Raw genomic sequence first — 111494 nt, forward strand, 5'->3', positions numbered from 1 at the left:
CGCCCGCACAAGCGCGCCGATCGGAAAGGCATGGGGGGGCGGCAGAGTGACGACGGTGAGGTAATCGGTCATGAGCGCATCGCACCGTTGGCGGCATTGCCCATCAGGAATGCTGCGGCATCGGTAAAGCCTGCTCGGTGCAGCTCGAGTGCCGCATCCCGCCGCCCTTTCTCCTCCGAATCTCGGCAGGCTTCGTTGCAAAGCGAGAAGATCTCGGCTCGGAGGGTCTCGAAGGCCCGGCTGGCATGCGCGCTCACCCGAAGTGCGCGTGCGTCGGGACCTTCGTTCGGCGATGGCTCACGACGGTCGTTGAGGGTGTCACTCACAGACGCACCTCATTCGTTGGGTGGGTGATGAACGGCATTTCGATCTGCCCTACCGGCCAGAACTGCCGGCAGTGCTCGTCTTCGCTGGGCCCGTGTTCGTCTCCCAGCGGGTAGTAAGGCTGCCGCTCAGTGGGCTGCGTCCCGCTCTCGGAGTGCCGATAGCAGTTGCGCCGCGCCGGGCAGATCGTGGAGATGCACATGCAGATTTCAGGCACGGGCCGTCTCCGGAGCGCCTTTGGCGCGTGACTTAGCCTTCGGAGCGGGCGCCTTCTTGCCGGGAGCCTTCTTTGCTGTCGGCTTCGCTTTTGCCTTCGGCTTAGCCTGCTTCGCCGCAGCTGCACCTGGTCCCGCGTAATGTGACGTCCGCAGCTCCGGGGGCAGCCAGCCTGACGCCGGCACGTTGCTCACGGCAAGCTGCACCAGGTCTGCCTTCGGCTTCGTGCCGGCCCGGCGGGCGGCATCGGCTCCCAAGGCTTCCGCGATCGCCTTCAGGATCAGCGGCTTGCTGACGCTGCGGAAGTAATCCTCCGCATCGAAGGTCTCCGCGACGGCGTCGACCATCTCATGGCCGAGGACCTCGCAGATCAGCGAGACCGATTCATCTTTCAGCGGCAGGGTGTTGATGTTCCGCGTCTGAAAATCGAACGACTGACCGACGATCTCGGCCAATGCGGCGAGCTGCTGCTCAGTATCCATGGCAGCAATGTTCAGATAGGCCTTCTTGAACTCGATGGCCTTGCTCTCGCCGCGGCTGGCCATACCGCCATGGTTCAGCCTCGCGCCCATGCCGAAGCTCTTGTTGGCAATCAGGGCGGCGATCGAAATCTCGAAGGCCCGGCTGGGACGGGCCCTCACTGCTTTGGCGGCCGCCTGCGTGAGCTGCGCCGATAGCCGCTGCACAAGGGCATTGGAAATCATCGCGTCAGCCTTGTCCTTGGACGCAACCTTGGTCTCGGTTCGTGAGGGCTGCCGATCTGCACTCGGCTTCATCACGCCGGCCCGGATCTCCAGTTGACCATTGTTCCCAAGCGAGAGGATGCAACCGGACTTGGCTTTGGCTTCGGCGCTGAAGCCGCGAGATTCGATCCGCGCCTCGATCTCATCTACCTCGGTGCTGGCGGCTTCCCAGACATCCTGGTCATCGTCGGCGTCCATGATCGCCTGCAACTCGTCGAGACGCTTCGCCTCCTCGGGCGTCGGTTCCTTTTCGCAGCGGATTGTGGGCCACTGCCAGCGTGCGCCCACAGGCAAGTCATCGAGCGGAGCCGCCCAGGACCATCCCTCGGCGACCAGGCGCTCGCATTCCTGGCTCAGCTTTTCATCGGCAAGCTGTTTGGCGAGCGGTGCATCCGAGATCACGTGGTTGGTGCCGAATAGATCCTCGGTGATGCCGCCACCAGCGGCTTCATAGGCCTCCTTGCCGATAAAGGTCAGGTAGCGTCCGGCATCGCCCTTGTTGGCGCCGAACTCCTGGCGAACGGCGGAAGCGTAAAGATTGCCGTTCTTCGACAGCTTCTTGAACGCGCGCTCCTGGTCCTTGAGGCTCGGCGCGAGCGTGAAAGCCCTGACGGTTTCCTCCGTGTGGTGCCCGAGCTTGCCATCGCGCCAGGCCTGCAGGATCATCGATGAGAGACCGCCGAGCGCCAGGATGCGGCGCACGCGCTTGGCGTCGATCGCAAAGCGCGAGGCAATCGCGGCCTCTGATAGGCCCTCATCGGCGAGCGCCCTGAAGGCTTCGTACTGATCGGCCTCGTGCAGGGGAACGCGGACGATATTGGCGGCGAGAGCCGCTTCTGAAACCGAAGAGCCGGCGGCCAGGATTCGGACCGGTACGGAATAGCCGGCGTCAATCCGTCCGTCATCCTTCAGCCCTTCAAGCGCCCGCAGCCGGCGGTTGCCTTCGGCGACATAGAAATACCCGCCATCACCCGCGACCACGGCGAGCGGCTGAATGATACCGTGGGCGAGAATCGAGGCCGCCAGCTGCTCGATGCCTTCTGACCGGTTGGCCTTGCGCGGATTGGTCAAACCGCCCGGCGCTCGCTCGTCGTGGCCATAGCGAAGCCACTGCAGCTCGACTGACGCGGTGGAGAGATGTTCTTCCTGGAGAGATGCATTAGCCATGGCTCACCTCCTGGGCGGCATGGATGCGGCCACGGATCTTCCTGGCCTGCGCGATGAGGATGGTGCTCTCGCGGCGAGCAGCCGAAGGAGGAATCCGAGCGGGAAGCTTGCGGCCTGAGAGGAGTGCGCGAGCATCGTCGGCATAAGCCCAGATCTCCGCCTCCGTGAACCCGGCGGCGCGAAGGTGGTTGGACTGACACGCGCCGTCTGCGGCCTCCCGTTCGCGCATTACCTGAGCCATGGATTCGGTCCGGAGTTTGCGATCGGGAGCTTTGCGTGCGGCTTCGAGCTTTGAGGGCGGTGGGGCAGACATAAGAATGGCTCCAGGTGAGAACGGAGGTTTCAGGGGAGGGGAGTGCGCGCGTCACACGCGCATTGGCATGCAGACGAAGAGGGCACTCTCATCGTCCTCGGGGAGGAAGATGCCCGGAGCTCCCGGGTCGCCGAGGCGGGCAATGATGCGCTCGCCGCCGGCTGCGCCCAGGATGTCGAGCAGATAGCGGCCGTTGAACCCGACCGTCATCGCCTGGCCGTCGAAGGCCGCGTCGATCTCCTCGGCCGACGAGTCTGCGTTCTGGTTGCGGTGAGTGATCTCGATCCGGTCATTGGCGAAAGCCAGCTTGATGGCATGCGCCTTGGCCTCGGCGATCGTCAGCACACGGTCGACTGCCTTTTCCAGCCCGGCGCGCTCGATGACCACAGTGCGGTCGTTGCCGGCGGGGATCACACGCTCATAGTCGGGAAAGTTGCCGTCGATCAGCTTGGACACAAGCACAATGCCCTTGTTGTTGCTGATCCGGATCTTGTTCGACGACAGGGAGACATCGATATCGCCTGCGGCTTCGGCGACCCGCTTCAGCTCCGCCGTGAAATAGCTCGGCACGATGATGCCGGGCATGCCCTCGGCCCCCTCAGGGGCGGGCACCTCGAGCCGCGCCAGGCGGTGGCCGTCGGTGGCGACAAGGCGCAGCATCGGGCCATCCTGGCCGGACACCACATGGAGGTAGATGCCGTTCAGGTAGTGCCGTTGCTCATCGGTGGCCATCGCGAATTCGCACCGGCTGATCAACTTGGCCAGCATCTGTCCTGAGATGCTGAAATGATGGCTCATGTCCCCGACGCTGAAGTCGGGAAAATCCGCTGCGGGCAGCGTCTGCAAGGTGAACCGGGAGCGGCCGCATTTGATGACCAGAGGACCTTTCTCGTCCTTCAGGCTCGCGTTGATCGCGCCCCCGGGGGGCAGCTTGCGCACGATGTCGTAGAGCGTATGTCCGGGGATGGTGATGCGCTGCGCGGATGTGCCGGCCTGTCCTTCGACCACGGCCGATCCCATCATGTCGAAATCGGTTCCCGTGATGGTGAGCGGACCGGCATCGAGCAGAATGTTCTGCAGGACAGGAACTGGGGATTTCTTGGGCACGATGCGCTGCACCACGCCGAGTGCGATCAGGAGTTGATCCCGGTCAAGAGTGATATCCATGATGTCTTCTCTGGTTAGGCGACGATTCGGGAAGGAAGTTGAGGGAGGTAGCGGCGGAAGCGCTCAAAGAGATCGTCCGCGACGACGACAGGAGGCCGCCAGCGATAGATGCGCTTGCTCGGCTGGACGCCCTGTTTGTCGATGAACCACTCGCGTTTCTGTGGTGCGGCGAAGTCCCGTCGCTCGGTGGCGAGAGCGATCAGATCGATACGCTTGATCTCGCGTTTCTGCTCTTCCGTCGGGAGCGGCAGGCCGGCAGCCTGGTGGATTACCAGATCGTGACGGCGCTCGAGCTCATCCCGGATCTGCTTGATGATCGTCGCGGCTTCCGGCCCGAACATCTGTGTAGCGAGGGCGCTGATGGTCTCCTTCACCGGAGCTGTCGTGTCGTTCAGCCGTTCCTCAGGCGCATCATGCAGGAGCCACCAGGGGCGGAGTGCCTCAGGGGCAATGTCGCAGCCGATCAGGAGATGCTGGCCGACAGAGACCGGGGACAGGGTTTGGCCGGTGAACCGGTTGATCTGCGACAGCGCGGTCGCCATCGTGAAAAAGTCCACGTCTTCCACGCGCGGCCTCAGCAGGTCGATCGGTCGGCCGGAGAGGGAGGGGATCCACGTCATGGGACAACACTCCCATCAGCTGTGGATTGCGCTTGGCTGACGAGTGCATTGCCGTGCTCACACGTTATGGTGGCTCGCGCGGACGACAGATCCGCACGAGCCTCGCAACCACCAACCGAAGCGACCGATTGGAGATCACGAATGGAAGGCCCTTCACCATGGCGCAATGCGGCGAACCAACCGAAGCCACCGTCTCCGCCGCCACCCCCGCCGCGTCCCCCGAGCCCGCCGTCCCCGAAGCCCGGTGGGGGAACGACGAAGGACGCCCCAGCGATGCCGCGTCCGCCGAAGCGCTGATTGAGGCGGAGTACGACCTCAAGTTCGAGCTCGTTTACCGCGAGACCTATCACACTGACCGCGCAGCGTTCCTGCTGCGCGTCAACAAGTTCGGGGCATTTCTGACTGCCATTCTGGGAACGGCCACCGTCGGCGGCGCCCTGGGTGACAAACCTCTGCTCGCAGCCGTCACGGGCTTCGTGGTGACGATTGTCAGCACGCTGGAGCTGGTGATGGATTTTGCCGGCTCGGCTCGTAAGCACGAGGCGCAGGTCGGAAAATTTAAGGCGATTCGCGCTGAGCTTGCCCGATGCGAGCGCCGGCTCGACGCCGTTCGGACGGTCGAGGCGCAATGTCATTGCATCGACCCTGTTGAGGCAGGGTCCTTCCATGCTGTTGCAGCACTGGCTTGGAATGCAGCCTATCTCAGCTTGTCCAAGAATGCTGATCGAGATTGTCTTATCGTGGTGCCGACCTTTGATCGCCTTTTGCGACACGTCCGACGGTTCTCGCCGGATCGCTTCAGCAGCATCGAAGAGACTCGCGCCCGGGCGACCAAAGTGCAGTGAATGAATAGCGAGGCAAGCCTTTGTGCCCTGAGCTTCAAAAGCCTCTATATTCCGCCAGTCCAGCGGGCGCTCAGAAACTTCCTCCGGTTCAGGGGCGGATACGAATTTCTGGATGCGAGAGAATCGCGGCTCAAGCAGTGACGCTGCCGGGCAGATCGAGAGATTCCTGCGGCCCAACATCTTAGGCCCCCAGGATGATCGCCCACACACCCACACTCCCAACGAAGAGAGCGAGGCAGGCGAGTTCAGCGGCGCCGGCGGCAAAGCTGCGAGCTGCGGAAGCGAAGCCAGACGAGGCGGGTTGCGACCGCTTGTAGTGAGTGACAGCAGAAGCGCGGTGCTTGGCGAGTTGGTCCGCAGTCCAGCCAAGGCTGGAGAGTGTCACCCGGTTCTGAGACTTCACAACGCGATCGAAGTCCTCAGCCATTCGCGCGATAATGAATTCGGCGCTTCGCATTTCGTGGCGGGGAACAGGCCAAATATAGCCGTCGTGAGTGACGGCCTTGGCTTCGAGGATAGTTGTCAGGAGGGCATCGGACTTACCCAAGCACTGGAGCTTGGGGAGGCGGATCTGCACGGCCTGACGACGTGGACCCAGTGCGAGCCCGGGCGCAGTGGGCGGAGAAGCAGAGCGGGTCATGGAACCTCCTAGCAGTATGGCTGAGAGGCAATGCTAATGCGCTATTTTTATCGCGTCAATCAGCATGCGAGTTATTTTTCGCAAACTTTGCTAGGTTTAGCGCAAGGAGAACATTCATACTGCGAACTTGGTCGCCGGGAGAAGTTCCCCGTTATCCACAGTAGGGAAGGGTCGACAGTCCGATCACCGTGAACAAGATGAGAACAAACGAGTCAGGAGACGACCTTGCCGGGGCACTTCATTCCTCCAACGCCACCAAGCCCACTACCCAAAGAACACCGATACAAATTGCAGATGAGGTGTACGGACTGTCTGACCGACACCTATCCGGTGGCCCACCTTGGCATGAGGAGGCTTTCGGCTGTCGAGGTGACAACGTGGGTCATAGCGTTCGCTCGCCGGCTCGAGTTGAACTGCCCAAGCTGCGAGAGCCATTCGTCTAGGCTCGTGAGCTTCTTTCCAGACAGAGAAAAGGATTCCCACTATGACCGCTATAGCGCCTAAAACTTTCTACGTCGTCCAGCCATTTTCGAGGCAGAAGCGGGGAGCCTTACGGGCCGAGCTGCCAATCCAGGCGGCCAGCAAGGACGCTGCTCTTCGCCGTGCCGAGCGATTGGCAGAGACGAGGGCTGGCGTACTGGCATTTGCACAGACAGGCGATCCAGAGGTGGGGGATTTTGACGAGCCAGTCATCCTTGCTCGCCACGGCGATGTGCCCGATCTGGAGTAGCTAAAGAAAAGCCCTTCGCGTCTTGAGACATCGCGAAGGGCTGAAAAATGAGCGGCAGGATCAGGCTCCTGTGCGCCCGTAAACTCAGGGCGTTTACAGTCCCTTGGTTTCCTGTGATTTCGCTTCAAGCTTAAGCACGCTCGACACTTAAATCGTCACATCGCTAACAAGGCGGCGCACCAGCGCCAAGATCCGGACGTGGCGACCGTCATCTTCACTGGGATCATGAACAACCTTTTTAGGGACCACGATTGGTTTATGCCGCTTGTTGGTCGACCTCGGGCAGAACTCATAACGGTCCTCATAGATCTCAAGCTGCTTGATCGACCATTCCCGGGTATGCCCACCATCTCGGGTTTGTTCGACCACGACGACCATACCGTCCCGGAGGATGATCCGGCCCTCAATGTCGTGGAAGTCGAGCCCAACCACCTTGTCCCCCTCCAGCATGGGCCGGGGCTTAAGGTCGTTCATGGAATCGCCGCGGACGCGAAATGCGATTCGGCGGGCGTCAGGGTACTCCCGGTCCGGAAAGTCTGGCACGTACTCGATTTCGTCTGGCTCGAATTCGGGAGCCTCCCGAAAGGCGCCTGCCTCCACGTCACCGACGATTGGGACAGGACTCATTTTCTCATCAATGAGCGTAACTTCGGACCCAACATGGTGCTTCGCCGGGGCACCTGGTGACGATTTCGCCGATATGCCCCCCAAGGTACCGACATTTTCAGATCCGAACGCGAGCCATTCCACGGATGTGTCCAGGACGTGTGCTAACTTTCGAATCGTGTCGAGCCGCGGCGAGGCCACCTTACCCTCACGCAAGTTCCTAATGGTTGATCCGCTCAGGCCAGCTTCCTCTGCTGCGGCCCGCTCACTCTTTCCAGTAGCCCCAAGGCGCTGAGCGATGCGGTCCAATAGCGCGCGAATCTCTTGCGGGATTTCAGTTCTTTCCATGGGATAAATCTATCTCGCATGAGAATTTTTGCGGAGCGCATTCTTTATCGTTGCAAATGAGATAAATATTGCGCACCATGGTGGGTATGAGGATCAAAGATCAACTACTCGCTGTCGCGTCGGCCTATGCCAGAGCCATCCATCGCTCAGAGGCCCGGGTTTCCACGATTGTCTTTGGGGCAGGAAATGCCCTGTCGCGCCTTCGAGGAGGGGCCGACATGCATTCGGCCAGGATTGAGAACGGTCTCCAGTGGTTCTCGGACAACTGGCCTGCTGATCTCGACTGGCCTGCTGACATCCCGCGCCCCTCTCGTACGGAGGAGGCGAAGTCATCGCGCCCTTTCCCGGCGACGATCGCGAGTGAGGTTGGAGGTCTGTAATGCGTGTCGGGTACCGGTTGTATCCTCAAGATCATGTCTGGTTTCTCACTCACGATCGGTGGCTTCTGCGCTGGAGGGCCATGGCATGAACCGGCTCATCTCCATCCGCTTGACGATCGTCGCCCTGATCGCTGCCGGCCTCGGCGCAGGCAGCGAGGCTGCGAGCGACCGCCTGGGTCCGCAGCGCATTGCGCAAGCGAGCCTTGGCGATCGCCACCCGAGTTTCCTGCTCAGCGCTGATGCAACGGTTCTTCATGGGGGTGCCCCTTCGTGATCTGACGTTCGTTCGCGTTCCGACCCAACCCTTTTCGCAAACCTAGACCATTCCCGCTTCGGGAAAAGCCAAAAGCTTTTCCCGGTGAGAGAGGCTTTGTACCATGAACCATCCCATCTCCGACGCCTGGTTTCTCCGCATCAAGAGCGCCACCCAGGATCTCGTGAAGGCCTGCAACGGCGTCATCAACGCCGGCGAGATCGCTCTCGTCTCCAAAAGCGAGGTCAGCCGCTGGCAATCGGCCACCGACAGCTCAATCATTCCGCTGACCGCTATGTTGGCTCTGGAATCCTATTGCGGGCAGCCCTTTCTGACGACGGTGCTGGCCGAACTCAACGGACGGCGTCTCTCGGATGAACTGAGCGTCAGCGAATCCTCGGCCGCCTCCGTGATCCGAAGCCATGCTGACGTGATGGCTAAGGGCGCAGACCTTCACGGCACTGTCGCGATCGCCATGGGCGACCACGTGTTCACGCCAACGGAAGCCGCCCTCGCCGACCGGAAAGCGGCTGATCACATCGCTGCCTTGAACCGGTTCCGTCAGGATCTCGCCCGCGTGCGCGCTGGCGAGATCCGGCCCGAACTGCCGACTGCCGCCGAACCCAGCCACTGACACTGCGGAAGACCGGCAAAGTCCGGCACCGCAACCGACGACATAGGGGCAAGACATGCGTAAGAGACAGGTGAAGCCTGCCGGCGCCGTGCCGAAGGCGTTCTTGAGTTGTGCCGACAGACTTCTCGATATGGCCGATGGGGTGAAACCCTCGGATGCCCGGTCCGGACTGCTGCATCTGGCGGATCTCTACCGACACTGTCCAACCTTCTACCCAAACCTGACGATCCGAGAGGGTGACGGGCTCCCCATGCGGGCCTCTTCCGCCAGCGCAGCGGGCTTCGGCTCGCCTGGCGCGATGTGCATGGAGGGCTGACGTCATGGCGGTCTGGTCCTGGAAGGACGTTGACTGGGGGCCGGGTGGGCCGCCGGACTACATCAAGATCCGTCTCTCGCCGATCGGTCCTCGGACAAAGAGCAATGACGGCCAATTGCTGCCGGACAATCGGCCGAGACAACCGCGCTTTCGCCTCACGTCCGAAGGGGAGCAGCAGGTCGTTGCGCGTCTGACGCAGGGCGAGAGCGCCGAGGATGTCGCGACGGATCTGCGGGTTCCCTCAACCATGGTCGAGGCCGCGTCCCGCCGGGCCGGGCCGCACGACTGTGCCTATGGCTGCGGTCCGACACAGACGACGCCGGTGGGATTGTCGGTTGCGACCGACAACACCGTCCGCCAGCGCGTGAAATGCTCCTGCGGTGCCGGCAAATGCTGGACGCGCATCACGGTGCGGGAGCGCGCGTGATGGCCCGCGCTTCCAATCCCGAGCTCGAGCGCTGGATGGAGGAAGCTCGCCGCACGCCGATCACAGTGCTGCTTGATCACCCGGCCATGTCGAAGCTGCGGGGCGGCGTCGACAAGTCGGGTCCATGCCCGCGCTGCCGTGATGGGAAAGATCGCTTCTCAGTCCATACCCGCAAGAACGTGTGGAACTGCCGCGTCTGCCAAATGGGCGGCGATGTGATCGAGCTGTGCGAGATCCTCGAAGGCTGCGATTTCTTCACCGCCTGCGAGATCCTCAACCACCGGCCACCGCCGGGCCGCACGGCTCACGAGTCGCCGGAGCGCCGCGAGCTGCGCGAGCGCGAGGTCCAGGAATGGCGAGCCAAGATCGCGCAGGACGAAGCCCGCAAGGCGCAGGACGAGGCGGACTACCGTGAGCGGGAGCGCAAGCGCTGCTGGGACTTCTGGTCGGCGGCCAAGCCGATCGCCGGCACCACCGCCGACGCCTACCTGGGTCACCGCAAGCTGAAGCGCCCTGACGGCGCCTTGCTGCGCTTTGCTCCCCGCCATCCCCTCTTCGGCCAGGTCGGCAAGGGAGCGAAGCCGGTTCATGTCGGCCCTGCGATGCTGGCGGCCATCATTGGCCCTGACGGCCGGTTCGCTGGCCTCCACGCCACCTGGATCGATCTGACGACGGAGAGCGGCAAGGGCCTGGTACCAGACCCGGAAACCGGCGAATTCGTGCCGGCAAAAAAGGTTCGCGGCAGCCAGCGCGGCGGACGGATCGAACTGGTGCGCGTGAAGAACCCGCGGCGCCTGTTCGTGGGCGAAGGCATCGAGACCGTGCTGTCCGTGTGGACGGCGCTGCAGCTCCTGAACTCGCCGTTGCTTGAGGGCGCTGCGTTCTGGTCGTCAATCAACCTGCTCAATCTTGGCGGCAAGGCAACAACCTCAGTGCGGCATCCGACTCTGCGCAAAACCGATCGCCGCGGCCGGTCCTATCCGACCATGGTTCCGTCGGCGGTGCCGGACTTTTCATCCGATATCATGCCGGTGCCCGACAGTGTGGAGGAGCTCTTCCTGCTGGGCGACGGCGACAGCGAGCCTGAGTTCACCCGAAACGCCCTGCTGCGGGCGGCCCTGCGCCATGAACGGCCGGGCCGCATCATACGAGAGGCATGGGCGGATACGGGTACTGATTTCAACTCCATGCTGAGGGGGCAAGCAGCATGACCAACGTCGTAGCACTCCGCACTGATATCGAGCCGTCGCCGGCGCCAGAAGTACCGTCCGCATTCACGTTTCGCGAGATGGTGGACACGCTGATCTCCACTGCTGAGCAGGCGGCATTCAGTCTCAATGCACTCCACCAATTTGCTCTGCGGGATCCGACCGAGGTGGGCCTCAACACCATCACGGCCGTTCAGCGCGAATGCGCGGTGTACTTCGATCTGAGCAACCTGCTGCGGGCGCTTGAACCCCATGAGGATTTCATTCGCCAGATTGCGGCCCGAGCGGAGACGCAAGCGTGACGGACGATCCGAACAAGCGCATCGTGTCGATCGTCGAAAATGCGCCGGCGCTGAGTGGTATGGCCCCGGCTTCCCCCTCGGCCGCTCCGGATCTCGATGACAGCTTCGAGGATCAAACCGAGATCCCGGAAAACACGGACTGGAGCCTGGTGCGCCAATGTGCGGCCGAGCCTCAGAATGACATCGGCAACAGCCGGCGGCTGCGCATCCGCTGCGGCAATGACATCCTGCATGTGCAGAACATCGGCTGGCATGTCTACGATGGCCGGCGCTGGCTCGAAGACATCGACGACTGCGGCATACGGCCGATGTGCCATATGGTGGTGGAAGCCATTGCGCTCGAATCCTATGTGCTGGAGCCGACGGCGCGCGAACGCGAGATCCTCGATGCGGCCGAGGCGGCACGGGAGCGTCTTGCCGAGACCCATCGCGAGCGCAACGAGCTCGACGACAATGGCGACATCACCAAGGCGGAGCGCGACCGCCGGAAGCGCGACCTGAAGGAAGAGGCGGAGCGGCTCAAGCCGGCGATCGAGCGCGGTCAGATGGCAGCCAAGGCGCTGCAATCCCGTCAGACGCAGCGCCGGCGCTTTGCCAACACCTCGGGCAACTCAGGCAAGATCGATGGCATGCTGCGCGAGGCGGCGGCCTACCTGTCGCATCCGGTGCGCGACCTTGATGCCGATCCGCTCGCCTTCAACGTGGAGAATGGCACCCTGCGCTTCGTCCAGGTCGAAGAACCCGATCCGGAAAACCCAGATCCGAATCCTGAAGCCGAGCGGATGATCAAGGTTTGGAAGGCCAAGCTCAGCGAACACGCCCGCTCCGATATGATTTCCAAGCTCGGGCCTGTGGCCTACGACAAGCAAGCAGGCTGCCCGATCTTCGATGCCTTCATTGCCCGCGTTCTGCCGAGTGCGGCCGTGCGTGAGTACCTGCAACGGTTCTTCGGCTATTCCTTGACGGCGCTCACCAAAGAGCAGGTCTTCATGCTGTTCCATGGTGAAGGCGCGAACGGCAAGTCGACGCTGGTCGACGTGGTGTCGAAGATCTGCGGCGACTACGCCACATCTGTGCCCATTGCCACGCTCGTTGGCGAAGACAGACGCAAAGGAGCCGAGGCCACACCGGACCTTGTGCGTCTGCCAGGCGCGCGCCTGGTGCGCTCGGCCGAGCCGAAGGAAGGTGTGTCCTTCGACGAAAGCCTGATCAAGCAACTCACGTCCGGCGAGCCCATCCTGGTCCGGCGGCTCAATGAAGAGTTCGTCGAGGTCTATCCGACCTTCAAGCTCGTGATCTCGATGAACCGCAAGCCGCCGATCAAGGGCAACGATGACGGTATCTGGCGGCGTGTGTCGCTTGTTCCCTTCGACGTGCAGATCCCGAAGGCTGAGCGCGACAAGGATCTGCCCGAGAAGCTGTGGGAGGAACGCTCCGGCATCCTCAATTGGATGATTGCGGGCGCGCTCGACTACTTCGCTCGCGGGCAGCTCGACCCACCGGACGAGGTCCTGGCGGCGACGCAGGAGTACCGGGACGAGAGCGACCTGATTGGAGCGTTCGTCCGCGCGGCACTCGACATTACCAAGCAATCGCACGACACCGAGACTGCCGGCGACCTGTACGCAGCCTTCGTCGCGTACTGCGAGAGATCGGCGCTCACGGCTTGGAAGAACAACACCTTCACCCGGCGGCTGCCCAAGACCGCAGAGCAATTCGGCTTCGAGAAGGGCAAGTCGTCGATCTCCGTCTACCACGGCATTCGGATCCGCGATGAGTTCCGGCCTTCCTCGCACACCTACTGAGCATTTCCGGGAGGGTAGGGAGGCAAGCGCCTCGCTGAAACGTCTTGCCTCCCACCAAAGGGTTCAAGGGATTTCAACGAGATGGGGGCTTCTGAGGGAGGCTAGGGAGCGTAGGGAGCCTAGCCGCGCGTCACACATGAGAAGATGGCTCTGGGGTCTGAGGGGCTGGTGAACGGGTCGTATTTCTTAGGCGAGGCGCGACGTTTTTCCTCCCTGTCCTCCCTAGACTCCCATACGAAAGAAAAAAGTAAGCGGTAGCAAAGAGATAGAGAGGGCGGTGCTTTGGGAGGGTAGGGGCCTGTTGGTTGTCTATCCTCCCTAGCCTCCCAAACGGGCAAAGAGGGGCAAAAATCATGGCGCAGAAAGAGACAATCGATATCGAAGCCCTGCTGGTGCGGGCCTATCGGCAATACCAGGTGGATCGTGCGACGCCGGAAAAGATCTTGGGGCTGGTGGTGCCGATGTTGCCCTCCGAGAGCAACTACATGATCGTTGCGCGCCACCTCGCCTATGGCACGTCGATCGATACCTCACCGGCCGGCGCCAACATCCTCGGTCGCGCCACCGATGCGGCCGCTGTGCCGGAGGATCTGTTTGCCGTTCATGATGCGGTGCTGGCGCTCGACGACTACTTTATCGAGCGGGCGCGGGATGTCTGCATGGTGTGGGATCGTGAGACGGCGGCGCGGGCCGACGTTGAGATCTGGCAGCAGGACGGCGAGTGGTTCGCGCGGGCCAAGCGTTGGGGCGCGGGAGAGCCCGAGCCGCCGGCACGGCGCCTGCAGCAAGTCAGCACTTCGGTGATCGTGATCCTCAACGCTCGCGCAGGCATCCGGCCGACCGTCGACGACCTGGAGATCGTGGATCAACGCCCGATTTATCGCGGCGCGCGCAAAGAGCCGGTCGGATATGAGCCGGTCTATTTGATCTCGCCTGAGATGATCGCGGTGCAAAGGGCCGAGTATCAGGTCTGGCATTGCGCGCTCGCGCTGCTCGCCGCCCAGATTTCGGAACTCGACACCCTCACCGTCACCGGGCCCGCCGCTCCGCTCTCGCCGTGGGATGAAAAAGTTATCCACACTCCTAACCCACTGGATGTGCAAGATAATCGTACTCTTGGCGAAGAGCGGCCCATCGAGCGGAATTGACGATGGGGCAAAAACTTGACCATCTTGGGCTACCCTCAAAAGGCTAGAGAAAAACCCCGGCGCACCCGCGACCGGGGTTTTTCTGCTTCTGGGAGGCGGGCATGTGATGCCGAACAAGAGGGCTGGGACTAAGACGCTGGGGCGGAGATCCCGGTGGGGGCAGGTCCCAGCCCATTCTGTTTCAGGAGGGCGCGATGCGTCTTGAGATCAACGCCCTGGACCATGTCATGGGCCGCTACGGCAACATGCTTGAGGCGGTCGGCGAGAAGGCCCCGCTCATCATGGCGATGGCTCTCAACAAAGAGGGCAACAAGGGCCGCACTCAGATCCAGCGCGCGATCCGGGATGAGACCGGCTTGAAGCTCAAGTCCGTCACCCGCGCCATCCGGACGGTGTATGCCAGCCCCAACACCCTGAGCTACATGCTGGTGGTGAAGGGCACGCCGATCCCGCTCAAGGATTTCGATCCGCGCGAGGTTCGCGGCGGCGTCAAGCACAAGTCCAAGGCCGATCCGAACCCTTATCCGGGTGGCTTCCTGCGCGTCGGCGGCTTCGTCGGCAAGAAAGGCCAGCGCGGCCGCGTGTTCAAGATGGGCGCGCGCAAGGCCACGGGCCGCTTCGGCGGTCACGTTCTGCAGAACGTCGAGGGCGGCAAGTGGGGCGGCAAGGTCGGCAAGGTCATGTCCAAGGTGCGGCTCGACAGGGCTGCGGTCGAGGGCAGGAGCAAGGCCGCGTTCGAACGCATCGTCCCGGCTGTAGCGGAGGAGGTCGGGCGGCTGCTCGGAACCTACCTCGGCGGCTCGATGAACGTCCTGACCAATGCCGAGAAGCGGGCGAGCCTGAGCGCCGCGAAGCGCTTGCGCGGCGGCTGACAGGGCCCATCGGCACCTGATGCTGAAACCCTTGCGCCGTAAGGGTTTCGGGAAGCTTAGAAAAAAGATTGGGCCTAACCCTCTGTCCTGCTCGGGTTTTCGCGCGAGCGAGATCGGGGCGTTGTAACCCTGCAACACCCGGCACCCCCACCCCCCCGGTCAAGGGACCGTACCCGGGCGCACCCTTTCTTACGGGGCCAAACCCCCCGGCTTTTCACCAGTAGGTCGGCGCGCAACCGGTACACGGAACACACGTGATTGCACGTGTCACTGCACGGGATAGGCACGATGGCTGAGGATTGGATTTCGATCACGGAGGCGGCGGCGCGGCTGACCGCGGCCGGCGATCCCGTCGACCGTTCGACGCTGTCGCGCTACCTCAAGCAACATGCCGAGGCGCTGCCCTTGCGGCCTGCCGGCAAATCGAACCTGGTGGACTTCACCGCGCTGCTGGCGCACCGGGGCGAGAACATTCGCCTGCGGTCGCTGCCCGCCGATGTCCGACCGGCCCCGGGCCGGTCCTATGCCGATCCGGGTTCGCCGCGATTCCTGGGCTCGCAGTCGAACGGCACAGCACGCAAGGCCAATGCCGACGCCGAACTGCGCGAAATGGATCTGGCGCTGCGGCGCAAGCAGCTGGCGCCTGTCTCCGAGGTCGATCAGGCGGGCCGAGACGCCATCGCCCTGATGCAAAGCGCCTTCGAGCGGGCGGTCGAGACCGAGGCCGCGACCCTGGCGATGAAGTATGGCTGGGACGAACGCACGGTGCGGCTGGCGCTCAAGACGTTTATGCGGCGCGGCCTGGACGTGTTCAACCGCCAGATCCTGAACCGGCTCGATGCCATCCGGCGCGACCGCGATGCCGCCGAGGCCTCGGGCGAGCCGTTCGGGCACTCCGAGGCGGGAGCCCTGCAATGACCTATCACGACGCCCGTACGCAGTTTCCCCTGCTGCCCGACGGTGTGGAGGTGTTGCTTCGCGGCCTGGAGGCGGCGAGCCGTCCCGTCGAGGACCTGACGATCAGCGAATGGGCCGATCGTTATCGCCATGTCTCGCCTGAGTCAGGTTCGCCATGGCCCGGCGAGTTCCGGACCGAGCGCGTGCCGTATCTGCGCGAGCCGCAGGATTGCTTGCATCCCGATCACCCGGCCCGGCGCGTCACGGCTCGCTGGGCGGCGCAGCTCGGCAAGTCGACCGCGATCGAGAATTGGTTCTGCTTTATCGTCGACCAGGCGCCCGGTTCGATGATGATCGTGCTGCCGACTTTGGAAGAGGCGACCAAGTTCAACCGGGTCAAGTTGCAGCCGACAATCGAGGTCAGCCCGCGCATCGCCCACAAGGTTCTGCCGGTCAACAGCCGCGATGAGCAGGGCTCGACGTCGGCGTTCAAGCGCTACGCCGGCGGCTTCTGCCAGATCGTCAATGCGGGCTCCTCGAAGGGCCTGCAGATGGTGTCGATCAAGTACCTCGCCATGGACGAGGTGACCGGCTACCCGAAGGACGTCGACGGCCGCGGCTCTCCGCGCGATCAGGCCCGCGCGCGCCAGAAGATGTTTGGCGACATGGCCAAGGAATGGCAGGGCTCGACGCCCGGCATCGCCGGCGAGTGCGCCATCACCGAGGATTTCGAGGCCGGCGACCGACGCTATCTCTATGTGCCGTGCCCGCACTGCTCGGTGTTTCAACCGCTCACGCTCGAGCAGCTGCGACCGGTCGATCCCGAGCTGGGATTACCGGTGCACATGCGATGCCTGTCCTGCGACGGGGTCATCCGGGACGGCCACAAGCCCGACATGATGGTCCGCGCGCACTGGATCGCGACGCGCGTTCCGGAGGGTGCCGATCCGGTGCCGGAAACCATCCCGGCCGACGAGATCGGGCGCTGGATCTGTCCCCCGTGCGAAGGCCGCTGCCGCGACTGGCAGCCGAGCTATCACCTCTGGGCGGCCTATGCGCCGCGCGAGAAGTGGGCCGACATTTTGAAGCGCTGGCAAGACGCCGAGGGCGACACCACCAAGCTGCGGACGTTCTTCCAGCAGGATCTGGCCGAGCCCTACGATCCGGGTGGCGTCACCATCGCATGGGAAAAGATCGTCGAGGCGGCGCGCAAGCATCCGTATCCGCGCGGTCGCATCCCGGCCGAGGCGGGCCTGGTGGTCGCGGCCGCCGACGTGCAGGGCTACGGCATCAAATGGGCCGTGTATGCACTCGGCCCCCGCGGGCAGCGCTGGCTCGTCGATCGCGAGATCTTCGAAGGCGCGCCCGACCAGACCGACGAGCCGTGGATCAAGCTCGCCGACGCCATCGGGCGCACCTATCCGACAGCCGGCACCTTCGAAAAAGGCATTGACCTGACCGGCGTCGACTCCGGCTTCGCGACGGACCGGGTCTATCGGTTCTGCTCGGGCCGCCCGAACGTCTACGCCCTCGACGGCCGCCATACTCAGGGACTGCCGTGGCTCGGCACACCGACGAAGAAGGACATCAAGGACGCCCGCAAGCGCGTGGTGGCCAAGGTGATGCTCTACCCGGTGGGCCTGTACGACGTCAAAACCGAGGTTGCGGCAGGTCTGGCGAACCTCGTCGAAGGCCCGGACGCCACCGGCAGGTGGCCGCGCAACACGTACCATCTGACGTCGGATCTCTGCGACGAGGACTTCGCCAAGGAGATGACGGCGGAGCGGCTGGTCGATGCCGACGAGGAGGCGCAGGCCACCGGCAAAAAGCGCAAGCGGCTGATCAAGGCGAAGGCGGTCCGCGAATGGAAGAAGATCGTCGGGCGCAAGAACGACTGGTGGGATGTCACGGTCTACGCCACGGCGCTGGGCTGGCACATCGAGCACAAGCGGCGGCTCACCGCCGAGCGCTGGGCGGACCTGATCGTCCAGGTGCACCGCCGCCCACCGGAGCCGGACCTGTTCGAAGCCGCTGAGGAGACGACCGTCGTCGAGGACAAGGATCCATTCAGGAAGCCGGTCACGACGACAACAGACGCCGACAAGGCAGCACGACGCAACAAGTGGAAGAACCGATGAGCGTGGCGACCAAGACCAGATCGAAGGGCAGCAAGAAGACTCCCGCTCGATCTGCGTCTTCGCGCCGCCCGACGGCCAAGTGGCTGCGCGACAGCTCCGCCGGCGTGCTGGCCGCGCGCCGGACCAATCTGGTTGAGAGCCGCGATGAGATCCGGCGCGTCTGGGATCGGATTTCGGCGCTCGCCCTCGATTTCATCCAGAACTCGGGTCACCTGAAAGGCGCGGTCGATCAGGTCCTGGCCGACACCATCGGCGATGGCCTGCAGCTGCAGCCGGTTCCGGACCTGTCCAAGCTCGGATACAGCGCCAGCGAAGCGGCGGAGTGGATCAAGCTGGTCAAGAAGCGGTGGCGCCGCTATGCCCAGAACCCGGATGAGGTCGACGCTCGCGGCAAGTTCACCCTGGACCAACAGGTGGATATCGCGTTGCGCCACTCGATCGCCTACGGCGAAGCGATTGGCGTGATCGACTTCTTCACTCCGGAGCAACGCCGGCCCTATGGGATCGAGACCGGCACGAAGCTGTGCCTGACCTCGCCACACCGCTTGGTGCGGGACACCAACGAGATCGAGGGGCTGCATTCGGGCGTCATCCACGACGTGAACGGCCGTCCCGTCGCCTACCGCTTCAAGGAGCGTCAGAGCGGGATCGAGGTGAAGCGGGATTACGCGGCGCGCGATGTCGACGGACGCACCCTTGTGGTGCATGCCTTCGATCCGTGGGATGCGGAAGATGTGCGCGGCATCTCGGTGATCGCGTCTGCCCTGCGCACCCACGCCAACGCGCAGCAGCTGCATGACGCGACCCTCGCCACGGCCATCCTGCAGACGGTCTTTGCCGCGACCTTGACATCACCGGAGCCGAGCGCCGAAGCCTTCCAGGCGATCGATGCCCTGGAGGAGATCGACCAGGACCTGAAGAAGGAGTTCCTCGGCTATTTCGGCGCTGCCTTGGAAAGGGCGAGCGAAAGCCGGCTGGCGCTCGACGGCAGCCCGCAGGTTGGGCACCTAGCGCCGGGCGAGAAGCTCGAGCTGCACATGGCGAAGACGCCGGGCAACGATTACCTGCCGTTCGCGAGCGACCTGAAGCGCGAAACGGCGCGGGCGATCGGCGTGACCTATGCGTCCTACTCGATGGACCATTCTGACGCGACCTATTCCAGCACCCGCATGGAAACGTCGTCGATCTGGCCGATCGTGCTGCGCCGGCGCAAGCGGATCGCAGCCCCGATCTATCAGGGCACCTATGAGAGCTGGCTCGACGAGGAGATCGGCGAGGGGCGCATTCCGCTCAAAGGCGGCTACCGCGCCTTCCTCGCGCATCGTCATGCGGTGACCTGGGCGGAGTGGCAGGGGCCCGCCAAGCCCACGGCCGACGACAAGAAGAGCGCCGAGGCGGCGAGCGAGCGTCTGCAGAACGGCACCACGACGTTGGCCTACGAGTGCGCCGAGCTTGGTCTCGACGCGAATGACGTCATCGCGGTGCGTGCGACCGAGGCCCAGCAGCTCAAGGACGCGGGCCTGCCCAACATCTTTGAGCGCGTGCGCGGTGGCGGCTCTGGCGCTTCCGAGCCCGAACCCAAACCGAAAGCGAAAGCCAAGAGGACAGCATGAGCAGCGGCCCTGTCGATCCCTGCGCTGAGGCCGCCCGCCTGCGCGAGCTGCTCACCGCGATTGCCAGCGGCGAGAGTGTTGCGTCGGCGCGCTTCGGTGATGAGGAGATCCGCTACCACAAGGCGGATCCGGAGCGCCTGGAGCGGATGATCGCGTTTCACGAACGCGAATGCTCCCTCGTGCAGGGCCAGACGCCCAAGCGCACCCGCTTCGCCAAACGCATGGGCTTCCGCCCTTACTGAGGATTCACACCATGTCCGTTCTGCAGAACGGCGAGCTCGTGCTGTACGGGTTCGTCGGCGATAACTATTGGGACGAAGGCTTTACCGCCACCGAGGTCCTGGAGGCCCTGGCCGAGGTCGGCCGCGAGACCGACGTCACGGTGCGCGTCAACTCCGGCGGCGGCTACGTCACCGACGGCCTGGCGATCTACAACGCGTTGTCCGCCCACAAGGGGCATGTGACCGTCCAGGTCGACGCGATCGCGGCCTCGTCGGCCTCGCTGATCGCTATGGCCGGCGACACCATCCGCATGCGCGCCGGCTCGCTGATGATGATTCACGATCCGTCGGGGATCACCTACGGCACCGCCGACGATCACGCCAAGGCCAAGGACGCCCTCGACAAGATGGCAACCCAGATGGCGTCGATCTACGCCGAGCGTGCCGGCAAGGACACCGACGAGGTCCGCGAGACCATGAAGGCCGAGCTCTGGCTCACCGCCGAGGAGGCGGTCGAGGAGGGCTACGCCGATGAGAGCGACAGCGCCAAGGCCAAGGCCGTCGCCGCCTTCGACTATCGGATTTTCGCCAATGCTCCGCAGCGCCTGACCGCGCTGTCGAAGCGCAAGAACTGGTCTCTTGCCGAGGCCAGCGCCCGAGCGGCCGCGACCGCTCACCAACCACGTCAACCGAAGGAAGCTTCCATGACGGTGAACCCCCCAGCGGCCGCACCTACCGCTGACATTACAGGTGCCGTGGCCGAAGCCGTGAAAGCGGCTCAGGCCCGGGTCAAGGCGATCATGACGGCCGATGCCGCCAAGGGCCGCCAGGACCTCGCTGAACACTTCGCCTACGAGACCGACATGACGGCCGAGGCCGCCATCGCCGCGCTCGCCAAGGCGCCCACTGCCGCTGCCACGCCTCCGGTCGAGCCGCAGCAGCCGAGCGAGTCGCCGGAGGCCTATGCGGCCCGCCGCACCGCCGCCGCCGGCCTCGCCGCTCCAGGTAACCCGCCGCCGGCCAAGCCGACAGCCAAACTCAGCCCGCGTGAGGTCTTCGCCTCGCGCCGCAACGCCGTGAAGGGAGCGTGAGCTGATGTCTCTCGATACCAAGACCGAAAAGGCGCGAAACCTCGCGTTCATTCTCAGTGAGCCGCACGGCACCGTGGCGCGCGAGGTGCGCACCATCGCCTCGGGCGAGGGCGTCCTCGAAGCCGGCATGATGCTCGGCAAGGTCACCGCATCCGGCAAGTACGTCGCTTCGCCGAATGCCGAGGTGGTCGGCAAGGAGGGCGCGGAAACCGCCGTGGCCATCCTCGGCTACACGGTCGATGCCACCAGCGCCGACGCCAAGGCCGTCATCGTCGACGGCGTCGGCGGCGTCGAGGTGAAGGCCTCGATGCTCCTCGTTCACTCGTCCGTCAACGACGCGACGAAGCGCAACACCAAGCTGACCCAGCTCCGCGCGGTCGGCATCAAGGCCCGCTAAGGAGAGCCATCACATGTCAGCAGTGAATATTTGGGACGGCGATGGCTTCACGCTTGAGAGCCTGACCGCCGCCGTCAACCGCGAGCCCTACCGTCCCGGCCAGGTGTCGGCGACTGGGATCTTCGGCGAAGACAGCGTCACCACCACCATCGTCTCGATCGAGTTGCGCGAAGGCAAGCTCTCTCTGGTTGAGCCCAGCGAGCGCGGTGGTGCGGGAGAGACGACCGACGACGAGAAGCGCTCAAAGATTCCGTTCGAAGTCGATCACTACGAGCGTGACGATGCAGTGCTGGCGGACGAGGTTCAGGGCGTTCGCGCTTTCGGCAGCGAGGATCGCCTGGAGACGATCCAGGAACGCGTCGAGCGCAAAGCCCAACGCCATGCGGCCGATCTCACCATGACGCTGGAGCACCAGCGTGTGGGTGCGGTCAAGGGCATCGTGACATCGCGGTCCGGTACCGTGCTGCACGACCTGTATTCGCGCTTCGGCATTGCGGTGCCGGCCGCGGTCTCGCTCGAACTCGACGTCGACACAACCAAGGTCGGCGATCTCTGGCAGGATGTGGTCTACTCGCTCGAAGACGATCTCGACGAGCCATACGATGGTCTGCACGTCTTCACCGGCCGGACCTTTCACAAGACCATGTGGCAGCATAAGGCCATCCGCGAGACGTTCCTGTACGGTTCCGGCGCCGGCATTCTGCGCCAGGATGTGCCGGACACATTCGAGTTCGGCGGCGCGACCTGGGAACGCTACCGCACCGGTGCGAAGGCCACGGCCAACCTCGGCGCGCCCTACATCGCGGCCGACGAGGCCCGCGTGGTGCCGCTCGGCGTGCCGGATCTCTTCATCACCCGGTTTGCGCCGGCGGATTACGAGGAGACCGTCAACACCCCGGGCCTGCCGTTCTATGCCAGGCAGATCCCAAGGCTGGACGGCAAAGGTCGTAACCTGCAGGTGCAGATGAACGCGATCTCGCTCTGCACCAATCCGAAGGCTCTGCGCAAGCTGACCCTCACCTGATCCACCGCCGGGGCGGTTCGCCGCCCCGGCCCCTCCGGTGTCCAGCCTGAAAGATCAACCGATGTCTGCTAAGACGATTTCCATTGCCGGCCCGCGCGGCCTGCGCATTCCAGCTTCCGTTCTCGGCAAAGCCGCCCCCGGCGCTGAGGATGTAATGGTGCCGCCGCACGAGCCGATCGATGTCCCGGAGGCCTACGGCCGCAGCCTGATTGCCGACCGTTTTGCCGTCGAAGCTCCGGCTCCGGCCAAGAGCGCCGGCAAGCCCGCGAAAGGCGACGGGAAAAGCGAGGCCGAGAAAGAGCTCGACAAGCTGACCAAGGACGAGCTGCTCGCCAAGGCCGCCGAGGCCAACGTGGCGGCGACCGCCGAGATGACCAAGGCCGAGATCATCGCCCTGCTGGTGAAGTGAGGCGGCAGTGACCACGTTCGCGCAGGCCTGGTCCAAGGCACGGCCGCGTCTGGACCAGATCTTCGGCGGCTCGGTCCAGATCATCCCGATGATCGTCAGCCAGCGCAAAGGAGCGCAGCCGGACCCCGCGCGGGCGCCTGTCACGATCCAGGCGAAGTTCACGCTCAAGCCTGACACGGATGACATTCAGGGCATCCGCAAGGGATCGCGGCTTGAGAGCTTCTCGACCGTCCAGGTCGCGCGGGCCGAGCTGTCCATCCGGGCCGATGTCTGGTCGACGATCCCCTATGCCCTATCCGACGGCGATGTCGTCGTCGTTCCGGATCAACCCCGATTCAGCATCTCCACGATCAGGCCCTTCCACTTGGGCCATCGCGTGCTGGTGCTGGTAGTGGAGGAGCAGCAGCCGTGAGCCTGGTGAGCTTTGCGATCCGCATCTGCCTCGAGCGTGCACTCGTTGACAAGACCTATGCCGAGGAGCGGGTCTACGATTCGCAGATCACGCCAACCAACGAGACCGTTCCCAAGGGGCAGAAGCCTCTGATCATTCTCTCGACCGATGACGACAAGAGCGACATCCGGGAATGGGATCTGCTGCGCGGCCAACGCGACCTCGAGGTGGTGATCGAAATGGTGCTGGCGACTTTCGTCAAGGCGAAGGGCGGGCCAGATCAGATCGAGGTCATCATCCCGCACACCGATGCCGGCATGGAGGCCTCGCTCGGCTTCATGCAGCGCCAGGTGATGCGCGCCCTCATGGATCCGCTCGATCCCTGGGCCGAGTTGCTGAAAGAGTTCATGGGGCGGATCAACCGCACCCTCGGCCGCCGCGGCGCCAGTGCCGAGAAGGGCGTGCGCTACGCCGCCAAGCAGCTCGTGCTGGTCTGCGACCCGATCTTCGAGCCGGATTTCGGTGAGACGATTCCGCCCGACAGCCCCTGGGGCCGCCTGATCGCGCTGATGGAGGCGGACGCCGAGCTCGTGGACCTTGCCCTGGTCCTGCGGGCAGAGATCGAGAACGGCAACGACCTGCCGTCCTGGCGCCGCTTCCAGGCCTCCCGCGGCTGGACCGACGCCCGGGTGCGCAACGCGGGCTTTGCCCCGGTCGACACGACCGAGGCCGGCGAGGCACCTGTGGCGATCGAGGGCACGGTGGAGGATCAGAACGCCGACGGCAGCACCTTCCTGGCGCTGACGGTGACGCATGGTCAGCCGGCCCCGTTCAACGTCCCCGAGGAGTAGCCCATGGCCGACCTGATCGACGCCTTGCTGCGGCTCGATGCCGATCTGGCGGAGATGAAGCGGCGGTTCGAGAATGCCGAGCGCCCGGGCACGGTGCACGAGGTCGACCCGGCCAAGCAGCGGGTGCGCCTGCGCATCGGCGGCAGCGAGGCCGAGCCGTTCCTCAGCCCATGGGTGCCGTACGCGCAGACGGCCGGCGCGTTCAAGTTTCACAATCCGCCCAGCCCGGGCCAGCAGATGATGTTCTGCTGTCCGGACGGTGATTTCCGGCAGGGCTATGCCGTGCCCTTCACCTGGTCGGATGCCAATCCCTCGCCGTCCGACAAGGGCGACGAGCATGTTGCCACCTTCGGCCAGACGAAAACCACCGTCGGCACGAACCGGCTGCGCGACGAAATCGAGAGCGCCGTGCACGAGATCCTGGCCCAGCAGATCTCGTCCAAGGTGGGCTCGTCCCTGGTCCGGGTGGCCTCCGCGCGGGTGCGGGCGCTCTCCGACCGTATCGACCTGAATTGAGGATTTTTCCATGGCTGGCGGCATCACCCGGGCGGTCTGCATCGCCCTGATCCTGCGCTACATCGGCGGCACGCCCTTGCGCGGTGCGGTCAATGTCTTCGTCAATCGTCTCCTGGTCGCACGCAAGATCGGCTTCGGCGGCCTCGGCGGCCTGGTCGATGCCGTCGTGGGTGGTGGCCTGGGGGCGGTGTTCCAGAACCCGCTTGGCGCCATCACGGGTGCCCTGCAGGGCGCGATCCCGGACGCCATCAGCCAGCTCAAGGATCATTTCTTGCAAGATGTGGTCGACGAGGTAACCGGGGCGGTGAGTCAGGTCCTGCCCGCTGACATCCAGGCGCTGGTCGATGCGCTCGGCGAGAGCGGGACCGGCCTGTTCGGCAGCGCGGAATCCTTCCTGCATCACACCGACCTTCTCTCCGGAGTGCAGCTCCCCGGCGATCTGGAGCATGGCCTGTCGGATCTGCTCGGGCTGGCGATTGACGGCAGCGCCACCCTGTTCAACCAGGCGGCCGCCCCGCTGGAGCAGCTGGTGCGGCTGACCGATGCCGAGGCGTTCGTCACCGCGCTGGCGCCGCAGCTGATTGCGAACGAGCTGACTCCTGCGGCCGCGCTGGCGATCGTCACCGGACACCGAGGGGCGCTGTCCACCGTGGTGTCGTCGAGCGTCAGCGCGTTCGTCGCGCTCCAGGCGAACAGCGAAGCGGTGGCGCTGGTGCAGGAGGCTGCGGCGGGCCTGATGGACGGGGCGTTGCTGGGCGGCGAAACCACCCGCGCCCGCGCCCTGGTCGAGCGCATCGTCAAGCCGGACAAGCTGGCGACGATGCAGCAGGCCGTTGAAGCCTGGACCAACCCGCCCGTCGAGGACGACGAAGACGAGACCGTCTGACGAAAGGATGTCCGATGAACAGGACGCGCTATGTCGTGACCGATCCGGTCGCGGCCACGAGGCTGCTCGGCCGCCGGCTCGCGCCAGGCGCCGAGGTGTGGCTGACCGACGGGGAGGCCCAGACGCCCCGCGACCTTGGCGCCGTGGCGCTCCCCACCCCTGAGGCTCCGCAGCCAGAGCATCCCTTCGATCACGACGGCAACGGCCGCAAGGGCGCGCGGCGCAGGAGGCGCTGATGTCCTCCTATGGATTCGACCGGCGCACCGGCAAGCCGATGTCGGGCTGGGATCATGTCCTGCAGAGCCTCGAGGTGATCTTCACGACCCCGCTGGGCTCGCGCGTCATGCGCCGCACGTTCGGCTCGGCCGTGCCGGCGCTGCTCGGACGGCCGATCAACCGCGCCACCGTGCTGCGCTTTGCCACCGCGATCATCGTGGCGGTCGAGCTGTGGGAGCCGCGCTTCCGCATCCGGCAGATCTCATTCGCGCGCACCCAGAACACCCCGGACAAGCTGCGGCTCGGCGGGCTCTCCATGCAGATCGTCGGGCAGTACCGCCCACGCGGTCATCTGGGCGATGTCACGCCGGAAGGCGAGGACCGCACCGTCTCCCGATAAGAGGAAGGCTTCCCATGCTGAACGTCATCGACACGTCGCGTCTGCCGGCGCCGAACATTCTCGAGGACGTGACTTATGAGGCGAAGCACCAGGAGTTCCTCGCCCGGTTTCAGACCCGCTGGGCGGAGCTGCGCGCGGCCGATCCGACGCTGCCGCCCTACGATGTCGCCATGCTCGAGACGGATCTGCCGGTCCTGTTCTCCGAGGCAATGGCCTATCTGCGCACCCTCGACCGGATCCGTGTCAACGATGCGGTGAAGGCGGTGCTGGCGCCGCTGGCCAAGGGCACGAACCTCGACACCGTGGTGGCGCGGGCCAATGTCGAGCGCAAAGTGATCGTTCCGGCGACGCCGGCCACGGCGGCGGTGATGGAGACCGACGCGCAGCTGCTGCGCCGCTATCTCGCGTCCTTCGACCGGCCGTCGGCGGGATCCGCGGCCCGCTATCTGTTCGAGGCCTACACGGCGGTCCCGTCCCTGCATCATGTGGCGGTGATCGGCCGGGCCATCCACGGCCGGCGCGGCGACACCGACATCGTCATTGCCGGGGAGGGCGGCCGTCTGCCGACTTCGGCCGAGCTCCTGGCGGTGCGCAATGCGGTCACCGCGTCCGCGGTCAAACCGGAAGCAACGGCCGTCACGGTGCGGCCGGCGACCTTGGCCACCTACGCGCTGCACCTGGCGATCGCCGTCGGCATCGGTCCCGATCCGATCCTCGTGCAGCAGGAGGCGCTGGCCCGCGTCAGCGCTGCCACGGCGGCGCGGATGACCATCGGTGGGGAAATCCCTGCAAATCTGCCGGTTGGGGCGGCCTATGGTGCCAATGTGGTGCGTGCCCGTGCAGTGACCCCATTCCCCGGCCTGGCCGCCGACCCTTACACGCTGCCGGTGTGTGGCGGCATCACCATCGACCTTGAGGCCCTGGCATGACAACCGGCAAGGATCTTCTGCCGGGACCCGTAGAGCTGGAAGCGGCTCTGGCTGAGGCGCTGACCGACACCCTGCCGATCCCGCTTGCGGAGGCGGTCGACCCGCACAAGACCCCGGTGCGCTTCCTTCCCTTCCTGGGGCAGCATGACGGGGTGCGGCTCTGGTATGCGGACTGGTCCGAGGCGCGCAAGCGCCAGGTCATTGCGGAAGCGCCCGTGCTGGCTCGCAAGATCGGCACCCGCGCCGGGGTGCTGGGCTTCCTGTCGTATGTCGATGCCACTCTGCTGGACGTCATCGCCTATCCGACGCGCTTCATACTCGGGCGAAGCGTGATCGGGCGGACGCCTGTCGGGCATCAGCCGTGGGTGGCGCGCTATCTGATCAAGATCGAAACGACGGCGCCGGCGCGCGCCTTCGTCATGGGGCGCGCGGTCATCGGCCGCCACCGGCTCAAGACACCGAGCCGGGAGCCGTTCCAGCGCGTGATGGCGGCGCTGCGCGCGGCCAAGAGCCCGGAAACCCAATACCGCGTCGATTTCGGCCACAAGCGGCCGCTGGTTCTCGCGGATCAGCCGCGCCTCGCCGACGACATTCCCCTGGGCGGCTTCGTCGCCCGCCAAAAGCTGTAACGAGGGCTTAGATGAAGGCCATCCAATTCTCCGAGGCGGAAGTCGCCGAGCAGGGCGATTTCGACAACATCAGCCTGTTCGCTCGCGAGGGCGTCGATCACGTCGTGGGCGGTGCGGTGGGCTATCCGAACCACTGGTCCGCCTTCACGGTCGCCAAGAAGAACGACACCAATCCGACGGTGGCCGTGGTCAGTCCGGGGCGATTGTTCAACAACGAGATCGTCTACGACTCCGGTGCCGCCATCGAGGTCGATCTCATGCTCTACCTGCCGACGATTACGGCCAACCGGCGCTGGGTCGGCCTCGTCGTCCAGGGCGAGGAGGAAACGGAGAGCGAGAGCCGCCTGATCGAGACGGATGCCGACAGTGGCGAAACCGTCCCCATGTCGGTGCCGAAGGTCATCAACCGCAAGGTCAATATCATCCCGCAGCAGGGACCGATCGAGATCGCCGACAATCCGACGAAACCCGCCGTTCCGGCCGGACAGTCGTGCATCGCGTTCGTGCTGCTCGGCACCGCCGGTATTCTCGACATCGCGCCCGGGACGGCCTGGCGCGCCAAGACGTTGTATGAGGTCGAGGGCCGCGTCACCGCCCTCGAAGTCCAGCTCTCCAGCGCTTTCATCCGCGTGGCCACGTTGGAGACGGATCTCGCCAACCTGACCGCGCATGTCAATGCGCTGCCGGTGCCGCGGCCGGAGATCATCCGCCAAGTCCGGCGTGACGTCGCGGCGATGCGGCGCCAGCTCGACGTTCCATCAGGAGCACGCAGCGACTGGTACGATTCCGGCCTGTTGCCTCCAGGTCATGCCGACTCCCAGTGGGATGCAACCCACGCCTCCTGGCTCGCCCGCGTCAGTGAAGGCATTCGTTTCCCCTTCGCCTCCGTCAAGGAGGTGCGCCTGGAGATGAAGAACGAGGACTCGCCTCTGGTGAAGTTCTCGGGTCGCCGCATGATGCCGGCCTGGACCCCGGTCAAGCGCATCTACAATGAGGGTGGCACGGCCACCCGCGACATCTCGCAGCTCGTCCACACGGTGATCACCACCAGCATCCGCACGGTGGCGCGCAACGTCTGGGAGTATGGCCCGACCGTCAGCATCTGCGAGAACAACAAGGAGTGGAACCGCTTTCCGATCGACGCCGCCATCGGCACCATGTTCTCCAAGGATGGCGAGATCTACCAGACCGTCGGCATGACCCTGAACAAGAAGGGCAAGGGGCACGACTTTTACGGCGTCCGCACCATGAAGGTGCTCACGGTCTACGACACCTATACCGACTACAACACCACCCCGGTGGGCATCAACGGCAGCATCTACGGCCAGAACTTCCTGGTGGCGCAGCCGATGATCGTACCCTCGGTTGAGCTGGAGTTCTCGCGCATCGGACCCGACGGCGCGGTGCACCTGTTCCTGGTCGAGACCACCGAAACCGGCGAGCCCTTGTTCAGCACGGCGCTGGCGAGCGCCACGATCCCCCACGCCAACCTGACGCTGGGCTGGAACACCTTCGAGCTGCCGCCGACCTACCTGACGCCGGGATCGCGCTATGCATGGTACACGGTCACGACCGGCAATCACCAGCTCAAGGGGTCGGACAACAACGCCTTCTCGGGCGGCACCTCGTTCCTGTCCACGGACGGGTCCTGGGCGCAGGGTGACTTGTCGTTCGACTTCCACTTTCGCATCAACTCCTGCCGTTTCACCAACACCCGCACCGTGATCGACTTCAAGGCGATGACGTTGACGGATGGCATGACGGAGTTCCGGCTGCTCTATCCCGGCTGGGCTCACGAAGGCACTGGCCTGATGTGGGAGATCCGACCGGATGGCGTTGCCAACTGGACGGTGCTGGAGCCGACGGAGGTCGCGCAGAATCCGCTCTATGGCCTTCCGGCCTCTGTCGATCTGCGATGCACTCTTCTCGCCACGCCGGACTTGGCGCCGATGATCGAACTGACGGCCGATGCGGTGGTGCGTACGGCGCGCAACGCCGGATCGGCCCGCGCTGTCAGCGAGGTCATCGATTTCGGGCTCACGACCACGCAGATCCAGGCAGTCATCGTGGTGGATGATTTCGACCCCAACGGAGTCCACACCTTCGCGCCCGCGATCATGCACAGCACGACCACGACGATCCCGGCCACGTTGGTCGCTCCGACGACGGTCACACCGGCACTCGGCGAGATCGATCCGGATAAGCCGACGCGCCGGACCTTCCTCTGCACGTGGACGGTGCCGGCCGGAACGCGCTACGTGCGCCTGGCTCCTGGCATGGGCACGACGCAGGTGCCAAATCCCTTCTTCATCCAAAACGCGGCCCTGTTCGCGCTCTAAGGAGAACCTCATGGCCACCATCACCGACCTCGAGGACGATGTGGTCTACCGGGTCAAGTTCATGTGGGTCGTCAAGTTCGGACGGGTGGAGCTTCTCCCTCGTCCCGAGCATGCGATCCTTGGATCGGCTCTGAAGACCATCATCGAACAGGAAGGCGCGGATGTGATCGATTTCGTCGCTCCGCTGGAGTAACGGCATGACGATTCCTTCCGCCGCCAACGATTACAAGTCCGACCTGACCACGCGGATCAACCGCGAAACCTGGGATGCGGTCCTCGGCTCGCTCGCCACCCGCCTCAAGGATCTCGAAGCCCAGCGCGTCGAGGTCCAGGCGGTCATCGACGAGCTCAAGCTGTTCGGCCTCGCACGGCTGGACAGCGAGCTGGCACCGTTGATCGCGGCGAACCAGGCGCAGCTCGCGCAGCTCGAGGAGGACATGGCCGCAGCTCAGGTCATCGTTGACTCGATCCTGGCCACCACCCTCCCAGCCGGGCAAGTCACCGAGAGTGCGACGCGGGTGTTCGTGACCTCGGCGCAACGGACTTCGATCGACGCCTCGGCGGCCGCCCTTCTGACGAAGGCGCCGCTCGATTCGCCGGCACTCACCGGAACGCCGACGGCGCCGACGCCGACGGCCGGAGACAACTCGACAAAGATCTCGACGACGGCCTTCGTCCGCGCCGCGATTGCTGCTGTCGTCAACGCGTCTCCTGCCGCGCTCGACACGCTGAATGAGCTTGCAGCGGCGCTCGGCAACGATGCGAACTTCGCAACGACGATGATCGGCGCGCTTGCCGGAAAGTCTCCGGTCGGTCACGGGCACGTCATCGGGGATGTTTCGGGGCTCCAGACGGCGCTCAACGGGAAGCAACCGGCTGGTTCGTATCAGCCGGCTGGATCATATCAGCCGGCCGGATCGTATCTCGGCACGGGCGGCGGCGATTTGAGCGGTCGCCTCGCGATTACAACGGCAGAGTCTGGCGTATCGACCTCTGGTCTTTGGGTGACCATGACGTCTGGCGCGCACGACCATACCGCAACGTTTCAAAGCTACCGCGTGGCCGGGTCGGGATGGTGGCTCATCCGTGCCAGGTCCGAGGCGGCCGGATCGCCCGATAACCAGTTTACGGTCCGAGGCGACGGACAGGTTTCCGCTGATGGGAGCTTCGTTCCCAACGGCGGCGACTATGCGGAAATGTTCGAGTGGGCGGACGGCAATCCCGACGCTGAGGACCGGCGGGGCTGGTCGGTCGTCCTTGAGGGAAGCAAGGTCAGGAGAGCAACATCGGGAGATAACGAACTCCTCGGCGTCATCTCCGCACTGCCGTCGGTCCTCGGCGACGCGGCCGCTCTCCGATGGGGCGGCAAGTACCTGAAAGACGATTTCGGCGCATACCTGACCGAGCCGAAAGAGTTTGTCTCATGGGTCGAGGGAGAAGGCGAGGCGGCGACAACGATCCGCTTTCCGTCCGACGAGATTCCAGCGGGCGTCGACGTTCCCGACACCGCGACCTTTTACGAAGAGGCGGTCCGGATCCTGAGCCCAGACTACGATCCATCTCTCGAATACGTCCCGCGCGAACTCCGTCCGGAATGGGCCGCCGTTGGCTTGGTGGGAAAGCTCCGCATCCTCAAAGGGGAGCGGACCGGAACGCGATGGCTCAAGATGCGGGATATCTCGACGACGGTCGAGGAGTGGCTCGTTCGATAGCGGTTCCTTGACAACCGGGCGTCACGAGCCTTGAGGCCCGGCGAACTGCGATCGAGGAGCGGCGGGCCTAAGACACTGCAGACCACCTGAATTCTACTTCCTCCGCACGGCTCGACCGTCGCGATCACCCAAGCCGCCTCGCAAGGGCGGCTTCTCTTTGCACAGGAGCAAACCGATGACCGAGCCGACCTTCGGCATGACCTTCATCCGCGACAGCAGCGAGCCGAGCCCAGCCGGGTCCGGCGATATGTCGATCGCGGGGTTCGTGCTGCCGTCCGATGACGCAGACCCGAGCGTGTTTCCCTACCATGTTGCGGTGAGCTTCAATTCCACCGATCTGGCCTATCTCAGCAAACTCGGCACGGGCCCGGCCTACCGGGTCGTCGCCAAGATCAACGCGCAGCTCGCGCCGCTCCAGATCGGCGCACGCGTGGCGATGGTGCGTGTTCCCCAGGGCGCGACCCTCGACGAGACGATCGCCAATATCTGCGGTGATCCGGCGGCCGGCACAGGCTGGCATGCGATGCTCCAGGTCGGGCAGCGGCTCGGCCTCATTCCGCGCCTGCTCGGGTCGCCCGGCTTCACGGGGAAATTCACCCGCACGGCCGGCGCAACGACGGTCGCCAGCGTCGTGAAGGGTGGCGGCAACACGGGCAACGGCACCCTGACCCTGGCATCGGCTCCGGCTTATGGCGGCAGTGTCAAGCAGGGAATCTATCAGGTTCGCTGCGTCGGTGGCGCCTTCGCCGCCTCCGCTCAGGCCAAGGTCGGCAATGTCGGCAACGGGGCAATCAGCGGCGTGGCGGCCGGTGTCGGTGCGGCAGCGGGCGTCTATACCGCCACCTGCTTTGCCGCGGCCGCGAACGGCGGCACCTTCGTGGTCGAGGGCCCCGGCGGCCAGACCATCGGTGTCGTCACGGTGGGACAGGCCTTCACCGGCCCTGTGGTCTTCACGATTGCCGATGGCGCGACTGACTTCGCTCTCGGCGATCAGTTCCAGATCACGGTGGCGCCGGCAGTTCCCGCCAACGGCGGTGTGTTCTCCGTGAAGGATCCGGACGGCGTCGCCTTGGCTGAGGCGACGGTGGGCGTGGCCTATACCGGCGGCCACATCAAGTTCACGATTGCCGACGGTGCGAGCGATTTTGCGATCGGCGACGGCTTCGACGTGACGGTGGGCATGACCGGGGGTGTTGCTCAGGCGAACCCGATCTGCGCCCTCCTGCCCCAGATCTGCAACACGTTGCTGGCCCGCGCCTTTGTCGGCGGCCCCGGCACCACGAAGCAGGATGCCCTCGACTGGCGCGAGACGATCAACAGCGAGACCATCATTGCTCTCGACAATTGGGACATCGTGCGGGTCGGAACGTCTGATGTGGAGGAGGACGGCGCAACGGTGGCGATCGGACAGCAGATCGCGGCCGATTTCGAGAATGGCGGGCTTCCCTTGCATGCCCCGGCCAACCGACCGGTGCAGGGGATCGTCGGCCTCAAGCGCTACGATTCCTTCGCGCTGACATCGGACGCAACGGACGGCCAGGTCCTGCTCGCGCACCAGATCGGCATCACACAGCGCGGCGAGCTCGGTCTGGAGACGGCCATCAGCGGCTCCGGCTTCGTGCTGATCTGCACCGACACCTGCAGTGACGATCCGGCCTGGCGCATGATCAATGTCTGCCGCCTGCGCGACTACGAGCATCTCGCGCTGCTGCGAACGACCCGGCGTCGCCTCGGCCGCACCAACATCACCCTGCACGGGGTGCAGGCGGTGCTCAACGACCATATCACTTTCCTGGCCGACCTGGAGGGGAAGGGCGCGATCCTGCCGGGATGGAAGGTCGGCTTCGAGGTCGACAAGAACAATCCGGAAAACCTGCGCCTGGGGCGCATCCGGACGTTCTATGCCGCTGAGGAGCCGCCGACGCTCAAGCACGTCACCGTCGACAGCCGTCGCGACCGCGAGTCCCTCAATCTCCTGATCGATGACCTGGTCACCAGCACCGATCAGCTGCTCGGGCTCGCCGCCTAAGCGGGCTAACAGGCCCGCGCGTCATATCCGACGCGCGGGCCGTGCCCATCCTCCCGTCATTCTGTCCGAAGGAAACAGACCATGCCTCTATTCGTCCAGGAAGCATGCAGCTTGTACGTTGGTGACGACACACCCAACGCCAACAAGCGCAACAATCTCGACTCGATCAAACTGCCGACGCTCGAAGAGATCAGCGCCACACACCACGCCGGCGGCGCGATCGGTGCCATCGATATCAGTGGCCTCGGCCTCAATCCCCTGGAGGCCACGTTCAAGCAAACCGGCTGGGATCCACAGACCATGAGTCAGTTCGGCCTCGGCCGGCGCGGCCGCATGCCGTTCACCTGCTATGGCATGCTCCGGGACAAGGGCATCTCGAACCGGGCGATCGAGGTCAAGGCGATCATGTGGGGCCGCCTGACTCGCATTGAAGGCGATGAGTTCAAGCGCGGCGACAGCCTGCTTGGTCACGATCACACGATCAAGGAGATCCTGCGTTACGGCCTCTGGTACGACGGCGAGGAGAAGTACTACTACGATTGGGAGACCGGCACCTGGCGCGTCGACGGCGTCGACCAGAATGCCGACGAGCGCCGGATCCTGCGCTACTGATCCCAGCAATGAGGCGCTGGGGCGGTTTCCAGCCCCGGCGCCCCTCACAACCTCCCAGGCTGACAACGCTGGCCCTGGCCCGCCGCAGTGGGCCAATCGCATCGGTTCCCCATCAACATCGCTCAAGGCACGGTGGCCCTCATGCCGGAAATGACAAGCGCGCCCATCAAGATCGAATATCTGCCCCAGGCAGGCAAACCGATCGAGGAGATTGTCACCCTCGATTATCCCTTCACCTACGGCGAGCGCCATGTGAGCGCCCTGACGGTGCGGCGCATGACCGTGGCGCAGGTGGATGCGGTCGTGGCGGCACTCAAGGCGGGCGAGTCCGTGGGCCTGGCGCCGCACATGGTCACCTTCCCCGATGGCGAGCCGGTCCCGGCCGCGGTGATCGCGGCGCTGATGGATGACGACGACGCCCGCCTCTTCGAGGTGATGCAGAGTTTTTTGCCCCGCCGCTTGCGACCGGTGTTCGCGCCAACCCCGCCCTCTGCCGACGATACGTCGCTGCCGTCGCAGGCGGACTGAACCAGAACCTTCGCGACCTCATGACCTACGACTGGCACGACCTGCTCGGCTGGTATGTGGAGGCGGTCGCGCTCGGCCGAGTGGAGCCCATCAATGGCTAATCTGACCTCCCAGCTCACCGTTCGTCTCAAGGACGGTGTTTCCGGTCCCGCCGGCAAGGCAGCGCGATCCATCAAGCAACTCGACCGGGCGGCCAAGAACGCCAAGGGCGGCACGCATGGTTTGGCCCGCTCGGTGAATGGGCTTGAGGCTGCGGGCGCGGCGCTGGACGGGGCGGGTTTGAGCGCGCTCGCCCTGCGTGGGGGGCCGGTCATCGCGGGAGCGTTGGCCGTCGGCGCGACCCTCAAGAAGGGAGCCGACTCCGCCCTCTCCTTCGAAAAGGCCATGTATGAGGTGGAAAAGGCCACGAACTCCAGCGGCAGCCAGGCGCAGAAGTTTGCTGACGAGATCGTTCGCATGTCGAAGGAGACGGGCAAGACCAAGGAAGAGATCGCCGGCATGATGGCGGCGGCCGGCTATGCGGGCCGCCCCGTCGACGAGCTCGCCCGCTTCACCGAATATGCCGCCAAGGCGACCAGCGCCTGGGGCACGAGCACGGAAGCAACCGGGCAGGCCATGGCCGTCATCGGCAATATCTACGGCGCCAACCAGCAGCGCATCGAGGAGATTGGCGACGCCATCAACACCGCCGCGGATGTCTCGGCCACGGGCGAGAAGGACCTGCTCGAATTCATCAAGCGCACCGGCGCCACCGGCAAGCAGGCCGGTCTGTCCGCCGAGCAGGTCCTGGCCTTCGGTGCCGCCATGGGCGAGACGGGCACGCCGATGGAGGTTGCCGCCACGGGCTTTGAATCTCTGCTCAACGTGATGAAACTGGGCTCGGAGTTCTCCAAGTCGGCCGGCGAGGGGCTGGCCGGTCTTGGCATCTCGTCCGACAAGATGCGCAAGCAGTTCGTCGCCAAACCCTTGGAAGCGACGCTGGGCCTGCTGAACAAAATCAACAAGGTCGCGGACCCGATGAAGCGGGCCGAGATCCTGACCAACATTTTCGGCAAGGAATACCAGGACGACATCCAAAAGCTGATGAATGCCCTGCCGCGTCTCAACACGCTGCTCGGCACCATGGGCGATCGCTCCAAGTATCTGGGTTCAGTGCAGCAGAGCTTCGAGCTCTGGCAGCAGAAGGACTTCGCCAAAATCGAGCGGGCCGAGCGGGCGGTGGACGCTCTCATGGCCCGCCTGGGCAAGCCACTCAAGCTCGGTGCCGGCTGGGCGGCCGAGGAGATCCTGGCAGGGTTGGACCGGGCCGAGGCCCGGGTGGATGCGCTGCGCGAGAAATACAACAAGGAGGGCGCTGGCGGCCTCTTTGTTGCTCTGTTCAAGGGCGCAACCCAGGACCTGCGCGACCACAATGCCGCCTGGGCTGAGTTCGAGCGTCAGTCGCAACGGATCGACGCCGCCAACGAGAAGCGCCACGGCGATCAGCTGCGCGCCGAGCAGCAGGCGGTCGGTCCCGGCAGCCAGGCTCTCTATGGTGACGACCGCCTGGAGCGGTCGCTGGATATGCCTCTGGCGATCAATGCCGCACAGCAGCGCGCGCGCCGCATGGCCGATGATCCAGCCTACAAGCTGGAGCAGGACGCGATCGCGGAACTGCAGAACCGCCAAGCTGAGGTGGCCCGGGCGCGGGCGTTCCTCGACTCGAACCGCCAGAACTTCGGCACGCGCTCGGTCACCGGGGCGGGGTTGGAGCGCAAGGGCGTGACGGGCCTGGCGCAAGCCGAGGCGGCCGCCGCGGAACTGGAAAGCACGCTCGGCGCCTTCCGCGCCCTGCGCGCCCAGGTGGAGGCGGTGGCCGGTCAGATCGGCAGCCTGCCCAGCATGACCCGCACGCCATCCAAGGACACGGTGGCGCCTACGTTGGGCGCTGGCGCGTCCTTTGGCTTCGGGCCGGGCGGAGCGCCGGTGGATACGAGCGGGCTGGACGCCGCCAAGAACAAGGCGGCCGAGGCCGGTCAGGCCATTCAAGGCCTCAACACCACTGTCGCGCCCCAGGTCAACACCGCGGGTATCGACACGCTCAACGCGAAGCTGGATGCCGCAATCGGCAAGCTGGCCCGCCTGAGCGGGGGCGTTCCGCAGCAGATGGCCTCGCGCGAGATAGGCCGTCAGTTCGAGGCTCGCCGGCGCAGCTCCTATGCCGATTACGAACACGCGTAAAGGGAATCACCCATGCTGTACCAGGTCGGGGCGCTCACCTTTCGCGTGAGCACGCCCAACATCCATGAGGTCGAGTTGGAGGCTGCTGCCGATTATGTCGCCAAGGATGTGATCGGCGTCCTGCGCCCGCTTGAATCCGTGGGCGAAGGCGAGAGCATGCTCACCCTGCGCGGGCGGCTGTTCCCGCGCAAATGGGGCGGTACGTCGAGCCTGGATCTCCTCGAGCGGATGCGCGTCTCGGGCGAACCGCAGATCGTGGTGCGCGGGGATGGCCGCAACATGGGCTGGTGGGTGGTCGCACGCTACCGCGAGCAGCACTCCTATCTCGGCACCAACGGCGTCGGGCGGCAGATCGACTACGAGGTGGCCCTGAAGAAGTCGCCGAAGGCCGCCACTGCGCTCGGCTACTTTTCCACCATCATGAGGCTGATCGGCTGATGGCGACCGAAACCCTGCCCCCTGTGGCGAACCCGTTCACCACCCTGGACCAGTTGCTCTACCGCCGCTTCGGGCGCGAGACCGCGGGCCAGGTGGAGGCCACCTATGCCCTCAATCCCGGCCTGGCCGGAAAGGGTCCGTTCCTGCCCATCGGCACCCGCGTCGTGGTGGAACTGCCCGAGCCGGCTGCTCCGGCCCGTCCCGTCCGTGTCCTGCGCCTGACCGACTGAAAGCTCCCTCCATGGCTTCGCACATCACCGTGTCGCTCAACGGCGCGCCGATCTCTGACGACCTGCTGGCCACCGTGATCTCGGTCGCGATCAAGGACGCCGCCGGCAGCAGCTCGGACACCTGCGAGATCACGCTCGACGATGCCGACGACCAGATTGCCTTCCCGTCCAGCGGCGATCGTCTGGAGGTCGAGATCTGGCGTGATGGCGCCGAGGGCGCGGCCGGGTTCGAGGGCGTCCTGGACGAGCCCCGGTCGCAGGGCGCGCGCGGCGGCGGGCAGGTGGTGATCATCTCGGGCAAGGCGGCCGACATGCGCGGCGGGCTCAAAGACCGCAAGGAAAAGCACAAGGACGACGCCACGCTGGAGGAGGCGGCGAAAACCTTTGTCCCCAAGGGGTACAGCATCAAGTTCGGCGGCGATCTCGGCACGATCCGGCGTGACTACTGGCACATGGGGCGCGAGAATTTTCTGCACTGGGCACACAGGACCGCGCGGGAGATCGGGGCCACGTTCAAGGTCATTGGCAAGACGGCGGTCTTCACGCCGCGCAATGCCGGGCAATCCGCCTCCGGTCAGCCGCTGCAGACAATCCAGGCCACGCGGGGCGTTAACATCATCAACTGGGATCTCGCGCCCGATGTCGGGCGACCGCAGCGCGGGAAGTTCGAGGCGGTCTGGTACGACGCAACGGAGGCGAAGTGGAAGAACCAGCGCGGCGAGGTCAAGGCGCTCGGGGCCGAGGATAGCACCGGCACGTCCCGGTTCAGCGCGGCTGATCAGGATACCGCCGAGCAGATGGCGGGCGCGCTGGAAAAAGAGGCCGCGCGCGAGAAGGGCGGCGGCTCCATCACCATCGACGGCGAGCCCGCCGCACAGGCCGAGGCCGAATGCGTCGTCAGCATCCGCGCCGGCGTGTCGGGCACCTATCGGATCGACAGCGTCGAACACAAGTGGACGCGCGCGGAAGGGTTCACCACAACCCTCGATCTCAAACAGCCGGGCAAAGGCACCGGCAAGGACGGCCGGGGCAAGACGCCATCTTCGGGCGGGACAGGCGTTCTCGACGAGTAGCGCCCCGCATCACTCACATCAGGGCCGCCCGCTGGGGCGGCTTTTTGTTTTCATCCTGACGAATGACGAGGAATCCATGGCCGATGAAGGCGTAAAAGTGCTGGCTGCCGCAGAGACTGCGATGACGCTTCTGGAAGCAGCTGGTCGGCAAAAGACTGTGCTCGAACCTTTGCTGGCCCAAGCCGACGGCGCGATCCAGGACCTCGCGACCATCCTGACGGCGCGCGCGACTGTCGAGGGCAAGGCCGCCGAGGTGAGCGAAATCGCGGTGCAGGTGGCGGGGGTCGGCGCCGCGGTCGAGGGACTAACCGAGACGATCGATCAGGCGCAACAGAACCTTGCCGATCAGGTCGCGGCGGCCGAGCTTTTCCGGAATGACGCGGAGACTTTCCGCGGCCAGGCCGAGGAACTCGTGACCGAGGCCGCGCAAAGCATCGCTGCGGCGAATGAGCGGATCGCGGTCGCGGACCAAAAGCTCGCTGCCGTCACAGCCTCGGCCGATCAAAAGCTAACGGTGGTCCAGCTAGAGTCTGATGAGGTCTTGGCAGAGGTGTCGCAAGCGGCGGACCAAGTTCTTTCGGATGTTACGGAGGGCGCGGGCCAAGTTCTGGCCACGATCCAGCAAAGCAAAGAGCAAATGCTCGACCTCGCGAACCAGACAGTTTCGCAGGTCGCGGCGAATTTTGATACTCTCACAGCCGCCAACGCTGCCATCGGCACCTATGTCGAGGGCGCCGGCATCAACATCAACGCTGATGGCTCCAACAACGGCTTCTACGTAAAGCAAAGTGCCGCGTGGGTTCGAAAGAGCACTGCAACACTGCCCGGCCTCGACACGCGTTCGACGTTCCTTGAGGAAAGCCGGCTGCGGCCCCTCGAAAGGACGATCCGCTCGGCCACCCAGCTGCAGAGCTACGATGCAACCGACGATATTCTGCCGGTCCTTGCAGACGCAAACGGCACGGTTCTCCTTGGCGCACGGCGCTCAACTGGCGAGATCGTCGCCAGCATCCCGGTCAACGATCCGAGCCTGAAGCGAGCCAGCCAACGCACCGTCGACGCCGCACTCTCCCCCGGCGGCGCGCTGCAGTCCTACAATGCCGACGGTGCCACCCGGTATTATCCGATTGTGGTCGACGAGGTGCTGGGCTTGGTGCTTGGCGTCGACCGACAGACCGGGGTGCTTGTTGGATCCGGTATCAGTGCTCTGAAAACACCCGTCGCAGCCCCGAAAGTCGCGCTTACGGGAGTACGCCCAACTCTGGCGCTTGGCACGGGCTGGATGCATGTCATTTCTTACGGTCAATCGCTGTCGGCTGGTATCAAGGGCAATCCGCCGCTGTCGCAGTCTCAACCCTATTCCAACCTGACCTTTGGTGCAGGACCGCGCTCAACCAAGGCCGGCAACACATTTGGCGGTACAAACCCAGGCACAGACACCGTCAAACCTCTCGTCGAGGATACGAACACGCCTGAAGGCAACAGTGCCAGTGGCGAGACAGTTTGCTCTGGTGCCGCGAATTGGGCAGTAGAGGCCGCTGCTCGCGAGAGCGCTATTGATCCGGCGCAACTGGTGATTCTCGCCTCGGCGCCGGGCCATGGCGGCTACGGCATCGCGAACCTGCGCAAAAGTGCTCCCTGGTATCAGAACTTTCTCGACCATGTGAGCGAGGGCAAGGCGCGGGCCGCAGCGGTTGGCAAGTCCTACAACGTGCCGGTGGTGGTTTGGATGCAGGGCGAGTCCGACGCCACCGCGGCGTCGCCGCGCACCTGGTACCGGGACCAATTGCTTCAGTTGCGCGCGGACATCAATGCGGATGTTTTGGCCATTACGGGCCAAGCGAACCCAGTGCATCTCGTAGTGTACCAGACGCCCTCAGCGCCCTCGCCAGGCACGAGGGCCGCGATGGCCGATATCGCCCTAGCGCAACTGGATGCCATCAACGCAAGCCCGTACATCCATTTTGGCGGTTCGATCGAGCATCTGCCCTACAACGCCGACGGCGTTCATCTGACCAACATCGGTCAGCTCCGCTACGGCCGCCACCTCGGGCGAGCGTGGAAGCAAATAGTTGTTGATGGCAACGAGCCCGACGCGATCTGGCCAATATCTGCGACCGCGAAGGGCACGACGCTGTCGGTCAAGTTCCGCGTGCCGACGCTACCACTCGTCGTAGACAAGACGCTGCTAGGGTCCTCCCAGGATTGCGGTTTCAAGGTCGTCGACGACACTGGAACCCTGACGGTGACGGGCGCCGCGATCGGGGCAGGGGACACAGTCGTGATCACGCTCGACCGCGCTCTGGGGAGCAATCCGAAAGTGCGCTACGCGCTCGACTATCTCGGTCAAGGAGTCAACTTGGCGAATGGCGCCACCGGCAACCTGCGCGACAGCACCCCTGACACCTGCACCATTGCCGGCGTGGCGCATCCCATGTGGCACGTCGCACCGAAATTCGAATTGTCAATTATCAAGCTGGATGCAAACTCATGACGTCGGTTCCCTTCTTTCAGCTGCCCTTCACTGTTCCAAACGCGACCGGAATCACGCTCGATCAGACCAAGATCGGACCGCTGTTTCCTTCCACGGCGGAGGTGCAGGCCCAGGCACATTGGCTCTTCGGCGGCGACAACCCGCAGTATCGGGATCTGCTCAACGATGCCGTGCTGGCCAAGCCGCCGTTCACGTTGGCCGTTACAGCCGGTGGCTCGGGTTATACGAGTGCGCCGAGCGTCACTCTAACCGGCGGCGGCGGTAGTGGGGCGGCGGCGGTGGCGGTCATCAACACCACCACTGGCGCCGTGACGAACATCCACATATTGGCCCCAGGCTCGGGCTATACCAGCCCTCCCACTGTAACACTGACGGGCGGCGGCGGTAGCGGCGCAACGGCCACCGCCTCAATGAACGCGGCGGCCCCGACGCTCGGCGCCGGCTTTGTCACAGTGTCCGGCCAGTCAGGTCTGATGTCGCCGTTCTATGACGGCAACAACCAGACGCTGATATCGGTGATCAAGTTGCCAGTCACGCCCTCGGCCACCCAGATCGCTATGGGCTACTGGTCGCCGGCGCCTGTCGGCGGCGGCATCGGCTACTACAACTCAAGCGGAGCTTGGACATTCGGGACACGCACTACACCAAATGACACTGGTGCCCTGCAGACCGTTGTTGCGCCGCCAACGACAGTGGCCGATACTTGGCTCTGGCTGGCGATGACGCATTCTCCTACGCAACGCACAGTGATGTGGGGCGGAGGTGCCTACGATAGTCGGACCGTCACCAAGTTCGTCAGTCCGACCCCTGGCAAGGTCGGTATCGGCAACAACGGTGGCACCTCATTTGCCGGCGCGATCACGTGTGCCGAGTTCATCGTTTTTGATCATCCGCTCTCGCAGGCGGAGCTCACAGGCGTCTATGGGCGATCCAAGGCGCGGCTAGGGACTCGGGGTATCGCGCTGTTTTAGGTTCCATCCTAGGCGGCGAACACGATGAACAGTCCCTCGGACTCTTCGGTGCGGTCGATCTGATCGCCGGCGCTCGCGCGTACGGCGCTCTCCTCGGCCGCTGTCGCGCGCGCCACCGTCAGCCCGTCCGACGGGATGCCGAGCGGATCAAGTACCTCGTCCCGAAATCGCGTTGAGGCAACTAAATCCTCTACCTCATCGGCCCTGATGGCGCCTACGAAGGCCACGGCCCTGCCGGACCGCTGGATTCTGAAAAGTGGCATTGCTTCTGCCTTTGATGTACGCCCATGACAGCTTTGTGGGTTCGTAGACGAGGTCGAGAGAGCATGAAATACCCGGTAACTTTCACGTGGCGCCGATCATTCGACGACTTCTGTGAGCAAAACCGGATCTATTTACGCCACCCGCTTGTCTCGCGGGGCGTCTACAAGGTCGGAGACAAGATTACAATCAGGGGCCCCACTCAAATCGAGCGGTATGGGACGCTCGTTCCCGGGCACTTTTTCAGCATTGGAGCATTTTCATTCGCTACAACAGGACTGCCCTGGGATGTGAAGGTCGGAAGATATTGCAGTTTTGCGATTGGCGCAGAGATTATGACTGCTCGCCATCCTGTCGAGCGCGTCATTACATCACCGGTCACTTACCTGCCTCGGTGGCGAGATTTTGCGCAGCGCGAGTTTGGTGCCGCTTGGCACACAGTTCATTTTAACGAGTCCGGCCCACCGCCCGTGATCGGCAATGATGTCTGGATTGGCGCGGGCGCTCTCATCAAGCGTGGTATTCGAATTGGTGATGGTGCAGTGATTGGCGCGCGCGCGGTTGTAACAAAGGACGTTGAGCCATACGCGTTGGTGGTAGGATCCCCAGCGCGTGTAAAAAAGTTTCGATTCTCTGAGCGGGAGATTGAGCGCCTTCTGCGGGCGAGGCCTTGGCAGTACAAGTTCAGCGATTGGCCCGAAGCAGCATCCTGGGAGAACCCGGTGCAGTTTTGCGACCTGCTTGAGGAGAAGGCTGCCGATGGTGAAATTGAGCCCTGGGAGCCCGGGTTCGTAGATTTGGGCGCGGAATTTCAACGAATTGTCGATAGTGAAGATGGTCAGCCATAGGTGGCTGAAGAACTCTTCACACGACGGGATCGTCTCCTTGCTGCTCTACAGGCTGTGATCGCCATTTGAGATGGCGGTTAGGGCCAAGGTGGGTAAGGATCCGATCTCGCCGTGTGAAATTGTGTGGGCAACCGCGCCGGCCTTCCGGATCGCATGCCAGACTTCCTTGTGGTCGATCGGCCCGCGCAGCTGCGACCGCCCCGCCTGATCTATATTCCAATCTGATCCCTCACCAAGCCGCCTCCGGGCGGCTTTTTCTTTTTCAACGGAGAGTCACATGCAGAACGTGCGTGATGTTCAAATCGCGCTGCGGCAGCGCGGCTATGACCCAGGACCGGCAGATGGAATCCTGGGCCGCCGCACGATTGCAGCCATCAAGGAATTCCAGAAGGAGCAGAAGCTGTTCGTGGACGGGATTGCCGGATCTGCAACTCTCTCCCGGCTGTTCCCGACAGGATCGGACAAGCCTGAGGCCGCCATCCTCGTACCCTGGTATGCCGAGGCCTCACGCCTCATGGGAACGCGCGAAGTCGTTGGCAAGAAGCATTCGCCCATCATCATGGGCTGGGCGGAAAAGCTCGGGCTCTGGTATCCGAGCGATGAAACCGCCTGGTGCGGGCTGTATGTGGCTCATTGCATTGGCGCGACCCTGCCGAATGAGCCCCTGCCGGCGAACCCGCTTGGTGCCCGCAACTGGGCTAAGTTCGGGCGTCCGCTGGATCGGCCCGCGGTCGGCGCCGTTGCTGCCTTCTGGCGCGGCAGCAAGAGCGGCTGGCTCGGTCATGTCGGATTCATCAAAGCGGTGAGCGCCGACGGCAAGTCGCTGGAGATCCGAGGCGGCAACCAGAACAACAGTGTCTCGGATGCCTGGCTGTCGGCCGATCGCCTGCTCGACGACGGTATCCGCTGGCCGTCCACCGCTCCCCTGCCCGCCGGTTCCCGCATTCCAACTTCCACGGTTGGCGGCAAGCTGTCCGTCAGCGAAGCCTGAGATCCCGCACCCGGCCGGGCCTGCCGGGCATCCTCCTGAAACGGAAACCCTCACATGACTTCCAAGCTCCTTACCGCTGCTCTTTGGGCATTGGCCGGTGCACTCGTGTCCATCCTCCTGACGCCGCTCGATCCTGACCTGGCTGTGACCAGTATTGGGCTGACCGGCCTGGGTGCCGCCTGCATGGCGGTGTACTTCCTGATCAAGCGTGATCTCGTGCCGGCACTGGGCATGGGTGCCTTCCTCGCCGTGGTGTTCACGCTGCCTGCATTGGCGGCCGACGGTGTGGTGACTGTGCCCTGGGGCGATTGGATCGCCAGCCTCGCCAGTGAGCATGCCAAGGAAACTGTGCTGGTCGTGGTGGTCTGGCTCTATCGCAAGGTTCTCTATTCCCTGCCGGTGTCTCTCTATGCCGGAATCCAGACCCTGCGGGTCGAGCAGCTGCTGGAGCATGCAATCAACTACGGCTTCAACGCGGTGCCGGGCGCGGTGCGTGGGCGGGTATTGTCGATCAACCTTGCCAATGCCGTGATCGCCGAGATCCTGCAGTACGCAATCGACAGCGCTCCGGCCCTGGTCCGATGGGCCGGCGGGGCAGACGCAGTCCGCAAGATGATTGTTGCGCGTCTGGAGCTCGAGCCCGAGGCCTCGGCCTTCCGGCTCGGAATCGGCGCGTAAAGCAAATCATAACCATCAGCCAGTGGGGGCACAGATGGCCGATCCCATCATCAATGATCCATTCCAGGCCATCGTCGGTGTGAAGGCATCGGTTGTCGTGGCTTCCTTCTTCGGAGGCGTTGTTTCAGCTATGCTTCAAGGCGGTTCCATTCTCCAGCGCACCGTCACGGCCGTCGTCGGCTGCGTGACCTCGGTTTACCTCACACCCTTCGCGATCGCTTACGTGTCGCCGTACCTCACCACGGTGAGCACGCCGCAACTCGAGCACGCCTCCGCCTTCATGTGCGGTCTGCTCGGCATGTCGATCTCGCAGGGCCTCTACAACATTGGGCGGACCTTCCGGCGCCGCCCAATGGATGTCATCGGGCGCATCAAGCCGCAGGCCTGACCGCTCGCACCTGCTCTGCCGGCGTAAGGCACGTCGCCGGCGGAGATGCCCCCTTGGGCGCTCCCTCCCAAACTTTGCGCCCCAGCCTATACCTACAGGCTGGAGCGTCCTTTCAGACCTGCTATAAGCTTAAGGGCCTTTTAAGGCCGTCTAGTCGTTCACATATCCTGCGGTAGCCAAAACCAACAGGAGATATCCTTTGAACGACGACAATCCCTATGCTCAAATAGTGCGCGAGCAGCGCGAGAAGAAACGGGCGGAAGATGCTGAGCGCGAGCAGCGCATTGCCGATAAGAATGCAGATGCTACCCATGACTTCAGGGTAAAATCGGAGCCGCTGATCACGATCCTGGTGCCCAAACTCAAGCAGGCCCGCGATGGCTTTGCAGGGGAGGGCTTCATTATGCAGATTGAGGAGAACCTGGAGCCCACTCAAGGGCGCAGGAATCCTTCGGTAAGGTTCAGTGTCTCGGAGAAAGATAGCCGCGATAAGCCGACCTGGTTCGAGGTGGAAGTTGGTCACGTCCAAGGCGGTGTGAGGGTTCGAACCGAGAAGCTGTCCCACAAGGGAGAGATATCGGAGCGGATTGGCATGAAGACGATCACCCCCCAGGCCGTCGACCAGTTGATCCAGGTGGCAGTCAGTCATTACTTCAAGCCGAACCCGCTGATCTTTGATCGCTGAATAGGGCTCCTAGGAATGGGCCCCGCTGGCTTCGGCTGGCGGGGCTTTTCTCTTTAGGGCGCTGCACCTGATGCTTTCCTCACATGTGAGCAGCGCTCTCTTCGTGGGGCTTTGCTGCGGTATCGTGCTTGGTCGGGTAGGCCTTGTCCTTTCAGAAGCGAAACGCCTGCAGCTCGAGGGGACGCTTGTTGATGTCCTGCGGCGTCCAGCCCAGGGTAAGGAGATACTCAGCCACAACGGCGAGAACCGTCACGCCTAAGAGGGCGACGAATCCTAAGGCGAAGCGGGTCACTTTATCGTGCTGGGCTGGCTCTGGATTGGCAGCCCTCGGGATAGGGTCGTCAGCCTTCATGGACTTTCCTCGCAGACAGAAGTCCTATCAGCCTTGGGTGCGAGTGAAAAGTGGCCACGCGCTTCCGAGAAAGCACCTGGTTGGGTGTCAGCTTCGTCGGCATTCGGGCTGGCGGGGCCTATTTGCCATTTAAGCTTCAGCTTGGCCTATCGGCGGCTTTCGGTGGTCTGCAAACTCTGAGGCTGATCGATATGGCTTGCGTGATCATCGCTCAACTCAGTCTCATCTGAGGTTCGCATGTAAACTAAGACCGCAGCCATGACTGCAACCAGACTGCCACCGAACGGCATGCTGACAAGCGCGATGGCCGCTCCATAAGGCCACAGCAGAACACAGCTGAGGCCAGCCCCGATGAAGGCCACCGCCATATAGAGAATCACCATGCAGCACCCCTTTTGGGTTAACTCCGTAGGAGTATAACCACACTCCAATCAAAAGGATCGGTGCAACGCTCGATTTTGCGGAATAATTTCATCCGGAGGGTTTGGCAGGAAGGGGTGAATGAAGTTTTTCAATCTCAGCCGGAGACCCTTGGTTTCCCGTGGCCGTATTCGGTCATCTTGAAAAACTCTGTGGCTCTGAAAGCCTTGCACACAAAGGAAAAGCGCCCGAAGCGGCGCTGTTCTACCATTAAACTATCCCCCACCGAAGCCATTGAAATCCTTCGCCTTTTTCTGAGACTTGTCTCAGGCACTTCAGGCGGGATTCGAAACCGGCGTCGCGGTTGGCGGTGAAATAGGAGGCTTTTGACGCGTCGTCAAGCCTTCAAGTTGAGAAGGTGTGCCGGATGCCGAAAGCGTGGATTGCGAAGGCGAGCTAGTTTTATGTAATGCAGTAATGTATCGCGAACGATCTCTCGATCCAAGGAGATTTTCTATCGCTTCCTTTGAAGTTTTCGCGTACGGTGCCACACAGTTTGAGTAATAAGATATATCATTACATTCATTAAGTCTCGTTGATTTGGAACTTGCGCAGAATAGGTGACGCTCTCGTAAGTCCATCGGCGAGATCATCTTGTTTCGACGCAGGAGAGAAATAGCAATGGCGACAATCTATGCACGCGAGGAAGATCACACGTGGGGAACTTCCCGGAGTGACGTCATCCATGGGACTGAGAAGTATTATGACATCCTTCATGGATTAGGTGGCAACGACACAATCTATGGTTACGCAGGCGGCGATTACCTGGACGGTCGTGCTGGTAATGATAAGCTATACGGAGGCAATGGAAACGACGAAATCGACGGTGGATTGGGTCGTGACACCTTGGTCGGCGGCGCAGGCCGAGACGCCTTTGAATTTCATGGTAAGTTGTCAAAATCGAACATCGACGTGATCACCGATTTCAATCCGAAAGATGATCGTCTCGAGCTGGCGCCTTACATTTTTGAAATGGGCGGGCGGTCAATCAGCTATATTAAAGCGAGCGAGTTCTGGAGAGGATCGAAGGCTCATGATGCCGATGATCGATTCATCTATAACAATAAAACTGGCGTAATTTACTACGATCCGGATGGAACGGGAGCAACGGAGGCCTTGGCTTTTGCCAAGGTGAAGGCTGGGACAAAGCTTACGTATAAAGATTTTTTCATAGACGCCTTTTGATGAAATAGGCAGGATTTCTCAGTCTGATCGGCCACTGGAGCTGTTTCCACGTGCGTGGAATGATCGCTCGTCTTGGGTTCGCCGCCTTTTTGATGGCGAACCGGATCCACTTCGCCGAAAAAAGCTCTAGTCACTGCAGACCAGGTTTCCTCATCCAGCGCCGCCTTCAGGCGGCGTGTCCATGTCGAGGCCGGATCTGAAGGCAGCTTCGTCCTCAGCCGCCTCCGCGTCGGCGGCGATCCGCTCGTAGCGGTCGAGGGCACCTTGGAGGATGTAGGCGGCGGCCATCTTGTCGACGGCGTCGGCTCGCTTGGCCCGGGAGGCATCCGCGTCCAGGAGTGTGCGGGTCACCACCATGGTGGACATGCGTTCATCCCAGAACAAGACAGGCAGCGGCAGGAGGGGCTTCATGTTGCGCACGAAGGCGCGCGTGGCTTGGGAGCGGGGGCCCTCCGTGCCGTCCATGTTGAGCGGCAGGCCCAGGACGAGGCCACCGACCTCGTACCGCGCAGCGAGATCCTTGATGCGTCCCACGTCCGGGGTGAACTTCACCCGCTTGATCGTCTCGAGCGGGGTCGCGATGCGCCGCTCCACGTCCGACAGGGCAACGCCGATGGTCTTGGTGCCGAGATCGAGGCCCATGAGGCGCGCGCGGGGCGCCAGGCCGTCGATGAAGGCGACCAATTCGTCGTCTCGTGAGATCATGGGCTGCCTCCTCGTGCACCTGCCGGGTCCCAGCCAGTATAGGGGAAGTGGCCCGGCGTCGAGACGGGAGAGGTCGTCGCATGCGCAGTGCCACCCCCGGCGGCTGCAGGCCGGGAACGACGATGTCATCCTAAGCTGCGCTGGTGAGATCTGGCGATGACGGGGCAGGGCTCGCGCTGCCGGCGCGAGACGGCAACGCCCCGCCCGAGCGATCGAACAGGTGACAGAACTCGTGTGCGAGATCGAGGCTGACGGTGGTTCCCACATCATGCCGTGCATCGCCCGGCTCGCGCACGGTCAGGCGGCGGCCTTGGCCCACATCGACATAGAGAAGGTGGTTCTCGCCAAGCTCCTCCACCAGCTCGACGCGCCCGCTGAGGGAGCCTTGAGGGCTCACACGCACATGGTCGGGCCTGACGCCAAGGGTGACGGGCTCGCCCGGCTTGACACCCTCCGGCGCAACCGGGACGGAGAGGGTGCCGCCGCTGGGAAGGCTCACGAGCACCTCGCTCGGCCCGACGCCGGCAACCTGGCACTCCATGAAATTCATCTGCGGCGAGCCGATGAAGCCGGCGACGAACAGGTTGGCCGGGTGGTGATAGAGCTCGAGCGGCGTGCCGACCTGCTCGATCCGGCCTGCGTTGAGCACCACGATCCGGTCGGCGAGCGTCATCGCCTCCACCTGATCGTGCGTCACGTAGATCATGGTCGCGCGCGTGTCATGGTGGAGCTTGGCGATCTCGATGCGGGTCTGCACACGAAGCGCCGCATCGAGGTTGGAGAGCGGCTCGTCGAAGAGAAACACCCTCGGATCGCGCACGATGGCGCGGCCGATGGCGACGCGCTGGCGCTGTCCGCCGGAGAGCTGCCTCGGCTTGCGTTCGAGGAGCGCCTCGATCTGCAGCATGCGCGCGGCCTCGCGCACCTTGGCGTCGATCTCCGCCTTCGAGGACTTCGCCAGTTCCAGGCCGAAGGCCATGTTGTCGTAGACGTTCATGTGCGGATAGAGCGCATAGGACTGGAACACCATGGCAATCCCACGTTTGGCTGGGACGAGGTCGTTCACGCGCTCGCCGCCGATGAAGAGATCGCCGGCGGTAATGTCCTCGAGCCCGGCGATGAGGCGCAGCAGGGTGGATTTCCCGCAACCGGACGGGCCGACGAAGACGACGAACTCGCCGTCACGGATGTCGAGATCGACGCCGTGGATGACCTTGATCCGGCCAAAGGATTTCTGGACATTCTTGAGGACGACATCAGCCATTGAACAGCATTCCTTGAACTAGCCCTTCACCGCACCCGCCGTGAGGCCCGCCACGATCTTGCGCTGGAACACCAGCACCAGGGCGATGATCGGGATCGTCACGACGACGGAGGCCGCCATGATCGCACCCCAGGGCAGCTCGTAGGCCGTCGAGCCGCTCATGAGAGCTATGGCAGGCGGCACGGTGCGCCGCTCGTTGGTGAGCGTGAAGGTGAGGGCGAAGAGAAACTCGTTCCACGAGACGATGAAGGCGAGAAGTCCCGTCGTCACGGCGGCAGGCGCCATGAGCGGCAGGAAGACGCGCCGCACCACGATCCAGGGCGTCGCGCCGTCGACGAAGGCCGCTTCCTCGATCTCCTTGGGCAACTCGCGCATGAAGGTGGTGAGCACCCAGATCGTGAAGGGCAGGGTGAGCATGAGGTTGGCGAGGATCAGGCCGGGCAGGGTGTTGTAGAGTCCGAAGCCGCGGATCAGCTCGAACATGCCGGCGAGCACCGCCACCTGCGGAAACATCGAGACGGCCAGGATCGTCATGAGCAGGAGCGAGCGACCGCGAAAGGCGATGCGCCCGAAGGCGTAGGCCGCCGTGATCCCGAGTGCCAGCGACAGGGCGACCACGGAGCCCGACACGATGATCGAGTTCAAGATGTTCAGGCCGAAGGGCTGGCGCTCGAACACGGCGACGTAGTTCGAGAGATCGAAGCGTTCCGGCAGGTATGCCACCGAGAACAATTCGCTTCCAGAGCGGAAGGACGAGATGATCGCGTAGTAGAACGGAAAGAGCGCGAAGAAGGCGATGACGAGCACGAGCAGCCAGAAGCCGATCCGGACGAGACGCTTCATCGCGGATCCTCCCCGAGCCGGATGCGCCCAGCCGCGAGCGTGATCACGACGATGAGGGCGATGATGAGGAAGATCAGCGTCGAGGCGGCGGAGCCGAGGCCCACCTCCTGGAAATCGACGAGCTGCTGGCGCGCATAAACGGACATGGAGGCCGTGTCCTTCGAGTTCGATGTCAGAACGTAGATGAGATCGAAAACCCGCAGGGCATCGAGGGAGCGGAAGATCACCGCCACCAGCAGCGCCGGCTTGATGAGCGGCAGGGTCACTCGGAAGAAGACGCGAACGGGCGATACGCCGTCCACTTTCGCGGCCTCGTAGATGTCCTGCGGCAGCATCTGAAGGGCAGCCAGGATGAGCAGGGCCATGAAGGATGTGTGCTTCCAGACATCCACCATGACGGCGGCCCATAACGCCGTGTCGGAATTGGCCGTCCAGCTGACGGGCGCAGCGATCAGGCCGATGCGCAGCAGGAGATCATTGATGACGCCGAACTGGTCGTGCAGCATCCAGTTCCACATCTTGGCCGACACGATGGTCGGGATCGCCCAGGGGATCAGGATAATGGCCCGCATGACGCCGCGGCCCGGGAACGCCGCGTTCAGGATCAGCGCCACGACGATGCCGAGAACCGTCTCGATGGAAACCGACACGAGAGTGAACCACAAGGTGTTCCAGACGGAATGCCACCAGTCGGGCTCGGTCAGGAGCCCGAACCACTCGCCGTCGTAATTGGCGAGATAATTCTCGAAGCCGATGAATTCGTAAACGCTCAGATTGTTGAGGTCGGCATCGGTGAGGCTGAACCAGATCGTCCGCGCCAGGGGCCAACCCGCAATGAGCGCAACGACGATCAGGCTCGGCGCGATGAAGAGCCACGCCGCCCTGATGCGCGAGCGCGTCAGCGATGAGCGGCGTCCCTGCACTTCGGCCTGCGCTGGGACGCCGTCCTGGGCAACGGCACCGCTCATGATCATTGCCAGCCGCTGCGCTTGATCCGCTTCAGGTCACGGTCGAGGCGGTTCAGCGCCTGCGCGGGTTCGGCGCGCTTGGAGAGAACCTGGTGCACCGCATTGAAGAACTCGGTCGAGACCTTGTTGTAGTTCTGGCCCGTCGCCGTGGCAGGGCGCGCGACCGCGTTGCTGAACACGTCGACGAGATCACCGATGAAGGGATTGGCCCTGGCGATGTCGGCATCGCTGTAGAGCGACACGATGGTCGGGTTGAAGGAGCCTTCGACCGCGCGCCGCTTCTGCTCGGCCTCGCTCGTTAGATACATCACGAGGTCGGTCGCGGCTTCGGCATTCTTGGAGTACTTGGAAACGGCGAGAAGCTGTCCGCCGAGCGTTCCTGCATGGCGGCCGTCCGCGCCGCCCATCGGCAGGGGCGCGATGCCGACCTTGTCCTTGATGGTGCTGTCGGCTCCTTGCGCCAGCGCCCAGGCATAGGGCCAGTTGCGCATGAAGGCGGCGTTGCCGGCCTGGAAGACGCCGCGCGCCTCCTCTTCCGTGTAGTTGAGCACCCCTTCGGGCGTGATCGTACCGACCCAGCCGGCAGCGGTCTTCAGCGCCTCGGTGGCCTTCGGATTCTCGATGGTGACCTCACCCTTCTCGTCGACGATGGTGCCGCCGTTGTAGGAGGCGATCCATTCGAGCGCGTTGGTGGTCAGGCCCTCATAGGCGCGGCCCTGCCAGGTATAGCCCCAGAATTCGCCGCGGCCTTCCTTGCGCTCGCCCTCTTGGATGAGGCGGGCGGTCTCGGTGAGGTCGGCCCAGGTCTGCGGCACGGGCCGCTTGTATTTGTCCAGAAGGTCCTTGCGGTAATAGAGCAGACCCGCATCGGCGAACCACGGCACGGCCATCAGCTTGCCCTCGACGCGGCTGGTCTCGGCCATGGCGGGAAGATGATCGCCGATCGTGCCCTGCGCCTTGAAGGTCAGGTCGAGCAGGTGGTTGCCCAGGGTGCCGGTCCAGACCACGTCGATCTGGAATACGTCGATGTCGCCGGCGCCCGCTGCGAGAAGCTGCTGGAAGAGAGCGAGCCGCTCGGTGGCGGAGTTGGGCGTCGAGACGATCTTGACCGTGTTGCCGGTCTTAGCCGCCCAGGCGTCGACGCCCTGCTTGCAGATCTCGTATTCCTTGCCGAGCGCGCTGCACGAGATGGAGATCTCGACAGCCCAGGCACTGGTGGATGCGAGAAGTCCGGCGGCCGCGGCGAAGCTGGCGATGAGGCGGGACATGGCTATCCTCCTGCAGGCTTGATGTTTATTGCTTAGCTTCTTAAAGCCCCATCTGGCGTTTTGTTCCTGTGGAACGTGGTCAGGGGCCGCTTCTGCTCCATCTCATGTTGCCGAAAACGAGGGAATTCTCATGAAAATCACATGGTTCGGTCATTCCGCCTTCCGGCTCGACTTCGCCGGCAAGGCCATGCTCATCGATCCGTTCTTCACCGGCAACCCGGCCTTCGAGGGCGACAAGGCGAAGATCACTGAGGGCATCTCGCACATCCTGCTCACGCACGGCCACGGGGATCATGTGGGCGATGCGGTCGACATCGCGAAGAAGACGGGCGCCAAGGTCGTGACGAACTTCGAGCTCTGCATGTATCTCGCCAAGCAGGGCGTTCAGAACTTCGATCCCATGAACACGGGCGGCACGACGGATCAGGGCGGCTTCAGCGTCACCCTGGTGCGCGCGGACCATTCCTCCGGCCTCGTGGAGATGGACGTGAACTTTCCGCTCGGCAGCGCCAACGGGATCGTCGTGAAGGCTCCGGGCGAGCCCACCATCTATCACATGGGCGACACGGACATCTTCGGCGACATGGCCCTGATCGCCGAGATCCATCAGCCCGACGTGGTGATCGTGCCCATCGGCGACCGCTTCACCATGGGCCCCGAGGTCGCGGCGCTTGCGGTCGAGCGGTATTTCGGCGGAGCCAAGGCCGCCATCCCGTGCCACTACGCCTCCTTCCCCCGCTGGTCCCCAACGCCGACCGCTTCGTCGCGGCTCTCGACGGTAAGGGCATTCAGGTCGTGGTGCCGCACAAGACCGTGGGCGTGACGGTGCAAAAGTAATCTCCCCGTCATTACCTCCCCGGACTTGATCCGGGAATCGGTGCCGGTGATCCCGATGAAGGGAAACGCGGCGCTCGTCGGATCGGGATGGCCGGGACAGGCCCGGCCATGACGGCGAGGAAAGCCGCAGATTGGGCCGCACCTGAGGAGCGAAGCGTCGCGCAGGACAGCGCGCTTCCGGTGCTCTCCGGAGCCTCCTTCGAGACGCCGCGGCGCGGCTCCTCAGGATGAGAGCTGTGAGACTGACAGCGTGAATCGGTGGATACGTTCTGCCCTCGCACCCTCTGACTGCACCCTCTGCCGTCATGGCCGGCACAAGCCCGGCCATGACGGCAGAGGGTGTCACGGGCCGTGATCCCGATCGTCTCGCTCGCCCTCATCCTGAGCAGCCGTGAGGCTGCGTCTCGAAGGAGGGTCCGGAACAGCGCTGAACTCCTCCTTCGAGACGCCGCTTGCCGCGGCTCCTCAGGATGAGGGCCATCGGGTCTGAAAGCGGGATGGCCGGGACTGATCCCCGGATCACGTCCGGGACGGCCATGACGGGGAAGGTGTCCTTCCCGCGAGGGCGCGCTGACCGGCAGTGGCAGAGTAAGGCCTTCCCCGCACATCCAACATTGCCCCCCGAGGCGGGCGGGTGCTATAGGCCGCGGAAGCTATTTCCAAGAGGTTAGACCATTCATGTCGGTCGATGAGAAAACGGTCCGCCGCATCGCCCATCTGGCGCGCATTGCCGTGACGGATGCGGAGGTGCCTCATCTCCAGGGCGAACTCAACGCGATTCTCTCCTTCGTCGAGCAGCTCAACGAGGTGGACGTGGAGGGCGTCGAGCCCATGACGTCCGTGACGCCGATGGTCATGAAGAAGCGCCAGGACGGCGTGACCGACGGCGGCTATCCGGAGAAGGTCGTCCAGAACGCTCCCGCCACGGAAGACAACTTTTTCCTGGTGCCGAAGGTGATCGAATAAAGGGCGGACCGTCTTTATATTCGATCATCCCCGGGCACGCGGAGCGCGACCGGGGATCCCGTGAAGATTATGGCGCCCTTTCGACGCCGATGAAGAGATCCAGTCCCGTGACCGAACTGACCCATCTCACGATTGCCGAGGCCCGCGACGGCCTGAAGGCCAAGACCTTCTCCGCGACCGAACTCGCGCAGGCCCATCTCGCCGCCATGGAGAAGGCGAGGGCGCTCAACGCCTATGTGCTCGAGACGCCGGAAAAGGCGCTCGCCATGGCCAAGGCCTCGGACGAGAAGATCGCCAGGGGTGAGGGCGGGGCGCTCGAGGGTATTCCGCTCGGCATCAAGGACCTGTTCTGTACGGAAGGCACGGTTTCGACGGCCGGCTCCAAGATTCTCGGCAACTTCATTCCGCCTTATGAATCGACCGTCACCAGGAACCTCTGGAACGACGGCGCGGTCATGCTCGGCAAGCTCAACATGGACGAGTTCGCCATGGGCTCCTCCAACGAGACCAGCGCCTTCGGGCCGGTCGTGTCGCCCTGGCGGCGCGAGGGTTCGAATGTGAGCGCGGGCGCATCCGGCGTCGTCGAGGGCACGCACCTCGTCCCCGGCGGCTCCTCGGGCGGCTCGGCTGCGGCGGTTGCCGCTCACCTGTGCCTGGGCGCCACCGCGACCGATACGGGCGGTTCGATCCGCCAGCCGGCGGCCTTCACCGGCACCGTCGGCATCAAGCCGACCTATGGACGCGTCTCGCGCTGGGGCACGGTGGCCTTCGCCTCGTCCCTCGATCAGGCAGGTCCGATCACCCGCACCGTGCGGGATTCGGCCATCATGCTGCGCTCCATGTCCGGCCCTGACGCCAAGGACACCACCTGCGTGGACCTTCCCGTGCCGGATTTCGAAGCTTCGGTTTCCCGCGGCGTGAAGGGCCTCAAGATCGGCATTCCGAAGGAATATCGCGTCGACGGCATGTCGCCCGAGATCGAGCAGCTCTGGCATCAGGGCGCTGAATGGCTGCGTGCCGCCGGCGCCGAGATCGTCGAGGTCTCCCTGCCGCACACCAAATACGCGCTGCCGGCCTATTACATCGTGGCGCCGGCCGAGGCCTCCTCGAACCTAGCCCGCTATGACGGCGTGCGCTACGGCCTGCGCGAGAACGGCCGGGACATCGTCGATCTCTATGAGAAGACCCGCGCCGCCGGCTTCGGCCGCGAGGTCAAGCGCCGCATCATGATCGGCACCTACGTGCTCTCGGCCGGCTATTACGATGCCTATTACGTTCGCGCCCAGAAGCTGCGCACCCTCATCAAGCGCGACTTCGAGGAGGTTTACGCTAAAGGAGTGCATGCGATCCTCACCCCCGCGACGCCGTCCGCCGCCTTCGGCATCGGCGAGAAGGGCTCGGGCGACCCGGTCGAGATGTACCTCAACGACATCTTCACCGTGACGGTGAACATGGCCGGCCTTCCCGGCATCGCCGTTCCGGCCGGGCGCGATGCTCAAGGGTTGCCGCTCGGCCTCCAGCTGATCGGCCGTGCCTTCGACGAGGAGACCCTCTTCGCCGCCGGTCAGGTGATCGAGGATTCTGCCGGCCGCATCACGCTGCCTCAAGCTTGGTGGGCGTAGACGACGTGCACCCCACCGTTCCCGTCATCCATCTCTGGGACTGGCTGCCCGCGGCGTTCGATCCGGTCCTGATCCTCATGGCAGTCTGGCTCGGCTGGAAGGCCGACCAGTTCGGCAAGGTGCTGATCATCGGCATGGCGGCGCTGGCGGTGTCGGCGCTCGTCTCCTGGGCGATCAGCAGCATGGGGCTGCCCTGGATCGCCCCCGTGCGCTCCGATGCACTCACCCTGTTCCCGGTCCGCTTCATCGCCGCAATGCTCTGGGCGAGCGGTGCCTATGCCGCCCGCCGGGTGGCGCGGCGGTAAGGTAGACCCCCGTTTCGGCACTGCGATAGTTCGATCGGCGCCGAAGCATCATGAGGCGACAATCTTCACAAGCTATGTCAGGTTCGCGCCGCTTTCCATCGCAGTGCTCGGACCTTCAATCATGGCGACGCGCCCCCTCTAGCCCAATCACGCCGTCGAGCTCGCACTGCTTGCGACCCTCGCGACGCTCTGGGCCTCGTCCTATAGCTTCATCAAGATCGGCATCGACACGATCCCGCCTATCACCCTGATTGCCGCCCGCACGCTGATTGCGGGCGGGATTCTCGTGCTCATCATGAGGTGGCGCGGGATCCGCTTGCCGCGGGATGCCGCGAGCTGGCGGAATTTTGCGGTTCAGGCCTGCCTCAACAGCGTCATTCCCTTCACGCTGATCGCCTGGGCGGAGAAGTCCATCGATGCCGGCCTCGCCGTGATCCTGAACTCGATGACGCCGGTCTTCACCTTCCTGATCACATGGCTCTGGTCCCGCCACGAGGCGACCTCGCTCCGCAAGTTCGCCGGGGTGGTCCTCGGCCTTGCCGGAACATGCATCATTGTCGGAAGTCAGGCCTTCACCCATGTCGGCCACGAACTGGCCGCGCAGCTCGCCGTCGTGCTGGCGACGGTCTGCTATGCGGGGGCCGCGATTTTCGGGCGCAACTTCAAGAACCTCGATCCCGTGGCTCCGGCCGCCGGATCGCTCCTGTCGGGGGCGATGATCCTGCTGCCCCTGAGCCTGATTGTGGACCGGCCATGGACCTTGGCTCCATCGGAGGCGTCGATCCTAGCCCTGGTCGGGCTTGCCGTGTTCTCGACGGCCATGGCCTTCGTCATCTATTTCCGCCTGATCCATACCCTCGGCTCGGTGGGCACCACGGCCCAGGCCTATCTGCGGGCTCCCATCGGAATTGCCATTGGAGCCTACTTCCTGGGCGAGAGCCTCAGCGGGGCGGCGTGGTTCGGGCTTCTCTTCATCCTCGCAGGCGTGGCTGCCATGACGATTCCACAAGGAAAGCGGAAGGCGGTCATTCAAGCTGCGTGAGGGCAGGGCGTCAGGTCTCGGCCAGTCCGGCGCCGGATCCTGCCGGGCTGCCAAGGGCGGTTGCGATCTCCGCCAGAGTCGCCTTCTCGGCATCGCTGACCGCAACGCCGCCGAAGCCGAGGAAGCCACCTTCCTTGCCGGCCTCCGCCGATTTCTGCGCAACGCTCCACAGCCAGGCTTTGAAGGCGGCAGCCTCGTCGGGGGCCTTGGCGTCGAGCAGGGTCGATACGGCGTGCAGCTCCTCGATGGCCTTACGCTTGATGTCGGCGAACTGGCTGCCCTTGAACTGCGCCTGGAAGGATTCGCGGACGGCGTTCCGGGTCTCCGTGTTGGCGATGTCGTCGGCGACGGCCTTTACGAGCGGCGCGGCCTGCGCATCCTGCTTCGCCTCCAGGAGCGCCCAGCCGCTCGACATGGATTCCTGCAGCAGGCTCCAGAGACCGCCCGGGTCCGCCGCGGTGATCGCCATGCTGGCGACGACCGGGCTTGCGACGAGACGAGACCATTCCTCAGGGGTGAAGCTCGATTTGCTGGCCATATGGCAATCCTCCTCGTGCGTTGCCGGTCGGGCAGGTTTTATCAAGCCTAACCGTTCGCGCTTCGGCTTGGTTCCTCACGAAGCGGGCGGGAGCTCACGCAAAAAATGGGCCTGACCCGGAGGTCAGACCCATCATGCGCAGCGTTACGCGAGACGCGAAGTTACTGCGGGTTGGCCGGAGCCGACGGAGCAGCCGGGGAAGCAGGGCTCGCCGGGGCTGCGGGAGCCGACGGAGTCGTCGGGGTAGCCGGAGCCGTGGAGCCGGTGCTCGGCGACGAGCTCTGCGTCTGGGTGCCGGTGCTGCCGGTGGTGCTCGGTTCGTTGCTGCCGCCATCATAGAAGAGGAAGGCCAGTAGGCCCAGCGCGACAACAAGACCGCCGATCACATAAGCAAGAGTGTTCGAACCGCGCTTCGTGTTATCGTAGACATTGGTCTCGCGATTGTAGACATTCGGTTCGCGATCCATAGGATCCATAGCCATTTTGAAACTCCTTGACCGTTTTACCTCCCGAACAACGCCGTATGTCGGATGGGGTTTCATCCGAGCGTGGCAATTATTTTCGATATCTGTGCATAAATTGTTTCTAATCTTAACGTTGGGTTAAGCAATCTGAACGCCCGTTCATCTTGAAAAGGGTTGACCCGTTCGAGGGGCGCTCTTACTCCGGGTAGAGCATCGTGCGGAAAAGTGGACCCGGTTTTTCCGCGCACAATGATGCTCTCATTTATGGAGACAGCATCGGATGGGTCCCAAAAGTGCAAATCCACTTTTGGGTCCGATGCTTCAGCAGAGGCGAGAGATAGAGGCGCAAGGTTCATGAACGCTCCGGTCAACCCTAAGAAGCTCATCAAAGGCGCGACAGGCGATTGGGAAATCGTCGTCGGGATGGAGATCCATGCCCAGGTGACGAGCCAGGCCAAGCTGTTCTCCGGCGCCTCGACGGCCTTCGGCGGCGATCCGAACAGCCACGTTTCCCTGGTGGATGCGGCCATGCCCGGCATGCTGCCCGTGATCAACGAGGAATGCGTGCGCCAGGCCATCCGCACCGGCCTGGGCCTCAAGGCCGAGATCAACCTGCGCAGCACCTTCGACCGCAAGAACTACTTCTATCCGGACCTGCCGCAGGGCTACCAGATCAGCCAGTACAAGAGCCCCATCGTGGGCGAGGGCGAGGTGATCGTGGACGTGCCCGAGAGCGGCGAGACGATCACCGTGCCCATCGAGCGCCTGCATCTCGAGCAGGATGCCGGCAAGTCGATCCACGATTTGCACCCCACCTTGAGCTTCGTCGACCTCAACCGCTCGGGCGTCGCCCTGATGGAGATCGTGTCGAAGCCGGACCTGCGCTCGGCGGACGAGGCGCGCGCCTATGTCACCAAGCTGCGCACGATCCTGCGCTATCTCGGCACCTGCGACGGCGACATGGACAAGGGCAACCTCCGCGCCGACGTGAACGTCTCCGTGCGTCGTCCGGGCGAAGAGCTCGGCACCCGCTGCGAGATCAAGAACGTCAACTCCATCCGGTTCATCGGCCAGGCCATCGAGGTCGAGGCGCGCCGCCAGATCGCGATCCTGGAGGATGGTGGCAAGATCGACCAGGAGACCCGCCTCTACGATCCGGGCAAGGGCGAGACGCGTTCCATGCGCTCCAAGGAAGAGGCGCACGATTACCGCTACTTCCCCGATCCGGACCTGCTGCCGCTCGAATTCGACCAGGCCTATGTGGACGAGCTGGCCCAGCACCTGCCGGAACTGCCGGATGAGAAGAAGGCTCGCTTCATGGCCGATTACGGCCTCTCGCCCTATGACGCGAGCGTGCTGGTGGCCGAGCGTGCCTCCGCCGACTTCTTCGAGGAAGTGGCGAAGGGCCGCGACGGCAAGGCCGCGGCGAACTGGATCATCAACGAGCTGTTCGGCCGCCTCAACAAGGAAGGCAAGGACATCACGGAATCCCCCGTGTCTGCGTCGCAGCTCGGCGCCATCATCGAGCTGATCGGCGAGAACGTGATCTCCGGAAAGATCGCCAAGGACCTGTTCGAGATCGTCTTCACCGAGGGCGGCGACCCGCGCGAGATCGTGGAGAAGCGCGGCATGAAGCAGGTGACCGACACGGGTGCCATCGAGAAGGCCGTGGACGAGATCATCGCCGCCAACCCGGACAAGGTGGAGCAGGCCAAGGCGAAGCCGACGCTGCTCGGCTGGTTCGTCGGCCAGACCATGAAGGCCACGGGCGGCAAGGCCAACCCGCAGGCTCTCAACGAGATCCTGAAGCAGAAGCTCGGGATCGAGTAAGGCCATTCGGCCAACCGGCGGAACGCAAAAGCTTCCGCCGGGCCTCATGGAGGCTCAGATCGCGTGACCTCGCAGCCCAATCCCTTCGCCCCGCATTGGCTGATCCGCGACATCGTGATCAGTTCGCACAAGTCCGCAGTGGGTCCGGGCGGGCTCCTCTTTGTCGGCGATTCCATCGTCGAAGGTTTCTACTGGAACCGTATCGGCGCGCTTCCGCTGCTCAATGCGGGCTATTCCGGCATCTGGACCAAGGCGCTGGAGCCGCGGGTGCCGCTTCTGCTGAATTCGGCGGAGCCCAGCATCGCCGTGCTCCTCGTCGGCACCAACGATTCCAAGAAGGATTGCACCGAGAGCGCACTCGACGGCGTCGCGGATCATTTCGAGCGGATCGTCGGACATTTCGAGGAAGCGAACGTTCCGGTCGTCGTGCTGACCCCGCCGCCCATCGAGCCGGCCAAGCGCCTGACGAGCTTCTATTCTCCCGATGCCATAGCGTCCCTGAGCCGCCGCATCGTGCAGATTGCCGACGGTCGCGTGGCCGGCATCGTCGATCTGCAGACCGCCTTTGCCGACGGGAACGGTGCGGCGAGGGAAGGGATGACGACCGACGGCATCCATTTGTCGGCGCAGGCCTATCGCCTGCTGCACGACATGCTTGAAACGACAATCGCCGCAACGACGGCGCGGAGGGGCAATGACGAAACCAGCAAGAAAAGTTGAAGACCAGCCGATCATCCGGCCCGTTGTGAATGCCGACGCACAGGATCTCTTCGGTCTCCTGTCGCTGTGCTACGCGGAATATCCGGGCTGCTTCGTCGATCCGCACGACGATCTGCCGGACCTGATCTCTCCCAGCTCATCCTATGCCGAGACGGAGGGCGCCTTCTGGGCGGTCGAGGATGAGCGCGGACGCGTCTGTGCCTGCGTTGCCATCGACTTTCCGAAGAGCGGAACGGCGGAACTGCGCCGGCTCTATGTGCGCTCCGACCGGCGTGGACAGGGGTTCGGGTCCTTGCTCGTGCGCCAGGCCGAGAGCCATGCCCGCGCAAGGGGCGCAGATCGCATCGTTCTCTGGTCGGACACGCGGTTCACGACCGCACACAGGCTCTATAAGCGATTGGGCTACACGCAGATCGACGGGCAGCGCCAACTCACCGATATTTCCAAATCAGCGGAATATCGGTTCGAGAAGGCACTTTGAGCTAACCGTCTGGCAAAATCGTCCAAGGTGGAGTATTATGTTCCAGCGGCTGATCGATCGGCCGCTTTTTTCATCAACCGCAGCCGAAGGAGGCGTCACATGGTTTTGCTCTTTGTTCCATGCACCCACGCCGCAATCCTTCCATTCAACGACGCTGCAGGTTTCGATGAAGCAGATTACACTGTCCCTCGTCTGGCTGACCATTCGCATTGATCTGATTCCGACCGTGCGCGAGCGCGGCCAGGCATCCGCCAAAACTCTCCCTCCCTCCGAGCTGCAGGCTTCCCTTCGCGCAAGGCTCAGTCCGCATTTGCTCAAGGATATCGGCGAGGACGTGAGCGGGCGCGACTGACGATGATCAACACTCGTTCGGAAGGATACGGGACGACCATATCCTTCCGCTCTCTACCATGAACAACGGTACGCCAGCCGGTCATGGGATCTCGTAGACCAGGAACTCGTCATTGATCCCGCGAAGCGATGTCTTCTGCAGGGTCGGCTGCAGACCCTGGCGGGCGATGACGCGCGAGACCTCCGGATTCTCGACAACGTTGTCCGTCGCGAAGATCGAGCGCGAGACCGCAAGCCCCTGGACGCGAGAGGCGATGTTCACCGTCTGGCCGAAATAATCCTGCCGGTCGTTCAGCGTCACCGCGAGGCACGGCCCTTCATGAATGCCGATCTTGAGCAACAGGTCTTCCTGGCCGCGCTGCTCGTTGAGGCTGTGCATCGCATCGCGCATCCGCAGCGCCGCAGAAATCGCGTGATCCGGTGTCGGGAACGTCGCCATCACGGCATCGCCGATGGTTTTTACGACGGCTCCGGCCTCGGCCGCGACGATCTCGTGGAGAACGCGGAAATGCTCGCGTACGAGATCGTAGGCCACGAGATCGCCGACGCGTTCGTAGAGTTCCGTCGAGCCTTTCAGGTCCGTGAACAGGAAGGTCAGGCTGGTGATCTTCAGGCGCTGATCGATGTCGAGCGTGTCGGTGCGGTAGAGATCGCGAAAAGTCTGGTTCGTGAGCAGGCGCTTTGCCGTGAGGAAAAGACGTCGCCGCTTCAGCATGTCGTGCAGTTCGTTGCCGGCCACCCAAACGGAGGGCAGGACGCGCCGGTTCGTGCGGTTCTCGAGCGAAATCCGCAACGGGCCCGGCTGCATGATGAGGGTATCGTTCTGCGGATGGCTCTCGTTGAGAACGAGCGAGATGCTCTGACGCTCGCGCGTCGGCTCGCCCTTCACGTCGATGAATTGAGCCGCATGCGTGACCGGCTCGATAACGATCACGAATTCCGCCGGGAGCTGCAACGACAGGATCGCTCTCTCACCGGGCGGGAGTTCCACCGCATCGAGCACGATCTCCTCGAGGAGGCGTTCGAAATCGTCAGGGAGATCGATGCCCGAGCTCCAGAAGATCTGGCGCATGTATTCATGCATGGGAAGGGTGTCGGGATCGTGGGCCGCGATCTTGCGCACCCGCGGGCTTACCGTGAACGTGACCTCGACCATCTCGTCGAGGGTCGGCTCATATCCGGCGGCACAGAGGGCGCAGCTGTATTCGCTCTGATTGATCGATTTGAGGCTCATTCCAGACTCGAGCACGCCGCCGCATCCGGGGCAGAGCACGTTCCACGACATCTCGAACAACCCGAGTCGGGCAGCATGAAGGAAGGCGCCGATGACGCGTTCCTCATCGAGCTTGTTCCTGGCCGCAAAGGCGAGAACGTTGATGTGGTTCAGTTCGTGATCCGTTGCCTCGCGGATCAGGCGCTCGATGGCATCGACGACATCGGTATCGACATCGGCGGATTGCCGGAGAATCGCGACGAATTTTTCGTCTTCGCTCATGATGGGGCCTTTTGCGGGATGCGGCCTGGGCCATCGACGATCCCGAGCATCCGGGTCGCGGACGCTCGCTCGTCCATCTGGGCTGTCAGACGGCACATGGCATGATGGTACGCCTTGACTACAAATCCTTATCCGACAAGATGATAGGCCCTTATTCCGGCAATGTGAGGGCAGCCGGGATCATGGCTGGACAATCCTGCGGCAGGCTGATCTCACACCTCCGCGACCCCATATTCCTCCGCATAGAGATTGGCGACCCGGGTCTGCCACAGGCACAGCACCGGCGCGACGACGAGCTCGACGATCAGGCCGCCGATCATGAAGAGCGAGGGCAGCCCGGTCAGCCCCAAGCCGATCAGACGACCTACACCTCCGATGACGACAAGCAGGGTCAGCAGTCGAAAGCGGCCGGTTCTGATCTCGATGGAGGGCAGGGTGCTCCAGAAGCAGAGGCCGATGCCGAGGAGCAGACCGGACAGGAACCGGAAATGGCTTTCCGCCGAGATGCTCACCGCGTCGCCCGTGAGCGCCTGCCCGAACAGGACGCCGTAAAGGCCTGCAGCAACGGGAATGGTGGCCACAATCGCCACGCTCTGCTGCAACAGTTTCCGCTCGCGTTCCATGCTGGCCATGACATCCCCCGTTGCATGGGATTCTGCTCCTTCCCGAGCGAGACACAATCGATTAGGTTCCCCAAACACAGAATTTTCTCATACGGGGGAGCGCATCATGCCGGCACGGTTCGAATTGCACGGGTTTGCCTTTTCGGGGCCCACTTACAAGGTCGCTCTTACCCTGTCGCTCATGGGCGAACCGTTCGATTACGTGCACGTGAACATGATGGAGGGCGAGCATAAGCAGCCTCCTCATCTGTCCCGGCAGCGCTACGGCCAGGTGCCCCTGCTGGTCGACCGCAACAACGGACGCCATCTGTGCCAGTCGGCGGCGATCCTGGAATATGTCGCCGACATGACGGGCCGGTTCGGCGGGGCCAATCTCGACGAGCGCCTGCAGGCCCGTGAGTGGATGTATTGGGATTTCGATCGTCTGGCTGCGCCCTTGTACAAAGCCCGCGTGGTCAAGCTGGGCTTCCGCAAGGCCCCTGCCGAAGTGGTCGAGGATTGCCTCGCAGCGGCCAGGAGTGCTTTAGGAGTTCTGGAAAGCCATCTCGCTGGCCGCGAATGGCTGGTCGGTGAGGGCGCGACCGTCGCCGATATCGACATCTACGGCGTCGTGGCATTTGCCGGCGAGGCGGGACTCGATATGGCCGAATATCCCCAGGTGACCGCCTGGGCGAAGCGCGTCGAGGCGTTGCCCGGCTTCAAGGCGCGGGCGGATCTGCTGCCGATGGAATCGCGGGAGGCGGCATGAGCGCCCTGTCGATCCGCGAAGCGCAGGCCGGCGATCTCGAGCCGATCATCCGCCTGCACGAGGAGGACGAGCTGGGCTCGCACGGGGACGTCTGGTCGCCGGAGACCCGGCCGGCCTATGAGGCCGCCTTCGCGGCCATTCAGCGTAGCCCCGACAACAAGCTGTTCGTGGCGGTCGATGGCAGCGAAGTCGTCGGCACGTTCCAGCTCACCTTCATCCCCAACCTCACCGGGCGCGGCGCCATGCGCGTGAAGGTGGAGAGCGTGAAGGTGAAGGCGGCGCGGCGCTCGGGCGGCATCGGCGCGCAGATGATCACCTTTTGCGAGGACTACGCCCGCACCCACGGAGCGGCTGCGATGGAGCTGACCTCCAACAAGACCCGCAAGGACGCCCACCGCTTCTACGAGCGGCTTGGGTTTTCGCGCAGCCATGAAGGCTTCAAGAAGAAGCTGTGAGGACAAGGCTCTTTCGCGTCATGGCCGGACTTGTTCCGGCCATCTCGATTGGAAAAGCGCAGCGATTCTCGGGCCGAGATCACCGGCACAAGGCCGGTGATGACGAGGTTGTGTCTCCCGAAGATGCCTCAGGTCTTCATGCCGCCCTTCAGGCGCGTGTTGCACTCGCTCCAGAATTTCGGCCACTTGGCGTCCTTGGCGAGCTTGCCGCCGGCCTTGGCCTCCTTCCACTCGGCGCTGCATTTGGTCATGCGCTCACGAGCGGCGAGCTGCGCTGCCGTCGGCTCCTTCTTCGGCTTCATCTCCGTGGCGGCCTGAGCGGCGCCTGCCATGGACAAAGCCATCGCGGCGGCGAGAGCGGAGCTCACAATTCGGTTCATCGTCGGATCCCCCTTGGCGCATTTTAGCGTCATGGGGCATCTCATGATGAAACAATAAAACATGCAAGCGCCAAAGGGCAGCCATGCAGGCTTTCCACGGAATTTCATTGAAGGCGGTGGTGTCAGTTCCGATCTTATGTCTTAACGTCCGGCACGAACCTGTGCGTTACGCAAGGAGAGGCAATCCATGGCGGCTTCCACGCAGCAACCGATCGATCTCTATTACTGGCCGACGCCGAACGGGTGGAAGATCACCATCATGCTCGAGGAATGCGGGCTGCCCTATGCAATCCACCCGATCAATATCGGCAAGGGCGATCAGTTCCAGCCTGAGTTCCTGGCGATCTCGCCCAACAACAAGATGCCCGCCATCGTCGACCACGACGGACCCGGCGGCCAGCCCATCTCCGTCTTCGAGTCCGGGGCGATCCTGCAATATCTCGGCCGCAAGACCGGACAATTCTATCCGCAGGACGAGCGGGCACGGGTCGAGGTCGATCAATGGCTGTTCTGGCAGATGGGCGGCTTCGGCCCCATGCTCGGCCAGACCCACCATTTCCGGATCTATGCGCCGGAACAGGTGCCCTATGCCATCGACCGCTACACCAACGAGACCAACCGCCTCTACGGTGTGCTGAACAAGCGCCTTGAGGACCGGGAATTCGTGGCCGGCGAGTATTCCATTGCCGACATGGCCATCGCCCCGTGGGCCAAGCTGTGGGAACGCCAGGGCCAGAACATCGACGAATTTCCCCACGCGAAGCGCTGGCTCGAAACCGTTCTCGCTCGTCCGGCAGTCCAGCGCGGCATCGCGGTGAGTTCCGGCGACCGCGAGAAGACCGACCTGACGGACCCGAAGGTTCAGGCCGTGCTGTTCGGCCAAAGGGCGCGGTGAGGCCTGTCACCGTTTCCTTCGCCTTGCGGGGAGGGGTAATGCGACGGCATGAGACCTTTCCGGTCCTGGCCGGCCTCGTGCCGGTGATGACGAGGGAGGGAGAGCATTGCCCATACTCGTCGGGCGCATCGCCTCGACTTTGCGACCCCACCCTTGACCCCTCCCCGCAGGGGGAGGAAGAAGATGCCTCAATTCGTCTTCGTCCAGGTCTGCGACCGGCAGATCAGGCCGCCGAGGACGCAGCCGGAGAGCTGCAGGGTGTTCGGGCTCATCACCTTGAGCTTGCCCGTATAGGTCTTGCCGTCCTGGGGATTGTAGAGCTGACCGCTGAAACCGTCGCTGGACGGCCTGATGTCCGAGATCATCTGGACGCCCACCATGCTGCGCTCCCGAAGGTTCGGGTCCGGATTGTTCGTGTCCTTCTGGTAGGTGGAGGACACGATGATGCCGCACAGAGCGGCGCCGCATTTGGCAATCCTCACGCGGGTATCGCCGCTCTGCGTGAGCCATGTCCCGCTCGGATCGGGCGACCGGGCCTGCGCAGGAAGCCCCAGCAGCGCAAGGCCGAAGGCCGCCAGAATCGCTTGTTTCATCGAGAATTCCCTCTATCTCGGTCTTCACCGGGCCGATCAACCAGAAGAGTAGGGGAGGCCATTAAGCTTTCCAAGCGGGCGAGGGCAAAAGGCGCTTGAGGGCAGGGGGCCTCGTCGCTATAAGCGCCGCACCTCATTATTTCCCCATTCCCATAAAAGCGAGTTGTCATGGCCATCGAGCGCACTTTCTCCATCATCAAGCCCGACGCGACCGAGCGGAACCTCACCGGCGCCGTCAACGCCGTCATCGAGAACGCCGGCCTGCGCATCGTGGCGCAGAAGCGCATCCTCATGAGCCGTCGCGAGGCCGAGACCTTCTACGCGGTCCACAAGGAGCGCCCCTTCTTCGGCGAGCTCGTGGACTTCATGATCTCGGCTCCGGTCGTCGTCCAGGTTCTCGAGGGCGAGAACGCCGTGCTCCGCTACCGCGAGATCATGGGCGCCACCAATCCGGAGAGCGCTGCCGAGGGCACGATCCGCAAGCTCTATGCCAAGTCCATCGGCGAGAACTCGGTCCACGGCTCCGACAGCCAGGACAACGCCAAGATCGAGATCGCCCAGTTCTTCTCGGGCAACGAGATCGTCGGATAAGCTCTCAAGAGCCTGCTGACCTAACGTTTAGGCCGCCTTACGGGCGGCCTTTTCATTTCTCAGCTCTTCCCCCATCATGCGCCCGCCATGAACCAAGCTCCCCGCATCGAACGCCGTGCATCCGTCTGCCCGCACGACTGCCCCTCCGTGTGCTCCCTCGAGGTCGAGGTGATCGACGGGCGCACCATCGGTCGCGTGCACGGGGCGAAGAGCAACAGCTACACGGCGGGCGTGATCTGCGCGAAGGTGGCACGCTATGCGGAGCGCATCCATCATCCGGACCGGCTGCTCTATCCGCTGAAGCGCACCGGCCCGAAGGGGTCGGGTCAGTTCGAGCGCATTTCCTGGGACGAAGCCCTCGACATCGTGTCCGAAAAATTCCTGGCAGCGGAACGGGAGTTCGGCTCCGAGTCCGTCTGGCCCTACTACTATGCCGGCACCATGGGCTACGTGATGCGCGACGGCATCAACCGCCTGCGCCATGTGAAGAAGTACTCCGGCCAGTATTCCACCATCTGCACCGCCATGAGCTGGACCGGCTACGTGGCGGGTACCGGCCATCTGCGGGGTGCCGATCCGCGCGAGATGGCGGTCTCCGATTGCATCGTGATCTGGGGAACGAACCCGGTTCACACCCAGGTCAACGTGATGACCCACGCCATGAAGGCGCGCAAGGAGCGCGGCGCCAAGATCGTGGCCATCGACATCTACCAGAACGCCACCATGAAGCAGGCCGACATGGCCCTGCTGGTGAAGCCCGGCACGGACGGCGCGCTCGCCTGCGCGGTGATGCACGTGCTCTTCCGCGACGGTCTGGCGGATCGGGATTATCTGGAGCGCTACACCGATCATCCGCATGAGCTCGAAGAGCATCTGCGCACGCGCGATCCAGCCTGGGCCTCGGCCATCACCGGCCTGTCCGTGGAGGAGATCGAGGCTTTCGCCAAGCTCGTGGGCACGACCAAGCGCACCTATTTCCGCCTCGGTTTCGGCTTCGCGCGCCAGCGCAACGGCGTGGTCAACATGCATGCCGCGCTGTCCATCCCGGCCGTCACGGGCGCTTGGAAATATGAAGGCGGCGGCGCGCTTCATTCCAACAGCGGCATCTTCCATTGGAACAAGGCGCTGATCGAAGGCCACGATGCCGTCGATCGATCGATCCGCATTCTCGACCAGTCGCAGATCGGCCGCGTCCTCACCGGAGACGCCGAGGCGCTCTACAACGGCCCCCCGATCAAGGCGATGCTGATCCAGAACACCAATCCGGTCTCCGTCGCGCCGGAGCAGGAGCTGGTGAAGCAGGGCTTTGCCCGCGAGGATCTCTTCGTCTGCGTCCACGAGCAGTTCATGACCGAGACGGCCCTCATGGCCGATATCGTGCTGCCCGCGACCATGTTCATGGAGCACGACGATCTCTATTCCGGCGGCGGGCACCAGCATTTTCAGGTCGGACCCAAGCTCATCGACGCGCCGGGCGAATGCCGCTCCAACCACGAGGTCTTCCGTGGGCTGGCCGGGCGTCTGGGCGCCGAACACCGCGGTTTCGCCATGGAGCCGCGCGAGATCATCGACTGGACACTTCAAAACTCCGGCTGGGGCAGCCTCGAAAACCTGGAAGCGCACGTTCATTTCGATGCGCAGCCGCCCTTCGAGGAAGCGCATTTCCTCAACGGCTTCGGCTATCCGGACGGCAAGTTCCGCTTCAAGCCCGACTGGACCAAGATCCCGTCCTACAACAACGGCCCCATGGGCCCCTGGGCCAGCATGCCGGCCTTCCCGGACCATTGGGGCGTCATCGAGGCGGCAACGAGGGAGCATCCGTTCCGCCTCGCCACGAGCCCGGCCCGCAACTTCCTCAATTCCAGCTTTAACGAGACCCCGACCTCCCGTGACAAGGAGCGGCGGCCCGAGGTGATGATCCATCCGCTCGATGCGCAGCCGCAGGGCATCGCCGACGGCGACTGGGTGAGGCTGAGGAACCACCGCGGCGACGTCTATCTTCGCGCCAAGCTCTTCGACGGGGTGCGGCGAGGCGTGCTGATCGCCGAAGGCATCTGGCCGAATTCCGCCCATCCCTTCGGGCGGGGCATCAACACGCTCACCGGCGGCGACCAAGTGGCGCCCTATGGCGGCGCGGCCTTCCACGACAGCCGGGTGGCTTTGGAAAAGGCCACGCCTGACCTTGGGTGATGCGACCATAGTATCATTTTTCGATACAATGTATCATATGATGATGGTCAAGCTTCGGACAACTCGTTCGAGGCTCGCGTCGGCAGCTCACGCTGCTTCCATGCGATCCATCAGACCATAAGGAATCGGGCATGTCTGAAGTGAAAATGACTGATGATCTCGCGCATCAGGACTTCGATGCTGTTTCAATGCGGACGGAGAGGCGGATTGTCCTTTCGGTCGAAGAGGCCGCCGCACCGGTCGTTCTGAGTACCGAGGATCTCGCGTTCGTGGCCGGCGGTCTCCTGACCCGAAAGGTGAACGAATACGAAGGGCAGCACCGATAGGACTTGCCTGTGAGGCTTCGAGACGACCCGGAACGGCACCTCAGCGTGCCGTTCTTTCTGCAACGGTCGCGAGAAGTTTGGTCAGACCTTCTTAAGGCTATCCGCAGCTGCCCCTTGATCCCGAACGGCCAAGCCTATTCTTAAGGCCGAACGTGATTTCATCTCTGGGGAGCCATCCATGACCTCGATTATCCGTGCGCTGCTCGTGGCAGCCGCCGTGTCCGTCAGCGCGGCTTCGGCCTTCGCCGCCGCCTCCAACACGCCGACCCAATATCAGCCCGATCCGGCGCTGAAGACCGAAAACGCTGCCCAGCTTCGCGCCCGGGTGAGCCAGGCCTGCTCGATCACGCAAGCACGGCTCCAGAGCGGTGTCGGCGAGGCCTCCCTGAGCCGCGGCTGCGACTGCTATGCGGGCCGCACGATGCGCTCATTGAGTGCCGACGAGCTCCAGGCCTATCGGGACACAGGCGTCTTCAACGAAACCGCCCGCGAGAAGGCTCTCACGGCCCTCGACGCCTGCAAGCTGCCGCGGCCGCAGATTTAAGGATGTCCGGAGAGCATTGGGGACGGCCGGAGGCTTTGCCGCTTTCCGTCCGATGCTCTAGATTTTGCGCCATGCGCGTATCGGTCAACTTTGCCCGCTTCTCGGCCGTCGCCCTTGCGGCGTTCGTCACGTGTGTCGTGCCGATGCCTGGAGCCTCGACGCTGCAGGCGCAGGACACGCGCCTCGCCGCCGAAGCGCAGTTCCGCGACTGGCTCACTCAGACCGTCTGGCCCGATGCGCAGAAACAGGGTGTCTCCCGGGAGACGTTCGAGCGGAACGTGGCGGCGATCGGGCTCGATTGGGATCTCCCGGAACTTCAGCCGCCAGGCCAGGCAGCTCTGCCCGACGATCAGCGGCAAGCGGAGTTCCAGAGTCCTGGCCGCTATTTCGCCCAGGCTCAACTCGCATCGCTTGCGAAGAGCGGCCGCGACCTCCTGCAGCGATGGGCCTCCGTTCTCGACGGCATCGAGCGGCGTTACGGCGTGCCGCGGGAGATCATCGTTGCGATATGGGGAAGGAGTCGCAATTCGGCCGCGTCACGGCCCGGCATCAGGCTCTGCGGGTTCTGGCCACGCAGGCTTTCATGGGACGCAGACGCGCGCTGTACTACCCGGAGCTTCTGGCTGCTCTGGTGATCCTCGAGGAGGATCATTTTTCCGGCGAGACCCTGTTGTCGTCCTGGGCCGGAGCCATGGGGCAACCGCAGCTTCTCCCATCGAAATTCCTGCGATACGCGGTCGATGCCGATGCGGACGGACGGAGGGATGTCTGGCATTCGGTGCCGGACTCTCTGGCATCCATCGCGAACTATCTGCGCGAGCATGGCTGGAAGCCGGATTTGCGCTGGGGCTTCGAGGCGAGCCTGCCGCAGGCTGTCTCCTGTAAGCTCGAAGGACCGCGACAGGGCAAGCTTATGCAGGAGTGGATTCGGCTCGGTCTGACCCCCGCCGGCCGCGGCACCTCGCCCGAGTGGAACGGCAATGCGACCGCCTTCCTGGTAATGCCCGCGGGTCGCCTGGGGCCAGCCTTCCTGGTGTCCGAGAATTTCTACGTCCTCAAGCAGTACAACGAGTCCGACCTGTACGCCCTCTTCATCGGCCACCTCGCCGATCGCATGCGTGGTGCCTCGGCATTCACAGGACCGTGGCAGCCGATCGATATCTTGCGGCGCGGCGATATCCAGGCCATGCAGGAGCGGCTGAAGAGCCAGGGCTATGATGTCGGAAAGGTGGATGGCCTGATCGGCTTTGCCACGCGTACGGCTATCGGACAATGGCAGAGCAGGAGCCGGCGCGACGAGACTTGTTTCCCCGATGCGATGCTCGTCCAGGCTCTCCGCTAGGCCAGCCGGAAGAGACCGGGAAACCGCCCGAGATCCGATGCTTTACCCCCGCGAGTGCAGGCCAGACGCAGGTTCAACCGCCTCTGAGACCATGATGCAGAAAGGCCGGGACGATCCCGGCCTTTCCATTGAACATACGAGAACATTGCGTTCGACGTTATCCGGGCAGCAGGTCGATCACCCGCATCACGGCAACCGTGCTTCCGGTGTTCTTGCTGCGCTCCGGCATGCCCTTGGCACAGGACCACACGTCACCTTTTTTGTAGACGTTGTCCCCCGACCCCGTATCCACGGTCAGCTCGCCTTCCAGCATGTGGCAGACCATATCGTTGGACATGCTCGACCCGCTGGTACTCGCGCCCGGCTGATAGATGTTGTCGCGCATCAATACCGTTTTGTAGTTCGGAATCATCGTCTCACGCTTCGAGTATTCCACCCGACGAACACCCGGAGCGACTTCCCGACCTTCCGGTGAGCCGGACGATTGGGCAGCAGCGCTTCCACTAGGAAGGACAACGGAAGCTACGGCAATATTGAGCAGGGTCTGACGACGGTTAAGCTGTTCCATGGCTTTCTCCCGTCAAAAAGAGGCCACCCCAGCACCTCAGATTCCATGCCCGTTCGAAGCGCGTGTCAATGAATGTTTCCGGATCAATTGCGTTGGGGTGTCAGCCCGGCGAACGCAGCGCGCCGCTCGCGTCCCAGCCGCGCGAGAACGCCACCCGGCCGTTTTCCAGCCGCGCCGTCCCGTCGCAGATCATCCGCAGGGCTTGCGGATAAAGCCTGTGCTCCTGCACGATCACCCGCGCGGCGAGGCTCTCTTCCGTGTCGCCGGGCACCACCGGCACGGCCGCCTGGGCGATGATGGGGCCGGCATCGAGCTCCGGCACCACGAAATGCACCGTGCAGCCATGCACCAGCACGCCTTCCTCCAGTGCCCGGCGATGGGTCTGCGTGCCGCGGAACAGGGGCAGGAGGGAGGGGTGGACATTGACCATCCGGCCGGCCCACCGTTCCACGAACCCATCGGTGAGAACCCGCATGAAGCCGGCAAGGCAGATGAACGCGATGGCGTGCTCGGCCAGCGCCGCATCCATCGCCTGCTCGAAATCCTCCCGGGTGGAGTGAGCCTTGTGGTCGATCACGCAGGTCGCGATCCCGGCCGCCTTCGCCCGCTCGAGACCCGCCGCGTCGGGGCGGTTCGACAGGACGAGGGCGATCTCGGCCGGGAAATCCGGAGCGCGGGCCGCCTCGATCAGCGAGACCATGTTCGATCCGCGCCCGGAAATCAGGATGGCGACGCGGCGGCGGGTCATCAGAGCTTCAGGGAGCCGGAGGTCTGTACGCGCTCGCTGCCGCTATGCGCCACCGTCTCGCCGATGCGCACCGGTGTCTCGCCTGCCTGACGCAGGCGCTCCATCACGGCCTCGGCCTTGTCGGCGCTCGCCACCACGATCATGCCGATGCCGCAGTTGAACGTGCGCAGCATCTCGGATTGGGCCACGCCGCCGGCCTTGGCGAGCCAGCCGAAGACCGGCGGGGCATTGATCGCATCGAGATCGAGGCGTACGCCCACGCCATCGGGCAGGACGCGCGGGATGTTGTCCGGGAAGCCGCCGCCGGTGATGTGACAGAGCGCGTTGATGCCGTCGCCGCCCTTGAGCACCTCCAGCAGGGCCTTCACGTAGATCCGGGTCGGCTCCAGCAGGGCCTGGGCGAGGCTCTTGCCCGCGGCAAACGGCGCGGGCGCATCCCAGGCGTGGCCCGAATGCTCGACGATCCGGCGGACCAGCGAGAAGCCGTTGGAATGGACGCCGGAGGAGGGCAGGCCGATGAGCACGTCGCCGACGCTCACGTCCTTCGGCAGCAGCGTGCCGCGCTCGGCGGCGCCCACGGCAAAGCCCGCGAGGTCGTAGTCGCCCCTGGCGTAGAGGCCCGGCATCTCGGCCGTCTCGCCGCCGATGAGCGCGCAGCCTGCCTGGAGGCAGCCCTCGGCGATGCCCTTGACGATGTGGACGCCGACGTCTGGAGAGAGCTTTCCGGTGGCGAAATAGTCGAGGAAGAAGAGGGGCTCGGCGCCCTGCACGATGATGTCGTTCACGCACATGGCCACGAGGTCGATGCCGATGGTGTCGTGAATGCCCGTATCGATGGCGATCTTCACCTTGGTGCCGACGCCGTCATTGGCGGCCACCAGGATCGGGTCCTTGAAGCCCGCCGCCTTGAGGTCGAAGAGCCCGCCGAACCCGCCGATCTCCGCATCGGCACCCGGCCGGCGCGTGGCGCGCACCAGGGGCTTGATTTGATCGACCATGGCATTGCCCGCGTCGATATCGACGCCCGCTTGGGCATAGGTCAGGCCGTTCGTCTGCTTCTCGGGCTTCTCGGTCGTCATGGCTCACCCCGTGTTGGCTCGGGCAGTAAGGCGAGAGGGGACGCGAGGCAAGGGGATTTGAACATTGGAGAAGCATTTGAAGGATGTCATCCCCGGCGAGCCGAAGGCGAGGGAAGGGGATCCATAGCGCTGAGCGTGATCGTGGATTCCCTTCCCCTCCGCTGTCGCTTCGGCCGGGAATGACACCACTCACATCCTCACCGGGCTTGTGCCGGTGATCCCGATCGAGTGAGTGCTGCGCTCTTCCGATCGAGATGGCCGGCACGAGGCCGGCCATGACGGCGAGGGGCTATCTTTATCCCCACCTGTCCGTCCCGACGATTGAACTCCGCCCCGCAAGCCGTCATCATCACGGCTCGATGACCATTCCGAACATCATCACCATCGGCCGCCTCATCATCGTGCCCATCGTGATCGTCATGATCATGCAGCAGCGGTGGAGCACGGCCTTCGTGCTCTTCGTCGTGGCCGGGATCTCGGATGCCATCGACGGGTTCATTGCCCGCAAATTCGACATGCGGAGCGAGTTCGGGGCCTATATCGACCCGATCGCCGACAAGGCGCTGCTGGTCTCGATCTACGTGACGCTCGCCATCGTGGGGGCGATCCCGGGCTGGCTCGCCATCGTCGTCGTGTCACGGGACGTGATGATCGTGGCCGCCGTGCTCCTGTCCTGGGTCATGAGCCGCCCGGTCGAGATCAAGCCGCTTCTCGTGAGCAAGCTGAACACCGCCGCGCAGATCGCCTTCGCGGCCTTTGCACTCGCCGCCAATGCCTTCGGGGTGGATCTCGCGGGGCTCGAGGAGGTTGCCATGGTGCTGGTCGCCACCTTGACCATAGCCTCCGCCGGGGCCTATCTCGGGGGCTGGCTGCGGCACATGACCACCTGATGGCCAAAAAGATAAGGTATGGGGAACCGATGACGGTCCAACGGCAGATCGGATTTTGGATTGCGGCGCTGGTCGTCGCCGTTCTGCTGCTGTTCGTCCTGCGCGGCATTCTCCTGCCGTTCGTGGCGGGCTTCGCGCTAGCCTACCTGCTCGATCCCCTGGCCGACCGGCTGCAGAAGGTCGGCATCGGGCGCTTGGGTGCCAGCCTGCTCATCCTGATCCTGTTCGTCCTGATCTTGATCATCTCTCTGATGATCCTGGTTCCCTTCGCGGCGCAGCAGGTTGCGGCCTTCGTGGAAAGGCTGCCCGGCTACGTGACGAGGCTTCAGGAGCTCGGGACCGAGCAGCTCGGCCCGCTGATCAGGAAGCTCGGGCTCGAGGATGCGCTGCCCGCGGCGCCGCCCTCCGTCGGTAACCTCATCAGCCAGGGGATCGCCTGGATCGCCGCCTTCCTGCAAGGGCTGTGGTCCGGGGGGCAGGCCCTGCTCGGCATCTTCTCCCTGTTGGTCGTGACGCCGGTCGTGGCTTTCTACATGCTCATCGACTGGGATCGCATGGTGAAGACCGTGGATTCCTGGATGCCGACGCGCAACCGGGACACGATCCGCGCGATTGCCCGCGACATCGACCGGGCCATCGCGGGCTTCGTCCGGGGCCAAGCCCTGGTGTGCCTCATCCTCGGCACGTTCTATGCGGTGAGCCTGGCGCTGATCGGGCTGAATTTCGGCGCGCTGATCGGCATGACCGCGGGTATCTTGAGCTTCATTCCCTATGTGGGATCGCTGACCGGCCTCATCCTGTCCGTCGGTGTCGCCATCGTGCAGTTCTGGCCGGACTGGACCATGATCGCGGCAACGCTCGGCATCTTCATCTTCGGTCAGTTCGTGGAGGGCAACATCCTGTCGCCGAAGCTCGTCGGCGAATCCGTCGGCCTGCATCCGGTCTGGCTCATGTTCGCTCTGGTCGCCTTCGGCGCCCTCTTCGGCTTCGTCGGGCTGCTGCTGGCCGTGCCGCTCGCTGCCGCCATAGGCGTCATCGCGCGCTTCGCCCTGCGGCAATATCTGGCGAGCCCCCTCTATCGCGGCACGGAGCCGGTGATCCTGAAACCGAAGGTCGAGCCCGAAAAGGTCGATCTCGATGCGTGAGACGCCCAAGCAGCTCGCCTTCGATCTCCCGCTCGATCCCCGCTTCGGAGCCGAGGATTTCCTCGTCAGCCCGTCGAACGAGCAGGCCTACGGGCTTATCGAGAGCTGGCCCGACTGGCCGGACACGATCCTGCTCCTCGTCGGTCCCCGCGGCAGCGGCAAGAGCCATCTGGCCTCCATCTGGGCGACGAACGCCCGTGCCTGGACCATCGACGCCTCCGGGATCACGCAGGACAAGGTCCCGCATCTCGTCTCGAACGGTGCGCTTGCCATCGAGGACATGGACCGCGGCGAGCGGGACGAGGCGGCCCTGTTCCACCTCCTGAATCTCGCCCGTGAAAGGAAGGCCTCGCTCTTGATCACCTGCGAGACGCCTCCCGACCGCTGGTCCCTGAGGACGCCCGATCTGCTGTCGCGCCTGCGTCTCGCGCCGAGCGTGTCGCTGGAAGCGCCGGACGATGCGCTGCTCAAGGCCGTCCTGGTGAAGCTTTTCGTCGACAGGCAACTCGTGGTCGACACCTCCGTTGTCGACTATATTGCTCTGCGGATCGAACGGTCGCTGGCGAAGGCCTCCGAGCTCGCTCTCTCCTCGACAGGGAGGCCTTGAGCCGGGGGCGGCGCGTGTCCCGGGCAATCGCGGCGGAGATCCTTGGTGCCGCACAGGAAACGGATGAGAGCGAGTGAAGCCTGACACCGACGCCGCGTTATCGAACCGTCGTGAAACCGTCACGAAGCCCAGAGCAAAACGATCGCCGAAGAAGGAAACGGCGGAGATCGATGTGCGCAGTGCGATTGCCCTGAAAGAGGTGGAGACCGTCAGCGAGGCTCCGTTGCCGAAGGCTCCGCCGGATATCGAGCTCGACGGCGCGGTGCTGCGGAAGTTCCCTCAGCGGTTCATCAATCGGGAGCTGTCCTGGCTGCAGTTCAACCGCCGGGTGTTGGAGGAGGCCTCGAACCGCAACCATCCGCTCCTGGAGCAACTGCGCTTCCTGTCGATCTCGGCCGATAACCTCGACGAGTTCTTCATGGTCCGCGTCGCGGGCCTGATCGGCCAGGTGCGCTCGGGCATCGCCACCGCGTCGCAGGACGGGCTCACGCCGCAGGAGCAGCTGGCGAAGATCTCCGTGGCGGTCTCGAATCTCGCCTCGGACCAGCAGCGGCGCTGGCGCGAGTTGCGGGATGCTCTTCTGGAGGAGGGCATCGTCCTCACCGAAGGGGCGGGCCTGACGAAGGCGGAGGCCTCCTGGCTCGAGGATTACTTCCTCAACCACGTCTTCCCGGTGCTGACGCCGCTCGCCATCGATCCGGCGCATCCGTTCCCGTTCATTCCCAATCTCGGTTCATCCATCGCCCTGAAGCTGGTGCGCCAGAGCGACGGCAAGGTACTGAACGCGCTGATCCGCCTGCCCTCGCGCGCCGAGCGCTTCATCCGCCTGCCGGATTTTGCGGAAACAGGCGCCACCCGCTTCATCGCGCTGGAACAGATGATCGTGCTCTACACGAGCCGCCTGTTCCCCGGCTATGACGTGCAGGGGCAGGGCGCGTTCCGCGTGATCCGCGATTCCGATATCGAAGTGGAGGAAGAGGCCGAGGATCTGGTGCGCCTGTTCGAGACGGCGCTCAAGCAGCGCCGCCGCGGCAGCGTGATCCGTCTTGAGGTCGAGGCGGCGATGCCCGAGGACCTGCGCCTCTTCGTGGCCGAGGAAATGGAAGTGTCCAAGGACGAGGTCTTCGTCGTCGAGGGCATGATGGGCCTGCGGGATCTGTCCCAGCTCGTCGCGCTGGAGCGGCCCGACCTCAAGTTCAAGCCCTACAATCCGCGCTTCCCGGAGCGCATCCGCGAGCACAGCGGCGACTGCTTCGCGGCAATCCGCGAGAAGGACATCATCGTTCACCACCCCTATGAGTCGTTCGATGCCGTCGTGCAGTTCCTGCGTCAGGCCGCGCGCGATCCGAACGTGGTGGCGATCAAGCAGACGCTCTACCGCACCTCGTCCGATTCCCCCATCGTCGCGGCGCTTGCGGAAGCCGCGGAAGCGGGCAAGTCGGTCACCGCTCTCGTGGAGCTGAAGGCGCGCTTCGACGAAGAAGCCAATATCCGCTGGGCGCGCGACCTGGAGCGCGCCGGCGCTCAGGTCGTCTTCGGCTTCATCGAGCTGAAGACGCACGCGAAACTGTCGATGGTGGTGCGCCGCGAAGGCAGCCAGCTCATCACCTATTGCCATGTGGGAACGGGCAACTATCACCCCATCACCGCACGCATCTATACGGACCTGTCCTATTTCACCGCCGATCCGGTGATCGGACGGGACGTGTCGCGCATCTTCAACTTCGTGACCGGCTACGCGGAGCCGGCCGAGCTGGAGCGCATGGCGGTTTCGCCTCTGACCTTGAGAAAGCGCCTGCTCGAACATATCGAGGAAGAGGTGGCCCATGCCAAGGCGGGGCGGCCCGGTGCCATCTGGGGCAAGTGCAATTCGCTCGTCGATGCCGATATCATCGATGCGCTCTACGACGCGAGCGCGGCGGGTGTGCAGGTCGATCTCATCGTGCGCGGCATCTGCTGCCTCAGACCGGGCATCAAGGGCCTGTCGGAGAACATCCGGGTCAAGTCCATCGTCGGACGCTTCCTGGAGCACACCCGCATCTATGCCTTCGGCAACGGCCAGGGTCTGCCCAACCCGAAGGCCCATGTCTACATCTCGTCCGCTGATCTCATGTCGCGCAATCTCGACCGTCGGGTCGAGGCGCTGATGCCGATCGTCAATACCACGGTGCACCAGCAGGTGCTGGACCAGATCATGCTCGCCAACCTGCTCGACAACGAGCAGAGCTGGACGGTGCTCCCAGACGGCTCGAGTCAGCGGGTGGTGCCGGCCAAGGGCGAGGAACCATTCAACGCTCACAAGTATTTCATGACAAATCCGAGTCTGTCGGGCCGTGGCAAATCCCTCAAGACCTCCAGTCCCAAAGCGCTCGCCAAGCGTGGGCAGCGCTGACATGCAGGCCGTAAGCCAGGAGGCTCAGGGACGGCTCAAGATCGGCCGTCCTGTCGCCATCATCGATATCGGCTCGAACTCGGTGCGCCTCGTGGCCTATGAGGGCCTCTCCCGCGCCGTCACGCCGATCTACAACGAGAAGGTCCTCTGCGGTCTCGGGCGCCATGTGGCGACCACCGGCCGCCTTGACGACGAGGCCGTGGACCGCGCCCTGCGCGCGCTCGCCCGGTTTCGCGTTCTCTGCGACACGATGCAGGTCTCGGAGGTCTTCGTGCTGGCCACCGCCGCGGCGCGCGATGCCTCCAACGGCCCCGCTTTCCTGGAAGCGGCGGCCAAGGCCTGCGGGCAACCGATCAGCCTGCTCTCCGGTGCGGAAGAGGCGCGAGCCTCGGCGCTCGGCGTCATTGCCGGTTTCTACGACCCTGACGGCATGGTCGGCGACATGGGCGGCGGCAGCCTGGAGCTCGTCGACGTGCAGGGCTCGCAGGTGGGGCAGGGGATCACCATGCCCCTCGGCGGCCTCGCCCTGCAAGACGTCAGCGGCGGCTCCTTGCGAAAGGCCCAGCGCATCGTGCGCGAAGCGCTCGAACGCGCGCCGGAATATCTCGAGAACCTGCACGGACGCACCTTCTACGCGGTCGGCGGCACGTGGCGCGCCCTGGCGCGGCTGCATCAGGCGGCGCGGGATTATCCGCTGCACGTCATGCACAGCTACATCATCCATCCCGACGATGGGCTCGACTTCCTGCATCTCGTCGAAGAGGCGGATTCCAAGACCCTGAAGGACATCGAGAGCGTCTCCGAGGCCCGCCGTCCGCTGCTCGCCTATGGCGCCATCGTGCTGGAGGAGATCATCCGTCTCGGCGAGCCGAAGGAGGTCGCCATCTCGGCCTTCGGCGTGCGCGAGGGCATCCTGTTCGACAGGCTCGATCCGCAGACGCGCGAGCGCGATCCGCTGCTCGCTGCCGCCAGCGACCTCAACCTCCTGCGCTCGCGCTCGCCCCGCCACGGGGTGGAGCTGTGCCAGTGGACGGAGGCCTTCATCCGCAGCATCAACCTGCCGGAAACCGAGCACGAGACCCGACTTCGCCGTGCGGCCTGCCTGCTGGCGGATATCGGCTGGCGGGCGCATCCCGATTACCGCGGCGAGCAGAGCCTCAACCTCATCGCCTACGGGGCCTTCGCCGGGCTCGATCATCCGGGCCGCGCCTATCTGGCGCTGTCGATCTTCTTCCGGCACGAGGGCCTCTCGCCGGACAAGGTGAGCTCGCGCATCAAGACCCTGGCCGGTCCCCGGCTCATCGAGCGGGCCCGCCTGCTCGCAGCCCTGATGCGCATCGCCTATCCGGTTTCGGTCGCCATGGAAGGCGTGTTGCCGCAGGCGCCTCTCATCGCCCGCGGCAGCCAGGTCGTGCTGCAGCTGCCTTCTCATATGGGACCGCTCGCCAACGAACGCCTGACCGGCCGCCTTCGCGCCCTGGGCAAGCTCCTCAACATGGATCCGGTGGTCGAGATCCAGTGAGGCGCGACGATCGGTTGCAGAAAACCTTATCGGCTCCGGCGGCGTCCGCTATTAAGGGTTTACAGGACAAGGGACTTCAATACTTTGTCTGCCTTAGTGGGTAAGAAGCTTAGCCTTTGGGGACATCCATGGAATTGATAGACCTCACAGCCGTTCGCAATGCGGAGCGGTCCAGCGAGCCGTATGATTACGTTCTCGCCTCGAACCTCCTGAAGCAGGACAAGATCGACGAGCTGCGGCGGGACTTTCCCGCCATCGACAAGCCCGGCTACCTGACCGTGGACGAGGTCGCGCTTCATGGCCGCTTCAAGCAGCTCATCGAAGAGCTCGAGGGTCCGGAGCTGTCCGAGGAGCTGTCCAAGAAGTTCGGCCTGGATCTGCACCAGTATCCGCGCCTGACCACCATCATGAAGAAGTCGCAGCCGAAATATGGCGCCATCCACACGGACGGCCCGTCCAAGGTCATGACCATGCTGGTCTACATGAACGACGAGTGGCAGCAGGACGAGGGCGGACGCCTGCGCGTTCTCTACGACCAGAAGAACTACGATCGCTACAAGCTCGAAGTGCCGCCGGTCATGGGCACCATGTTCGCCTTCCTGCGCTCCGACAATTCCTGGCACGGCCATCTGCCCTTCGTCGGCGAGCGCCGCGTGGTCCAGATCGCCTGGGTGAAGAGCCAGGCCGACGTGGACCGCAAGAAGAAGCACAACAAGCTGGCCCAGGTCTTCAAGGGCATCTTCGGGCGGTAGGCTCGTCTCCAACTGCGTTACGTCACCACCGGCCTCGTGCCGGTGATCTCGTTTCGAGAGGCGATGCCTGGTTGATCGGGATGGCCGGAACGAGCCCGGCCATGACGTCGTGGGTGTCATCCCCGGCGAGCCGTAGGCGAGGGAAGGGGATCCATAGCCGCTGAGCCTGATCGTGGATTCCCTTCCCCTCCGCTGCACTCCGGCCGGGAATGACAACCACTGTCTCCATCGCGCTCACCTCATCATGGCCGACCTTGTGCCGGTGATTGCGATCTACGAGGCTTGACGCTCTTCCCATCACGATGGATGAAACGAGGCTCACTGTGATGTAAAATGGCTTCGCAGCTTAAGTCGCCGCGATCGCCCTGATCTTCACCCGGCCGCGCTCCAGCACCAGCCCAAGGTCGCCGTTCTTTAGCGCGATGGCTTTCTCGCCGAACAGCTTGCGCCGCCAGCCGTGCAGGGAGGGCACGTCGGCATCGTCGCTCTCGGCGATGGCTTCCAGCTCCTCGACGGTGGCGATGATCTTGGGCGCGACGCCCTCCTGCTCGGCCACGGCCTTGAGCAGAACCTTCAGAAGGTCGACGACGGAGCCAGTGTTGGAGCGGCCGCGGCTGCGCTCGGGCATGGGGATCGTCGCGGGATCGCGGGCGAGCGCCCGCTCCACCGCTTCCAGGATTTCGCCGCCCGTGCGGGAGCGCTCGAAGCCGTTGGGAATCGTGCGCAGTCTTCCTAAGGCCTCAACGCTGCGTGGGGCGGAGGTCGCGATATCGATCACCGCATCGTCCTTGAGGATGCGGCCGCGGGGCACGTCGCGGGCCTGCGCCTCGCGCTCGCGCCAGGCGGCGACCTCCATGAGCACGGCGATCTCGCGCGGCTTGCGCAGGCGGCCGGCCAGCCGACGCCAGGCATTGTTCGGATCGGCCTGGTAGGTCTCGGGCGAGGTGAGAATCGCCATCTCCTCGGCGAGCCATTCGAGGCGGCCGTTGTTCTGCAACTGGGCCAGGAGCGCCTCGTAGACCTTCACCAGATGGGTGACGTCGGACAGGGCATAGGTGAGCTGCGCATCCGTGAGGGGGCGGCGCGACCAGTCGGTGAAGCGGGAGGACTTGTCGATCTTGGCCTTGGCGAGATCGTTGCTGAGCTGCTCGTAGGAGACCGAGTCCCCATAGCCGCACACCATGGCGGCGACCTGGGTGTCGAAAAGGGGCTCGGGCACGATGCCGCCGAGATTCCAGACGATCTCCAGGTCCTGCCGGGCCGAATGGAAGACCTTGACCACATTCTTGTCGGCCATCAGCGCCATGAACGGCTCGAGGCTGATCCCTTCGGCCAGGGGGTCGACCAGATAGGCTTCCCCAGGGTCGGAGCTTGCCATCTGGATCAGGCAGAGCTTCGGGTAATAGGTGGTCTCGCGCAGGAACTCCGTATCGACTGTCACGAACGGATGCTGGCTGAGACGATCACAGGCGGCGGCCAGGGCGTCGGTGGAGGAGATCAGGTCCATGAAGCGTTCATAACCCATCGGGAAAGGCCCCGCGAGTCCGCCGTCGCCTTATCGTTCGATTGTCGGAGGATAAGGTAAAACCCGACCGAACGACTTATGGAGGCGGAGCATCGTTGTTTCGTATCGATGAGGGCCGAGTCTGGGTCGTAGCCGATCTTTCCGTTCGGACGCGGGCGCTTCGCTCGGGCGTGCCCTTTTGGCCTTTCAGGCCCGGTTGAGGCTCGTCGTGCCGAGCGACTGCCGGGCCGCCTCGGCGAAGGTGAGGGCATCGCCGTCCATGGGCGGGGAGACGCGGCCGTCGCGCAGGACCACGATCCGGTCCGCCGCGCGGATCGTGTCCGGGCGGTGGGCGATGACGATGCGGGTGATCTTCAGCTGTGCCAGCGCTCGGTTGACCTCGCGTTCCTTGTCGAGGTCGAGGTTCGAGGTGCCCTCGTCCATGAAGAGGATGCGGGGGCGGCGGTAGAGCGCGCGGGCGAGCAGCACCCGCTGGCGCTGACCGCCGGAGAGCGTAGTGCCCATGTCGCCGATGAGCGTGTTGTAGTTCATGGGCATGGACATGATCTCGTCGTCGATCCCGGCGACCTGAGCGCAGGCGCGCATCCAGTCGAGATCGAGGCTCGCGTCGAAGAAGCAGATGTTTTCCGCGATGCTGCCCGACAGAAGCTGATCATCCTGCATCACCACGCCGATCTGTAAGCGGAACGAGTGGCGCCCGAAATGCTCCATGGGGATGCCGTCGATGAGCACCTTTCCCTCCATCGGCTTGAAGAGCCCGAGCATGATCTTGAGAAGCGTCGTCTTGCCGCCGCCGGAGGGGCCGGTGATGGCGACGAACTCGCCCGCCTCGACCGTCAGATCCGCGCCGGCGAGAACCTTCGGCTCCGTGTCGGCATAGCGGAAGCTGACGCCTTCGAGCGCCACCGCGCCGGCGACCTGCCGCGTCACGAGGCTCTCCCCATGCCGGTCCTGCTCGCGCTCGGCGAGCGCGATGTCGGACAGCCGGTCGAGATGGAGATCGAGCATGCGGTAGTGAATGCCGGTCTCGATCAGGTTGGTGGCTTTCCCGAGGAACTGCTCCTTGTAGGCCATGAAGGCGTAGAGCATGCCGATGGTAAGCTCGTTCGCCATGATGGCTCTCGCGCCGAGATAGATCACGAGCACGTTCTCGATGCCGTAGATCAGGTCGTTCGCCGTCTTGAAGCCGATGGTGAAGCGGCCCTGCCGGATGCCGCGGCTGATCGCTTCCGCATGGCGGTTCTGCCACAAGGCCTCTCGGTCGGCCTCGCGCCCGAAGATCTTGATGCTCTGGATCGCCCGGGCGGTCTCGATGAAGGTGGTCTGCTCCCTGGCGGCGGCCTCGATCATGTCTTCCTGCCGCTGGCGCAGCGCCCGGTAGAGAGCAACGCGCAGAAGCGCGTAGAGGATGAGCGCCGCAACGACGATGCCCGAGAGTTTCGGGCTGTAGATGAGGATCATCGCAAGGGTAAGCGTCGCCATCACTCCGTCGACGAAGGCGGCGACGAGCCTTTCGGAGATCAGCCGCTGGATCGGCTCCGCCGAGCGGAAGCGCGAGACGAGATCGCCGATATGGCGCTTCTCGAACCAGCTCAGGGGAAGCCGCACGAGATGATGGAACAGATTGGCTCCCATCTGGAAATTGAGCGCGCTGCCCAGAAACAGCAGCACGTGCGAGCGCAGCCATTCAGCACCGATATGGATGAGGGTGAGGAGCCCGAAGCCGAGGGCCAAGGCGGTCAAGAGTCCCTGGTCGCCCTTCATCACCGCCTCGTCGACGGCAAGCTGCATGTAGAAAGGTGCGGCGAGCACCACGAGCTGCAGCACCGCCGACAGGACGAGCGCCTGCGCGAGCGCCCGCTTGATTCCAGGCATCCGGCCCCAGAGCGCCGTGAGGCTCAACCGGGAGGTTTCCTTCCTCCGCTCGAACGCGCTCGTCGGGGTCAGCTCCAGGGCGATGCCGGTGAAATGGTGGCCGACCTCGTCGAGCGTCAGGGTCCGGATGCCGAATGCCGGGTCGTGGATCGTGACCTTGCGGGTGCCGACGTGTTTCAGCACCACGAAGTGGTTCATGTCCCAGTGCAGGATGCAAGGCAGCTTGATCCGGCCGAGCTGCTCGGGCTCGAGCCGCAAGCCGCGCCCGGTCATCCCGAGGCGCTGGCCCATGACGAGCACGTCCTTGAGCGTCACGCCCTTCAGCGAGATCGAGAACAGGCGGCGCAGGGCCGCGAGGTCCACTTCGCGCCCGTGATAGGTCGCGATCATGGCAAGGCAGGCGAGGCCGCATTCGGCGGCCTCCGCCTGGATGATCGCCGGCAGGCGCGGCGTATCGAAATAGTCGAGATGGGCGAAAAGCTTCACATCCGCCCCCTGACGCTGATGAGCGGCTTGAACAGCCACGCGACGAGGGAGCGGCCCTCCAGCACGATGTCGGCCTTGAGGGTCATGTCGGGCTGGAGCGGCGCGGCCCTTCCGAAGGCGTCGATGTCCTGCCGGTCAAGGCGCACGGTGACGCGATAGGCCGGCTCGGTGAGGGCGACCTTGCCGAGGACGTCGTTGGGCGAGAGCACGGCCTGCGACACGGTTGCGACGCTGCCGCCGAGCGTGCCGAAGCGCTGATAGGGAAAGGCATCGACCATCAGCCGCACGCGCTGCCCCGGCTCGACGAAGCCGATGGCGCGGCTCGGCACGAACAATTCCGCGAAGAGGCTCGCGCCGTCGGGGAGAAGCGCCAGGAGAGGCTTGTTGGGATCGACGATCTGGCCGGGAGCGGCCTGGAGGGACGTGACGCGTCCGGCGATCGGGGCCGTCATCACCTGCGCCCGCTGGCTCATTGTCTCTGCCCTCTGTCGCTCCCGATCGGCAAGGTTGAGGCGCAGCTGCGACAGCCGCTCGATCTGCTGTACGGGCAGCTGCTCGCGCTGCAGCTGCGTCTGGCCCAGCTCCTTTTCGGCCTTTGACAGCTCACGGTCGATCTCGGCCAGCGATTGCCGCCGGGCGAGCAGCGCCTCATCCTGGTCCTGCAGGGCCGCGCGGGTGGTGTGTCCCTGTTCGGCAAGGCGGGCGATGGTGTTGCGCCGCTCTTCGGTGACCTGGATGCGTTCGGCCATGAGCTTGCGCTGGACGGTGAGCGCCTCCCGCTCCGCCGTCACTGCGGCGATGGCTGCCTCCAGGCGGCGGATCTCGTTTTGCGTGCGGGCGGGATCCGCCGCGATCTGCTCCTTCAACACATCGACCTGGGTCGCCAGCGAGGAGAGGATCGCGCCATCGAGAGTTCCGCCAGCCTCAAGACCCTGCCGGGAGGCGATTGTGAAGAGAGGCTGGCCCGCCGTCACCCGGTCGCCTTCCTGCACCATCAGCGCGGTGACGACGCCACTGCGCGTGGGGGATACGCGCACCGCGCCGCCAGCCATCGCGAGGGCTCCGCTGGCGGTTTCCTTCCGGGCGTATTCGGCCGTGCCGAGGAAGAGGACGACGACGGCGGAGCAGGTGGCGACGAAGCCGCCGAGGAGGTGCCAGGAGAGGGGTGCGACCGGAAGCGACACGGACGAACGTTCGCCCGTGGCCGCCGTCATGGCCTCTGGCCGGAACAAGGATTGCTGAGCCACCCCCAAACCCTCAAGGCAACAGAATTACGACACCATGTTGCAGAAAGAGCGAGGCGGCACAAGGAAAAGGGGAGGCGACGACCGGCGATTCCGCCGGAGAGGTCAGGGAGATTGGCGCCGATTACGCACGGGCCTGGGCGCGCGCAAGGGACTTGCGCCGCGCCTTGGCCTGCTGCTCGGCGCGCTTCATGAGCCAGTCGAGGATGTTGTGCTCGACCTCGAGGCCCGTCTCCGCATCTTCCAGACGCTGGATCCGATCGACCCGGAAGCCCCGATAGCTGTCCTCGGTCAGGATATCGATGCCGCCGAGCAGCATCTTGCCCGGACCCACCTTCAGCTCGCGCGCCAGCACCCAGCGCCGGCTCGCGTTGCCGGCCTGGTCGACGTAGTCGAGCTCCAGCGCGCCCTCCAGCGGATAGACGTGCCAATTGCCCTCGATCCGCTCCTCGACGGGAGCGTTCCGGGCCGGCCTCAACAGGGAAGTTGCAAGGGTGCTAACCATAGGGAGAATATGGGAATTCACCCTTTGTTCTGCAAGGATTTCGGATGCCTGAAAGGCGAAAAAAGCGTTGGAAAATATAGGAAAAAGGCGTCCGGCGACGAGAGATTCGCCCTCACGAGCCTGTCGAGGAAAGTCCTGCGGGGCGCCTGGGGCTCATACGCGAGAAGGGGCATCACCATCAAGCGTGCAAACAGCCGCGGAATAAGCACCCACGCGGGGGAACGGCATGTGCTACGCTCGGACGCTCAGAACCCTCCCAGCGAGTAGACCCATGCGCATCCTCACAGCCGTCTCCATCCTTGCACTCGCTTTTGCGTCCCAGGCGGCTCAAGCTCAGGCGCCGTCGGCGAGGGAAACAGCTCCACAAGCGCGGGCAGAAAAGGCAATCAGCCCTGAGGAGAGTGCCGCCAGGATCGACGCGATACGGCAGAAGGCCGAAGCCCTGGAGCGCTCGCGGGACGAGAAGCTGAAGAGGACCACGAAAAGCATCTGTATCGGCTGCTGATCGCTCCAGACCGGTCCGTCGAGCAGGAACGAGCCGGTAGGCTGGGGCTGTCGAGGCAGGTCGCGTGGGCGTACGCTGCCGAGAGCAAGCTACGAAGGATTAATCCCGGCGATCCCATTGATAAGCATCTCCCCACAGGACAGAATTCCGATATTGTCGATGCGGGTGATGCCATGCAGACCCTTTCTATCGTTTCCCTGTTCGTCGGCGTGGCCCTCACAACCTTCGTGTTGCTTGTCGGGTTGACTGATCTTGCAAGCCCATCGGTCGGCCTGACCATCCACTAGGTCTCCCTCGACCGGTACGTCGAGGAGGAGCTTGCAAAGTGGCTGGGGCTTCTTCGAGCTTGATGCAGCGATATGAGGGCCGCTGAAGCCGGGCGATGCTGTCCTGTGGCTTCGAGTATCGCCGTCGCCAATCCGGTGACGTGAATCGCAGCTCTGGCTACGGGCGCCGCGCTCCTCCGCATCGGGAGCACCGGCACGCGGCCGGTGCCGACGACGAGCGGGCATGTTCTTGTTTTGTTCTTGACAATTGTCCTAACCTTGGCTATGGATGGGAGGTCCGGTCTCACGAGGGACGCGCCCGAGGCGTCGGTGACGGAGACCGGATACGGTTCTGACAGGGCGGGGGAGTCGCACCCTCCGGCGGTCGGGGTCCTGAGCGGAGGCGGCGCGACGATCGACCTGTTCGGGCAGGCGGTGGCCGCCCCCTCCCAAGCCTCGCCGGCACCGGTGTAATCTCCGGGGCCGCGCAATCAAGCGCCGTAAAGCGTCTCTGAGGGTGTCGTCCCTGAGGCGTGGGAGTGCGGGGCTCAGGATGAAAAAAGCCGTGCGCGGGAGGCGGGTTGAGCTTCCCGTTCGGGCGGATCTCCCGTCCCGAACCCCTTCGCGCTCCGCTGGAGCGGCGAAGCACACCTCAGTCCCGCGCTTCCCTCGATCTCCGAGACAAGCCAGGACCGGCCGGAAGCCGCCAGCCCCACCGGGGGAGGGAGCGTCCTCACGCGCCCCGATTTCGTCCTTCCGCCTTGACTTCCCCTTGCTCCCATGGATGTTGCGCGTAAACCGAACCAGCAGGCTTTTTAAATGTCCGCCTCCATGCACCGTTACCGTTCTCACACTTGCGGCGCGCTCCGCGAATCCGATGTCGGCCAGGTCGCCCGCCTCTCCGGCTGGTGCCACCGCATCCGCGACCATGGCGGCGTGCTGTTCATCGACCTGCGCGACCATTACGGCATGACGCAATGCGTGATCGATCCGGATTCGCCGGCCTTCAAGCAGGCCGAAGCCGCACGGTCGGAATGGGTGATCCGGGTCGACGGCAAGGTGCGCAAGCGCCCGGCCGGCACCGAGAACCCGGAGCTGCCGACCGGCACGGTCGAGGTCTACATCACCGACATCGAGGTGCTGGGTCCGGCGGCCGAGCTGCCGATGCCGGTCTTCGGCGACCAGGAGTATCCGGAGGAGACCCGTCTCACCTACCGGTATCTCGATCTGCGCCGCGAGAAGCTGCACAACAACATCATGAAGCGCGGCGCCATCATCAATTCGCTGCGCAGCCGCATGCAGACCAGCGGCTTCTTCGAGTTCACGACGCCGATCCTCACGGCCTCCTCGCCGGAGGGCGCGCGTGACTTCCTCGTGCCGTCGCGCATCCATCCCGGCAAGTTCTACGCGCTGCCGCAGGCGCCGCAGCAGTTCAAGCAGCTGATCATGATCTCCGGCTTCGACCGGTACTTCCAGATGGCCCCCTGCTTCCGCGACGAGGATCCGCGCGCCGACCGCCTGCCGGGCGAGTTCTACCAGCTCGACGTGGAGATGAGCTTCGTCACCCAGGAAGACGTGTTCCAGACCATGGAGCCGGTGATCCGCGACACCTTCAAGGACTTCGCGGACGGCAAGCCCGTGACGGACGTTTTCCCGCGCATCCCGTACTTCGAGTCGATGCTGAAATACGGCTCCGACAAGCCGGATCTTCGCAACCCGCTCGTCATCGCCGACGTGTCGGAGGTGTTCACCCGCGAGGACGTGACCTTCAACGCGTTCAAGAACGTGATCAAGTCCGGCGGTGTGGTGCGCGCCATTCCGGCGACGGGCGCCGCCTCGCAGTCGCGCTCCTTCTTCGACAAGCTCAACGACTGGGCCCGCACGGAAGGCGCGCCCGGCCTCGGCTACATCGTGTTCGAGGAAGAGGGCGGCCAGATCCTTGGCAAAGGTCCGATCGCCAAGTTTATTCCGGAAGCCGCGCAGGCCGTCATCCGCGAGAAGGCCGGCATCAAGGCGGGCGACGCGGTGTTCTTCTCGGCCGGCGCCGAAGACAAGGCGGCGTCCCTCGCCGGCAAGGCGCGGACCCGCATCGGCGAGGAGCTCGGCCTCATCGACAAGGACCGGTTCGAGTTCTGCTGGATCGTCGACTTCCCGCAATACGAGTGGAACGAGGACGAGAAGAAGATCGACTTCTCGCACAACCCGTTCTCCATGGCCAACATGGACCACGACTCCTTCATGGCGCTCGACCCGTCGGACAAGGACACGATCCTCAAGATCACGGCCTTCCAGTACGACATGGTCTGCAACGGCTACGAGATGGCCTCGGGCTCGATCCGCAACCACCGTCCCGACCGGATGGTGAAGGCCTTCGAGATCGCCGGCTACGGCGAGAAGGAGGTCATGGAGCGGTTCGGCGGCATGTATCGCGCGTTCCAGTACGGCGCGCCGCCACACGGTGGCATGGCGGCCGGCGTCGACCGCATCGTGATGCTGCTCTGCGGCGCGCATAACCTGCGCGAGATCACGCTGTTCCCGATGAACCAGAAGGCGGAAGACCTGCTGCTCGGCGCGCCCTCCGAGGCGACGCCGAAGCAGCTGCGCGAGCTGCACATCCGGACGAACCTGCCGGAGAAATGAGAAGCAGCGACGTTACTGCCATCGTCGTGACCTTCGACAGCGCCCATGCGCTGCCGGAGTGTCTCGGTGCGCTGGCAGCGGACGGAGTCCCGGCGCTCGTGGTCGACAATGCCTCGACGGACGACACGGTGGCCGTCGCCGAAGGGCAGGGCGCGCGTGTCATCCGCAACGCCCGCAACGAGGGCTACGGCCGCGCCAACAATATCGGCGCGCGGGCGGCGGAGAGCGAATTCATCCTCATCGTCAATCCCGACTGCATCGTCGACAAGGGCGCGGTCGCGGCCCTCGTCGATGCGGCGCGGCGCTATCCGGACGCAGCGTTCTTCGCGCCGCGAATCGTCGAGCCGAGCGGGCGCGTGTTCTACCAGCCGCGCTCGCTGCTCGCGACCTCTCTCACGAATCCCGGCGGCAAGCTCGTGGTGCCCGAGGGCGAGGCCTGCGCGCCGTTCTTTTCGGGCGCCTGCTTTCTCATGCGCCGCGACGTGTTCCTGAAACTCGGCGGCTTCGACGAGAACATTTTTCTGTTCTACGAGGACGACGACCTCTGTCGCCGCGTGGCGGATTCCGGCTCCGCGCTGATCTACGTGCCGCAGGCCGTGGTGCGGCACGGACGCGGGCAGTCGAGCGGCGAAAAGCCCGGCCGCATCTTCGCCTCCCGCTGGCATCAGGCTTGGTCGCGCGCCTATGTGAGCCGCAAATACGGTTTGCCGAACCCGGCGCCCGGCATGTTCGCGATCAATGGCCTGAAGGCCGCTGGCGCGAGCCTGGCGTTCCGGCGCAAGCTCGTCGAACGCTACGGCGGTTCTGCGGCCGGAGCTTGGGCGGCCATGAGGGGCAGGAAGGCATTTTGAGTTCCTGCTACATTTCCCCCACGTCATGGCCGGCCTTGTGCCGGCCATCCCGATAATTTGAAGGGCCGCGCTTTTCCAATCGGGATCACCGGCACAAGGCCGGTGATGACGAGAGAGATGGGGTTTCACGCACACTGCGTCCGCAGCACCTTTACGGCCGCGATCAGCTCCCGGATCCGGTCACTCTGCAAGAGCGGGATGAGGGTCGCGATCTTTTCGCGCGGCAGGTCCCACCATTTCGCATCGAGCAGGGCTGCGATGGTCTCCTCGTCGAAGCGGAAGCGGATGACCTTGGCCGGGTTGCCCCCGACGATGGCGTAGGCCGGCACGTCCCTGGTCACGATGGCATGGGCCGCGACCACGGCGCCATGCCCCACGCTCACCCCTGACATGACGATGGCGCCGGAGCCGAGCCAGACATCGTGACCGATGGTCACGTCGCCGCGGAAGGTGTGATAATCCTCGCTTTGAGGCGCCGCGGGCCAGAGTTCCCGGAAGGCCGAGAACGGATAGGTGGTGCCCCATTCGGTGCGATGGTTGCCGCCGAGCAGGATCTCGACCTTGTCGGCGATCGAGCCGTAGCGGCCGATGGTGAGCTTCCGGCCCGACTCGGGGAAGCGCACCTTGGGCTTGCCGTAGGTGAACTCGCCGATCTCGTAGCCGTAGCGCCCGGCCATGCGGGCCAGGTGCACGCGGGTCTGGTTGTGCGGGTTGCGCCAGTTCTTCAAACGGTGCCGGAGCTTCATCGTCTGGCTCCATAGACCAGAGAAGAACGTTGACGGCAGGGGGCAGCGCGCGCACAAGGGCCTCCGAAGCGGTTTGGTCAGTGCAAGGAGCGTCGGGGATGGGAGACAACATCTCGCAGGATCTGAAATCGGGAGCGATGTTCTACCATCAGTATCCGCGCCCCGGAAAGCTCGAGATCCAGCCGACGAAGCCCCTCGGCAACCAGCGCGATTTGGCGCTGGCCTATTCCCCCGGCGTGGCCGCCCCCTGCGAGGCGATCGCCGCCAATCCGGCCGAGGCCGCCAATCTCACCTCCCGCCAGAACCTGGTCGCCGTGATTTCCAACGGCACGGCCGTGCTGGGACTCGGGGATATCGGCCCGCTCGCCTCCAAGCCCGTGATGGAGGGCAAGGCGGTCCTGTTCAAGAAATTCTCCGGTATCGACGTGTTCGACATCGAGGTGGCCGAGAACAACGTGGACAAGCTGGTCGAGGTGATCGCGGCGCTGGAGCCCACCTTCGGCGGCATCAATCTCGAGGACATCAAGGCGCCGGAATGCTTCGAGGTCGAGGAGCGATTGAAGGCCCGCATGGGCATCCCGGTCTTCCATGACGACCAGCACGGCACCGCGATCATCGTGGGTGCCGCGGTGATGAACGCCCTGGAGCTTGCCGGCAAGCGCATCGAGGACGTGAAGATCGTCACCTCGGGCGCCGGCGCCGCAGCGCTCGCCTGCCTCAATCTCCTGGTGTCGCTCGGCGCCAAGCGCGAGAACATCTGGGTCACGGACATCAAGGGCGTGGTCCATGAGGGCCGCAACGAGCTCATGGACCGCTGGAAGTCCGCCTATGCGCAGGACACGGATGCGCGCACGCTCGCCGACGTGATCCCCAATGCGGACGTGTTTCTCGGCCTCTCGGCCGGCGGCGTCCTCAAGCCCGAGCTGCTCGCCCAGATGGCGCCGCGCCCGCTGATCATGGCGCTCGCCAATCCCTATCCGGAGATCATGCCGGAGGAGGCGGAGGCCGCGCGTCCCGACGCGATGATCTGCACCGGGCGCTCGGACTATCCGAACCAGGTCAACAACGTCCTGTGCTTCCCCTACATCTTCCGCGGCGCGCTCGACGTGGGCGCGACGACGATCAACGAGGAAATGAAGGCGGCGGCCGTGAAGGCCATCGCCGGCCTTGCCCGCGAAGCCCCATCCGAGGTGGTGGCGCGCGCCTATGGCGGCGAGGCGCATCCCTTCGGCCGCAAGTCCCTGATCCCGAGCCCGTTCGATCCGCGCCTCATCCTGCGCATCGCGCCGGCGGTGGCGAAGGCCGCCATGGATTCCGGCGTCGCGACGCGGCCGCTGGCGGATCTCGAGGCCTATGCGGAATCGCTCGGTCGCTTCGTGTTCCGCTCCGGCTTCATCATGAAGCCGCTGTTCTCGCAGGCGAAGGCCGACCCGAAGCGCGTGATCTATGCCGAGGGCGAAGACGAACGCGTGCTGCGCGCCGTGCAGGTCATCGTCGAGGAAGGCATCGCCAAGCCGATCCTGATCGGGCGTCCCAACGTGGTCGAAACGCGCATGAAGCGGTTCGGCCTGTCCATGGAGATCGGACGCCATTTCGAGCTGGTGAACCCGGAAGACGATCCGCGCTACCGCGATTACGTCGCGTCCTATGTGGAGGCGGCAGGCCGCAAGGGCATCACGCCGGATGCGGCCAAGACCCTGGTGCGCACCAACTCCACCGTCATCGGCGCGCTCGCGGTGAGGCGAGGGGATGCGGATGCGCTGATCTGTGGCCTGGAAGGCCGCTTCCAGTCCCGCGTCAAGCACATCAAGGACATCATCGGGCTCGCACCCGGCGTACATGAGATGGCGGCCCTGTCGCTGGTGATCACGTCGAAGGGCGCCTACTTCCTCGCCGACACCCACGTGCAGGTCGATCCGACGGCGGAAGAGATCGCCGATATGACGATCGCCTGCGCCAGCCACGTGCGCCGCTTCGGCATGGAGCCCAAGATCGCACTGCTCTCCCATGCGGATTTCGGTGCCGCCGATACTCGTTCGTCGCTGAAGATGCGCGAGGCCCTGACCTGCATCAACGAGCGCGCGCCGGACCTCGAAGTCGACGGTGAGATGCAGGCCGATGCGGCCCTGTCCCAGATGATCCGCGACCGGGTGAACCCCGCCTCGCGCCTGAAGGGCGAGGCGAACGTGCTGATCATGCCGAACCTGGATGCCGCCAACATCGCGTTCCAGTTCACCAAGGTCTTGGCGGATTCGCTTCCCGTCGGCCCGATTCTCATCGGCCCGGCAAAGCCCGCCCATATCCTGACCCCGTCCGTGACGGCGCGCGGCATCGTCAACCTGACGGCGATTGCGGTCGTGGAGGCGCAGGCGGCGGAAGAGGATCAGCCGACGCTGATTTGAAGGGCAGCGACGACACAGCAGCCTTCACAGGCTGCCACACTGTTCCCCGTCATGGCCGGGCCTGTCCCGGCCATCCCGATGATGAAAAGCACGGCGCCCTTCGAGACGAGATCTCCGGCACAAGGCCGGTGATGACAGGGGAGAGGAACGGCCGGTAGGCTTCGAGATGCTGTGCGAACGGGCAGAATTCACTCAGCCTTCGCGCTGACATTCAGCTTGTCGAGGATGGCCTTGGGGTCGGGCAGCACGACCGCTTCCGCGATGCCGAGGCCCGAGGGATCCTTGGGCGTCGCGTTGACCGTGAGCTTGCCGGGCTTGGCGATGAAGCGGGCGACGGCCTGGCCCAGGGTCTGAGCCTGCTCGGAACTGCCGATCATCGCCGGCACCACGAAGGCCGCGGCCGCGGCATAGGTGCGACGCAGCGATTCCGGCGTCGTCTTCTGCTCCTTGGCGGCTTTGGCCATGTAGCGCTCGAACAAGCCCTTGTTCTCGACCGTGAGGTCGAGTGCCTTCGCCCTGGCTCCCACCAGTGCGACGGTCGCAATCGCGGTATCGGCGTTGAAGAGGTCCTTGCCGACATTGCCGATGCGGCCCGTCAGACCGATGGTGCCCATGTCCAGACCCTGGAACGAGACCTCGTTGAGAGCGATTTCGCTCGCCGCCTCGTTCCAGGTGGCCGCGGCCAGGAGGGATACGTCGATGTTCTTGTAGCCGAGTGCCACAAGCTCCTTGATGCCGTCGTCGGTGCTGTTCGAAGGCAGCGCCATCGTCAGGTTCTGCAGCCCGATCCGGATATTGGTCGGAATGGCGTTCACGGGCTTGTCGGCGGTCAGCTCGAAGCCCTTCAGTCCGGCCTGGATCTTGACCTTCTTGCCTTCGTCGTCACTGGTCCCGTCGATGGAGAATCCCGACAGGCGCAGCGTACCCAAGGTCGGGACGAGGCTCCGCGCGACCGCCGGGTCGAGGTCGTCGAAAGACTTGCCCTGAAGCGTTCTCAGGCCGTCGATCGTCTGGCGGAACGAGAATCCGGTCAGGCTGAACCCGTCGATCTTGACGCGATTGTCCTTGTCGGAGAACTCGAAGCCTTCCCATCGCACATCGGCGAGCTGAGCGTCCGTGCCGCCCGTGTAGGCAATTCGGTTGATCCGGGTCAGACCGGAACCGTCCTTGCTTTTGGCAGTCGCCTCGATGCCGGAAGCTTCCATGAAGCCGATCTGGAATGCGTCGAGGAAATCGGCGATGGCGGGAAGGAGGCGCGCCTGATCCTCGGAGGAGTGATCCTGACGATCTGCCATCTCGGTCAAGATGCCGATGGTACCGGTCCAGGAATCCTTCGTCGGCCGTCCCTGGAAGTCCTTGCCACCGATCCGGGCGATCTTGAAGGTCACGCCCGTTTCGTTGTCAGCAAATTCCATATTGTCGATGGCGAAGGCCCCATAGACTCTGATGAACGGAGCCGAGGCGCTGTCGGCCTTGGTCTCGTAGAGACGCGCGAGAGCGGGCAGATCAAGCTCGCTCATGCTCGTGCGGCCGGTGCTGATCAGCACGTTGTTCTTGGCGCCGCTCGTTTCCGTCGCGCTCGTCTCGATGAGAGCCGAGGCGATCCGGCCCTGGGAGATATCGCTGAGGGTGGCGTTCCTATAGGTCGCGGTCTGCGTCTGCTTGCCGATGGTCTGCTTCACCCGCGCTTCAGGGATCGTGATCTGCTTCACGGTGATGCGCTTCAGGCGGCTCTCCATCGCCTCCGTGGAGGTCGAGGAAAACAGCGCTTCGATATCGGCCCGCGATGAGGAGGTTCCTGAAAACTCGATCCGCTTCGCCTCATAGGTCGTGGACCCGAAGGTGAAGCTCACATTGTCCAGGCTGAAGCTGTCGGCGGATTGCGCGAAGGCGGCGCTCCAAAGCGAAGTCCTGACCGCTCCGATGGTGATGCGCTGGCTGCCGTTGTCGATGACGAGGTCACGGAGAACCGCAGGCTCGAACTGCAAGGCCGCGGAGCCGGCCACCAAGGCGAGAACGCAGATCCCTGCGTGGTAACGAAGTCCCATTTGATCCCCCAAGCCGGCGAATCCAGCGCCGGCCAACCCTGAATGAAAGTGCTAGCGCATCGAATAGGACGTTACGTGACGGTTTTACAACGAGAACGAGGTGCCGCAGCCGCAGGAGGCGGTGGCATGCGGATTCTCGATCTTGAAGGACTGGCCGATCAGGTCGTCCACGAAATCGATGACGGAACCGTCCATGTACTGGATCGAGACTTCGTCCACCACCACGGTGGCCCCGTCCTTCTCGATCACGAGATCGTCGTTCTGCCGGGTCCGGTCCACATCGAAGGCATATTGGAACCCCGAACAGCCGCCTCCGTTGACGCTGATTCTCAGGTGGGAGCCTGCGGGCTCTGCAGCCATGATCTCGTTGATGCGGCGGGCGGCGCGGTCAGTCAGAGTGATACCGGTCATGGGCACTTCCAGTCCTCAGGAGGACGTAATAGCATTTTCAGGCGAAGTGGGTACCGGTTCGCCGCCGGAAAATGCGGTTCTAGGGGCGGCTAGAGCGGTTCGCGGCGTTAAGGAGCCGCGAACCGCTCTAGTCTTGGACAAGCTGTTATGAGCAAGGTAAGTGCGCGCTGACAAGGCTTCAACCCGGGGATGATTGTGCGGCCCTTTGGCGAGAGATGGCGAGCCCCTTATGCCTGCGATCCCTGGGGGAGCCGCGGCCGGCTGTTTCCTGAGGCAGTCTCGCCAACCCGCAGCGAGTTCCAGCGTGACCGGGACCGGATCATCCATTCCTCCGCCTTCCGCCGGCTCAAGCACAAGACGCAGGTTTTCGTCTATCACGAGGGCGACCATTTCCGGACCCGGCTGACCCATACCATCGAGGTGAGCCAGATCGCCCGGGCGCTCGCCCGCTCTCTCGGGCTCGACGAGGACCTCGCCGAGGCGCTGGCGCTCTCCCATGACCTTGGCCACACCCCGTTCGGCCATACGGGCGAGGATACGCTCGACGAGTGCATGGTTGGGTTCGGCGGCTTCGACCATAACGCCCAAGCCTTGCGGGTCGTAACCCGCCTGGAGCGTCGTTATGCGGAATATGACGGGCTCAATCTCACCTGGGAAACCTTGGAGGGGCTGGTCAAGCATAACGGCCCGCTCCTCGATGCCCAGGGACATCCGACCCTGCGCTATGCCGCGCGGGGCGTTCCGCTGGCAATTCTCGAATACAACGCCCAGCAGGACCTGGAACTCGCCACCCATGCCGGTGGGGAGGCGCAGGCGGCGGCCATCGCCGACGATATCGCCTACGATGCTCACGACATCGACGACGGATTGCGAGCCGGGCTGTTCAGGATCGAGGAACTGCGCGAGGTGCCGTTTCTCGAAGGACTTCTGGCAGAGATCGACGCGCGCTATCCGGCCCTCGATCTCTCCCGGCGCATCCATGAGCTGACCCGGCGCGTCATCACCCGCTTCGTCGAGGACGTGGTGGCCGAGGGGGACCGCAGGATTGCGGCTCTGTCCCCGCAGACGGCGGAGGATATCCGGCGGGCGGGCGACACCATGGTCTGCTTCTCGAAGGCCATGAAGGAGGCCGACGCCTCCATCAAGCGCTTCCTCTATGCCCACATGTACCGCCACCCGGACGTCATGCAGGTTCGCGCCCAGGCAGACGACGTGCTGCGGGATCTGTTCAGGCGCTTCAAGGCCGAGCCGAACCTGATGCCCGAGGAATGGCAGGCGGATCTGCCGAGGGACGACGAGCCCCGCCTTGCCCGCCGCGTGGCGGATTACATCGCGGGCATGACCGATCGATATGCGATCCTTGAACACCGGCGCCTGTTTGACGTAACGCCGGACCTGCGCTAGCGCATCGTGCGGAAAAGCGGCCTCGGTTTTCCGCTCATTCGATGCGCTCATTTTAGGATGAGATCATCGAATGAGCCCCAAAAGTGGTTTCCACTTTCGGGTCCGATGATCGAGCACACCGAAGCATTCGGGGCCAAAGGGCTCTCCAGAGACAAAGTACCATGAACATTTTCGGGCTGTTTGAGAAGCGGGTTGCGGATGCGCTCGGCTGGTTGGCCGAAGGGGCTAAGATTCCATCGGGGCTGGACGTCAGCCGCGTCGTGGTCGAGCCGCCGCGCGATCCTTCCCATGGCGATCTCGCCACCAACGCCGCCATGGTGCTGGCCAAGGAGGCGCGCATGAACCCGCGCGCCCTGGCCGAGCTTCTCGTCGCCGACCTTCAGGACGATCCGCGCGTCATCAGGGTCGAGATCGCCGGTCCCGGCTTCATCAACATCCGGCTCGCGCCTTCGGTCCTGCATGAGGTTCTGCGCGCAGTGGTCGTCGACAGCAACAACTTCGGCCGGAGCGGGCAGGGGGCGGGTTCTTCGGTGAATGTGGAATACGTCTCCGCCAATCCGACCGGCCCGATGCATGTGGGCCATTGCCGCGGCGCGGTGTTCGGCGATGCCCTGGCCGGACTCCTGGATTTTTCCGGCTACAAGGTCGCCCGCGAGTACTACATCAACGACGCGGGTGCGCAGGTCGATGTCCTCGCCCGCTCCGCCTATCTCCGCTACAAGGAGGCCCTCGGCCAGGAGATCGGCGCCATCCCGGAAGGGCTCTATCCCGGCGACTACCTAAAGCCGGTCGGCGAGCGTCTTGCCAAGGAGTACGGCCCGAGCCTGCTCGACAAGCCGGAGACCGAGTGGCTGCCGCTCGTGCGCGAGACCTCCATCGACGCCATGATGGACATGATCCGGGCCGATCTCGCCGCACTCAACATCCACCACAACGTGTTCTTCTCCGAGCGCTCCCTCCAGAAGGGGCCCGAGGGCGATCAGGTGGCCAAGATGATCGAGGAGCTGAAAGCCCGCGATCTGGTCTATATGGGCCGCCTGCCGCCCCCCAAGGGCCAGAAGGACGAGGACTGGGAGGACCGGGAGCAGCTTCTCTTCCGCGCCACCGCCTATGGCGACGAGGTGGATCGTCCGCTCATGAAGTCGGATGGGTCCTACACCTATTTCGCCTCGGACATCGCCTATCACCGCTCCAAGTACGAGCGTGGCTTCCTGTCGATGATCGACGTGCTAGGCGCCGACCATGGCGGCTACGTGAAGCGCATGCAGGCGGCCGTCAGGGCCGTCTCCGACAACAAGGCCGAGCTCGACGTGAAGCTGTGCCAGCTGGTCAAGCTTCTGCGCGGCGGCGAGCCGGTGAAGATGTCGAAGCGCTCGGGCGACTTCGTGACCCTGCGCGAGGTGGTCGACGAGGTGGGCCGGGACGCCACCCGCTTCATGATGATCTTCCGCAAGAACGACGCGCCCCTGGATTTCGACCTCGCCAAGGTGGTCGAGCAGTCCAAGGACAATCCGGTCTTCTACGTCCAGTACGCTCATGCCCGCTGCGCCTCCGTGTTCCGGCAGGCGGCCGAGGCATTCCCGGGTGCCGACTTCTCGGCCGCGCAGCTCGAAAGGGCTGATCTCTCGATCCTGAGTGACGAAGCCGAAATGGACATCATCCATCGCATCGCCCAGTTTCCCAGGACCATCGAGGCTGCGGCCGAAGCTCATGAGCCTCACCGAGTCGCATTTTACCTTTACGACTTGGCCAGCGCCTTCCATAGTTTATGGAATAAGGGCAAAGACTTGCCGCAATTACGCTTTGTTAATCTAACTGATAAAGATTCAACACAAGCGAGGCTCGCTCTCGTGCATGCCCTGAAGGGCGTGCTCGCATCTGGCCTCGCAATCCTGGGCGTCACGGCACCCGACGAAATGCGATAGTGTTTCTTGAGGCGGATCAACCGCTTACGAGGCATTCGCGTCGAGTTCTGTCACGTCGTGCCCGCGGAGCAGCAGGTGCTCCTGTCGCGTAACTGGAGATCCGGCGCATGAGCGAATCAGTAAAGCCCCGTTTTGCCGTCGACCTCAACGAGATCGAACGGCAACTCGCCCAGGCGGGCACCCCGCAATCCCAGCCGGCCTCCGTCGGGCGGAACGATCCGCTCGCGGAACTGGCTCGGATCGTGGGACAAGACGATCCATTTCAATCCATTTTGGCCAATGACGGTTCCGCCCGTCCGCGCCAGCAGGGCTCTTCCATCGACGACCTTTTTGCCGTCCGCGACACGATGCCGCAAACCGCGCGAGAGATGCCGGCTCGCGCTACGCATGGCGGGCATGTCGCCCCTTCCATCGATCATGGCTCTTATCCCCGGACCCACGTCCGAAGCCCCGAGCCTGCCTATGCTCCCCAGGATCAGGACGCCTATGGCAACGAGGCCTATGCTCAGGATTATTACGCAGATCAGGCGGGGCATTATGCCGAGCAGGACTATGACCAGTCCCAGGACTATGCGCCGGTCGAGAAGGGTCGCTCCCGCAAGGGCATGATCGCGATCGCTGCCGTCGTCGGCGCCGTCGTGCTTGGTGGTGGCGGGGCCTATCTTGCCTCGGGTTCGTCGGCGGTCACGGGTGGCGCGCCGCCGCTCGTGAAGGCGAACAATGAGCCGACCAAGGTGCAGCCGCAGAACCCGGGTGGGGTCGAGATCCCAAATCAGAACAAGCAGATCTACGAGCGCGCCAACCAGAACGCGGCGACGAAGGTCGTTAACCGCGAAGAGCAGCCGGTCGACGTGCAGCAGGCCGTGCGCATGAACGGCAGCTCCGTGGCGGATGCGACCGGCGGCACCGTCCCCGGCAGCGCGATCAAGCCTCAGCAGACCGCCAGCCTGAATCTCGGGGAGCCGAAGAAGGTTCGCACCGTCACGATCCGTCCCGACGGTACCGTGGCGGGAGCGGAGACGCCGGCCGCTCAGCCCGCAGCTTCCGTTGCGGCGATGACTCTGCCGCCGCAGGCCCAGCCTGCTCCAGTGGGCCGTCCGACGCCCGCTCCGGTTCAGGTGGCATCGGTCCAGCCCAAGCCAGCCGCGAGCACTCCCATGGCGGCTCCTGCTACGCCCGCTCCGACGCCGAAGCCGACTCCAGCGGCAGCCACGCCCACAACCACGCCTGCGCCGCAGCAGGTCGCCTCGGTCCAGCCGGTCGCCCCGGCGGCAGCGGAGACGACGCCGACCGGCGGTTTCGCCGTGCAGCTCGGCCTGGCAAATTCGGAGGCCGCGGCACAGACTGCCTTTGCTTCGTTCCAGCGCAAGTATTCCGACCTCGGGGGTATGCCGTCGCTCATCCGCAAGGCCGAGGTCAACGGCAATACGATCTATCGCGTCCGGGTCGGACCCCTGTCCAAGGAGGAGGCTTCCTCCCTCTGCTCCAAGCTGCAGGGCCAGGGCGGACAGTGCTTCGTCGCCAAGAACTGATCCCGGCGTAGCAGCTGAGATTTCTTGACCCTGCCGAGCAGGGGACGTAAGGCGCGGGTATGAAAACCCGCGCCTTTATTGCTGGATGCTCCGGCACCGAGCTCACCCCCGACGAGGTCGCCTTCTTCAAGGAGGCGGATCCCTGGGGTTTCATCCTGTTCCGCCGTAACGTGGGGACGCCTGAGCAGGTGAGGGCGCTCTGTGCCTCCTTGAGGGATGCGGTCGGACGGTCCGATGCCCCGATCCTGATCGATCAGGAAGGTGGTCGGGTTCAGCGCATGGGGCCGCCGCACTGGCCGAAATACCCCTCCGGAAGCGCGTATGGCCGCCTCCACGCCAACGACCCGCTGGTTCAGCGCGAGATCACCCGCCTCGGGGCGCGGCTGATCGCCAACGATCTGCGCTCCGTCGGGATCACGGTCGATTGCCTGCCAGTTCTGGACGTACCATCGCCGGGCGCCCACGACGTGATCGGCGACCGGGCCTATGGCAAGTCGCCGAGCCAGGTCGCCATCCTGGGCCGGGCCGCCGCCGAGGGTCTGCTGGCCGGCGGCGTGCTGCCAGTGATCAAGCATATGCCGGGCCACGGCCGGGCCGGCGCCGACAGCCATAAGGCGCTTCCCGTGGTCGAGGCTTCTCGTGAGGAGCTGGAGAGGCACGATTTCGCGCCCTTCCGCATGCTCACCGATATGCCGCTCGCGATGACGGCGCACGTGGTCTACACGGAGCTCGATCCGGAGCGGCCGGCGACGACCTCCCGCATCGTCATGGAGGAGATCATCCGCGGCCACATCGGCTATGACGGGCTGGTGATGACCGACGACCTGTCCATGCATGCCCTCTCGGGTTCGTTCCGGGACCGGACCGAGGCCGCTTTCGGGGCCGGCTGCGACATGGCCCTTCATTGCAACGGCAACATGGAGGAAATGAGCGCCGTCGCCGAGGCTGCCCCCACCTTAAGCGGAGAATCCCTGCGTCGTGCTAACGCTGCGTTAGCCCGCATCACCCATGATCCGGAGCCTTTGGATCCTGTGGATGCGCGGGCAAGACTCGATTCTGCTCTTGCGATGATCGCCTAAAGCTTATGAAGCTTCGAACCCCATGAGTTGAGTACGGTCGATGGCGAACCCCTTACCCTTCGAAGATGTCGAACGCACGGAGCGTAGCGAAAGCGAGCCCGCTCTGCTCGTCGACGTGGACGGGTTCGAGGGGCCGCTCGACCTGCTGCTGGAACTCGCCCGCCGCCAGAAGGTGGACCTCCACCGCATCTCGATCCTGGCTCTCGCCGAGCAGTACATCACCTTCATCGAAGAGGCGCGCCGCATGCGCCTGGAACTGGCCGCGGATTATCTCGTGATGGCGGCCTGGCTCGCCTATCTCAAGTCGCGCCTGCTGCTGCCCGAGCCGCCGAAGGGCGAGGAGCCGAGCGCCGAAGAATTGGCGACTGCCCTGGCCTTGCGCCTGCGCCGCCTGGAGGCGATCCGCGAGGCCGCCAAGAAGATGGGCGAGCGTGCCTGGCTCGGCCGGGACGTCTTCGCCCGCGGCGCGCCGGAGCCGGTCATCGTCAACCGGGATTCCCGTTACGAGGCCAGCCTCTACGATCTTCTCAAGGCGTATGCGCAGCAGCGCCAGATCCAGTTCAACGCCAGGGTGTCCCTGTACAAGCGGAACGTCTGGTCGCTGATCGATGCGCGGGAGGCACTGGAGCGCCTGGTCGGTCACCTGAGCGATTGGGTGACCCTCGACACCTATCTGGTGGAATACATGGTCGAGCCTGCCATGCGCCCGACCGTTATGGCCTCGGCCCTGTCCGCCACCCTGGAAATGGTGCGCGAGGGCAAGCTCACGATCCGGCAGGACGAGGCCTTCGCTCCGGTCTGGGTCAAGCCCGTCGCAGACCCGGCCGAGGCAGGAGTTTAAGATGCTGCCTGACATGCAGGAAGATACAGCCGATAGGCCGGAAGCGGAGGCTCCGGAGGTCAGCCAAGAGTCGGATCATCTGCCCGATCACGATGAGGCCATGCGGATCGCCGAGGCGCTGCTGTTTGCCGCCGCCGCGCCCTTGAGCGCCGAGGAACTGGCCGGCCGGCTGCCGGAAGGCGCCGATGTGGAGAAGATCCTTCAGGACCTGACCGAGCTCTACGCGCTCCGCGGCGTCAATCTCGTCCGGGTGGCCGGAAAATGGACCTTCCGCACGGCAAGCGACCTGTCCTTCGTGCTTGCCCGTAACGTGGTCGAGCAGCGCAAGCTCTCCCGTGCCGCCATGGAGACCCTGGCGATCATCGCCTATCACCAGCCGGTCACCCGCGCCGAGATCGAAGAGATCCGCGGCGTCGCCACCTCGAAGGGCACCATCGACACCCTCCTGGAAACGGGCTGGATCCGTCTGAGGGGACGTAGGAAGGCTCCTGGCCGTCCCGTCACCTACGGCACGACGCCGGGCTTCCTGGAGCATTTCGGCCTCGACGCCGTCGAGGATCTGCCGGGTCTCGAGGAACTCAAGGGAGCGGGCTTTATCGAAGGGCGCGTTCCCTCCGACTTCTCGGTGCCTGTCCCCACCGACGCGGATGCCCTGCGCGAGGACGAGGATCCGCTCGAGGACGATCTCCTCCAGCCTCTGGACATGCACCAGTCCGAGGCAGGCGAGGAATGATCGCAAAGCCTACCGGGTCCGCGCTCGACCGGTTTCGTCTGCCCCGCTGGGGCCAGCGCGGCACGGCGGGCGCATCGATCCCGGCCCAGCTTACCTTCGAGAACATCGTCCAGGTCTATGGCAGTCAGCGGGCGCTCGACGGCGTCTCGCTCACCGTCGAGCCGGGGGAGATCATCTGTCTACTGGGTCATTCCGGTTGCGGGAAGACAACCCTGCTGCGTATCGCCGCGGGCGTCGAGGCGCCGACCTCCGGCCGGGTGCTGATGGACGGCCTGGAGGTCAGCGGATCACGGGTCTTCCTGGAGCCGGAGAGGCGTGGCATCGGGCTGATGTTCCAGGATTATGCCCTGTTCCCGCACATGACGATCCTGCAGAACATCATGTTCGGCCTCAAGGATCTCTCGGCCTCCGAGGTTGGGATCGCCGCGCGTCGGGCCCTGTCCCGTGTCGGGCTCGAGCACTACGCCAACGAATATCCCCATACCCTGTCTGGCGGCGAGCAGCAGCGCGTGGCGCTGGCCCGGTCCATCGCGCCACGCCCCGGCGTCCTGCTCATGGACGAGCCGTTCTCGAACCTCGACCGGCGCATGCGCGATGCCATCCGGGACGAGACGGTCGCAATCCTGAGAGAAACCGGCGCTACGACCATCGTCGTGACGCACGATCCGGAGGAGGCGATGCGGATCGCCGACCGGATCGTGCTCATGCGCGCCGGCACGATCATGCAGCAGGGTGAGGCCGAGGAGATCTATCGACGCCCGGCGAACCTGTTCGCAGCCCGCTTCTTCTGCGACTTCAACGAGATCGAGGGCGTGGTTCGCAATGGCCAGGTTTCCTGCCCGGTGGGCGTCTTTCCGGCGCCGCAGATGGAGGATGGTCCGGCCATCGTCTGCGTGCGGCCGCAGGGATTGAAGCTCAGGCCCGCAGGCTTCTGCCTGCCGGGACGTGTGGTGTCTCGTCGCTTTCTCGGCGAGGTCGATCTCGTGCACATCGACGTGCAGGGGGTGGACCGCCCCCTCCAGGCACGCGTTCACGATCCCGTTGGCGTGAAAGAGGGACTGGATGTGGGCATCGAGATCGATACGAAGGATGTCCTTGTTTTCGCCGCCTCCGACGCATAGGTTGGCGACGAGTTCATATTGAAGAACCGCGCCTTTTGGGGCGCAGGAGGAATTGCCATGGGTGGCACGAGTATTTGGCACTGGATCGTCGTGGGTCTGATCGTCGTCCTTCTGTTCGGACGCGGCAAGATCTCCGACATGATGGGCGACGTTGCGAAGGGCATCAAAGCCTTCAAGAAGGGAATGTCCGAGGATGAGACGCCGGCCAAGCCGGTGCAGCCGTCCGAGCCCGTCCGGACGATCGACCATCAGAACGGTACGACGACCACCACCGTGACCACGGATCACAAGGTCGGCTAAGCTTTTGTGCGCAGCCGTTGTGTGGCGTTTCAGTACGCGTGAGTACCTAAAAGGCAGGTTCGAGGCCACGTCATGTTGGACATGAGCTGGGGTGAGATCATGGTGATCGGCGCCGTTGCGCTGATCGTGATCGGCCCGAAGGATCTGCCGAAGGCGCTGCGGACGATCGGACAGGTGACCGGAAAGCTTCGCCGCATGGCGGCGGAGTTTCAGGGCCAGTTCAACGAGGCCATGCGCGAGGCCGAGCTCGACGAGGTCAAGAAGCAGCTTCAGGGCGTGAACGACTCCGTCACCTCGGTCGGCAGCACGAACTTCAACCCGATCCAGACGATCCGGGACGAATTGAAGACCTCGATCGAGGCGCCCGAGAAGGCTCCTGAGCCAGGGGCCGTGCAAGACGTCGCCCAGGTGACTTCCGATCAAGGGTCTTCCGATCCGGCGCCAGCCCAACCCACCTCCGATTCCTCGGTTCAGGCTGTCGTGGAGGGACGGGCACCGAATCCCACCGATCCGCTGATCGACCTGCCGCCTCCGCCGACGGTCGACCCGGCGAAGGAGATCGCCGAATCCCTGCGGCGCGAGGCCGAGTATGAGGCCCAACAGGCCGCCCTTGCCGAACAACTCTCAGAAAAATCGGACGCGAAAGCCGGATGACCACCGCCGTTGAAGAGGATGAGGTCGAGGCATCGCGCGCGCCTCTGATCGAGCATCTGACCGAATTGCGCTCGCGCCTGATCAAGGCGCTGATCGCCTTCGTGCTGATGTTCTTTGCCTGCTTTGCCGGGGCGAAGTACATCTACAACGCGCTGGTCTGGCCCTACGTCCTCGCCGTCGGCTCGCCCGAGAAGGCGCACCTCGTCTATACCCATGGCCTGGAATACCTGTTCACGCAGATTCAGGTCGCGGCCTTCGGCGCCGGTTTCCTGGCCTTTCCGGTCATCGCCATGCAGATCTACAAGTTCGTGGCGCCGGGCCTCTACAAGAACGAGCGCCGGGCCTTCGTCCCCTATCTCGTCGCGACGCCGGTTCTCTTCGTCATCGGCGCGGCCTGCGTCTATTTCGTCGCCATGCCGCTCCTCATGCGCTTCTCGGTGGGCATGCAGCAGCTCGCGACGGACACGAGCCCGTCCATCGAGTTCCTGCCCAAGGTCAGCGAGTACCTGTCGCTGATCATGACCCTGATCTTCGCCTTCGGCATCTGCTTCCAGCTGCCGGTCATCCTGACACTCCTGGCGCGGGCCGGGATCATCGACTCGCAGTTCCTGAAGGACAAGCGCCGCTATGCCGTCGTGGTTGTCTTCGTGATCGCTGCGGTTCTCACCCCGCCCGACGTGATCAGCCAGTTCGCCCTCGCGGTCCCGACCTTGCTCCTCTACGAGGCATCCATCCTCTCCGTCACCATGGTCGAGAAGAAGCGTGCGGAAGCCGAGGCGGCGCGCGAGGCAGAGGGGTAGGGCCCGAAAAGGCTCGCACCCATCGGCCGCCATTCTCGGCAAGCGTTGAAGCGGCGCTCTTGTGCTCAGCATCGGACCCAAAAGCGGACACCATGTCTGGGGCCCATCCGATGCTTTTCCTTCGGTGAACGCATCGTCTGGTGCGACCCGAAGGGCCGGGTCAGCGAATAACCGAATTCCACTTTTCCGCACGATGCGCTAAGGCAGGGCCGCATCACGAAGCAGGTCCTCATCCCATGCACGACATCCGTTCCATCCGCGAGAACCCCGCGGCTTTCGACCAAGGCCTCCGGAACCGGGGCATGGAGCCCCTGTCCGCACATCTGATCGCCCTCGACGACCGGCGCAAGAGCGCCATCTCCGCCCTGCAGGCCGCCACCGAGCGCCGCAACGCCCTGTCCAAGGAGATCGGCCAGGCCAAGGCGAAGAAGGACGAGGCGCGGGCCCAGGAACTGATGGCCGAGGTGGCCCGGATCAAGGAATCGCTGCCGGAGCTGGAAGAGGCGGAGCGCGCCGCCGAGAAGGCCCTGTTCGAATCCGTGGCCGCTATTCCCAATATCCCGAAGGAGGATGTGCCGGTCGGGGCCGACGAGCACGGCAACGTGGAGCGCCACCGCTTCGGCACGCCACCGACGCTCAACAGCGCCAAGCAGCATTTCGAGCTCGGCGAAGCCCTGGGCCTCATGGATTTCGAGACGGCGGCGAAGCTTTCGGGCTCGCGCTTCGTCGTGCTGAAAGGCGGCCTAGCCCGCCTGGAGCGCGCGCTCGGTCAATTCATGATCGATCTCCACACCAATGAGCATGGCTATACGGAAGTGAGCCCGCCTCTGCTGGTGCGTGACGATGCCATGTTCGGTACGGCGCAGCTGCCGAAGTTCGAGGACGATCAGTTCTGGGCCTTCCCGGGCAACTCGCTCGAGCAGATCGTTGCCGCGGCTCTCGAAGGCCAGCCGCACGACGCCATCGGCAAGATGCTCAAGGACACGCGCTACGGCATGATCCCGACGGCGGAGGTGACGCTGACCAATCTCGTGCGTGAGCAGATCCTCACCGAGGATGAACTTCCCCTGCGCTTCACCGCGCTCACTCCGAGCTTCCGCGCCGAGGCCGGCTCTGCAGGTCGCGACACGCGCGGCATGATCCGTCAGCACCAGTTCGTGAAATGCGAACTCGTTTCGATCACCACGCCGGAGACCTCGGCCGACGAGCACGAGCGCATGCTTGTCAGCGCCGAGAACGTGCTGAAGAAACTCGAGCTGCCGTTCCGCACCATGACGCTCTGCACCGGCGACATGGGCTTCGCTTCGACCAAGACCTATGACATCGAGGTGTGGCTGCCGGGGCAGGGGATGTATCGCGAGATTTCGAGCTGCTCGGTCTGCTCGGATTTCCAGGCGCGCCGCATGAATGCCCGCTACCGTCCGACGGCTGAGAAGCAGCCGCGCTTCGTGCACACGCTCAACGGCTCCGGCCTCGCGGTCGGCCGCACGCTCGTGGCCGTTTTGGAGAACTATCAGAACGAGGACGGCAGCGTCACGATTCCATCGGTTCTCCAGCCCTACATGGGCGGGATGACCCGCATCGAACGTCAGGTCTGACATGCGCATTCTCTGTACCAACGACGACGGCATTCATGCTCCAGGGCTGAAGACCCTGGAGGCCATCGCCCGCAACCTGTCGGACGACGTGTGGGTCGTCGCGCCTGAGACCGATCAGAGCGGCGTCGCCCATTCGCTGTCGCTCAACGATCCGCTGCGCCTGCGCGAGATCTCCGACCGGCATTTCGCCGTCAAGGGCACGCCGACCGATTGCGTAATCATGGGCGTGCGCCATCTCATGCAGAACGCCAAGCCCGATCTCATCCTCTCCGGCGTCAACCGGGGGCAGAACGTGGCGGAGGACGTGACCTATTCCGGCACGGTCGCAGGCGCCATCGAAGGCACGATCTTAGGGATTCCCTCCATCGCGCTCTCTCAGGCCTACGGCCCGGGCACGCGCAATGCGCCGCGCTGGCACTGCGCCGAGCACCACGGTCCCAAGGTCGTGCGCAGGATTCTCGAAGCGGGCATCGACAAGGGCATCCTCGTCAACGTGAACTTCCCGGATTGCGAGCCTGAAGAGATCGAGGGTACGGCGCTCGTCAACCAGGGGCAGCGCACGCAGGAGCTTTTGCGCCTCGACGAGCGCCGCGACGGGCGCGGCAATCCCTACTTCTGGATCGCCTTCGAGCGCCGCCCCTTCACGCCCGGCAACGGCACGGATCTCTGGGCCATCGCCAACCGGCGCATCGCGGTCACGCCGCTTCGCATCGACATGACGGACGAGCCGACGCTGACGCGATACGCGCAGGCCTTCGGCTGATGAGAGAGCTGGTGCGATGAACCAGGACATGCCTTTCCTGCCCGAAGCGGAAACCCGCGACGAGCAGCAGGCGATCGGTGCCGCATCCTTCATTCTGTCCCTGCGCGCCAAAGGCATCCGCGACACGGCTCTCCTGAGGGCCATGGAGCTCGTGCCGCGCGAGGTGTTCGCCCCGCGCCGCTTCACCGATCTCGCCCGCACCGATGTGGCCCTGCCGCTGCCCTGCGGCCAGACCATGACGGGACCTGCCACGGTCGCCGCCATGCTGCTGGCACTTGGTGTCCAACCCGGCCAGCGGATCTTGGAAGTCGGCACCGGCAGCGGCTATGTGACCGCGCTGCTGGCAAGGCTCGGCGCGGAGGTGACGAGCATCGAGCGCTTCAACACACTGGCGGAAAGCGCGGGCCAGCACCTCAAGATCGTGGAAGCCGGCAAGGTCCGTCTGGAGGTGGGCGATGGCCTCGCTGCGCGGGTACGCGATCGCTTCGACCGCATCCTGCTCAATGGCGCCCGTCCCGAGATCCCGGAGACCGTGACATCGCACCTCGGGCCCGGCAGCCGTCTGGTCGGAGCGATCACGATCGAGGGCGTGCCGCACCTCGTGCGGATCGAACGCAATGCCGAGGGTGAGTTAACGCAATCGGTCGGGGCGCCCCTGCGCATCTCGCCGCTCGTCACCGGCATTGCGGCGACGCTCTGACCGAATCGAAAATATTTTCGGACAAGGTTACGACAAACCGCGCAACGTCAACCGTTGCTTAACCAGAACAGGCTTTTAATGGCTCCATCGAGTTGCGTTCGGTTGGGGTTGAGTGATGCGGTTGCGTGTGTGTTCTGGGCATTGGGTTGCGGTGTCGCGGATCGCTCTGGTGGGGCTGATCGGAAGTGCGGCGGCGGCGTGCAGTACCGATAGTGCGCGGTTCGCAGAGAACCCGTTCTCCAACCCCTTCGCGGCCAGCGAGCGGATGGACACCAGCGCATCGCCCGCGCCTCAGCCTCCCCCGTCCTATGCGACAGCTCCGATG

Annotated in this window: 115 protein-coding genes and 3 pseudogenes (2 of these 118 cut by a window edge); 86 read left to right on the forward strand and 32 right to left on the reverse strand. The window is 64.2% G+C overall.

Features of this window, described 5'->3' with window-relative positions; all coding sequences use genetic code 11:
• From ACD578_RS05240 to ACD578_RS05265, 6 genes are all read right to left on the reverse strand, one after another.
• Window positions 1–72, reverse strand: the beginning of a protein-coding gene (locus tag ACD578_RS05240) for a hypothetical protein (protein ID WP_404291486.1). Its footprint begins 180 nt before the window's first position; the window shows 72 of its 252 coding nt (coding positions 1–72); it begins with the start codon at window positions 70–72; the stop codon falls past the left edge of the window.
• On the reverse strand, window positions 69–326 hold the full coding sequence (locus ACD578_RS05245; RefSeq protein ID WP_404291488.1) for a hypothetical protein: 258 nt from the start codon (window positions 324–326) through the stop codon (window positions 69–71). The genes ACD578_RS05240 and ACD578_RS05245 overlap by 4 nt, the downstream gene beginning before the upstream one ends.
• Before the next feature lie 207 nt (window positions 327–533).
• Complete coding sequence (locus tag ACD578_RS05250) at window positions 534–2450, reverse strand: ParB/RepB/Spo0J family partition protein (RefSeq protein ID WP_404291490.1); 1917 nt, start codon at window positions 2448–2450, stop codon at window positions 534–536.
• Window positions 2443–2691, reverse strand: a complete 249-nt coding sequence (locus tag ACD578_RS05255) for a hypothetical protein (protein WP_404291492.1) — start codon at window positions 2689–2691, stop codon at window positions 2443–2445. The genes ACD578_RS05250 and ACD578_RS05255 overlap by 8 nt, the downstream gene beginning before the upstream one ends.
• Window positions 2692–2814: 123 nt before the next feature.
• Entirely contained in the window at window positions 2815–3930 is a 1116-nt protein-coding gene (dnaN, locus tag ACD578_RS05260) for a DNA polymerase III subunit beta (protein ID WP_404291494.1), read from the reverse strand.
• A gap of 14 nt (window positions 3931–3944) precedes the next feature.
• Window positions 3945–4550, reverse strand: coding sequence for a hypothetical protein (locus ACD578_RS05265; RefSeq protein WP_404291496.1), 606 nt, complete (start codon window positions 4548–4550; stop codon window positions 3945–3947).
• Between the two features lie 128 nt (window positions 4551–4678).
• On the opposite strand from ACD578_RS05265, the gene ACD578_RS05270 reads away from it, so the two are divergent.
• Complete coding sequence (locus ACD578_RS05270; RefSeq protein ID WP_404291498.1) at window positions 4679–5395, forward strand: hypothetical protein; 717 nt, start codon at window positions 4679–4681, stop codon at window positions 5393–5395.
• A 181-nt stretch (window positions 5396–5576) separates the two neighbouring features.
• On the opposite strand, the gene ACD578_RS05275 is transcribed toward ACD578_RS05270, so the two are convergent.
• Entirely contained in the window at window positions 5577–6035 is a 459-nt protein-coding gene (locus tag ACD578_RS05275) for a hypothetical protein (protein WP_404291500.1), read from the reverse strand.
• Between the two features lie 877 nt (window positions 6036–6912).
• Window positions 6913–7719 (reverse strand): helix-turn-helix domain-containing protein, encoded by an 807-nt coding sequence (locus tag ACD578_RS05280; protein ID WP_404291502.1) that lies wholly within the window; start codon window positions 7717–7719, stop codon window positions 6913–6915.
• A gap of 465 nt (window positions 7720–8184) precedes the next feature.
• Between ACD578_RS05280 and ACD578_RS05285 the strand changes: the two genes are divergently transcribed.
• The 37 genes from ACD578_RS05285 (at window position 8185) to ACD578_RS05465 (ending at window position 42318) form a co-directional block, all read left to right on the forward strand.
• Window positions 8185–8373 carry a hypothetical protein gene (locus tag ACD578_RS05285; RefSeq protein ID WP_404291504.1) on the forward strand — a complete coding sequence of 63 codons (189 nt, stop codon included), beginning with the start codon at window positions 8185–8187 and terminating at the stop codon, window positions 8371–8373.
• Window positions 8374–8476: 103 nt separating this feature from the next.
• Window positions 8477–8986, forward strand: a complete 510-nt coding sequence (locus ACD578_RS05290) for a hypothetical protein (protein WP_404291506.1) — start codon at window positions 8477–8479, stop codon at window positions 8984–8986.
• A 55-nt stretch (window positions 8987–9041) separates the two neighbouring features.
• A complete protein-coding gene (locus ACD578_RS05295) occupies window positions 9042–9302 on the forward strand; it encodes a hypothetical protein (protein WP_404291508.1) in 261 nt (86 codons plus the stop codon).
• Window positions 9303–9306: 4 nt separating this feature from the next.
• A complete protein-coding gene (locus ACD578_RS05300; protein ID WP_404291510.1) occupies window positions 9307–9729 on the forward strand; it encodes a hypothetical protein in 423 nt (140 codons plus the stop codon).
• Window positions 9729–10940: a CHC2 zinc finger domain-containing protein gene (locus ACD578_RS05305; RefSeq protein WP_404291512.1), complete on the forward strand. Its 1212-nt coding sequence runs from the start codon at window positions 9729–9731 to the stop codon at window positions 10938–10940. Before ACD578_RS05300 ends, ACD578_RS05305 begins: the two co-directional genes overlap by 1 nt.
• On the forward strand, window positions 10937–11239 hold the full coding sequence (locus tag ACD578_RS05310; RefSeq protein WP_404291514.1) for a hypothetical protein: 303 nt from the start codon (window positions 10937–10939) through the stop codon (window positions 11237–11239). The genes ACD578_RS05305 and ACD578_RS05310 overlap by 4 nt, the downstream gene beginning before the upstream one ends.
• A complete protein-coding gene (locus tag ACD578_RS05315; protein ID WP_404291516.1) occupies window positions 11236–13044 on the forward strand; it encodes a phage/plasmid primase, P4 family in 1809 nt (602 codons plus the stop codon). Before ACD578_RS05310 ends, ACD578_RS05315 begins: the two co-directional genes overlap by 4 nt.
• Window positions 13045–13397: 353 nt before the next feature.
• Window positions 13398–14192: a hypothetical protein gene (locus ACD578_RS05320; protein ID WP_404291518.1), complete on the forward strand. Its 795-nt coding sequence runs from the start codon at window positions 13398–13400 to the stop codon at window positions 14190–14192.
• 194 nt (window positions 14193–14386) lie between these two features.
• Window positions 14387–15064 carry a hypothetical protein gene (locus ACD578_RS05325; RefSeq protein WP_404291520.1) on the forward strand — a complete coding sequence of 226 codons (678 nt, stop codon included), beginning with the start codon at window positions 14387–14389 and terminating at the stop codon, window positions 15062–15064.
• A 288-nt stretch (window positions 15065–15352) separates the two neighbouring features.
• Window positions 15353–15982, forward strand: a complete 630-nt coding sequence (locus tag ACD578_RS05330) for a hypothetical protein (RefSeq protein WP_404291522.1) — start codon at window positions 15353–15355, stop codon at window positions 15980–15982.
• Window positions 15979–18099, forward strand: coding sequence for a phage terminase large subunit family protein (locus ACD578_RS05335; RefSeq protein WP_404291524.1), 2121 nt, complete (start codon window positions 15979–15981; stop codon window positions 18097–18099). Before ACD578_RS05330 ends, ACD578_RS05335 begins: the two co-directional genes overlap by 4 nt.
• Window positions 18096–19712 carry a phage portal protein gene (locus ACD578_RS05340; protein ID WP_404291526.1) on the forward strand — a complete coding sequence of 539 codons (1617 nt, stop codon included), beginning with the start codon at window positions 18096–18098 and terminating at the stop codon, window positions 19710–19712. The genes ACD578_RS05335 and ACD578_RS05340 overlap by 4 nt, the downstream gene beginning before the upstream one ends.
• Window positions 19709–19954, forward strand: a complete 246-nt coding sequence (locus ACD578_RS05345) for a hypothetical protein (RefSeq protein ID WP_404291528.1) — start codon at window positions 19709–19711, stop codon at window positions 19952–19954. The genes ACD578_RS05340 and ACD578_RS05345 overlap by 4 nt, the downstream gene beginning before the upstream one ends.
• An 11-nt stretch (window positions 19955–19965) precedes the next feature.
• On the forward strand, window positions 19966–21024 hold the full coding sequence (locus tag ACD578_RS05350) for a head maturation protease, ClpP-related (RefSeq protein WP_404291530.1): 1059 nt from the start codon (window positions 19966–19968) through the stop codon (window positions 21022–21024).
• A gap of 4 nt (window positions 21025–21028) precedes the next feature.
• Window positions 21029–21421: a head decoration protein gene (locus ACD578_RS05355; RefSeq protein ID WP_404291532.1), complete on the forward strand. Its 393-nt coding sequence runs from the start codon at window positions 21029–21031 to the stop codon at window positions 21419–21421.
• Window positions 21422–21434: 13 nt separating this feature from the next.
• The gene (locus ACD578_RS05360) at window positions 21435–22445 is read left to right on the forward strand and encodes a major capsid protein (RefSeq protein WP_404291534.1); all 1011 of its coding nucleotides are present in this window, start codon (window positions 21435–21437) and stop codon (window positions 22443–22445) included.
• 61 nt (window positions 22446–22506) lie between these two features.
• The gene (locus ACD578_RS05365; protein ID WP_404291536.1) at window positions 22507–22854 is read left to right on the forward strand and encodes a hypothetical protein; all 348 of its coding nucleotides are present in this window, start codon (window positions 22507–22509) and stop codon (window positions 22852–22854) included.
• 7 nt (window positions 22855–22861) lie between these two features.
• The gene (locus tag ACD578_RS05370; protein ID WP_404291538.1) at window positions 22862–23266 is read left to right on the forward strand and encodes a hypothetical protein; all 405 of its coding nucleotides are present in this window, start codon (window positions 22862–22864) and stop codon (window positions 23264–23266) included.
• Window positions 23263–24096, forward strand: a complete 834-nt coding sequence (locus tag ACD578_RS05375) for a hypothetical protein (RefSeq protein ID WP_404291540.1) — start codon at window positions 23263–23265, stop codon at window positions 24094–24096. The genes ACD578_RS05370 and ACD578_RS05375 overlap by 4 nt, the downstream gene beginning before the upstream one ends.
• A 3-nt stretch (window positions 24097–24099) precedes the next feature.
• Window positions 24100–24612 carry a phage baseplate assembly protein V gene (locus ACD578_RS05380; RefSeq protein ID WP_404291542.1) on the forward strand — a complete coding sequence of 171 codons (513 nt, stop codon included), beginning with the start codon at window positions 24100–24102 and terminating at the stop codon, window positions 24610–24612.
• Between the two features lie 10 nt (window positions 24613–24622).
• The gene (locus ACD578_RS05385) at window positions 24623–25498 is read left to right on the forward strand and encodes a hypothetical protein (RefSeq protein WP_404291544.1); all 876 of its coding nucleotides are present in this window, start codon (window positions 24623–24625) and stop codon (window positions 25496–25498) included.
• A gap of 14 nt (window positions 25499–25512) precedes the next feature.
• Window positions 25513–25734: a hypothetical protein gene (locus ACD578_RS05390; RefSeq protein ID WP_404291546.1), complete on the forward strand. Its 222-nt coding sequence runs from the start codon at window positions 25513–25515 to the stop codon at window positions 25732–25734.
• Window positions 25734–26114, forward strand: coding sequence for a GPW/gp25 family protein (locus tag ACD578_RS05395; RefSeq protein ID WP_404291548.1), 381 nt, complete (start codon window positions 25734–25736; stop codon window positions 26112–26114). Before ACD578_RS05390 ends, ACD578_RS05395 begins: the two co-directional genes overlap by 1 nt.
• A gap of 14 nt (window positions 26115–26128) precedes the next feature.
• Window positions 26129–27043, forward strand: coding sequence for a baseplate J/gp47 family protein (locus ACD578_RS05400; RefSeq protein ID WP_404291550.1), 915 nt, complete (start codon window positions 26129–26131; stop codon window positions 27041–27043).
• On the forward strand, window positions 27040–27672 hold the full coding sequence (locus ACD578_RS05405) for a phage tail protein I (RefSeq protein ID WP_404291552.1): 633 nt from the start codon (window positions 27040–27042) through the stop codon (window positions 27670–27672). Before ACD578_RS05400 ends, ACD578_RS05405 begins: the two co-directional genes overlap by 4 nt.
• A gap of 11 nt (window positions 27673–27683) precedes the next feature.
• Window positions 27684–30011 (forward strand): hypothetical protein, encoded by a 2328-nt coding sequence (locus tag ACD578_RS05410; protein ID WP_404291554.1) that lies wholly within the window; start codon window positions 27684–27686, stop codon window positions 30009–30011.
• A gap of 10 nt (window positions 30012–30021) precedes the next feature.
• A complete protein-coding gene (locus ACD578_RS05415; RefSeq protein ID WP_404291556.1) occupies window positions 30022–30204 on the forward strand; it encodes a hypothetical protein in 183 nt (60 codons plus the stop codon).
• A gap of 4 nt (window positions 30205–30208) precedes the next feature.
• A complete protein-coding gene (locus tag ACD578_RS05420) occupies window positions 30209–31723 on the forward strand; it encodes a peptidase G2 autoproteolytic cleavage domain-containing protein (RefSeq protein ID WP_404291558.1) in 1515 nt (504 codons plus the stop codon).
• Window positions 31724–31898: 175 nt separating this feature from the next.
• Window positions 31899–33752: a hypothetical protein gene (locus tag ACD578_RS05425; RefSeq protein ID WP_404291560.1), complete on the forward strand. Its 1854-nt coding sequence runs from the start codon at window positions 31899–31901 to the stop codon at window positions 33750–33752.
• Between the two features lie 81 nt (window positions 33753–33833).
• Window positions 33834–34364 carry a phage major tail tube protein gene (locus ACD578_RS05430; RefSeq protein WP_404291562.1) on the forward strand — a complete coding sequence of 177 codons (531 nt, stop codon included), beginning with the start codon at window positions 33834–33836 and terminating at the stop codon, window positions 34362–34364.
• Between the two features lie 141 nt (window positions 34365–34505).
• The gene (locus ACD578_RS05435; protein WP_404291564.1) at window positions 34506–34892 is read left to right on the forward strand and encodes a hypothetical protein; all 387 of its coding nucleotides are present in this window, start codon (window positions 34506–34508) and stop codon (window positions 34890–34892) included.
• A 93-nt stretch (window positions 34893–34985) separates the two neighbouring features.
• The gene (locus ACD578_RS05440; RefSeq protein WP_404291566.1) at window positions 34986–37112 is read left to right on the forward strand and encodes a phage tail tape measure protein; all 2127 of its coding nucleotides are present in this window, start codon (window positions 34986–34988) and stop codon (window positions 37110–37112) included.
• 12 nt (window positions 37113–37124) lie between these two features.
• Complete coding sequence (locus ACD578_RS05445) at window positions 37125–37550, forward strand: phage tail protein (RefSeq protein WP_404291568.1); 426 nt, start codon at window positions 37125–37127, stop codon at window positions 37548–37550.
• Complete coding sequence (locus tag ACD578_RS05450; RefSeq protein ID WP_404291570.1) at window positions 37550–37780, forward strand: tail protein X; 231 nt, start codon at window positions 37550–37552, stop codon at window positions 37778–37780. Before ACD578_RS05445 ends, ACD578_RS05450 begins: the two co-directional genes overlap by 1 nt.
• A gap of 11 nt (window positions 37781–37791) precedes the next feature.
• The gene (locus ACD578_RS05455; protein ID WP_404291572.1) at window positions 37792–38853 is read left to right on the forward strand and encodes a phage late control D family protein; all 1062 of its coding nucleotides are present in this window, start codon (window positions 37792–37794) and stop codon (window positions 38851–38853) included.
• A 76-nt stretch (window positions 38854–38929) separates the two neighbouring features.
• Entirely contained in the window at window positions 38930–41347 is a 2418-nt protein-coding gene (locus tag ACD578_RS05460; RefSeq protein ID WP_404291574.1) for a sialate O-acetylesterase, read from the forward strand.
• Window positions 41344–42318: a hypothetical protein gene (locus ACD578_RS05465; RefSeq protein ID WP_404291576.1), complete on the forward strand. Its 975-nt coding sequence runs from the start codon at window positions 41344–41346 to the stop codon at window positions 42316–42318. The genes ACD578_RS05460 and ACD578_RS05465 overlap by 4 nt, the downstream gene beginning before the upstream one ends.
• 8 nt (window positions 42319–42326) lie before the next feature.
• On the opposite strand, the gene ACD578_RS05470 is transcribed toward ACD578_RS05465, so the two are convergent.
• Window positions 42327–42581: a hypothetical protein gene (locus tag ACD578_RS05470; RefSeq protein WP_404291578.1), complete on the reverse strand. Its 255-nt coding sequence runs from the start codon at window positions 42579–42581 to the stop codon at window positions 42327–42329.
• 63 nt (window positions 42582–42644) lie between these two features.
• On the opposite strand from ACD578_RS05470, the gene ACD578_RS05475 reads away from it, so the two are divergent.
• From ACD578_RS05475 to ACD578_RS05495, 5 genes are all read left to right on the forward strand, one after another.
• The gene (locus ACD578_RS05475) at window positions 42645–43427 is read left to right on the forward strand and encodes a CatB-related O-acetyltransferase (protein ID WP_404291580.1); all 783 of its coding nucleotides are present in this window, start codon (window positions 42645–42647) and stop codon (window positions 43425–43427) included.
• Window positions 43428–43704: 277 nt separating this feature from the next.
• The gene (locus ACD578_RS05480) at window positions 43705–44418 is read left to right on the forward strand and encodes a TIGR02594 family protein (RefSeq protein WP_404291582.1); all 714 of its coding nucleotides are present in this window, start codon (window positions 43705–43707) and stop codon (window positions 44416–44418) included.
• A gap of 54 nt (window positions 44419–44472) precedes the next feature.
• Complete coding sequence (locus ACD578_RS05485; protein ID WP_404291584.1) at window positions 44473–45096, forward strand: hypothetical protein; 624 nt, start codon at window positions 44473–44475, stop codon at window positions 45094–45096.
• A 34-nt stretch (window positions 45097–45130) separates the two neighbouring features.
• Complete coding sequence (locus ACD578_RS05490) at window positions 45131–45484, forward strand: hypothetical protein (protein WP_404291586.1); 354 nt, start codon at window positions 45131–45133, stop codon at window positions 45482–45484.
• A gap of 199 nt (window positions 45485–45683) precedes the next feature.
• Window positions 45684–46169, forward strand: coding sequence for a hypothetical protein (locus ACD578_RS05495; RefSeq protein WP_404291588.1), 486 nt, complete (start codon window positions 45684–45686; stop codon window positions 46167–46169).
• Between the two features lie 151 nt (window positions 46170–46320).
• On the opposite strand, the gene ACD578_RS05500 is transcribed toward ACD578_RS05495, so the two are convergent.
• Window positions 46321–46521: a hypothetical protein gene (locus ACD578_RS05500; RefSeq protein ID WP_404291590.1), complete on the reverse strand. Its 201-nt coding sequence runs from the start codon at window positions 46519–46521 to the stop codon at window positions 46321–46323.
• 146 nt (window positions 46522–46667) lie between these two features.
• The gene (locus ACD578_RS05505) at window positions 46668–46904 is read right to left on the reverse strand and encodes a hypothetical protein (RefSeq protein ID WP_404291592.1); all 237 of its coding nucleotides are present in this window, start codon (window positions 46902–46904) and stop codon (window positions 46668–46670) included.
• Between the two features lie 658 nt (window positions 46905–47562).
• Here ACD578_RS05505 and ACD578_RS05510 point away from each other — a divergent pair.
• Window positions 47563–48126 (forward strand): hypothetical protein, encoded by a 564-nt coding sequence (locus ACD578_RS05510; RefSeq protein ID WP_404291594.1) that lies wholly within the window; start codon window positions 47563–47565, stop codon window positions 48124–48126.
• 150 nt (window positions 48127–48276) lie between these two features.
• Here ACD578_RS05510 and ruvX read toward each other — a convergent pair whose 3' ends face one another.
• From ruvX to ACD578_RS05535, 5 genes are all read right to left on the reverse strand, one after another.
• Window positions 48277–48831, reverse strand: a complete 555-nt coding sequence (ruvX, locus tag ACD578_RS05515) for a Holliday junction resolvase RuvX (RefSeq protein ID WP_404291596.1) — start codon at window positions 48829–48831, stop codon at window positions 48277–48279.
• 130 nt (window positions 48832–48961) lie between these two features.
• Window positions 48962–50095, reverse strand: coding sequence for an ABC transporter ATP-binding protein (locus ACD578_RS05520; RefSeq protein WP_404291598.1), 1134 nt, complete (start codon window positions 50093–50095; stop codon window positions 48962–48964).
• An 18-nt stretch (window positions 50096–50113) separates the two neighbouring features.
• Window positions 50114–50938 carry a carbohydrate ABC transporter permease gene (locus tag ACD578_RS05525; RefSeq protein ID WP_404291600.1) on the reverse strand — a complete coding sequence of 275 codons (825 nt, stop codon included), beginning with the start codon at window positions 50936–50938 and terminating at the stop codon, window positions 50114–50116.
• Complete coding sequence (locus tag ACD578_RS05530) at window positions 50935–51906, reverse strand: carbohydrate ABC transporter permease (protein ID WP_404291602.1); 972 nt, start codon at window positions 51904–51906, stop codon at window positions 50935–50937. Before ACD578_RS05530 ends, ACD578_RS05525 begins: the two co-directional genes overlap by 4 nt.
• Before the next feature lie 2 nt (window positions 51907–51908).
• Entirely contained in the window at window positions 51909–53174 is a 1266-nt protein-coding gene (locus ACD578_RS05535) for an ABC transporter substrate-binding protein (protein WP_404291604.1), read from the reverse strand.
• 130 nt (window positions 53175–53304) lie between these two features.
• On the opposite strand from ACD578_RS05535, the pseudogene ACD578_RS05540 reads away from it, so the two are divergent.
• The 5 genes and pseudogenes from ACD578_RS05540 (at window position 53305) to ACD578_RS05560 (ending at window position 57946) form a co-directional block, all read left to right on the forward strand.
• Window positions 53305–54011: pseudogene (locus tag ACD578_RS05540) on the forward strand (metal-dependent hydrolase).
• Between the two features lie 678 nt (window positions 54012–54689).
• Entirely contained in the window at window positions 54690–54977 is a 288-nt protein-coding gene (gene gatC, locus ACD578_RS05545) for an Asp-tRNA(Asn)/Glu-tRNA(Gln) amidotransferase subunit GatC (RefSeq protein WP_152709095.1), read from the forward strand.
• 89 nt (window positions 54978–55066) lie between these two features.
• The gene (gatA, locus tag ACD578_RS05550; RefSeq protein ID WP_404291606.1) at window positions 55067–56599 is read left to right on the forward strand and encodes an Asp-tRNA(Asn)/Glu-tRNA(Gln) amidotransferase subunit GatA; all 1533 of its coding nucleotides are present in this window, start codon (window positions 55067–55069) and stop codon (window positions 56597–56599) included.
• A gap of 5 nt (window positions 56600–56604) precedes the next feature.
• Window positions 56605–56904: a hypothetical protein gene (locus ACD578_RS05555; RefSeq protein WP_404291608.1), complete on the forward strand. Its 300-nt coding sequence runs from the start codon at window positions 56605–56607 to the stop codon at window positions 56902–56904.
• 166 nt (window positions 56905–57070) lie between these two features.
• The gene (locus tag ACD578_RS05560) at window positions 57071–57946 is read left to right on the forward strand and encodes a DMT family transporter (protein WP_404293710.1); all 876 of its coding nucleotides are present in this window, start codon (window positions 57071–57073) and stop codon (window positions 57944–57946) included.
• 10 nt (window positions 57947–57956) lie between these two features.
• On the opposite strand, the gene ACD578_RS05565 is transcribed toward ACD578_RS05560, so the two are convergent.
• A complete protein-coding gene (locus ACD578_RS05565) occupies window positions 57957–58484 on the reverse strand; it encodes a hypothetical protein (RefSeq protein WP_404291610.1) in 528 nt (175 codons plus the stop codon).
• 161 nt (window positions 58485–58645) lie between these two features.
• Window positions 58646–58966, reverse strand: a complete 321-nt coding sequence (locus ACD578_RS05570) for a hypothetical protein (RefSeq protein ID WP_404291612.1) — start codon at window positions 58964–58966, stop codon at window positions 58646–58648.
• 336 nt (window positions 58967–59302) lie between these two features.
• Between ACD578_RS05570 and gatB the strand changes: the two genes are divergently transcribed.
• The 4 genes from gatB (at window position 59303) to ACD578_RS05590 (ending at window position 62331) form a co-directional block, all read left to right on the forward strand.
• Window positions 59303–60778, forward strand: coding sequence for an Asp-tRNA(Asn)/Glu-tRNA(Gln) amidotransferase subunit GatB (gatB, locus tag ACD578_RS05575; protein WP_404291614.1), 1476 nt, complete (start codon window positions 59303–59305; stop codon window positions 60776–60778).
• Between the two features lie 63 nt (window positions 60779–60841).
• Window positions 60842–61498, forward strand: coding sequence for an SGNH/GDSL hydrolase family protein (locus ACD578_RS05580; protein WP_404291616.1), 657 nt, complete (start codon window positions 60842–60844; stop codon window positions 61496–61498).
• Window positions 61473–61979, forward strand: a complete 507-nt coding sequence (locus ACD578_RS05585; protein ID WP_404291618.1) for a GNAT family N-acetyltransferase — start codon at window positions 61473–61475, stop codon at window positions 61977–61979. Before ACD578_RS05580 ends, ACD578_RS05585 begins: the two co-directional genes overlap by 26 nt.
• A 37-nt stretch (window positions 61980–62016) precedes the next feature.
• Window positions 62017–62331 (forward strand): hypothetical protein, encoded by a 315-nt coding sequence (locus ACD578_RS05590; protein WP_404291620.1) that lies wholly within the window; start codon window positions 62017–62019, stop codon window positions 62329–62331.
• Between the two features lie 81 nt (window positions 62332–62412).
• Here the strand turns inward: ACD578_RS05590 and ACD578_RS05595 are convergent, their stop codons facing one another.
• Both ACD578_RS05595 and ACD578_RS05600 read right to left on the reverse strand, forming a co-directional pair.
• Window positions 62413–63825: an adenylate/guanylate cyclase domain-containing protein gene (locus tag ACD578_RS05595; RefSeq protein ID WP_404291622.1), complete on the reverse strand. Its 1413-nt coding sequence runs from the start codon at window positions 63823–63825 to the stop codon at window positions 62413–62415.
• 212 nt (window positions 63826–64037) lie between these two features.
• Window positions 64038–64448, reverse strand: coding sequence for a DUF4345 domain-containing protein (locus ACD578_RS05600; protein ID WP_404293711.1), 411 nt, complete (start codon window positions 64446–64448; stop codon window positions 64038–64040).
• Window positions 64449–64554: 106 nt separating this feature from the next.
• On the opposite strand from ACD578_RS05600, the gene ACD578_RS05605 reads away from it, so the two are divergent.
• Together ACD578_RS05605 and ACD578_RS05610 are read left to right on the forward strand one after the other, a co-directional pair.
• Complete coding sequence (locus tag ACD578_RS05605; RefSeq protein ID WP_404291624.1) at window positions 64555–65196, forward strand: glutathione S-transferase family protein; 642 nt, start codon at window positions 64555–64557, stop codon at window positions 65194–65196.
• The gene (locus tag ACD578_RS05610; RefSeq protein ID WP_404291626.1) at window positions 65193–65651 is read left to right on the forward strand and encodes a GNAT family N-acetyltransferase; all 459 of its coding nucleotides are present in this window, start codon (window positions 65193–65195) and stop codon (window positions 65649–65651) included. Before ACD578_RS05605 ends, ACD578_RS05610 begins: the two co-directional genes overlap by 4 nt.
• A gap of 128 nt (window positions 65652–65779) precedes the next feature.
• Here the strand turns inward: ACD578_RS05610 and ACD578_RS05615 are convergent, their stop codons facing one another.
• The gene (locus ACD578_RS05615) at window positions 65780–66031 is read right to left on the reverse strand and encodes a hypothetical protein (protein ID WP_404291628.1); all 252 of its coding nucleotides are present in this window, start codon (window positions 66029–66031) and stop codon (window positions 65780–65782) included.
• Between the two features lie 187 nt (window positions 66032–66218).
• Here ACD578_RS05615 and ACD578_RS05620 point away from each other — a divergent pair, with 187 nt between their 5' ends.
• A complete protein-coding gene (locus ACD578_RS05620) occupies window positions 66219–66926 on the forward strand; it encodes a glutathione S-transferase N-terminal domain-containing protein (RefSeq protein WP_404291630.1) in 708 nt (235 codons plus the stop codon).
• Between the two features lie 188 nt (window positions 66927–67114).
• Here ACD578_RS05620 and ACD578_RS05625 read toward each other — a convergent pair whose 3' ends face one another.
• Complete coding sequence (locus ACD578_RS05625) at window positions 67115–67519, reverse strand: DUF2147 domain-containing protein (protein ID WP_404291632.1); 405 nt, start codon at window positions 67517–67519, stop codon at window positions 67115–67117.
• A gap of 168 nt (window positions 67520–67687) precedes the next feature.
• On the opposite strand from ACD578_RS05625, the gene ndk reads away from it, so the two are divergent.
• From ndk to ACD578_RS05655, 6 genes and pseudogenes are all read left to right on the forward strand, one after another.
• Window positions 67688–68110: a nucleoside-diphosphate kinase gene (ndk, locus tag ACD578_RS05630; RefSeq protein ID WP_152709111.1), complete on the forward strand. Its 423-nt coding sequence runs from the start codon at window positions 67688–67690 to the stop codon at window positions 68108–68110.
• An 87-nt stretch (window positions 68111–68197) separates the two neighbouring features.
• Complete coding sequence (locus ACD578_RS05635; protein ID WP_404291634.1) at window positions 68198–70300, forward strand: molybdopterin-dependent oxidoreductase; 2103 nt, start codon at window positions 68198–68200, stop codon at window positions 70298–70300.
• Window positions 70301–70431: 131 nt separating this feature from the next.
• Window positions 70432–70626 carry a hypothetical protein gene (locus ACD578_RS05640; RefSeq protein WP_404291636.1) on the forward strand — a complete coding sequence of 65 codons (195 nt, stop codon included), beginning with the start codon at window positions 70432–70434 and terminating at the stop codon, window positions 70624–70626.
• A gap of 178 nt (window positions 70627–70804) precedes the next feature.
• A complete protein-coding gene (locus tag ACD578_RS05645) occupies window positions 70805–71170 on the forward strand; it encodes a hypothetical protein (protein ID WP_404291638.1) in 366 nt (121 codons plus the stop codon).
• Between the two features lie 143 nt (window positions 71171–71313).
• Window positions 71314–72233, forward strand: a pseudogene (locus ACD578_RS05650) (lytic transglycosylase domain-containing protein); the annotation flags it as partial.
• 123 nt (window positions 72234–72356) lie between these two features.
• A complete protein-coding gene (locus ACD578_RS05655) occupies window positions 72357–72512 on the forward strand; it encodes a peptidoglycan-binding domain-containing protein (protein ID WP_404293713.1) in 156 nt (51 codons plus the stop codon).
• Window positions 72513–72669: 157 nt separating this feature from the next.
• Here ACD578_RS05655 and ACD578_RS05660 read toward each other — a convergent pair whose 3' ends face one another.
• From ACD578_RS05660 to purM, 3 genes are all read right to left on the reverse strand, one after another.
• Entirely contained in the window at window positions 72670–73080 is a 411-nt protein-coding gene (locus tag ACD578_RS05660; RefSeq protein WP_404291640.1) for a cupin domain-containing protein, read from the reverse strand.
• Window positions 73081–73180: 100 nt separating this feature from the next.
• Window positions 73181–73828 (reverse strand): phosphoribosylglycinamide formyltransferase, encoded by a 648-nt coding sequence (purN, locus tag ACD578_RS05665; protein WP_404291642.1) that lies wholly within the window; start codon window positions 73826–73828, stop codon window positions 73181–73183.
• Entirely contained in the window at window positions 73828–74907 is a 1080-nt protein-coding gene (gene purM, locus ACD578_RS05670; RefSeq protein ID WP_404291644.1) for a phosphoribosylformylglycinamidine cyclo-ligase, read from the reverse strand. Before purM ends, purN begins: the two co-directional genes overlap by 1 nt.
• 359 nt (window positions 74908–75266) lie before the next feature.
• On the opposite strand from purM, the gene ACD578_RS05675 reads away from it, so the two are divergent.
• The 6 genes and pseudogenes from ACD578_RS05675 to ACD578_RS05700 all read left to right on the forward strand — a co-directional run bounded on the left by ACD578_RS05675 (window position 75267) and on the right by ACD578_RS05700 (window position 82215).
• A complete protein-coding gene (locus ACD578_RS05675) occupies window positions 75267–75797 on the forward strand; it encodes a CDP-alcohol phosphatidyltransferase family protein (protein WP_152709118.1) in 531 nt (176 codons plus the stop codon).
• 29 nt (window positions 75798–75826) lie between these two features.
• The gene (locus tag ACD578_RS05680) at window positions 75827–76942 is read left to right on the forward strand and encodes an AI-2E family transporter (protein WP_404291646.1); all 1116 of its coding nucleotides are present in this window, start codon (window positions 75827–75829) and stop codon (window positions 76940–76942) included.
• Window positions 76935–77626: pseudogene (locus ACD578_RS05685) on the forward strand (hypothetical protein). Before ACD578_RS05680 ends, ACD578_RS05685 begins: the two are co-directional and overlap by 8 nt.
• Window positions 77627–77772: 146 nt before the next feature.
• On the forward strand, window positions 77773–79941 hold the full coding sequence (locus ACD578_RS05690; RefSeq protein WP_404293714.1) for an RNA degradosome polyphosphate kinase: 2169 nt from the start codon (window positions 77773–77775) through the stop codon (window positions 79939–79941).
• Window position 79942: 1 nt separating this feature from the next.
• Window positions 79943–81463: an exopolyphosphatase gene (ppx, locus tag ACD578_RS05695; protein WP_404291648.1), complete on the forward strand. Its 1521-nt coding sequence runs from the start codon at window positions 79943–79945 to the stop codon at window positions 81461–81463.
• A 128-nt stretch (window positions 81464–81591) separates the two neighbouring features.
• Entirely contained in the window at window positions 81592–82215 is a 624-nt protein-coding gene (locus ACD578_RS05700) for a 2OG-Fe(II) oxygenase (protein WP_152709122.1), read from the forward strand.
• Between the two features lie 346 nt (window positions 82216–82561).
• Here the strand turns inward: ACD578_RS05700 and rnd are convergent, their stop codons facing one another.
• From rnd to ACD578_RS05720, 4 genes are all read right to left on the reverse strand, one after another.
• Window positions 82562–83722, reverse strand: a complete 1161-nt coding sequence (gene rnd, locus ACD578_RS05705; RefSeq protein WP_404291650.1) for a ribonuclease D — start codon at window positions 83720–83722, stop codon at window positions 82562–82564.
• A 204-nt stretch (window positions 83723–83926) separates the two neighbouring features.
• A complete protein-coding gene (locus ACD578_RS05710) occupies window positions 83927–86101 on the reverse strand; it encodes a peptidase domain-containing ABC transporter (RefSeq protein ID WP_404291652.1) in 2175 nt (724 codons plus the stop codon).
• On the reverse strand, window positions 86098–87348 hold the full coding sequence (locus tag ACD578_RS05715) for an HlyD family secretion protein (RefSeq protein WP_404291654.1): 1251 nt from the start codon (window positions 87346–87348) through the stop codon (window positions 86098–86100). Before ACD578_RS05715 ends, ACD578_RS05710 begins: the two co-directional genes overlap by 4 nt.
• A 121-nt stretch (window positions 87349–87469) precedes the next feature.
• Window positions 87470–87850, reverse strand: a complete 381-nt coding sequence (locus tag ACD578_RS05720) for a hypothetical protein (protein WP_404291656.1) — start codon at window positions 87848–87850, stop codon at window positions 87470–87472.
• Between the two features lie 271 nt (window positions 87851–88121).
• Here ACD578_RS05720 and ACD578_RS05725 point away from each other — a divergent pair, with 271 nt between their 5' ends.
• The 3 genes from ACD578_RS05725 to ACD578_RS05735 all read left to right on the forward strand — a co-directional run bounded on the left by ACD578_RS05725 (window position 88122) and on the right by ACD578_RS05735 (window position 92112).
• The gene (locus ACD578_RS05725) at window positions 88122–88355 is read left to right on the forward strand and encodes a hypothetical protein (protein ID WP_404291657.1); all 234 of its coding nucleotides are present in this window, start codon (window positions 88122–88124) and stop codon (window positions 88353–88355) included.
• Between the two features lie 1097 nt (window positions 88356–89452).
• The gene (gene aspS / locus ACD578_RS05730) at window positions 89453–91261 is read left to right on the forward strand and encodes an aspartate--tRNA ligase (RefSeq protein ID WP_404293716.1); all 1809 of its coding nucleotides are present in this window, start codon (window positions 89453–89455) and stop codon (window positions 91259–91261) included.
• Window positions 91258–92112 (forward strand): glycosyltransferase family 2 protein, encoded by an 855-nt coding sequence (locus ACD578_RS05735; RefSeq protein ID WP_404291659.1) that lies wholly within the window; start codon window positions 91258–91260, stop codon window positions 92110–92112. The genes aspS and ACD578_RS05735 overlap by 4 nt, the downstream gene beginning before the upstream one ends.
• A gap of 125 nt (window positions 92113–92237) precedes the next feature.
• Here ACD578_RS05735 and ACD578_RS05740 read toward each other — a convergent pair whose 3' ends face one another.
• Complete coding sequence (locus tag ACD578_RS05740; RefSeq protein WP_404291661.1) at window positions 92238–92858, reverse strand: CatB-related O-acetyltransferase; 621 nt, start codon at window positions 92856–92858, stop codon at window positions 92238–92240.
• A 98-nt stretch (window positions 92859–92956) separates the two neighbouring features.
• On the opposite strand from ACD578_RS05740, the gene ACD578_RS05745 reads away from it, so the two are divergent.
• Complete coding sequence (locus ACD578_RS05745) at window positions 92957–95260, forward strand: NADP-dependent malic enzyme (RefSeq protein WP_404291663.1); 2304 nt, start codon at window positions 92957–92959, stop codon at window positions 95258–95260.
• Between the two features lie 188 nt (window positions 95261–95448).
• Here the strand turns inward: ACD578_RS05745 and ACD578_RS05750 are convergent, their stop codons facing one another.
• Window positions 95449–97308 carry a hypothetical protein gene (locus tag ACD578_RS05750; protein WP_404291665.1) on the reverse strand — a complete coding sequence of 620 codons (1860 nt, stop codon included), beginning with the start codon at window positions 97306–97308 and terminating at the stop codon, window positions 95449–95451.
• Between the two features lie 84 nt (window positions 97309–97392).
• On the reverse strand, window positions 97393–97719 hold the full coding sequence (erpA, locus tag ACD578_RS05755; protein WP_152709130.1) for an iron-sulfur cluster insertion protein ErpA: 327 nt from the start codon (window positions 97717–97719) through the stop codon (window positions 97393–97395).
• 189 nt (window positions 97720–97908) lie between these two features.
• Here erpA and ACD578_RS05760 point away from each other — a divergent pair, with 189 nt between their 5' ends.
• The 14 genes from ACD578_RS05760 to ACD578_RS05825 all read left to right on the forward strand — a co-directional run.
• Window positions 97909–99123, forward strand: a complete 1215-nt coding sequence (locus ACD578_RS05760) for a deoxyguanosinetriphosphate triphosphohydrolase (protein WP_404291667.1) — start codon at window positions 97909–97911, stop codon at window positions 99121–99123.
• 161 nt (window positions 99124–99284) lie between these two features.
• Window positions 99285–101048 carry an arginine--tRNA ligase gene (gene argS, locus ACD578_RS05765; RefSeq protein WP_404291669.1) on the forward strand — a complete coding sequence of 588 codons (1764 nt, stop codon included), beginning with the start codon at window positions 99285–99287 and terminating at the stop codon, window positions 101046–101048.
• 107 nt (window positions 101049–101155) lie between these two features.
• On the forward strand, window positions 101156–102580 hold the full coding sequence (locus ACD578_RS05770; protein ID WP_404291671.1) for an SPOR domain-containing protein: 1425 nt from the start codon (window positions 101156–101158) through the stop codon (window positions 102578–102580).
• Between the two features lie 59 nt (window positions 102581–102639).
• Entirely contained in the window at window positions 102640–103659 is a 1020-nt protein-coding gene (gene nagZ / locus ACD578_RS05775; protein ID WP_404291673.1) for a beta-N-acetylhexosaminidase, read from the forward strand.
• A gap of 40 nt (window positions 103660–103699) precedes the next feature.
• Window positions 103700–104500: a segregation and condensation protein A gene (locus tag ACD578_RS05780; protein WP_404291676.1), complete on the forward strand. Its 801-nt coding sequence runs from the start codon at window positions 103700–103702 to the stop codon at window positions 104498–104500.
• Between the two features lie 13 nt (window positions 104501–104513).
• Window positions 104514–105233 carry an SMC-Scp complex subunit ScpB gene (scpB, locus tag ACD578_RS05785; RefSeq protein ID WP_404291679.1) on the forward strand — a complete coding sequence of 240 codons (720 nt, stop codon included), beginning with the start codon at window positions 104514–104516 and terminating at the stop codon, window positions 105231–105233.
• On the forward strand, window positions 105230–106354 hold the full coding sequence (locus ACD578_RS05790; RefSeq protein WP_404291681.1) for an ABC transporter ATP-binding protein: 1125 nt from the start codon (window positions 105230–105232) through the stop codon (window positions 106352–106354). Before scpB ends, ACD578_RS05790 begins: the two co-directional genes overlap by 4 nt.
• A 57-nt stretch (window positions 106355–106411) precedes the next feature.
• Window positions 106412–106654, forward strand: coding sequence for a twin-arginine translocase TatA/TatE family subunit (locus tag ACD578_RS05795; RefSeq protein WP_152709138.1), 243 nt, complete (start codon window positions 106412–106414; stop codon window positions 106652–106654).
• 72 nt (window positions 106655–106726) lie between these two features.
• Window positions 106727–107308 carry a Sec-independent protein translocase protein TatB gene (tatB, locus tag ACD578_RS05800; protein ID WP_404291683.1) on the forward strand — a complete coding sequence of 194 codons (582 nt, stop codon included), beginning with the start codon at window positions 106727–106729 and terminating at the stop codon, window positions 107306–107308.
• Window positions 107305–108108: a twin-arginine translocase subunit TatC gene (tatC, locus tag ACD578_RS05805; protein ID WP_152709140.1), complete on the forward strand. Its 804-nt coding sequence runs from the start codon at window positions 107305–107307 to the stop codon at window positions 108106–108108. Before tatB ends, tatC begins: the two co-directional genes overlap by 4 nt.
• Before the next feature lie 236 nt (window positions 108109–108344).
• Window positions 108345–109706 (forward strand): serine--tRNA ligase, encoded by a 1362-nt coding sequence (gene serS / locus ACD578_RS05810; protein ID WP_404291685.1) that lies wholly within the window; start codon window positions 108345–108347, stop codon window positions 109704–109706.
• Between the two features lies 1 nt (window position 109707).
• Window positions 109708–110469 carry a 5'/3'-nucleotidase SurE gene (gene surE, locus ACD578_RS05815; protein WP_404291687.1) on the forward strand — a complete coding sequence of 254 codons (762 nt, stop codon included), beginning with the start codon at window positions 109708–109710 and terminating at the stop codon, window positions 110467–110469.
• 16 nt (window positions 110470–110485) lie between these two features.
• Window positions 110486–111169, forward strand: a complete 684-nt coding sequence (locus ACD578_RS05820) for a protein-L-isoaspartate O-methyltransferase (RefSeq protein WP_152709143.1) — start codon at window positions 110486–110488, stop codon at window positions 111167–111169.
• A 115-nt stretch (window positions 111170–111284) separates the two neighbouring features.
• Window positions 111285–111494 carry the 5' portion of a peptidoglycan DD-metalloendopeptidase family protein gene (locus tag ACD578_RS05825; RefSeq protein WP_404291689.1) on the forward strand. It continues 861 nt past the right edge of the window, so the window shows 210 of its 1071 coding nt (coding positions 1–210); its start codon is at window positions 111285–111287; its stop codon lies off the right edge, out of view.

This window comes from Microvirga sp. RSM25, from assembly GCF_044784385.1.
Taxonomy (GTDB): Bacteria; Pseudomonadota; Alphaproteobacteria; order Rhizobiales; family Beijerinckiaceae; genus Microvirga; species Microvirga tunisiensis.

Bases quoted from the DNA above. Each gene is read 5' to 3' on its own strand.
- ACD578_RS05435 (WP_404291564.1), top strand. From the start codon at position 34,506: ATGCCGGAAATGACAAGCGCGCCCATCAAGATCGAATATCTGCCCCAG.
- ACD578_RS05465 (WP_404291576.1), top strand. From the start codon at position 41,344: ATGACGTCGGTTCCCTTCTTTCAGCTGCCCTTCACTGTTCCAAACGCG.
- ACD578_RS05505 (WP_404291592.1), bottom strand. From the start codon at position 46,904: ATGGTGATTCTCTATATGGCGGTGGCCTTCATCGGGGCTGGCCTCAGC.
- ACD578_RS05325 (WP_404291520.1), top strand. From the start codon at position 14,387: ATGCGTCTTGAGATCAACGCCCTGGACCATGTCATGGGCCGCTACGGC.
- ACD578_RS05380 (WP_404291542.1), top strand. From the start codon at position 24,100: ATGGCCGACCTGATCGACGCCTTGCTGCGGCTCGATGCCGATCTGGCG.
- ACD578_RS05460 (WP_404291574.1), top strand. From the start codon at position 38,930: ATGGCCGATGAAGGCGTAAAAGTGCTGGCTGCCGCAGAGACTGCGATG.
- ACD578_RS05640 (WP_404291636.1), top strand. From the start codon at position 70,432: ATGTCTGAAGTGAAAATGACTGATGATCTCGCGCATCAGGACTTCGAT.
- ACD578_RS05285 (WP_404291504.1), top strand. From the start codon at position 8,185: ATGAACCGGCTCATCTCCATCCGCTTGACGATCGTCGCCCTGATCGCT.
- ACD578_RS05780 (WP_404291676.1), top strand. From the start codon at position 103,700: ATGGCGAACCCCTTACCCTTCGAAGATGTCGAACGCACGGAGCGTAGC.
- ACD578_RS05635 (WP_404291634.1), top strand. From the start codon at position 68,198: ATGAACCAAGCTCCCCGCATCGAACGCCGTGCATCCGTCTGCCCGCAC.
- serS (WP_404291685.1), top strand. From the start codon at position 108,345: ATGCACGACATCCGTTCCATCCGCGAGAACCCCGCGGCTTTCGACCAA.
- ACD578_RS05280 (WP_404291502.1), bottom strand. From the start codon at position 7,719: ATGGAAAGAACTGAAATCCCGCAAGAGATTCGCGCGCTATTGGACCGC.
- ACD578_RS05320 (WP_404291518.1), top strand. From the start codon at position 13,398: ATGGCGCAGAAAGAGACAATCGATATCGAAGCCCTGCTGGTGCGGGCC.
- scpB (WP_404291679.1), top strand. From the start codon at position 104,514: ATGCAGGAAGATACAGCCGATAGGCCGGAAGCGGAGGCTCCGGAGGTC.
- ACD578_RS05490 (WP_404291586.1), top strand. From the start codon at position 45,131: ATGGCCGATCCCATCATCAATGATCCATTCCAGGCCATCGTCGGTGTG.
- erpA (WP_152709130.1), bottom strand. From the start codon at position 97,719: ATGACCGGTATCACTCTGACTGACCGCGCCGCCCGCCGCATCAACGAG.
- ACD578_RS05535 (WP_404291604.1), bottom strand. From the start codon at position 53,174: ATGTCCCGCCTCATCGCCAGCTTCGCCGCGGCCGCCGGACTTCTCGCA.
- ppx (WP_404291648.1), top strand. From the start codon at position 79,943: ATGCAGGCCGTAAGCCAGGAGGCTCAGGGACGGCTCAAGATCGGCCGT.
- argS (WP_404291669.1), top strand. From the start codon at position 99,285: ATGAACATTTTCGGGCTGTTTGAGAAGCGGGTTGCGGATGCGCTCGGC.
- ACD578_RS05720 (WP_404291656.1), bottom strand. From the start codon at position 87,850: ATGGTTAGCACCCTTGCAACTTCCCTGTTGAGGCCGGCCCGGAACGCT.
- ACD578_RS05445 (WP_404291568.1), top strand. From the start codon at position 37,125: ATGCTGTACCAGGTCGGGGCGCTCACCTTTCGCGTGAGCACGCCCAAC.
- ACD578_RS05660 (WP_404291640.1), bottom strand. From the start codon at position 73,080: ATGGAACAGCTTAACCGTCGTCAGACCCTGCTCAATATTGCCGTAGCT.
- ACD578_RS05600 (WP_404293711.1), bottom strand. From the start codon at position 64,448: ATGGAACGCGAGCGGAAACTGTTGCAGCAGAGCGTGGCGATTGTGGCC.
- ACD578_RS05645 (WP_404291638.1), top strand. From the start codon at position 70,805: ATGACCTCGATTATCCGTGCGCTGCTCGTGGCAGCCGCCGTGTCCGTC.
- ACD578_RS05415 (WP_404291556.1), top strand. From the start codon at position 30,022: ATGGCCACCATCACCGACCTCGAGGACGATGTGGTCTACCGGGTCAAG.
- ACD578_RS05345 (WP_404291528.1), top strand. From the start codon at position 19,709: ATGAGCAGCGGCCCTGTCGATCCCTGCGCTGAGGCCGCCCGCCTGCGC.
- ACD578_RS05610 (WP_404291626.1), top strand. From the start codon at position 65,193: ATGAGCGCCCTGTCGATCCGCGAAGCGCAGGCCGGCGATCTCGAGCCG.
- nagZ (WP_404291673.1), top strand. From the start codon at position 102,640: ATGAAAACCCGCGCCTTTATTGCTGGATGCTCCGGCACCGAGCTCACC.
- rnd (WP_404291650.1), bottom strand. From the start codon at position 83,722: ATGGACCTGATCTCCTCCACCGACGCCCTGGCCGCCGCCTGTGATCGT.
- ACD578_RS05485 (WP_404291584.1), top strand. From the start codon at position 44,473: ATGACTTCCAAGCTCCTTACCGCTGCTCTTTGGGCATTGGCCGGTGCA.
- ACD578_RS05470 (WP_404291578.1), bottom strand. From the start codon at position 42,581: ATGCCACTTTTCAGAATCCAGCGGTCCGGCAGGGCCGTGGCCTTCGTA.
- ACD578_RS05750 (WP_404291665.1), bottom strand. From the start codon at position 97,308: ATGGGACTTCGTTACCACGCAGGGATCTGCGTTCTCGCCTTGGTGGCC.
- ACD578_RS05310 (WP_404291514.1), top strand. From the start codon at position 10,937: ATGACCAACGTCGTAGCACTCCGCACTGATATCGAGCCGTCGCCGGCG.
- ACD578_RS05760 (WP_404291667.1), top strand. From the start codon at position 97,909: ATGATTGTGCGGCCCTTTGGCGAGAGATGGCGAGCCCCTTATGCCTGC.
- ACD578_RS05595 (WP_404291622.1), bottom strand. From the start codon at position 63,825: ATGAGCGAAGACGAAAAATTCGTCGCGATTCTCCGGCAATCCGCCGAT.
- ACD578_RS05305 (WP_404291512.1), top strand. From the start codon at position 9,729: ATGGCCCGCGCTTCCAATCCCGAGCTCGAGCGCTGGATGGAGGAAGCT.
- ACD578_RS05745 (WP_404291663.1), top strand. From the start codon at position 92,957: ATGGGAGACAACATCTCGCAGGATCTGAAATCGGGAGCGATGTTCTAC.
- ACD578_RS05340 (WP_404291526.1), top strand. From the start codon at position 18,096: ATGAGCGTGGCGACCAAGACCAGATCGAAGGGCAGCAAGAAGACTCCC.
- ACD578_RS05615 (WP_404291628.1), bottom strand. From the start codon at position 66,031: ATGAACCGAATTGTGAGCTCCGCTCTCGCCGCCGCGATGGCTTTGTCC.
- surE (WP_404291687.1), top strand. From the start codon at position 109,708: ATGCGCATTCTCTGTACCAACGACGACGGCATTCATGCTCCAGGGCTG.
- ACD578_RS05565 (WP_404291610.1), bottom strand. From the start codon at position 58,484: ATGGCCAGCAAATCGAGCTTCACCCCTGAGGAATGGTCTCGTCTCGTC.
- ACD578_RS05455 (WP_404291572.1), top strand. From the start codon at position 37,792: ATGGCTTCGCACATCACCGTGTCGCTCAACGGCGCGCCGATCTCTGAC.
- tatB (WP_404291683.1), top strand. From the start codon at position 106,727: ATGTTGGACATGAGCTGGGGTGAGATCATGGTGATCGGCGCCGTTGCG.
- ACD578_RS05430 (WP_404291562.1), top strand. From the start codon at position 33,834: ATGCCTCTATTCGTCCAGGAAGCATGCAGCTTGTACGTTGGTGACGAC.
- ACD578_RS05350 (WP_404291530.1), top strand. From the start codon at position 19,966: ATGTCCGTTCTGCAGAACGGCGAGCTCGTGCTGTACGGGTTCGTCGGC.
- ACD578_RS05675 (WP_152709118.1), top strand. From the start codon at position 75,267: ATGACCATTCCGAACATCATCACCATCGGCCGCCTCATCATCGTGCCC.
- ACD578_RS05290 (WP_404291506.1), top strand. From the start codon at position 8,477: ATGAACCATCCCATCTCCGACGCCTGGTTTCTCCGCATCAAGAGCGCC.
- purN (WP_404291642.1), bottom strand. From the start codon at position 73,828: ATGACCCGCCGCCGCGTCGCCATCCTGATTTCCGGGCGCGGATCGAAC.
- purM (WP_404291644.1), bottom strand. From the start codon at position 74,907: ATGACGACCGAGAAGCCCGAGAAGCAGACGAACGGCCTGACCTATGCC.
- ruvX (WP_404291596.1), bottom strand. From the start codon at position 48,831: ATGATCTCACGAGACGACGAATTGGTCGCCTTCATCGACGGCCTGGCG.
- ACD578_RS05330 (WP_404291522.1), top strand. From the start codon at position 15,353: ATGGCTGAGGATTGGATTTCGATCACGGAGGCGGCGGCGCGGCTGACC.
- ACD578_RS05300 (WP_404291510.1), top strand. From the start codon at position 9,307: ATGGCGGTCTGGTCCTGGAAGGACGTTGACTGGGGGCCGGGTGGGCCG.
- ACD578_RS05265 (WP_404291496.1), bottom strand. From the start codon at position 4,550: ATGACGTGGATCCCCTCCCTCTCCGGCCGACCGATCGACCTGCTGAGG.
- ACD578_RS05425 (WP_404291560.1), top strand. From the start codon at position 31,899: ATGACCGAGCCGACCTTCGGCATGACCTTCATCCGCGACAGCAGCGAG.
- gatB (WP_404291614.1), top strand. From the start codon at position 59,303: ATGAACGCTCCGGTCAACCCTAAGAAGCTCATCAAAGGCGCGACAGGC.
- ACD578_RS05570 (WP_404291612.1), bottom strand. From the start codon at position 58,966: ATGGCTATGGATCCTATGGATCGCGAACCGAATGTCTACAATCGCGAG.
- ACD578_RS05275 (WP_404291500.1), bottom strand. From the start codon at position 6,035: ATGACCCGCTCTGCTTCTCCGCCCACTGCGCCCGGGCTCGCACTGGGT.
- ACD578_RS05655 (WP_404293713.1), top strand. From the start codon at position 72,357: ATGCAGGAGCGGCTGAAGAGCCAGGGCTATGATGTCGGAAAGGTGGAT.
- ACD578_RS05255 (WP_404291492.1), bottom strand. From the start codon at position 2,691: ATGGCTCAGGTAATGCGCGAACGGGAGGCCGCAGACGGCGCGTGTCAG.
- ACD578_RS05585 (WP_404291618.1), top strand. From the start codon at position 61,473: ATGACGAAACCAGCAAGAAAAGTTGAAGACCAGCCGATCATCCGGCCC.
- ACD578_RS05510 (WP_404291594.1), top strand. From the start codon at position 47,563: ATGGCGACAATCTATGCACGCGAGGAAGATCACACGTGGGGAACTTCC.
- gatA (WP_404291606.1), top strand. From the start codon at position 55,067: ATGAAGAGATCCAGTCCCGTGACCGAACTGACCCATCTCACGATTGCC.
- ACD578_RS05790 (WP_404291681.1), top strand. From the start codon at position 105,230: ATGATCGCAAAGCCTACCGGGTCCGCGCTCGACCGGTTTCGTCTGCCC.
- ACD578_RS05395 (WP_404291548.1), top strand. From the start codon at position 25,734: ATGTCCTCCTATGGATTCGACCGGCGCACCGGCAAGCCGATGTCGGGC.
- ACD578_RS05625 (WP_404291632.1), bottom strand. From the start codon at position 67,519: ATGAAACAAGCGATTCTGGCGGCCTTCGGCCTTGCGCTGCTGGGGCTT.
- ACD578_RS05620 (WP_404291630.1), top strand. From the start codon at position 66,219: ATGGCGGCTTCCACGCAGCAACCGATCGATCTCTATTACTGGCCGACG.
- ACD578_RS05420 (WP_404291558.1), top strand. From the start codon at position 30,209: ATGACGATTCCTTCCGCCGCCAACGATTACAAGTCCGACCTGACCACG.
- ACD578_RS05590 (WP_404291620.1), top strand. From the start codon at position 62,017: ATGTTCCAGCGGCTGATCGATCGGCCGCTTTTTTCATCAACCGCAGCC.
- ACD578_RS05735 (WP_404291659.1), top strand. From the start codon at position 91,258: ATGAGAAGCAGCGACGTTACTGCCATCGTCGTGACCTTCGACAGCGCC.
- tatC (WP_152709140.1), top strand. From the start codon at position 107,305: ATGACCACCGCCGTTGAAGAGGATGAGGTCGAGGCATCGCGCGCGCCT.
- ACD578_RS05475 (WP_404291580.1), top strand. From the start codon at position 42,645: ATGAAATACCCGGTAACTTTCACGTGGCGCCGATCATTCGACGACTTC.
- ACD578_RS05365 (WP_404291536.1), top strand. From the start codon at position 22,507: ATGTCTGCTAAGACGATTTCCATTGCCGGCCCGCGCGGCCTGCGCATT.
- ACD578_RS05295 (WP_404291508.1), top strand. From the start codon at position 9,042: ATGCGTAAGAGACAGGTGAAGCCTGCCGGCGCCGTGCCGAAGGCGTTC.
- ACD578_RS05410 (WP_404291554.1), top strand. From the start codon at position 27,684: ATGAAGGCCATCCAATTCTCCGAGGCGGAAGTCGCCGAGCAGGGCGAT.
- ACD578_RS05725 (WP_404291657.1), top strand. From the start codon at position 88,122: ATGCGCATCCTCACAGCCGTCTCCATCCTTGCACTCGCTTTTGCGTCC.
- gatC (WP_152709095.1), top strand. From the start codon at position 54,690: ATGTCGGTCGATGAGAAAACGGTCCGCCGCATCGCCCATCTGGCGCGC.
- aspS (WP_404293716.1), top strand. From the start codon at position 89,453: ATGCACCGTTACCGTTCTCACACTTGCGGCGCGCTCCGCGAATCCGAT.
- ACD578_RS05820 (WP_152709143.1), top strand. From the start codon at position 110,486: ATGAACCAGGACATGCCTTTCCTGCCCGAAGCGGAAACCCGCGACGAG.
- ACD578_RS05770 (WP_404291671.1), top strand. From the start codon at position 101,156: ATGAGCGAATCAGTAAAGCCCCGTTTTGCCGTCGACCTCAACGAGATC.
- ACD578_RS05355 (WP_404291532.1), top strand. From the start codon at position 21,029: ATGTCTCTCGATACCAAGACCGAAAAGGCGCGAAACCTCGCGTTCATT.
- ACD578_RS05480 (WP_404291582.1), top strand. From the start codon at position 43,705: ATGCAGAACGTGCGTGATGTTCAAATCGCGCTGCGGCAGCGCGGCTAT.
- ACD578_RS05360 (WP_404291534.1), top strand. From the start codon at position 21,435: ATGTCAGCAGTGAATATTTGGGACGGCGATGGCTTCACGCTTGAGAGC.
- ACD578_RS05525 (WP_404291600.1), bottom strand. From the start codon at position 50,938: ATGAAGCGTCTCGTCCGGATCGGCTTCTGGCTGCTCGTGCTCGTCATC.
- ACD578_RS05700 (WP_152709122.1), top strand. From the start codon at position 81,592: ATGGAATTGATAGACCTCACAGCCGTTCGCAATGCGGAGCGGTCCAGC.
- ACD578_RS05680 (WP_404291646.1), top strand. From the start codon at position 75,827: ATGACGGTCCAACGGCAGATCGGATTTTGGATTGCGGCGCTGGTCGTC.
- ACD578_RS05740 (WP_404291661.1), bottom strand. From the start codon at position 92,858: ATGAAGCTCCGGCACCGTTTGAAGAACTGGCGCAACCCGCACAACCAG.
- ACD578_RS05530 (WP_404291602.1), bottom strand. From the start codon at position 51,906: ATGAGCGGTGCCGTTGCCCAGGACGGCGTCCCAGCGCAGGCCGAAGTG.
- ACD578_RS05400 (WP_404291550.1), top strand. From the start codon at position 26,129: ATGCTGAACGTCATCGACACGTCGCGTCTGCCGGCGCCGAACATTCTC.
- ACD578_RS05450 (WP_404291570.1), top strand. From the start codon at position 37,550: ATGGCGACCGAAACCCTGCCCCCTGTGGCGAACCCGTTCACCACCCTG.
- dnaN (WP_404291494.1), bottom strand. From the start codon at position 3,930: ATGGATATCACTCTTGACCGGGATCAACTCCTGATCGCACTCGGCGTG.
- ndk (WP_152709111.1), top strand. From the start codon at position 67,688: ATGGCCATCGAGCGCACTTTCTCCATCATCAAGCCCGACGCGACCGAG.
- ACD578_RS05605 (WP_404291624.1), top strand. From the start codon at position 64,555: ATGCCGGCACGGTTCGAATTGCACGGGTTTGCCTTTTCGGGGCCCACT.
- ACD578_RS05250 (WP_404291490.1), bottom strand. From the start codon at position 2,450: ATGGCTAATGCATCTCTCCAGGAAGAACATCTCTCCACCGCGTCAGTC.
- ACD578_RS05795 (WP_152709138.1), top strand. From the start codon at position 106,412: ATGGGTGGCACGAGTATTTGGCACTGGATCGTCGTGGGTCTGATCGTC.
- ACD578_RS05440 (WP_404291566.1), top strand. From the start codon at position 34,986: ATGGCTAATCTGACCTCCCAGCTCACCGTTCGTCTCAAGGACGGTGTT.
- ACD578_RS05500 (WP_404291590.1), bottom strand. From the start codon at position 46,521: ATGAAGGCTGACGACCCTATCCCGAGGGCTGCCAATCCAGAGCCAGCC.
- ACD578_RS05335 (WP_404291524.1), top strand. From the start codon at position 15,979: ATGACCTATCACGACGCCCGTACGCAGTTTCCCCTGCTGCCCGACGGT.
- ACD578_RS05405 (WP_404291552.1), top strand. From the start codon at position 27,040: ATGACAACCGGCAAGGATCTTCTGCCGGGACCCGTAGAGCTGGAAGCG.
- ACD578_RS05520 (WP_404291598.1), bottom strand. From the start codon at position 50,095: ATGGCTGATGTCGTCCTCAAGAATGTCCAGAAATCCTTTGGCCGGATC.
- ACD578_RS05390 (WP_404291546.1), top strand. From the start codon at position 25,513: ATGAACAGGACGCGCTATGTCGTGACCGATCCGGTCGCGGCCACGAGG.
- ACD578_RS05385 (WP_404291544.1), top strand. From the start codon at position 24,623: ATGGCTGGCGGCATCACCCGGGCGGTCTGCATCGCCCTGATCCTGCGC.